The organism is Sinorhizobium mexicanum (assembly GCF_013488225.1).
GTDB classification, from domain to species: Bacteria; Pseudomonadota; Alphaproteobacteria; order Rhizobiales; family Rhizobiaceae; genus Sinorhizobium; species Sinorhizobium mexicanum.
In genome coordinates, this window is sequence record NZ_CP041238.1 from 3,507,501 (window position 1) to 3,620,035 (window position 112,535).

Annotated in this window: 109 protein-coding genes, 2 tRNA genes and 1 pseudogene (2 of these 112 cut by a window edge); 53 read left to right on the forward strand and 59 right to left on the reverse strand. The window is 62.0% G+C overall.

Annotated features, from left to right (window positions below):
- A protein-coding gene (locus FKV68_RS16565; protein WP_180941539.1) for a M23 family metallopeptidase crosses the window boundary here: on the forward strand, positions 1–1,839 show its 3' portion. It extends 117 nt beyond the left edge of the window; 1,839 of the gene's 1,956 nt are visible here — the last part of the coding sequence; its start codon lies off the left edge, out of view; the stop codon is at positions 1,837–1,839.
- A gap of 165 nt (positions 1,840–2,004) precedes the next feature.
- Here the strand turns inward: FKV68_RS16565 and clpB are convergent, their stop codons facing one another.
- From clpB to FKV68_RS16595, 6 genes are all read right to left on the reverse strand, one after another.
- Positions 2,005–4,611, reverse strand: a complete 2,607-nt coding sequence (gene clpB, locus FKV68_RS16570) for an ATP-dependent chaperone ClpB (RefSeq protein ID WP_180938900.1) — start codon at positions 4,609–4,611, stop codon at positions 2,005–2,007.
- 433 nt (positions 4,612–5,044) lie between these two features.
- Entirely contained in the window at positions 5,045–5,695 is a 651-nt protein-coding gene (locus tag FKV68_RS16575; RefSeq protein WP_180938901.1) for a DUF4167 domain-containing protein, read from the reverse strand.
- Between the two features lie 334 nt (positions 5,696–6,029).
- Positions 6,030–6,911: a peptide chain release factor N(5)-glutamine methyltransferase gene (gene prmC / locus FKV68_RS16580; RefSeq protein ID WP_180938902.1), complete on the reverse strand. Its 882-nt coding sequence runs from the start codon at positions 6,909–6,911 to the stop codon at positions 6,030–6,032.
- A 6-nt stretch (positions 6,912–6,917) separates the two neighbouring features.
- Positions 6,918–8,000 carry a peptide chain release factor 1 gene (gene prfA, locus FKV68_RS16585; RefSeq protein WP_180938903.1) on the reverse strand — a complete coding sequence of 361 codons (1,083 nt, stop codon included), beginning with the start codon at positions 7,998–8,000 and terminating at the stop codon, positions 6,918–6,920.
- 172 nt (positions 8,001–8,172) lie between these two features.
- On the reverse strand, positions 8,173–10,440 hold the full coding sequence (ptsP, locus tag FKV68_RS16590; protein WP_180938904.1) for a phosphoenolpyruvate--protein phosphotransferase: 2,268 nt from the start codon (positions 10,438–10,440) through the stop codon (positions 8,173–8,175).
- A gap of 91 nt (positions 10,441–10,531) precedes the next feature.
- Positions 10,532–11,806, reverse strand: coding sequence for an aspartate kinase (locus tag FKV68_RS16595; RefSeq protein ID WP_180938905.1), 1,275 nt, complete (start codon positions 11,804–11,806; stop codon positions 10,532–10,534).
- A 684-nt stretch (positions 11,807–12,490) separates the two neighbouring features.
- On the opposite strand from FKV68_RS16595, the gene FKV68_RS16600 reads away from it, so the two are divergent.
- Positions 12,491–14,020, forward strand: a complete 1,530-nt coding sequence (locus FKV68_RS16600) for an ABC-F family ATP-binding cassette domain-containing protein (RefSeq protein ID WP_180938906.1) — start codon at positions 12,491–12,493, stop codon at positions 14,018–14,020.
- A 69-nt stretch (positions 14,021–14,089) separates the two neighbouring features.
- Here FKV68_RS16600 and FKV68_RS16605 read toward each other — a convergent pair whose 3' ends face one another.
- Positions 14,090–14,647 carry a methyltransferase domain-containing protein gene (locus FKV68_RS16605; RefSeq protein ID WP_180938907.1) on the reverse strand — a complete coding sequence of 186 codons (558 nt, stop codon included), beginning with the start codon at positions 14,645–14,647 and terminating at the stop codon, positions 14,090–14,092.
- A gap of 144 nt (positions 14,648–14,791) precedes the next feature.
- Here FKV68_RS16605 and FKV68_RS16610 point away from each other — a divergent pair, with 144 nt between their 5' ends.
- Both FKV68_RS16610 and ubiG read left to right on the forward strand, forming a co-directional pair.
- Entirely contained in the window at positions 14,792–15,337 is a 546-nt protein-coding gene (locus FKV68_RS16610; protein WP_180938908.1) for a dihydrofolate reductase family protein, read from the forward strand.
- Between the two features lie 142 nt (positions 15,338–15,479).
- Positions 15,480–16,226 (forward strand): bifunctional 2-polyprenyl-6-hydroxyphenol methylase/3-demethylubiquinol 3-O-methyltransferase UbiG, encoded by a 747-nt coding sequence (ubiG, locus tag FKV68_RS16615; RefSeq protein WP_180938909.1) that lies wholly within the window; start codon positions 15,480–15,482, stop codon positions 16,224–16,226.
- A 58-nt stretch (positions 16,227–16,284) separates the two neighbouring features.
- Here the strand turns inward: ubiG and FKV68_RS16620 are convergent, their stop codons facing one another.
- The 4 genes and pseudogenes from FKV68_RS16620 to FKV68_RS16635 form a co-directional block, all read right to left on the reverse strand.
- Positions 16,285–16,713 carry a DUF1178 family protein gene (locus FKV68_RS16620; RefSeq protein WP_180938910.1) on the reverse strand — a complete coding sequence of 143 codons (429 nt, stop codon included), beginning with the start codon at positions 16,711–16,713 and terminating at the stop codon, positions 16,285–16,287.
- On the reverse strand, positions 16,710–17,567 hold the full coding sequence (locus FKV68_RS16625) for a carbon-nitrogen hydrolase family protein (RefSeq protein WP_180938911.1): 858 nt from the start codon (positions 17,565–17,567) through the stop codon (positions 16,710–16,712). The genes FKV68_RS16620 and FKV68_RS16625 overlap by 4 nt, the downstream gene beginning before the upstream one ends.
- A 71-nt stretch (positions 17,568–17,638) precedes the next feature.
- Positions 17,639–17,895: pseudogene (grxC, locus tag FKV68_RS16630) on the reverse strand (glutaredoxin 3).
- Between the two features lie 46 nt (positions 17,896–17,941).
- Positions 17,942–18,688, reverse strand: coding sequence for a ComF family protein (locus FKV68_RS16635; protein WP_180941540.1), 747 nt, complete (start codon positions 18,686–18,688; stop codon positions 17,942–17,944).
- Between the two features lie 88 nt (positions 18,689–18,776).
- On the opposite strand from FKV68_RS16635, the gene FKV68_RS16640 reads away from it, so the two are divergent.
- On the forward strand, positions 18,777–19,664 hold the full coding sequence (locus FKV68_RS16640; protein ID WP_180938912.1) for a methyltransferase domain-containing protein: 888 nt from the start codon (positions 18,777–18,779) through the stop codon (positions 19,662–19,664).
- A 101-nt stretch (positions 19,665–19,765) separates the two neighbouring features.
- Here FKV68_RS16640 and FKV68_RS16645 read toward each other — a convergent pair whose 3' ends face one another.
- From FKV68_RS16645 to FKV68_RS16670, 6 genes are all read right to left on the reverse strand, one after another.
- Complete coding sequence (locus FKV68_RS16645) at positions 19,766–19,939, reverse strand: Flp family type IVb pilin (protein ID WP_180938913.1); 174 nt, start codon at positions 19,937–19,939, stop codon at positions 19,766–19,768.
- A gap of 109 nt (positions 19,940–20,048) precedes the next feature.
- Entirely contained in the window at positions 20,049–20,369 is a 321-nt protein-coding gene (locus FKV68_RS16650; RefSeq protein ID WP_180938914.1) for a hypothetical protein, read from the reverse strand.
- Between the two features lie 236 nt (positions 20,370–20,605).
- Positions 20,606–21,019 carry a (deoxy)nucleoside triphosphate pyrophosphohydrolase gene (locus FKV68_RS16655; protein WP_180938915.1) on the reverse strand — a complete coding sequence of 138 codons (414 nt, stop codon included), beginning with the start codon at positions 21,017–21,019 and terminating at the stop codon, positions 20,606–20,608.
- A 3-nt stretch (positions 21,020–21,022) separates the two neighbouring features.
- The gene (locus tag FKV68_RS16660) at positions 21,023–21,835 is read right to left on the reverse strand and encodes a GNAT family N-acetyltransferase (RefSeq protein WP_180938916.1); all 813 of its coding nucleotides are present in this window, start codon (positions 21,833–21,835) and stop codon (positions 21,023–21,025) included.
- Positions 21,836–21,972: 137 nt separating this feature from the next.
- Positions 21,973–23,214 (reverse strand): bifunctional glutamate N-acetyltransferase/amino-acid acetyltransferase ArgJ, encoded by a 1,242-nt coding sequence (gene argJ, locus FKV68_RS16665; RefSeq protein ID WP_180938917.1) that lies wholly within the window; start codon positions 23,212–23,214, stop codon positions 21,973–21,975.
- Between the two features lie 238 nt (positions 23,215–23,452).
- The gene (locus FKV68_RS16670) at positions 23,453–24,307 is read right to left on the reverse strand and encodes a peptidylprolyl isomerase (RefSeq protein WP_180938918.1); all 855 of its coding nucleotides are present in this window, start codon (positions 24,305–24,307) and stop codon (positions 23,453–23,455) included.
- 242 nt (positions 24,308–24,549) lie between these two features.
- Between FKV68_RS16670 and secA the strand changes: the two genes are divergently transcribed.
- The 3 genes from secA to FKV68_RS16685 all read left to right on the forward strand — a co-directional run bounded on the left by secA (position 24,550) and on the right by FKV68_RS16685 (position 30,127).
- Positions 24,550–27,261, forward strand: coding sequence for a preprotein translocase subunit SecA (gene secA / locus FKV68_RS16675; protein WP_180938919.1), 2,712 nt, complete (start codon positions 24,550–24,552; stop codon positions 27,259–27,261).
- 200 nt (positions 27,262–27,461) lie between these two features.
- Positions 27,462–28,856 (forward strand): lipopolysaccharide biosynthesis protein, encoded by a 1,395-nt coding sequence (locus FKV68_RS16680; RefSeq protein WP_180941541.1) that lies wholly within the window; start codon positions 27,462–27,464, stop codon positions 28,854–28,856.
- Positions 28,853–30,127 (forward strand): GNAT family N-acetyltransferase, encoded by a 1,275-nt coding sequence (locus FKV68_RS16685; protein WP_180938920.1) that lies wholly within the window; start codon positions 28,853–28,855, stop codon positions 30,125–30,127. Before FKV68_RS16680 ends, FKV68_RS16685 begins: the two co-directional genes overlap by 4 nt.
- 106 nt (positions 30,128–30,233) lie before the next feature.
- Here the strand turns inward: FKV68_RS16685 and FKV68_RS16690 are convergent, their stop codons facing one another.
- Together FKV68_RS16690 and FKV68_RS16695 are read right to left on the reverse strand one after the other, a co-directional pair.
- Positions 30,234–31,871, reverse strand: coding sequence for an AMP-binding protein (locus FKV68_RS16690; RefSeq protein ID WP_180938921.1), 1,638 nt, complete (start codon positions 31,869–31,871; stop codon positions 30,234–30,236).
- Positions 31,872–31,944: 73 nt separating this feature from the next.
- Positions 31,945–32,029 (reverse strand) — tRNA-Leu (locus tag FKV68_RS16695).
- 209 nt (positions 32,030–32,238) lie between these two features.
- On the opposite strand from FKV68_RS16695, the gene FKV68_RS16700 reads away from it, so the two are divergent.
- Positions 32,239–32,748 (forward strand): disulfide bond formation protein B, encoded by a 510-nt coding sequence (locus tag FKV68_RS16700; protein WP_180941542.1) that lies wholly within the window; start codon positions 32,239–32,241, stop codon positions 32,746–32,748.
- Positions 32,749–32,751: 3 nt separating this feature from the next.
- Here the strand turns inward: FKV68_RS16700 and FKV68_RS16705 are convergent, their stop codons facing one another.
- Together FKV68_RS16705 and FKV68_RS16710 are read right to left on the reverse strand one after the other, a co-directional pair.
- Positions 32,752–33,309: an HNH endonuclease gene (locus FKV68_RS16705; RefSeq protein WP_180938922.1), complete on the reverse strand. Its 558-nt coding sequence runs from the start codon at positions 33,307–33,309 to the stop codon at positions 32,752–32,754.
- Between the two features lie 106 nt (positions 33,310–33,415).
- Positions 33,416–34,063: a DNA-3-methyladenine glycosylase family protein gene (locus FKV68_RS16710; RefSeq protein WP_180938923.1), complete on the reverse strand. Its 648-nt coding sequence runs from the start codon at positions 34,061–34,063 to the stop codon at positions 33,416–33,418.
- A gap of 158 nt (positions 34,064–34,221) precedes the next feature.
- Here FKV68_RS16710 and gluQRS point away from each other — a divergent pair, with 158 nt between their 5' ends.
- Positions 34,222–35,106: a tRNA glutamyl-Q(34) synthetase GluQRS gene (gene gluQRS / locus FKV68_RS16715; RefSeq protein ID WP_180938924.1), complete on the forward strand. Its 885-nt coding sequence runs from the start codon at positions 34,222–34,224 to the stop codon at positions 35,104–35,106.
- Here the strand turns inward: gluQRS and FKV68_RS16720 are convergent.
- The gene (locus tag FKV68_RS16720) at positions 35,101–36,003 is read right to left on the reverse strand and encodes a YihY/virulence factor BrkB family protein (protein WP_180938925.1); all 903 of its coding nucleotides are present in this window, start codon (positions 36,001–36,003) and stop codon (positions 35,101–35,103) included. The two genes, gluQRS and FKV68_RS16720, sit on opposite strands and share 6 nt — an antisense overlap.
- A gap of 121 nt (positions 36,004–36,124) precedes the next feature.
- Between FKV68_RS16720 and FKV68_RS16725 the strand changes: the two genes are divergently transcribed.
- From FKV68_RS16725 to FKV68_RS16755, 7 genes are all read left to right on the forward strand, one after another.
- Entirely contained in the window at positions 36,125–36,958 is an 834-nt protein-coding gene (locus FKV68_RS16725) for an SDR family oxidoreductase (protein ID WP_180938926.1), read from the forward strand.
- A 23-nt stretch (positions 36,959–36,981) separates the two neighbouring features.
- On the forward strand, positions 36,982–37,185 hold the full coding sequence (locus FKV68_RS16730; RefSeq protein ID WP_180938927.1) for a twin transmembrane helix small protein: 204 nt from the start codon (positions 36,982–36,984) through the stop codon (positions 37,183–37,185).
- Between the two features lie 17 nt (positions 37,186–37,202).
- Positions 37,203–37,775, forward strand: coding sequence for a cob(I)yrinic acid a,c-diamide adenosyltransferase (locus tag FKV68_RS16735; RefSeq protein WP_180938928.1), 573 nt, complete (start codon positions 37,203–37,205; stop codon positions 37,773–37,775).
- A 30-nt stretch (positions 37,776–37,805) separates the two neighbouring features.
- Positions 37,806–38,597: a rhomboid family intramembrane serine protease gene (locus FKV68_RS16740; protein ID WP_180938929.1), complete on the forward strand. Its 792-nt coding sequence runs from the start codon at positions 37,806–37,808 to the stop codon at positions 38,595–38,597.
- A 291-nt stretch (positions 38,598–38,888) separates the two neighbouring features.
- Positions 38,889–39,638 (forward strand): electron transfer flavoprotein subunit beta/FixA family protein, encoded by a 750-nt coding sequence (locus FKV68_RS16745; protein ID WP_180938930.1) that lies wholly within the window; start codon positions 38,889–38,891, stop codon positions 39,636–39,638.
- Between the two features lie 25 nt (positions 39,639–39,663).
- Positions 39,664–40,593 (forward strand): electron transfer flavoprotein subunit alpha/FixB family protein, encoded by a 930-nt coding sequence (locus FKV68_RS16750; RefSeq protein WP_180938931.1) that lies wholly within the window; start codon positions 39,664–39,666, stop codon positions 40,591–40,593.
- Between the two features lie 157 nt (positions 40,594–40,750).
- The gene (locus FKV68_RS16755) at positions 40,751–41,623 is read left to right on the forward strand and encodes a 3-hydroxybutyryl-CoA dehydrogenase (protein ID WP_180938932.1); all 873 of its coding nucleotides are present in this window, start codon (positions 40,751–40,753) and stop codon (positions 41,621–41,623) included.
- A gap of 59 nt (positions 41,624–41,682) precedes the next feature.
- Here FKV68_RS16755 and tlpA read toward each other — a convergent pair whose 3' ends face one another.
- Entirely contained in the window at positions 41,683–42,378 is a 696-nt protein-coding gene (gene tlpA / locus FKV68_RS16760) for a thiol:disulfide interchange protein TlpA (RefSeq protein ID WP_180938933.1), read from the reverse strand.
- A 25-nt stretch (positions 42,379–42,403) separates the two neighbouring features.
- Here tlpA and argH point away from each other — a divergent pair, with 25 nt between their 5' ends.
- The 4 genes from argH to FKV68_RS16780 all read left to right on the forward strand — a co-directional run bounded on the left by argH (position 42,404) and on the right by FKV68_RS16780 (position 48,430).
- Positions 42,404–43,807 carry an argininosuccinate lyase gene (gene argH / locus FKV68_RS16765; RefSeq protein WP_180938934.1) on the forward strand — a complete coding sequence of 468 codons (1,404 nt, stop codon included), beginning with the start codon at positions 42,404–42,406 and terminating at the stop codon, positions 43,805–43,807.
- A gap of 217 nt (positions 43,808–44,024) precedes the next feature.
- A complete protein-coding gene (lptM, locus tag FKV68_RS16770) occupies positions 44,025–44,222 on the forward strand; it encodes an LPS translocon maturation chaperone LptM (protein WP_180938935.1) in 198 nt (65 codons plus the stop codon).
- A gap of 14 nt (positions 44,223–44,236) precedes the next feature.
- Positions 44,237–45,505, forward strand: a complete 1,269-nt coding sequence (gene lysA / locus FKV68_RS16775) for a diaminopimelate decarboxylase (RefSeq protein WP_180938936.1) — start codon at positions 44,237–44,239, stop codon at positions 45,503–45,505.
- 249 nt (positions 45,506–45,754) lie between these two features.
- Positions 45,755–48,430 (forward strand): TIGR02302 family protein, encoded by a 2,676-nt coding sequence (locus tag FKV68_RS16780; RefSeq protein WP_180938937.1) that lies wholly within the window; start codon positions 45,755–45,757, stop codon positions 48,428–48,430.
- 94 nt (positions 48,431–48,524) lie between these two features.
- Here FKV68_RS16780 and FKV68_RS16785 read toward each other — a convergent pair whose 3' ends face one another.
- The 3 genes from FKV68_RS16785 to FKV68_RS16795 all read right to left on the reverse strand — a co-directional run bounded on the left by FKV68_RS16785 (position 48,525) and on the right by FKV68_RS16795 (position 50,453).
- Positions 48,525–48,884, reverse strand: a complete 360-nt coding sequence (locus tag FKV68_RS16785) for a response regulator (protein ID WP_180938938.1) — start codon at positions 48,882–48,884, stop codon at positions 48,525–48,527.
- Between the two features lie 325 nt (positions 48,885–49,209).
- The gene (hpt, locus tag FKV68_RS16790; protein ID WP_180938939.1) at positions 49,210–49,755 is read right to left on the reverse strand and encodes a hypoxanthine phosphoribosyltransferase; all 546 of its coding nucleotides are present in this window, start codon (positions 49,753–49,755) and stop codon (positions 49,210–49,212) included.
- A 68-nt stretch (positions 49,756–49,823) separates the two neighbouring features.
- Entirely contained in the window at positions 49,824–50,453 is a 630-nt protein-coding gene (locus tag FKV68_RS16795; protein WP_180938940.1) for a hypothetical protein, read from the reverse strand.
- A gap of 338 nt (positions 50,454–50,791) precedes the next feature.
- Between FKV68_RS16795 and ftsE the strand changes: the two genes are divergently transcribed.
- The 4 genes from ftsE (at position 50,792) to FKV68_RS16815 (ending at position 54,311) form a co-directional block, all read left to right on the forward strand.
- A complete protein-coding gene (gene ftsE, locus FKV68_RS16800) occupies positions 50,792–51,451 on the forward strand; it encodes a cell division ATP-binding protein FtsE (protein WP_167528349.1) in 660 nt (219 codons plus the stop codon).
- Complete coding sequence (locus tag FKV68_RS16805) at positions 51,444–52,451, forward strand: cell division protein FtsX (RefSeq protein WP_180938941.1); 1,008 nt, start codon at positions 51,444–51,446, stop codon at positions 52,449–52,451. Before ftsE ends, FKV68_RS16805 begins: the two co-directional genes overlap by 8 nt.
- Positions 52,452–52,648: 197 nt before the next feature.
- Positions 52,649–53,350, forward strand: a complete 702-nt coding sequence (locus tag FKV68_RS16810) for a YdcF family protein (protein WP_180941543.1) — start codon at positions 52,649–52,651, stop codon at positions 53,348–53,350.
- 175 nt (positions 53,351–53,525) lie between these two features.
- Positions 53,526–54,311 carry a lysophospholipid acyltransferase family protein gene (locus tag FKV68_RS16815; protein WP_180938942.1) on the forward strand — a complete coding sequence of 262 codons (786 nt, stop codon included), beginning with the start codon at positions 53,526–53,528 and terminating at the stop codon, positions 54,309–54,311.
- 3 nt (positions 54,312–54,314) lie between these two features.
- Here the strand turns inward: FKV68_RS16815 and FKV68_RS16820 are convergent, their stop codons facing one another.
- Positions 54,315–54,887, reverse strand: coding sequence for a gamma-glutamylcyclotransferase (locus tag FKV68_RS16820; protein ID WP_180938943.1), 573 nt, complete (start codon positions 54,885–54,887; stop codon positions 54,315–54,317).
- A gap of 247 nt (positions 54,888–55,134) precedes the next feature.
- Between FKV68_RS16820 and FKV68_RS16825 the strand changes: the two genes are divergently transcribed.
- Positions 55,135–56,148, forward strand: coding sequence for a DUF2125 domain-containing protein (locus FKV68_RS16825; RefSeq protein WP_180938944.1), 1,014 nt, complete (start codon positions 55,135–55,137; stop codon positions 56,146–56,148).
- Positions 56,149–56,256: 108 nt separating this feature from the next.
- On the opposite strand, the gene FKV68_RS16830 is transcribed toward FKV68_RS16825, so the two are convergent.
- The 3 genes from FKV68_RS16830 to FKV68_RS16840 form a co-directional block, all read right to left on the reverse strand.
- On the reverse strand, positions 56,257–57,183 hold the full coding sequence (locus FKV68_RS16830) for a prephenate/arogenate dehydrogenase family protein (protein WP_180938945.1): 927 nt from the start codon (positions 57,181–57,183) through the stop codon (positions 56,257–56,259).
- Positions 57,180–58,286 (reverse strand): histidinol-phosphate transaminase, encoded by a 1,107-nt coding sequence (gene hisC / locus FKV68_RS16835; RefSeq protein WP_180938946.1) that lies wholly within the window; start codon positions 58,284–58,286, stop codon positions 57,180–57,182. The genes FKV68_RS16830 and hisC overlap by 4 nt, the downstream gene beginning before the upstream one ends.
- Positions 58,287–58,451: 165 nt before the next feature.
- Positions 58,452–59,216: a class I SAM-dependent methyltransferase gene (locus tag FKV68_RS16840; RefSeq protein ID WP_180938947.1), complete on the reverse strand. Its 765-nt coding sequence runs from the start codon at positions 59,214–59,216 to the stop codon at positions 58,452–58,454.
- A 109-nt stretch (positions 59,217–59,325) separates the two neighbouring features.
- Here FKV68_RS16840 and gloB point away from each other — a divergent pair, with 109 nt between their 5' ends.
- On the forward strand, positions 59,326–60,096 hold the full coding sequence (gene gloB / locus FKV68_RS16845; RefSeq protein WP_180938948.1) for a hydroxyacylglutathione hydrolase: 771 nt from the start codon (positions 59,326–59,328) through the stop codon (positions 60,094–60,096).
- On the forward strand, positions 60,096–60,539 hold the full coding sequence (locus FKV68_RS16850; RefSeq protein WP_180938949.1) for a cupin domain-containing protein: 444 nt from the start codon (positions 60,096–60,098) through the stop codon (positions 60,537–60,539). The genes gloB and FKV68_RS16850 overlap by 1 nt, the downstream gene beginning before the upstream one ends.
- A 3-nt stretch (positions 60,540–60,542) precedes the next feature.
- On the opposite strand, the gene yddG is transcribed toward FKV68_RS16850, so the two are convergent.
- Positions 60,543–61,433, reverse strand: coding sequence for an aromatic amino acid exporter YddG (gene yddG / locus FKV68_RS16855; protein WP_180938950.1), 891 nt, complete (start codon positions 61,431–61,433; stop codon positions 60,543–60,545).
- A gap of 207 nt (positions 61,434–61,640) precedes the next feature.
- Positions 61,641–62,417, reverse strand: a complete 777-nt coding sequence (locus FKV68_RS16860; protein ID WP_180938951.1) for a DUF3108 domain-containing protein — start codon at positions 62,415–62,417, stop codon at positions 61,641–61,643.
- On the opposite strand from FKV68_RS16860, the gene FKV68_RS16865 reads away from it, so the two are divergent.
- From FKV68_RS16865 to FKV68_RS16875, 3 genes are all read left to right on the forward strand, one after another.
- Positions 62,371–62,664 carry a hypothetical protein gene (locus FKV68_RS16865; RefSeq protein WP_180938952.1) on the forward strand — a complete coding sequence of 98 codons (294 nt, stop codon included), beginning with the start codon at positions 62,371–62,373 and terminating at the stop codon, positions 62,662–62,664. The two genes, FKV68_RS16860 and FKV68_RS16865, sit on opposite strands and share 47 nt — an antisense overlap.
- A gap of 119 nt (positions 62,665–62,783) precedes the next feature.
- Complete coding sequence (rpmB, locus tag FKV68_RS16870; protein ID WP_136508834.1) at positions 62,784–63,074, forward strand: 50S ribosomal protein L28; 291 nt, start codon at positions 62,784–62,786, stop codon at positions 63,072–63,074.
- Between the two features lie 140 nt (positions 63,075–63,214).
- Positions 63,215–63,856, forward strand: a complete 642-nt coding sequence (locus FKV68_RS16875; protein WP_180938953.1) for a VUT family protein — start codon at positions 63,215–63,217, stop codon at positions 63,854–63,856.
- A gap of 92 nt (positions 63,857–63,948) precedes the next feature.
- Here the strand turns inward: FKV68_RS16875 and FKV68_RS16880 are convergent, their stop codons facing one another.
- The 4 genes from FKV68_RS16880 to FKV68_RS16895 all read right to left on the reverse strand — a co-directional run bounded on the left by FKV68_RS16880 (position 63,949) and on the right by FKV68_RS16895 (position 68,872).
- Positions 63,949–64,944, reverse strand: a complete 996-nt coding sequence (locus tag FKV68_RS16880) for an esterase-like activity of phytase family protein (RefSeq protein ID WP_180938954.1) — start codon at positions 64,942–64,944, stop codon at positions 63,949–63,951.
- A 144-nt stretch (positions 64,945–65,088) separates the two neighbouring features.
- On the reverse strand, positions 65,089–66,984 hold the full coding sequence (gene cobT / locus FKV68_RS16885) for a cobaltochelatase subunit CobT (protein ID WP_180938955.1): 1,896 nt from the start codon (positions 66,982–66,984) through the stop codon (positions 65,089–65,091).
- Between the two features lie 180 nt (positions 66,985–67,164).
- Entirely contained in the window at positions 67,165–68,160 is a 996-nt protein-coding gene (cobS, locus tag FKV68_RS16890) for a cobaltochelatase subunit CobS (protein WP_180938956.1), read from the reverse strand.
- A 76-nt stretch (positions 68,161–68,236) separates the two neighbouring features.
- The gene (locus tag FKV68_RS16895; protein ID WP_180938957.1) at positions 68,237–68,872 is read right to left on the reverse strand and encodes a J domain-containing protein; all 636 of its coding nucleotides are present in this window, start codon (positions 68,870–68,872) and stop codon (positions 68,237–68,239) included.
- Positions 68,873–69,042: 170 nt separating this feature from the next.
- On the opposite strand from FKV68_RS16895, the gene FKV68_RS16900 reads away from it, so the two are divergent.
- Entirely contained in the window at positions 69,043–69,324 is a 282-nt protein-coding gene (locus FKV68_RS16900) for a BolA family protein (protein WP_180938958.1), read from the forward strand.
- A gap of 34 nt (positions 69,325–69,358) precedes the next feature.
- On the opposite strand, the gene FKV68_RS16905 is transcribed toward FKV68_RS16900, so the two are convergent.
- The 3 genes from FKV68_RS16905 to FKV68_RS16915 are packed head-to-tail and all read right to left on the reverse strand — an operon-like array spanning position 69,359 to position 72,379.
- Positions 69,359–70,666 carry an HlyC/CorC family transporter gene (locus tag FKV68_RS16905; RefSeq protein WP_180938959.1) on the reverse strand — a complete coding sequence of 436 codons (1,308 nt, stop codon included), beginning with the start codon at positions 70,664–70,666 and terminating at the stop codon, positions 69,359–69,361.
- The gene (gene aroB, locus FKV68_RS16910; RefSeq protein ID WP_180938960.1) at positions 70,663–71,796 is read right to left on the reverse strand and encodes a 3-dehydroquinate synthase; all 1,134 of its coding nucleotides are present in this window, start codon (positions 71,794–71,796) and stop codon (positions 70,663–70,665) included. Before aroB ends, FKV68_RS16905 begins: the two co-directional genes overlap by 4 nt.
- On the reverse strand, positions 71,789–72,379 hold the full coding sequence (locus tag FKV68_RS16915) for a shikimate kinase (protein ID WP_180938961.1): 591 nt from the start codon (positions 72,377–72,379) through the stop codon (positions 71,789–71,791). The genes aroB and FKV68_RS16915 overlap by 8 nt, the downstream gene beginning before the upstream one ends.
- A gap of 217 nt (positions 72,380–72,596) precedes the next feature.
- On the opposite strand from FKV68_RS16915, the gene FKV68_RS16920 reads away from it, so the two are divergent.
- From FKV68_RS16920 to FKV68_RS16945, 6 genes are all read left to right on the forward strand, one after another.
- Complete coding sequence (locus FKV68_RS16920; protein WP_153441575.1) at positions 72,597–72,746, forward strand: hypothetical protein; 150 nt, start codon at positions 72,597–72,599, stop codon at positions 72,744–72,746.
- On the forward strand, positions 72,743–73,696 hold the full coding sequence (gene xerD, locus FKV68_RS16925) for a site-specific tyrosine recombinase XerD (RefSeq protein WP_180938962.1): 954 nt from the start codon (positions 72,743–72,745) through the stop codon (positions 73,694–73,696). The genes FKV68_RS16920 and xerD overlap by 4 nt, the downstream gene beginning before the upstream one ends.
- 63 nt (positions 73,697–73,759) lie before the next feature.
- On the forward strand, positions 73,760–74,713 hold the full coding sequence (locus tag FKV68_RS16930) for an acetyl-CoA carboxylase carboxyltransferase subunit alpha (RefSeq protein WP_180938963.1): 954 nt from the start codon (positions 73,760–73,762) through the stop codon (positions 74,711–74,713).
- 213 nt (positions 74,714–74,926) lie between these two features.
- Positions 74,927–76,366 carry a L,D-transpeptidase family protein gene (locus tag FKV68_RS16935; protein WP_180938964.1) on the forward strand — a complete coding sequence of 480 codons (1,440 nt, stop codon included), beginning with the start codon at positions 74,927–74,929 and terminating at the stop codon, positions 76,364–76,366.
- A complete protein-coding gene (locus tag FKV68_RS16940; protein WP_180938965.1) occupies positions 76,366–76,602 on the forward strand; it encodes a sulfurtransferase TusA family protein in 237 nt (78 codons plus the stop codon). The genes FKV68_RS16935 and FKV68_RS16940 overlap by 1 nt, the downstream gene beginning before the upstream one ends.
- A 207-nt stretch (positions 76,603–76,809) precedes the next feature.
- Positions 76,810–77,292 (forward strand): methyltransferase family protein, encoded by a 483-nt coding sequence (locus tag FKV68_RS16945; RefSeq protein ID WP_180938966.1) that lies wholly within the window; start codon positions 76,810–76,812, stop codon positions 77,290–77,292.
- A gap of 84 nt (positions 77,293–77,376) precedes the next feature.
- On the opposite strand, the gene FKV68_RS16950 is transcribed toward FKV68_RS16945, so the two are convergent.
- Positions 77,377–78,522: a CobW family GTP-binding protein gene (locus FKV68_RS16950; protein ID WP_180938967.1), complete on the reverse strand. Its 1,146-nt coding sequence runs from the start codon at positions 78,520–78,522 to the stop codon at positions 77,377–77,379.
- Positions 78,523–78,714: 192 nt separating this feature from the next.
- Positions 78,715–79,800, reverse strand: a complete 1,086-nt coding sequence (locus tag FKV68_RS16955; protein WP_180938968.1) for a D-alanyl-D-alanine carboxypeptidase family protein — start codon at positions 79,798–79,800, stop codon at positions 78,715–78,717.
- Between the two features lie 291 nt (positions 79,801–80,091).
- Between FKV68_RS16955 and FKV68_RS16960 the strand changes: the two genes are divergently transcribed.
- Both FKV68_RS16960 and FKV68_RS16965 read left to right on the forward strand, forming a co-directional pair.
- Positions 80,092–81,255: a M20 aminoacylase family protein gene (locus FKV68_RS16960; protein ID WP_180938969.1), complete on the forward strand. Its 1,164-nt coding sequence runs from the start codon at positions 80,092–80,094 to the stop codon at positions 81,253–81,255.
- Between the two features lie 25 nt (positions 81,256–81,280).
- On the forward strand, positions 81,281–81,745 hold the full coding sequence (locus FKV68_RS16965) for a winged helix-turn-helix transcriptional regulator (protein WP_136508815.1): 465 nt from the start codon (positions 81,281–81,283) through the stop codon (positions 81,743–81,745).
- Between the two features lie 29 nt (positions 81,746–81,774).
- Here FKV68_RS16965 and FKV68_RS16970 read toward each other — a convergent pair whose 3' ends face one another.
- Complete coding sequence (locus FKV68_RS16970; protein ID WP_180938970.1) at positions 81,775–82,815, reverse strand: NAD(P)-dependent alcohol dehydrogenase; 1,041 nt, start codon at positions 82,813–82,815, stop codon at positions 81,775–81,777.
- 220 nt (positions 82,816–83,035) lie between these two features.
- On the opposite strand from FKV68_RS16970, the gene FKV68_RS16975 reads away from it, so the two are divergent.
- The gene (locus FKV68_RS16975) at positions 83,036–83,977 is read left to right on the forward strand and encodes an AraC family transcriptional regulator (RefSeq protein WP_180938971.1); all 942 of its coding nucleotides are present in this window, start codon (positions 83,036–83,038) and stop codon (positions 83,975–83,977) included.
- 13 nt (positions 83,978–83,990) lie between these two features.
- Here the strand turns inward: FKV68_RS16975 and FKV68_RS16980 are convergent, their stop codons facing one another.
- Complete coding sequence (locus FKV68_RS16980; RefSeq protein ID WP_180938972.1) at positions 83,991–86,918, reverse strand: aminotransferase; 2,928 nt, start codon at positions 86,916–86,918, stop codon at positions 83,991–83,993.
- A 31-nt stretch (positions 86,919–86,949) separates the two neighbouring features.
- Positions 86,950–87,693 carry a histidine utilization transcriptional repressor HutC gene (hutC, locus tag FKV68_RS16985; protein WP_180938973.1) on the reverse strand — a complete coding sequence of 248 codons (744 nt, stop codon included), beginning with the start codon at positions 87,691–87,693 and terminating at the stop codon, positions 86,950–86,952.
- Between the two features lie 229 nt (positions 87,694–87,922).
- Between hutC and hutF the strand changes: the two genes are divergently transcribed.
- The gene (gene hutF / locus FKV68_RS16990; protein WP_180938974.1) at positions 87,923–89,299 is read left to right on the forward strand and encodes a formimidoylglutamate deiminase; all 1,377 of its coding nucleotides are present in this window, start codon (positions 87,923–87,925) and stop codon (positions 89,297–89,299) included.
- A 209-nt stretch (positions 89,300–89,508) separates the two neighbouring features.
- Complete coding sequence (locus FKV68_RS16995) at positions 89,509–90,093, forward strand: HutD/Ves family protein (protein WP_180938975.1); 585 nt, start codon at positions 89,509–89,511, stop codon at positions 90,091–90,093.
- 75 nt (positions 90,094–90,168) lie between these two features.
- Here the strand turns inward: FKV68_RS16995 and FKV68_RS33125 are convergent, their stop codons facing one another.
- The 3 genes from FKV68_RS33125 to FKV68_RS33130 all read right to left on the reverse strand — a co-directional run bounded on the left by FKV68_RS33125 (position 90,169) and on the right by FKV68_RS33130 (position 92,389).
- Positions 90,169–90,474, reverse strand: coding sequence for a hypothetical protein (locus tag FKV68_RS33125; protein ID WP_245181613.1), 306 nt, complete (start codon positions 90,472–90,474; stop codon positions 90,169–90,171).
- 198 nt (positions 90,475–90,672) lie between these two features.
- Positions 90,673–91,764 (reverse strand): nucleotidyltransferase family protein, encoded by a 1,092-nt coding sequence (locus tag FKV68_RS17000; RefSeq protein WP_180938976.1) that lies wholly within the window; start codon positions 91,762–91,764, stop codon positions 90,673–90,675.
- The gene (locus tag FKV68_RS33130) at positions 91,751–92,389 is read right to left on the reverse strand and encodes a hypothetical protein (protein ID WP_245181615.1); all 639 of its coding nucleotides are present in this window, start codon (positions 92,387–92,389) and stop codon (positions 91,751–91,753) included. The genes FKV68_RS17000 and FKV68_RS33130 overlap by 14 nt, the downstream gene beginning before the upstream one ends.
- Before the next feature lie 90 nt (positions 92,390–92,479).
- Between FKV68_RS33130 and FKV68_RS33135 the strand changes: the two genes are divergently transcribed.
- Positions 92,480–93,052, forward strand: a complete 573-nt coding sequence (locus FKV68_RS33135) for a hypothetical protein (RefSeq protein ID WP_245181617.1) — start codon at positions 92,480–92,482, stop codon at positions 93,050–93,052.
- 226 nt (positions 93,053–93,278) lie between these two features.
- Positions 93,279–93,521, forward strand: a complete 243-nt coding sequence (locus FKV68_RS17010; RefSeq protein WP_245181619.1) for a hypothetical protein — start codon at positions 93,279–93,281, stop codon at positions 93,519–93,521.
- Here FKV68_RS17010 and FKV68_RS33540 read toward each other — a convergent pair.
- The 5 genes from FKV68_RS33540 to FKV68_RS17030 form a co-directional block, all read right to left on the reverse strand.
- A complete protein-coding gene (locus FKV68_RS33540; RefSeq protein WP_269808440.1) occupies positions 93,511–93,636 on the reverse strand; it encodes a hypothetical protein in 126 nt (41 codons plus the stop codon). The two genes, FKV68_RS17010 and FKV68_RS33540, sit on opposite strands and share 11 nt — an antisense overlap.
- 580 nt (positions 93,637–94,216) lie before the next feature.
- On the reverse strand, positions 94,217–94,747 hold the full coding sequence (locus FKV68_RS17015; RefSeq protein WP_245181621.1) for a methyltransferase family protein: 531 nt from the start codon (positions 94,745–94,747) through the stop codon (positions 94,217–94,219).
- Between the two features lie 375 nt (positions 94,748–95,122).
- A tRNA-Met gene (locus tag FKV68_RS17020) sits at positions 95,123–95,199 on the reverse strand.
- Between the two features lie 134 nt (positions 95,200–95,333).
- A complete protein-coding gene (mnmA, locus tag FKV68_RS17025; protein WP_180938978.1) occupies positions 95,334–96,530 on the reverse strand; it encodes a tRNA 2-thiouridine(34) synthase MnmA in 1,197 nt (398 codons plus the stop codon).
- Between the two features lie 194 nt (positions 96,531–96,724).
- Entirely contained in the window at positions 96,725–97,471 is a 747-nt protein-coding gene (locus FKV68_RS17030) for a helix-turn-helix transcriptional regulator (RefSeq protein WP_180938979.1), read from the reverse strand.
- A 479-nt stretch (positions 97,472–97,950) separates the two neighbouring features.
- On the opposite strand from FKV68_RS17030, the gene sciP reads away from it, so the two are divergent.
- Positions 97,951–98,226, forward strand: a complete 276-nt coding sequence (gene sciP, locus FKV68_RS17035; protein WP_003527546.1) for a CtrA inhibitor SciP — start codon at positions 97,951–97,953, stop codon at positions 98,224–98,226.
- A 164-nt stretch (positions 98,227–98,390) separates the two neighbouring features.
- On the forward strand, positions 98,391–98,672 hold the full coding sequence (locus tag FKV68_RS17040; protein ID WP_180938980.1) for a GNAT family N-acetyltransferase: 282 nt from the start codon (positions 98,391–98,393) through the stop codon (positions 98,670–98,672).
- A 209-nt stretch (positions 98,673–98,881) separates the two neighbouring features.
- Here the strand turns inward: FKV68_RS17040 and FKV68_RS17045 are convergent, their stop codons facing one another.
- A complete protein-coding gene (locus FKV68_RS17045; RefSeq protein ID WP_180938981.1) occupies positions 98,882–99,232 on the reverse strand; it encodes a flagellar export protein FliJ in 351 nt (116 codons plus the stop codon).
- Positions 99,233–99,675: 443 nt separating this feature from the next.
- On the opposite strand from FKV68_RS17045, the gene ctrA reads away from it, so the two are divergent.
- Positions 99,676–100,377, forward strand: a complete 702-nt coding sequence (ctrA, locus tag FKV68_RS17050) for a response regulator transcription factor CtrA (protein ID WP_136508054.1) — start codon at positions 99,676–99,678, stop codon at positions 100,375–100,377.
- A 231-nt stretch (positions 100,378–100,608) separates the two neighbouring features.
- Here the strand turns inward: ctrA and FKV68_RS17055 are convergent, their stop codons facing one another.
- Both FKV68_RS17055 and chpT read right to left on the reverse strand, forming a co-directional pair.
- Entirely contained in the window at positions 100,609–100,971 is a 363-nt protein-coding gene (locus tag FKV68_RS17055) for a response regulator (RefSeq protein WP_153436523.1), read from the reverse strand.
- A 246-nt stretch (positions 100,972–101,217) separates the two neighbouring features.
- On the reverse strand, positions 101,218–101,865 hold the full coding sequence (gene chpT / locus FKV68_RS17060) for a histidine phosphotransferase ChpT (RefSeq protein ID WP_180938982.1): 648 nt from the start codon (positions 101,863–101,865) through the stop codon (positions 101,218–101,220).
- Positions 101,866–102,213: 348 nt separating this feature from the next.
- Between chpT and FKV68_RS17065 the strand changes: the two genes are divergently transcribed.
- Together FKV68_RS17065 and FKV68_RS17070 are read left to right on the forward strand one after the other, a co-directional pair.
- Positions 102,214–102,801, forward strand: coding sequence for a DUF1134 domain-containing protein (locus FKV68_RS17065; protein WP_180938983.1), 588 nt, complete (start codon positions 102,214–102,216; stop codon positions 102,799–102,801).
- Between the two features lie 227 nt (positions 102,802–103,028).
- A complete protein-coding gene (locus tag FKV68_RS17070; RefSeq protein WP_180938984.1) occupies positions 103,029–104,186 on the forward strand; it encodes a coiled-coil domain-containing protein in 1,158 nt (385 codons plus the stop codon).
- A 68-nt stretch (positions 104,187–104,254) separates the two neighbouring features.
- On the opposite strand, the gene FKV68_RS17075 is transcribed toward FKV68_RS17070, so the two are convergent.
- Both FKV68_RS17075 and FKV68_RS17080 read right to left on the reverse strand, forming a co-directional pair.
- On the reverse strand, positions 104,255–105,085 hold the full coding sequence (locus FKV68_RS17075) for a TrmH family RNA methyltransferase (RefSeq protein WP_180938985.1): 831 nt from the start codon (positions 105,083–105,085) through the stop codon (positions 104,255–104,257).
- A 10-nt stretch (positions 105,086–105,095) separates the two neighbouring features.
- Positions 105,096–105,479: a hypothetical protein gene (locus FKV68_RS17080; protein ID WP_180938986.1), complete on the reverse strand. Its 384-nt coding sequence runs from the start codon at positions 105,477–105,479 to the stop codon at positions 105,096–105,098.
- Between the two features lie 29 nt (positions 105,480–105,508).
- Here FKV68_RS17080 and FKV68_RS17085 point away from each other — a divergent pair, with 29 nt between their 5' ends.
- Entirely contained in the window at positions 105,509–106,537 is a 1,029-nt protein-coding gene (locus tag FKV68_RS17085; RefSeq protein WP_180938987.1) for an RluA family pseudouridine synthase, read from the forward strand.
- Positions 106,538–106,783: 246 nt separating this feature from the next.
- Complete coding sequence (rpoH, locus tag FKV68_RS17090; protein ID WP_180938988.1) at positions 106,784–107,689, forward strand: RNA polymerase sigma factor RpoH; 906 nt, start codon at positions 106,784–106,786, stop codon at positions 107,687–107,689.
- 192 nt (positions 107,690–107,881) lie between these two features.
- Here rpoH and FKV68_RS17095 read toward each other — a convergent pair whose 3' ends face one another.
- Positions 107,882–110,170, reverse strand: coding sequence for a hypothetical protein (locus FKV68_RS17095; protein ID WP_180938989.1), 2,289 nt, complete (start codon positions 110,168–110,170; stop codon positions 107,882–107,884).
- 63 nt (positions 110,171–110,233) lie between these two features.
- Positions 110,234–111,532: an adenylosuccinate synthase gene (locus tag FKV68_RS17100; protein ID WP_180938990.1), complete on the reverse strand. Its 1,299-nt coding sequence runs from the start codon at positions 111,530–111,532 to the stop codon at positions 110,234–110,236.
- A 207-nt stretch (positions 111,533–111,739) separates the two neighbouring features.
- Here FKV68_RS17100 and FKV68_RS17105 point away from each other — a divergent pair, with 207 nt between their 5' ends.
- Positions 111,740–112,535: the 5' portion of a DMT family transporter gene (locus tag FKV68_RS17105; protein WP_180938991.1), read on the forward strand. The gene runs 95 nt beyond the window's last position; 796 of the gene's 891 nt are visible here — the first part of the coding sequence; the start codon lies at positions 111,740–111,742; its stop codon lies off the right edge, out of view.

Here is a 112,535-nt window from a genome sequence, read left to right on the forward strand (position 1 = left end):
CTCACCGGCATTACTTCGAGCCTTTTAATGGGCGTTGCACTGTTTGCGGCTCTCGACGGGCGACAGCAGCTGGCGATCCCGGCCGAGGCCTTTGCCGCACTCGATCCCTCCGCTCCAGGTAGCGCACCGATCAATACCGCCAAGCGCGGCGACCGCATCCTCTCGCCAAACGTCGTCGCCAAGCCGGCCGACAAGACGGTCATGGAAGTGTCGACGATGATCCACGACGGCGAAAAGGAGGTTGTCCGCCGGCAGCCCTTCGTCCACGTCAAGATGGCACTCGCGGCCAATCATCAGACGTCCGAAAACTATCCCGCATTCGACCCGCTGGCGATCTTCGCGACCGATGATGGTGACGCCGAAGCTCCGGCGGCAAGGACGGGCACCATCTACGGTTCGGATGTCGAATCCGAAGTGGCGCTGAAAACCGTCGACTTTCCGTTGAAAGGATCGGGCTTGAGCTTCGGCCCATCCATGTCGCTCGACGAGGTGGAGGAAAACGTCCGCACCAACGGTTCGGTCCTGACGGAGGGCAATACGCAGGTTGCTTCGCTCTTCTATGTCGACCCGCAACGCTTCGCTTCGGATGCGGGCGATCTCGATCTGATCCAGGGGCTTTCGGCCCGGATCGTCGAGGAGAACATGAGCGTTTCGGCCTACGAGAATATCACCAAGCAGAGCACCGAATACGCCGACGACGTCATACCGGTGCGCCGGCCGACACCGATCGCGACCGTGATGATGAATGCCGGCTATGCCAAGGCGCAGGCCGAGGATGCCGGAGGCTACATCGAAGAGGCACTCGGCGCCAAGGAACTCGCCGCCGGCGACGTCCTGCGCATCGGCATCATCCAGAAAGGCGAAGAGGCGCGCATCGTGCGCGCCACCATCTACTCGCGCAATCGTCACGTGCTCACCATGGCCGTCGACGACAAGGGCCGTTTCGTCCCCGGTGCCGAGCCGCCGAAACTCGATGCGGTCGCGACGGCCTTCGACGACAACGGCACGCCGGTCGTCACCAGCGGCCATGATCTGCCCCGCGTTTACGACGGTATCTATCGAGCCGCCCTCTCCTACGGCATGAACTCCGACATGGTGGCCCTGGTGGTCAAGCTGTTGGCAAGCAATGTCGACTTCCAGGCGCAGTTGAAGCCGACAGATTCACTCGAGGCGTTCTTCTCCGTCACCGACGAAAGCGGGCTCGCGACGGATGATTCCGAACTTCTCTACGTGAATGCCAAGTTCGGCGACGCCGAAACCCGGTTCTACCGTTTCCAGGACCCGGACGACAATTCGATCGACTACTTCGACATGGACGGCAAGAGCATCCGCCAGTTTCTTTTGCGCAATCCCGTTCCGAACGGCCATTTCCGTTCCGGTTTCGGCATGCGCCGGCACCCGATCCTCGGCTTCTCCCGCATGCATACGGGTGTTGACTGGTCGGCGCCGCGCGGCACGCCGATCATCGCGGCCGGCAATGGTACGGTCGAGAAGGCCGGCTGGGACTCCGGCGGCTACGGCAACCAGACGCTGATCCGGCACGCCAACGGCTACGTCTCGTCCTACAACCACCAGAGCGCGATCTCCAAGAGCGTCAAGCCGGGCGCCAAGGTCGTCCAGGGCCAGGTGATCGGCTGGGTCGGTACGACCGGGCTTTCGACCGGTCCGCATCTCCACTACGAGCTGGTCGTAAACGGCAACAAGGTCGATCCCCTGCGCATCCGCCTGCCCGGCGGCAAATCGCTCAAAGGAGATGCGCTGGCGAAGTTCGAGAAGGAACGCGAACGGATCGATGAACTTCTCGGCAAGGACGAGGGCAACGAGGTTGCGAGCAAGTAACGCTCACCGCTGTAATGCGGAAAGGCCGCCCTTCGGCGGCCTTTTGTGTTTTATACTCTACAGCGCCGCGCGTCTGACAAGACGCGCAAAGAAAGCTGTAGCACTTTGAATTGCTGCATGTCTTTATCCTGAAATCGGCGACGATTTAAGGATACATGCAGTAGCTTACGCGGCCTCCTTCTCTGAGGACGTGCCCCTTTTGAAGTTCAGCCGGTCGGAGCCGGCAAGAACCTTCACGACCGAGCCGTCCGGGAACTCGCCCTGCAGCATCTTTTCGGCCAGCGGATCCTGAACATATTTCTGGATCGCCCGCTTCAAGGGCCGAGCGCCGTAGGCGGGGTCATAGCCCTTGTCAGCCAGGAAGGCACGCGCATCGTCTTCCAATTCGATCGTGATCTTGCGATCGGCAAGCAGCTTGCGCAGCCTTTCGAGCTGGATATCGACAATTGCACCCATTTCCGAGCGACGCAGGCGGTGGAACAGGATGATCTCGTCAACACGGTTCAGGAATTCCGGACGGAAGGCTTCTCTCACCCTCGCCATTACCTGATCATAAGCCACATTGCTGTCCTCGTTCTCGCCAAGCGCGGTCAGGTATTCCGCACCGAGGTTTGAGGTCATGATGATCATCGTGTTCTTGAAGTCGACCGTGCGCCCCTGACCATCGGTCAACCGTCCGTCGTCAAGCACCTGCAAGAGCACGTTGAAGACATCCGGATGCGCCTTCTCGATCTCGTCGAAGAGCACGACCTGGTAGGGCCGGCGGCGGACGGATTCGGTCAGTGCGCCGCCCTCTTCGTAGCCGACGTAACCGGGAGGCGCACCGATCAGCCGGGCAACGGAGTGCTTCTCCATGTACTCCGACATGTCGATCCGCATCAGCGCCGTCTCGTCATCGAAGAGGAACCGGGCAAGCGCCTTGGTCAACTCCGTCTTGCCGACGCCGGTAGGTCCAAGGAAGATGAACGAGCCGATCGGACGGTTGGGATCCTGAAGCCCGGCGCGGGAACGCCGGACCGCCCGCGAGACGGCCTGCACCGCATCGCCTTGGCCGACGACCCATTTTGCCAGTTCGTCTTCCATCCTGAGCAGCTTCTCGCGCTCGCCTTCGAGCATCTTGTCGACGGGAATGCCGGTCCAGCGCGAAACGATGTGGGCGATGTTGTCGGGCGTAACGACCTCTTGCACCATCGCATCGGCACTCGAACCGTCCTGACTTTCAGCGTCGGCAAGCGCCTTCTCGAGTTTCGGGATCACGCCGTAGGCGAGTTCGCCAGCACGCTGGAATTCACCCTTGCGCTGAACGATCTGAAGCTCGATGCGCGCCTCGTCGAGCTGTTTCTTGAGATCGGCAGCTTGCCCGAGTTTCTGCTTTTCAGCCTGCCAGCGCGCCGTTAGCGCGGCAGCTTCCTCTTCAAGAGAGGCCAGGTCGAGTTCCAGTTTTGCGAGGCGATCCTTGGAGGATGCGTCGGTCTCCTTCTTCAGGGCTTCGCGCTCGATCTTCAACTGGATGACGCGCCGGTCGAGTTCGTCGAGTTCCTCCGGCTTGGAGTCGACCTGCATCCTGAGGCGCGATGCAGCCTCGTCCATCAGGTCGATTGCCTTGTCCGGCAGGAAGCGGTCGGTGATATAGCGGTTGGAAAGCGTCACGGCGGCCACCAGCGCGGAATCCGAGATCCGTACCTTGTGGTGCTGTTCATACTTTTCCTTGAGACCGCGCAGGATCGAAATGGTGTCCTCAACCGTCGGTTCGTCCACCATCACTGGCTGGAAGCGGCGGGCAAGGGCGGCATCCTTCTCGACATGCTTGCGATACTCGTCGAGCGTCGTCGCGCCGACGCAGTGCAATTCGCCGCGCGCAAGCGCGGGCTTCAAGAGGTTCGAGGCATCCATGGCCCCGTCTGCCTTGCCAGCGCCGACAAGCGTGTGCATCTCGTCGATGAAGAGAATGATTTCACCGTTTTCCGACTGGACCTCGTTGAGCACCGCCTTCAGCCGCTCCTCGAATTCACCGCGGAATTTCGCGCCGGCTATCAGCGCGCCCATATCGAGCGCCATCAGCCGCTTGTCCTTGAGACTCTCTGGCACGTCACCGTTGACGATGCGTAGCGCCAGGCCTTCGGCGATCGCCGTCTTGCCGACGCCGGGCTCACCGATCAACACCGGGTTGTTCTTGGTCCGGCGCGAAAGCACCTGGATCGTGCGACGGATTTCGTCGTCGCGGCCGATCACCGGGTCGAGCTTGCCCTCCCGCGCTTCCGCCGTCAGGTCGCGCGCGTATTTCTTGAGCGAGTCGAAGCCCTGCTCGGCATTGGCGCTGTCGGCCGTGCGCCCCTTACGGATTTCATTGATGACCTGGTTGAGCTTGGTCGGCGTGACGCCCGCCTTCGACAGGATCGATGCGGTCGCAGCCGAGCTTTCGATCGCCAGCGCCAGGAGCAGGCGCTCGACGGTCACGAAGCTGTCGCCGGCCTTCTTCGCGGCCTGTTCGGCTGCAGTGAAAACCTTGGCGAGCGGCTGCGACAGGTAGACGGAACCATTGCCGCCGGAAACTTTCGGAAGCTTGGCCAGAGCGGCAGCCGTGCCGGCCCGCGCCTCGCGTGGATCACCGCCGGCGCGCTCGATCAAGGACGCGGCCATGCCCTGATCATCGTCGAGCAATACCTTGAGGACGTGCTCGGGCGTGAACTGCTGGTGTCCCTCTGCCAACGCATAGGTCTGCGCCGATTGCAGGAAACCGCGGACACGCTCGGAATATTTCTCGATATTCATTCTCTACCTCCATAGCCCGGCGAGCCCATCTTCGTGGCACTGGCCGGCGTTTCAGGATCAGGCTCCCGCATTCGGCAAGCCTGTCACTTCAGCGCCGCGCGTCCTATCAGACGCGCAAGGGTCGCTGACGCTTTGAAATGCTGCATAATTTTATCCTTAGATCGACTCGATCTAAGGAATTATGCAGTGAGACCTCGTCCTCGCATTTGCGCGCGATCGAGTCCTCGAAGCGGAATATGGGGCAGCATTTTCGGAAATTAAAGTGCCGCAACGGAAGGCGTTCAGTGAAATCTCGATCGGCAAGTGGCGCCTGCCCGTTCCGATCAAAGAGCGCCTCGATCATCGAGTGGTAGGCACAAGAAAACCCGGCTGCTGGCAGCCGGGTTTTCGTCAAATCGTCGCGTAAGGCCGCGCGAAACGCGGCGGAATGCATTTATTCCGAGGTGGCAAGCGCCGGCGCGTCGCCGGATGCTTCTCCGCCCGGCTGGGCGTCGCCCGATGCTTCGTCCTGCGCGCCGCGGCGCGGCTGCCGGCGCGGACGGCTCGCGCTGCGACGGCGAGAGGCCGGGCGGCTGGAGGCCGCCGCAGGCGTTTCTTCTTCCATTGCAACTTCGGCAGGCGTGCCTTCGATCACCGGCTGCGGACCGGAACCGTCCATAACCGGCTGAGGTGCGCTCACCGGAGGCTGGGCTGCAACTGAGACAGGTGCCTCTTCGGCATAGACCTGATCCAGATCGTCCTGATCGCGATCGACCACGTCTCTTTCCTGATAGTCCTGGCGCTCTTCGCGCTGGAAACGATCCTGCATCTGTGCCTGGGCAGCCGCGATGATGCGGTTGTAGTGTTCGGCGTGCTGCAGGTAGTTTTCGGCCATGACGCGGTCGCCGGAGCTCTGGGCGTCACGCGCAAGGGCGGCGTACTTCTCGGCGATGTGCTGGGCCGTACCGCGAATCTTCACGTCAGGACCGGAGCTGTCGTAAGTCCGCGTAAGCGGATTGGATCCCTTACGATTGTGATTGTTGTTTCCGTTGTTGTTGTTGTTATTTCGCCCACGGCCGCGCTTGTTTTGCTGTCCTGGCCTCATTGTACATTCACCCGAATTTTCTTGATAATGATGATCATATGGTTCCGCGTCCCGGCCGGATCTGTCCGCGCCCGAGAAAACACGCGCCGCAACAGACCGCATATCGCGATCTCGGCGCCGGCTGACGTCAAATTAACAGGTACCCGCACGAGGCACTGTCGAAACCCTAGCAACTCTTTCTTGAGAGCAATCCCCGTGGCCAGGTCATACCGGAACGAATCTTTGGTCAATGACCTTCTGCCCAGTGCGCGGGGGCAAACTAGCCCGCTTCCTTTAGGATTCCAAGCCCTTTCTTTGCCCTTCGAGAAAAGAGATGCGCCGATGCAGCATTTTTTCAACGATCGCTGCCGCATTCTCCGTCGCGCTTCAACAAGAGGACCCGGTCGTTGCCACCAAGGTCCTTCGCGCTGTCGTGCAAGCGCAACCCTTGCGCCGCGAACAGCGCCGTTACCGCCTGCTTTTGATCGAAACCGATTTCCAAGCCGATTACGCCGTCTGCTTCAAGATGACGATCGGCGTGAAGGGCGATGGCACGATAGGCATCAAGCCCGTCATCTCCGCCATCAAGAGCAGCGGCCGGATCATAAAATTTCACTTCCGGCTCAAGCTCATCGACAACTCTGGACTGGATATAAGGCGGATTTGAGACGATCACATCGAACCGCCCTTCGACCCCCTCGAACCAGTCGCTCCGAAGCGTCTGGAAGCGTCCAGCAAGGCCGTTGCGCTCTGCGTTGTCGCGCGCCGTTGCCAAGGCGTCTTCCGATATATCGGTACCAAGACCGCTGGCTTCAAGTACCTGATCGAGAAGAGCGAGACAGATTGCCCCTGTTCCCGTGCCGAGATCGATGATCCGGCAGGCCTCCTTGCGGGCGACAATCCGTCGCATATGCGGGATCATGCAATCAACCAGCGTTTCCGTGTCCGGTCTCGGTTCGAGCGTGTCCTTCGAGAGCTTGAGGATCAGTCCATAGAACTCTCTTTCACCCAGGATGCGGTAGACCGGCTCGCGCGCTGTGCGGCGGTCGATGGCGGCACGGATGCGCGCCGCAACAGTGTCGTCGACCGCCTCCCCTCCTCGCGCCATCAAGTCGGCAAGCGAAAGGTCGAGCAGCCCCGATATCAGATGCCGCGCATCGAGCGCCGCCGTCTCGATACCGGCGGCCTTCAGCCTGTCGCGGCTTTCGGCAAGAAGGCGGTCGAGCGTCTCGGACATTGCGGCTCAACCCTGCTGCTCGCCGAGAAGTGCAAGCTGGCTCGCCTGATGATCCGCCAGCAACGCATCCACAACCTCGTCGATCTCGCCTTCCATCATCCGGTCGAGCTTGTAGAGCGTCAGGTTGATGCGATGATCCGTGAGGCGCCCCTGCGGGAAATTATAGGTGCGGATACGCTCCGAGCGATCGCCGGACCCCACCTGGCTCTTGCGATCCGCCGAACGCTCGCTGTCGGCGCGCTGGCGCTCCATGTCAAAGAGCCGTGAGCGCAGCACCTGCATGGCCTTGGCGCGGTTCTGATGCTGCGATTTCTCCGAACTCGTGACGACGATGCCCGTCGGAATATGCGTAATGCGGACCGCCGAGTCGGTCGTATTGACGTGCTGGCCGCCTGCGCCCGAAGACCGCATCGTATCGATGCGGATATCCTCGGGCCGGATCTCGATGTCGATCTCCTCAGCCTCGGGCAGCACGGCAACAGTGGCAGCGGAGGTATGGATGCGTCCGCTCGCCTCGGTCTCCGGCACGCGCTGCACCCGGTGGACGCCGGATTCGAACTTTAATCGCGAGAAAACGCCGCGACCCGACACGGTGGCGATGATTTCCTTGTAGCCGCCGGCCTCGCCCTCGCTCGCCGACAGAACCTCGACACGCCAGCCCTTGGTCGAGGCATAACGCTCGTACATGCGAAAGAGGTCGCCGGCAAAGAGCGCCGCTTCCGAGCCGCCGGTGCCGGCGCGGATTTCAAGGATCGCGCTTTTTTCGTCCGCCGCATCTTTCGGTAGGAGCAGGATCTGAATGTCTTGCTCGAGCGCCTCGATCTGCTCCTCGACGTCGGGCTTTTCCATCTCCGCGAGGTCGCGCATCTCCTTGTCCGTCGTCCGGTCGGAAAGCATCGCGTTGATGTCGGTAAGTTCAGCCGTCGCCTTCTCGTAGGCGCGGATCTTCGTCACGACCGGCTGCAGCTCGGAATATTCCGAGGCCAGTTTCACATAGACGTCCGCCGACGGCCCGGCCGACATGCGAGCTTCGATTTCACCGAACCGGCGCTCCAGTTCGCGCATCTTTTCAACGGGAAGCTTTGCCAAATGTAACTCCAAATGCGTTCGCCCGCCCCGGGGTTCATCCGGGCGTGGCTACTGCATGTTTCCTTAAATCCGAATCGATTTAAGGGCAAAATCACGCAGCAACTCAAAGCTCCACAGCGATCTTCGCGCGTCTGACTAGACGCGCGCCGCTGTAAGGACGCTTCAATCCTGTCTAAACCGGTATGCCGTTCGCCGCTGCGAAATCGACGAGGAGCTGCCGAACGGACGTTTGGGATTTCACGTCGTCGAGCGCAGCTTCCAGAATCTCGTTCAACTTGCCGGCATCGAGCGCCAAGAGCATTGCCTTGACCGGCCCGACTGCGGTCGGCGACATTGACACCGAACGGAAGCCGAGGCCGAGCAGCGCCATCGCCGACAACGGCTTGCTCGCCATTTCGCCGCATAGCGTGACCGGCGTGTCGTTGCGCTCGCCGGCCCGCACGATATCGCGCAGGATACGCATGAATGGCCGGTCGAGAATGTCGAAACGATCGGACACACGGGCATTGCCGCGGTCGACCGCCATCGCGAACTGGAAGAGATCGTTCGAACCGACGGAAACGAAATCCACCTCTGCCATCAGTTCGTCGAGCTGCCACATCAGCGCCGGAACTTCCAGCATCGCACCGAACTGCAGCTTGCGCGGCAACTGCTCGCCAAGCTTCGACTGGCGCTCGATCTCCTTCTGCAACAGTTCGCGCGCGCTCTTGAGCTCGGAGACTTCCGTCACCATGGGCAGCATCAGCTTGAGTTCAGCGCCGGCGGCTGCTCTCAACATCGCCCTCAACTGCGTGCGCAGAAGCCCGGGCCGGTCGAGCGAAAGCCGGATCGCGCGCCAGCCGAGCGCCGGGTTTTCCTCTTCCGCCGCGCGGAAATAGGGTACGACCTTGTCGCCACCGATGTCGAGCGTGCGGAAGGTCACCGGCTTGCCGCCCGTTTGCTTTAGCACGCTGCGATAGAAGGCCTCCTGTTCCTCTGCCTTCGGCATGGTCGACGCGATCATGAATTGCAGCTCCGTGCGGAAAAGGCCGATGCCTTCCGCCCCCGCCTCGTTCAGATGCGGCAGGTCCACCAGCAGGCCGGCGTTCATCTGTAGCGTGATGCGCTTGCCATCCTTCGTCAGCGGCTCGACATCTTTCAGCGCACGAAACTGGGCCTGCCGGCGGGCACGGAACCGCACCTTCTCCTCATAGGCCCGCTGCAGGTCGGCCAAGGGCCGCAGATGCACCTTCGCATCGTCGCCGTCGACGATGATCGCGTCGCGGTTTTCGGCAAGCGCCACCGCCCCCGCCGCCTGGCCCACGACCGGAATCCCCATGGCGCGGGCGACGATCACTACATGGCTCGTGACTGCGCCCTCTTCAAGGACCAGGCCGCGCACTCTTTCTCGCGGATAGTCGAGCAGTTCGGCCGCCCCCATGGCGCGGGCGACGATGATCGCGTCATTGGGAAAATCGGCTGCGGAAAGCCTGGCGCCATAGCCGGAAAGCTGGCGCAGCAGCCGGTTGGCAAGGTCGTCGAAATCGTGCATCCGCTCGCGGAGATAGGGATCCGTGAGCCGGATCATTCGCGCCTTGGTCTCGCTCTGAACGCGTTCGACGGCGGCTTCCGCCGTCAGGCCGTTGCGGATCGCTTCTTCAAGCTTCCTCACCCAGCCACGATCGTGAGCGAACATCCGATAGGTTTCGAGCACCGCCCGATGTTCGCCCTCCATCGAGACTTCGCGGCGCGACAGCATGTCGTCGATCGAGATACGCAGAGAACCGAGCGCCTCTGCGAGGCGCTGCAATTCCTGTTCCGTATCCTCGTTGAGCAGGTTCGTGACGACGATCCTCGGCTCGTGCAGCACGACGTAGCCGAGGCCTATGCCCTCGCCGAAGCTGTTGCCTTCGATCGAGACCGGGCGCGAAAGATCGAGTTCGAGCCCCGGCTTGGTGATCTTCTTCAATTCGCCGGTCGCAACCATCTCGGCGAGCACCATCGCCGTCGTTTCCAGCGCCTCGACCTCGTCCTCGCGATAGTTGCGCATCGCCTTGTTCTGGACGACGAGAACGCCGAGCGCTCGTCCCGTACGCAGGATCGGCACGCCGAGGAAGGAGTGGTAGATCTCTTCGCCCGTCTCCGGCAGGTAGGTGAATGCCGGATGCGACTGCGCATCGGAAAGATTAAGCGGTCGTGCCGAGGCGGCGATCGTACCGACGAGACCCTGCCCCATCTTCAACTGCGCCAGGTGGACCGCGGTCTTGTTCAGACCTTCGGTGGCGTAAAGTTCGAGCACGCCATCGGAACGCAGCACGTAGACGGAGCACACTTCCGCGACCATGTTCTGTGCGATCTGGCGCACGATCCGGTCCAGGCGCTCCTGCGGCTCAAGCGGTTCCGCCATGAGCTCGCGCAACCGCTTGAGGAGAACGCGCGGACCTGCGGAAAGGTCTCTCATCGCGTGAGGTCTCCAGAATAAGAATTACCGACGACATGCTTCAGGGCCGACGGCCCTTCGAGCCGCGAATCCAAAATCGAATGTCTGCTGTTTAACTCTTATCCAGACCGTAGGCGGAATGCAAAGTGCGAACCGCCAATTCCGCATATGGACCGTCGATCAAAATGGATATCTTGATCTCGGACGTGGTGATCGCCTTGATGTTGATGCCCTTGTCGGCAAGCGCGCGGAAGGCCGACGCGGCGACGCCCGCATGGCTGCGCATGCCGATGCCGATCACCGAGACCTTGACGAGGCCGGATTCCGACTGGGCAACGTCGTAGCCGATCTTTTCCTTGTTGTCGGAAAGCACCTTCAGCGCCTTGTCCACATCGCCGGAGGGAACGGTGAAGGTCATGTCCGTCTTCGAGCCGTCTTCCGAGATGTTCTGCACGATCATGTCGACGTTGATATGGGCCTCTGCCAGGGGGCCGAAGATCGCGGCGGAAACGCCCGGCCGGTCTGCCAGACGGCGCAGCGAAATCTGGGCTTCATCCTTGGCATAGGCAATGCCGGTTACGACTTCCTGTTCCACGATCTCATCCTCATCACAAATCAGCGTTCCGGGCGGGTTCAGAAGGTCACCCATGCCCGGCGCATCGGGATCCTCGAAAGAAGAGCGCACGAAGGTGCGAACCTTGTGCACCATGGCGAGCTCGACCGAGCGCACCTGCAGCACCTTGGCGCCGAGCGAGGCCATTTCGAGCATTTCCTCGAAGGCGATTTTCTTCAGCCGGCGGGCCTTGGGCTCGATCCGCGGGTCGGTCGTGTAGACGCCATCGACATCCGTATAGATGTCGCAACGGTCGGCCTTGACAGCGGCGGCGATCGCAACCGCCGAAGTGTCGGAACCGCCGCGCCCGAGCGTCGCCAGCCGATTGTCCGGACCAAGGCCTTGGAAGCCGGCGATCACCGCCACCTGGCCCTCGCCCATCCGACGAATGATGTCGGCGCCTTCGATGTCGAGGATGCGGGCGGCGCCGTGGGCGTTGTCGGTCTTGATCGGGATCTGCCAACCCTGCCAGGAGCGCGCGTTGATGTTCATCGATTGCAGCGCGATCGCCAGCAGCCCGGAGGTGACCTGCTCACCGGAGGCAACGACGGCATCGTATTCACGCGCGTCGTAAAAGGGGGCGTTCGAACCGGCGACCTTCGGCATGTTTTCGACCCAGCCGACCAACTCGTTGGTCTTGCCGGACATGGCGGAAACGACGACGGCGACCTGGTGACCGGCATCGACTTCGCGTTTCACATGGCGGGCGACATTGTAGATGCGTTCCAAATTTGCGACGGATGTTCCGCCGAATTTCATCACGATGCGTGCCATTTCGCCTCTACCGGTACCGATGTTTGCGCGCGAGCGCGCGACAGGGAAAGCGTCCCCGCCGGCGCCTGACGATCAAAAAAGCTTGGGACTTCTCGGACATCGGCCAGTCACCGCTTCGGGGAGCGGAAAGTCGCGGCGTCTCTTAGCGGATCAACGGGCGCCGTGCAATGGCAAGCCGACGGATTGGCGAGGTTCCAGCCGATGTTTGACCCGGCCTCCCGCCCCCTACAGCGCCGCGCGCCTTTTCAGGCGCGCAAAGGGCGCTGTAGCACTTTGAATTGCTGCATGTTTTCATCCTCAAATCGGCTGCGATTTGAGGAAACATGCATTGGTCGCGCCTAGGTTGAAAATCTTTGTCCACGGTGGTAACAACACTCTGCAACTCAATTGATGAAGGGAGGGCTGCGCGTGATTACCTATTTCCGGCACCACCGCCAGCGTGGCCCCGTCTCCGCCCTGCAGATGCGTTTGCAGGGCTGACCAGAGACCGAACCTCATTCTCATCGCTTCCTGGTCTGCCCAGTCGTCGTGCAGAGCCGAACCACAGGTTCACTGGCTCCGCCCATCGTCATTACCCGAGCCGAATGGCCCCAACGCGCTGACGTTCGCATCCGGCCATCCCGCTTCCGCTCCTTCCGCAGTTGTCGGAGCGAAAGCACAGCTCGGGCAGTCCAGAGAACGAACATGGCCTTGATCAATGTAAAGAACCTCAGCGTCACCTTGGGCGCGCCGCTCTTTTCGAACCTCAATCTTTCGGTCGCAGCCGGCGACCGTATCGGCATCGTCGCCGCCAACGGCCGGGGAAAGTCCACGCTTTTGAAATGCATCGCGGGCGGGCTTGATCCGACCGCAGGCGAAATCACGCGCTTGCGTGGTCTGACAATCGGCCATGTCGAGCAAGCGGTACCGACCGCTATCTTGGACAAGCCATTCTACGAGGCTGTCCGCCATGCCTTGCCGGAGGAACAGGCGGAGACCGAGAGCTGGCGGGTCGATGTCATGCTGGATTCCCTCGGAGTTCCGCCGGAGCTTCGCGAACGGCCGATCGCACAACTCAGTGGCGGCTGGCAGAGGCTCGCGCTCCTTGCCCGCGTCTCCGTCACCGATCCGGACGCGCTGCTGCTCGACGAGCCGACGAACCATCTCGACCTCGCCAAGATCATGCAGCTGGAAAATTGGCTCAACAGCCTGCCCCGCGACGTTCCCGTGCTGATCTCCAGCCACGATCGCGCCTTTCTCGATGCAACGACAAACCGCACGCTGTTTCTGCGTCCCGAGCAGTCTCAGGTATTTTCGCTGCCCTATTCGCGTGCCCGCGGCGCGCTGGACGAGATCGATGCCTCGGATGAGCGGCGTTATCAGAAGGAGATGAAGACCGCCCAGCAACTGCGCCGGCAGGCGGCCAAGCTCAACAATATCGGTATCAACTCCGGCAGCGACCTCCTGACCGTCAAGACGAAGCAGTTGCGGCAACGGGCGGAGCGCCTGGAAGATGGGGCGCGGCCGGGGTTTCAGGAACGATCATCCGGGGCGATCCGGCTTGCCAACCGCGGCACGCATGCCAAGATCCTGGTGACGCTCGATGATGTACTCGTGGAAGCGCCTGGCGAACGCCTGCTCTTCAAGACAGGCAAGCTCTGGATCTGCCAGGGCGACCGCATCGTGCTGCTCGGGCGCAACGGCACCGGAAAATCGCGGCTCATCAACCTGATCAGGACGGCGATATCCGGACCGGGCCACGCATCGGAAAGCATCAAGCCAACGCCGTCCCTCGTGCTCGGCTACAGTGATCAGGACCTCGCTGGCCTGCCGGATGAGGACACCCCACTGGCAGCCCTCGGCCGGCGTTTTGAGATCGGCGATCAAAGGGCGCGCGCCCTGCTGGCCGGTGCCGGGCTCGGCATCGACCTCCAGACCCGCCCGATCGCTGTTCTTTCAGGCGGCCAGAAGTCAAGGCTTGCCATGCTTGTCCTGAGGCTTACCAATCCGAATTTCTACCTGCTCGACGAGCCGACGAACCATCTGGATATCGAAGGGCAGGAAGCGTTGGAAGGGGAGCTGTTGGCGAACGAAGCGACCTGCCTTCTCGTCTCGCACGACCGCAGCTTCGTGCGCGCCGTCGGCAATCGCTTCTGGCTGATCGAAAACCGACGGCTCGTCGAGGTCGACGGTCCGGAGGATTTCTTTGCCTCCGCGGCAACAAGTCCGATGTGAGTGCAGCCCCCGCGACAACCCCGCCCGCTGGCGGGGTGTCGCTGAGCCGACGGAACAACACAATTCATCCTACCGCTTGGCAGCGGCAACCGGCTTGGGTGGAAGAGCGATAACGCAGGCGACGTCACAACCGTCAAGCCTGCGCGTCAATACCGCCTTCACCGTCCAGGCGTTACACCTGATGCCCGCCTCCAGCCGTCGCGCGATATCGTCGGCGCTGTGACCTGGTTCGTCATGGAAGAGGAAGAGCCGCCCGGCCGGAGAAAGGTGCCGCGCCAGGACCACAAGCTCGCGGGCGGGATCTTTCCGCGCGAAAGCGCCGACGCGCAGGGCGTAGGCTTTGTCGAAGCGCGCCTCCCCGAGATCCGCAGAGGCAAGCTCGGCGGTATGAAACCGCGCGCGGCCGGCGGCGAGATGAACCGCATTTCGTCGCTTTGCCGCCTCAATCATCGTCGCCGACCGGTCGACCGCGACGATGCGGCCATCGATCAGCCTGTCGCAAACCATCGTCACCGCAACCCCATGGCCGCAGCCGATCTCGAGTATCTCCTCGGACGCGCCCGGCGATAATACGTCGACGGCCCAGGCTATCCTGTCGTTCGGCACGATCTCGTCCCCCTCGATCACACCCGCCTTAGCACAGGAAGATTGCCACGGCGAGGTATACCGCTCCTTAAACAATACTACTTGCAAAATAGCATCAGTTTTGCCATCCTGCCATGATACCGCAGGGAGCCGCAGGTCGGCACGTCGTCAACGGGAGCAAAGACAATGCGCAAGATTATCATGTGGGACATGGTCAGCGTCGACGGCTTCTTCGAGACGCCAGATCACGACATAAGCTGGTTCGTCTTCGAAGATGAACTCGCAGCCTACATCGGCGAGACGCAGATGGAAGCCGGAACGCTGCTTTTCGGTCGTGCGACCTATGAGACGATGGCGGCCTATTGGCCGGCGGCCGAGGGCGACATCGCCACGTTCATGAACGGTATCGAGAAATTCGTGTTCTCGAGAACGCTGAAGAGCGCCGACTGGCACAACACGACGCTCGTTTCAGGCGACGCCGTCGCGCAGGTGGAGCGGCTGAAGGAGCTCGACGGCGGAACAATCTTCATCTTCGGCAGCGCCGATTTCGCTGCGACCCTGACGGCGAAGGGGCTCGTCGATGAGTACCGCCTCGGCATCAATCCCGTGCTGCTCGGCAAAGGTGTTCCGCTCTTCCAGAATATTCCGGAGCGCACGAACCTGAAGCTCACGCATACACGCCCGCTCAAATCCGGCGTCGTCATCCTGCATTACCAGCCGCAATCCGCTTGATCCCATCTCGCCAGGAGTCTCGAGGGCTTGCGTACCGGTTGAGGCGCCTCTTGACATCGTCCTTCGATCGTCCGACTTCACGATCAGAAGGAAGAAGTGTCGAGCGGGTCGAACCTTGCCCGCCGACTGCAAGGAGACTCTGATGAGCGAGACGGCACGCACCACGATCGACCAGAGCGAAGTGGACCGGTTCTCCGCGATGGCTGCGGAATGGTGGGATCCGACCGGCAAGTTCCGTCCGTTGCACAAGTTCAATCCGGTGCGCCTTGCCTATATCCGCGACAAGGTATCGGAGCATTTCGGCCGTGACCCCAAGGGTCCGCAGCCGCTTAAAGGCCTGCGGCTGCTCGATATCGGTTGCGGCGGCGGGCTTCTCTCCGAGCCGATGGCGCGCATGGGCGCAGATGTCCTTGGCGCTGACGCATCGGAAAAGAACATCGGTATCGCCAAGACCCACGCCGCGGGGAGCGGCGTTTCCGTCGACTACCGCGCAGTCACCGCGGAGGCGCTCGCCGAAGCCGGCGAAAGCTTCGACGTCGTCCTTAACATGGAGGTGGTCGAACATGTCGCCGACGTCGATTTCTTCGTCACCACCTGTGCCCACATGGTGCGCCCGGGCGGACTGATGTTCGTAGCCACGATCAACCGCACGGTGAAAGCCGCCGCGCTCGCGATCTTCGCCGCGGAAAACCTGTTGCGCTGGCTCCCACGCGGCACCCACCAATACGAGAAGCTGGTTCGTCCGGAGGAACTGGAAAAGCCGCTCGAGGCAAGCGGTCTCGAAATCGCGGACCGCACCGGTGTGTTCTTCAACCCGCTCGCCAATCAATGGAATCTGTCGAAGGATATGGACGTCAACTACATGCTCGTCGCAAGGCGGCCGCGCTGACTTTTTGAAACGGCGCGTTCCGGGCGGAAAACCGCCACGCGCTTTCCCTCACGCCGCCCTAATTCACGTCATCCGGCAGCACCGGCAGGGGTGCGATCTCGATGCCTTCTTCCAGAAGCGCGATCGCCTCTTCCGCGCTTGCCTTGCCGATCAGCCCGCGCTCCTCGGCCTCGCCATAGTGGATCTTGCGCGCTTCTTCCGGGAAACGTTCGCCGACGTCCTCGGCATTCTCGCGGATCGAATTGACCAGTTCGCGGATCTTGGCGATCGTTTCCTTCTGGGCCCGATCCATCACGAGTGCCCGCGTCGCCTCCTTCTTGCGCGCGGTCGATACCGAAGGCGCCATCAGCTGCTTGGTAACGGAGTGAGAGCCGCATGCAGGACAGGCGACCAGACGTTGCTCAGCCTGGGAATCGAAATCGTCGCTCGACGCGAACCAGCCTTCGAAGTCATGGCCATCATCACACGAGAGGTTGTAACGGATCACGCTGCAACGCCCCCTTTCCCGGTCGGCATCACCTCGTCCAGCACAAAACTGCGGCCATTCTTGAGATTGGGTATCTTCGCCCGCGCGCCATGCACCGCGGCAATGTCGATGTCGGCAACGATAACCCTCTCCCCGGCCGCGCCTGCCTCAGCGAGCACGCGGCCCCACGGGTCGATGATCATCGAATGACCGAAGGTTTCACGACCATCCTCGTGTTTTCCAGCCTGCGCAGCGGCGACGACGAAAAGGCCGTTTTCGATGGCGCGGGCGCGCAACAGGATCTCCCAGTGCGCCTCGCCGGTCTGCTTGGTGAAGGCCGCAGGTATCGACATGATCTCGGCACCGGCAACGGCCTGCTGGCGGAAGAGCTCGGGGAAGCGGACGTCGTAACAGATGGAAAAGCCCAGCTTACCGAAGGCAAGATCGGCGATGCGCGCTGTCGCGCCGGGTTGGTATGCCGCACTCTCGCGCCAGCTTTCGCCATTCTCCAGATCCACGTCGAACATGTGGATCTTGTCGTAATCGCAGACCTTGACCCCGGTCGGCCCGAAGAGGAAGCCGCGGTTGGCAATTTTGCCGTCGGAAAGCGCTATCGGTGTCGAGCCTATATGGAGATAGACGCCGAGCTCGCCGGCAAGGGCCGCGGCTTCGTGCACGACGACGTCGTTCGCCTCGTCCTTCAGCACGGATCGAAGTCCTGCCCGATCGCGCTGGATGGCACCGGTCATTTCCGGAGTCTGGATGTAGGTCGCGCCTTGAGCGGCCGCCTCACGCACGAGCTTCGCCATCGTCTCCACGTTTCTTGCGGGATCGACGCCGGAACACATCTGGACGGCTGCAGCCTTGAAACTCATCTTTCTTCTCTCCGTAGCCGTCCTCACGCAGGCGCGCTCGCGCACGTTCGCGATGGCCGCGCATCAAACCTTCAGGCAGCGAGCAATGCGTCGAGCTTGCCGGCGCGGTCGAGCGCATGCAGGTCGTCACAACCGCCGACGTGGAGGTCATTGATGAAGATCTGCGGGAAAGTCGTGCCGCCGTTGGACTTTTCGATCATCGTCTGGCGCAGACCCGGATCAAGGGTCGCGTCATGTCGACGAAGTTGACGCCTTTGGTTTCGAGAAGTTTCTTTGCTGCCGAGCAATAGCCGCAGAACTGACGCGTATAAATGACGACGGAAGCCATATTGTTGAACCGTTCCTTCACCGGCACAACGCCGGACATTTAGTTGTCATATAGGACCGGACATGGCTCTTGCAAAGGTCAAAACCGTGACGTCTCCGGCCCCCGCCCGCTTCAGCGCGCGGGTCGCGGCCGAGACGGTTGCACCGGTCGTATATACATCGTCGACGAGTATGATCCTTTTCCCGCTGAGACCCGGCCTGCCGCTTTCAGGGACGACGAAAGCGCCGCGCACATTCTCCTCACGCGCCCGGGCGCCGAGACCGACCTGCCGGCTGGTGCGTTTGATGCGGCGAAGCGCGTCCGGCCGGTAGGGCTTTTCCGCACGCCCCGCGATGGCACGGGCGAGCTCGGCGGCCTGATTGAATTTTCGCCGCCAGAGGCGGAATGCATGGAGCGGAACCGGAACGATCATGTCGGCAGCAGCGACCGCGCCGTCGCTCGCGCGGATCATCCATTCACCCATCATCGGCGCAAGATCGGTACGGTCGCGGTATTTCAAACCGTGGACGAGATCGCGCACGACACCATCATGGATCGCCACCGAGCGAAGTCGGTCGAAGACGGGGGGATCAGCGATAGCTTCTGGGGAGACCGAACCCGGCCCGGCATCAAAGGCAAAGGGCAGCCCGAGGATCTCGCAATAGGGGCGCTCGATCAGCCGCAGGCCGGACCAGCAGGCCGGGCATACGGCGTGATGGTCGCCGGTCAGCCGCCCGCAGCCGCAGCAGACCGGCGGATAGACGATACCGACGGCTTCGCGCCCGAGGCGGCGCAACAACCCCGCCCAATGCAAGGCCCGATTTCGCGATCCTTCCTGTTCCATATGGTTGACTTTGTCCACGTCAGGGTTTCTTTGCATCCGTGATTTCGGAGAGAGTACCGTGGAAATCATCTTTGACCAGAGCCTCGTCGAGGCGCGCCGCCACAGGGCCCGTATCAACGGCGACCAGAAGGCAACCTTCCTGCTCGATATCGTGGCGCGGGAGCTCGCCGAGCGCGTCAGCGTCGTTGAAAGGCATTTCGACCGGGCAATGGAGTTGCATGGCTACACCGGTCCCACGGCGCGCTGTCTTGCCGCGACGGGCAAGGTCGGAACCATCGAGCGGGTGGAAACGGAGGACGGCTTCGGTTCCGGGGACCGGCCCGTTACGGTCGCCCCACTGGAGCGAATTCCCGCCGCACCGGAGTCGCTCAATCTCCTCGTGTCGCCGCTTTCGCTGCATCTGACCAACGATACGCCCGGCGTCTTCATCCAGGCCCGTCGCGTGTTGAAGCCGGATGGCCTGTTTCTGGCGGCCATCCCCGGCAACGGCACGCTGCAGGAGCTTCGCGATTCGCTTCTCACGGCCGAGGCCGAACTGACCGGCGGGGCGAGCCCGAGGGTCATTCCCTTTGCCGATGTTCGTGAAATGGGCGCCCTCCTGCAGCGGGCGGGCTTTGCCCTGCCGGTCGCGGACGCCGAAACCTACACGGTCCGCTACGATTCACTTTTCGGGTTGCTGAAGGACCTCAGGGCCATGGGCATGGCCAACCCGCTGGCGGCCCGCAGTCGCGTGCCGGTTTCCCGGCGGTTTTTCCTGAGGGCGGCCGAGATCTATGCGGAACGCTTCTCCGATCCCGACGGCCGCGTCCGCGCGACCTTCTCGATCATCTATGTTTCCGGTTGGGCGCCGCACGAAAGCCAGCAAAAACCGTTGAAACCCGGCTCCGCCAAGCAACGGCTGTCCGAAGCGCTCGGCGCTGACGAGCATCCGTTGAAAGAACGATAGGCGACATGACAGAACCGTGCGTCGTCAGACGCACTGAGGTCGGCCGTAGCACGTTAAGGTGCTCCATGGAGACGCGGCGTTCCGGCACCTTCGGGGCATTCTCAGCCCCAGGCCGACTCCGCCGTGTCCACCACATGATCGAAGAGACCGAGCAGCGAATCGGAGAAACTCTCGAGACCGACGATGAGGCCGATGGAAATAAGTGCGGCGACGAGGCCGTATTCCACGACTGTGGCGCCGTCTCTGCTGCGAATGAAGCCCGTAAACTTAGCCATGGTCCTTCCCCCGTGTCGACCACCCTTGAACGAAGAACGCGCGCCTGCCGCGGCGAGCGTCTTTCAGACGCGCAAAGGTCGCAACAACAGGCCTGGCACTTGGTTCAACTCAGCATCCGCTCTTGCTGCCATCCGCATCGATGATGCAAACGGCGCCCGGCATTTCCTGCAGCACGCTGCGGCGCACTGTGTAGCGCTTGCTCGTGCCGTTCGAAGGAATCGAGCCGGTCGAAATATTGTCGTATTCCATCGGCGTATTCGCCAGCATGCGCTTATCTGCCTTTGATGACAGCATCGGCGTGAGGATCATCGTCAGTGCAATCACCGCCGTTCCGAACAGCAACGACAGATTGAGCACGCCCGTCCGGCGGGCCTGGCTCGCCGCCAGATCCTTGTCCTGAACTGTCCTCCAGAAATCTTCGTCTACCATCCCAGCCTCGCAAACACGTGAAAGAGCGGCGGGCGAAGCACCCTTCCCAAGCCTCGACCTGACCACACCTGCTCGAAACCGGTGTCATGCCATAGCTGGCAAGCACCGAAACTGATGTCTCCAGCATGCCACGAGGGTGATAAACTTTTGATTAATAAACTTCGAGATTTCCGGTAGATTCGCGCCCTGACGGGGAAACAATCGGGCGATACGCAACAGCGTGCGGCCCTGTCGGATCAGAGCAAATCCATCAGAAATGGGATCAGCGGCTCGTCTGCCGGAGGCATCGGATAGTCGCGCAGCGCTTTCGGCCGCACCCACTTGATCGTCTGGCCCTCTCGCCCCTCGGCAAAGCCCTCGTATCGCCGACATACATAAAGCGGCATCAGCAGGTGAAAATCGTCATAGCTATGGCTCGCGAAGGTGAGCGGCGCAAGGCATGCGACCTTGGTGCGTATGCCGAGTTCCTCCTCCAACTCGCGGATCAGCGTCACCTCAGGCGTTTCACCAGGCTCCACCTTGCCGCCCGGAAACTCCCAAAGCCCGGCAAGCGGCTTTCCCTCCGGACGCTGCGCCAGGAGAACGCGGCCATCGGAATCGACCAGAGCGCAGGCCGCAACCAGCACGATCTTCTTTCCCTGCACATCCATGCGTCAGGCCCCCGGCGTGCGATAAAGGTAACGATAGACTTCGGTGAAGCCGGCCTTGCGGTACAGTTCGACCGCCGCTTCGTTTTCCGCCTCTACCTGCAGCCAGGCCTTCTTCGCACCCTTAAGACGCGCCCAGCGCAGTGATGCATCGAGCAACGCCGAACCGACTCCCTTGCGGCGCACGCCTTCGGCTACCGCGAACTGCATGATGCCGGCCAGGTCGTTATCCTGGACGACCAGCGACACCGCGGTCGGGCCGATCTCAAGGTCTTCGAACAGGAACAGACCGCATTCCGGCTTGATGGCATTGATGATTTCGGTGAGCGCCGGCTTGGTCTGCGGCTCCTCCTTGCCGATCAGGATGCGCGCATCGACGAAACGACCGACATCCTTGATGGGGAGATGGTCTATGCCGTCGCCGAATTCGCGCTCGGCCAGGTCCGCCGTCAGCACCAGGCTGTGTCCGAATGCGGCCCATTCCTCATTGTCCATGTAGGCGATCAGTTGAGGCGGCGTCAGCGGTGTCTGGCGAACGGTGAGCGGACGGCCGTAATCGGCGAAGCGCTTGCCTGCTTTTCCGAGCCGGATGGGAATGTCACGGTAATCCGACGGATCAAGTGGATTGACCGAGTTCAGCCGTTTGGACGCGTGTCCCGCCGTAAGGCGGATCAGCCAGCTGCCGTCATACTGAACACTCGCAGCCGGCCACGCACGGAAGCCGACGGCTTCCAGGCGGCGCACACTCGGAAGATCAACCATGATCGTTTCCCCAACCGCCGCGTCTGTCGCCGGCGGATGCCCGTCATTCGATGTCATTCGTTCGCAACCTCGGATCGAAGGAACTACAGCGTCGTGCGTCTTTCCAGACGCACGAAGGACGCAGTAGCACTTTGAATTGCTGCATGTTTTTGTCCTTAAGTCGGTTACAATCCAAGGAGACATGCAGCAAAGCGTCAGCTTCTGTAGTCGCCGTTGATCTCGACATATTCCTTGGTCAGATCACAGGTATAGACGGTCGCACGGCCCGAGCCGAGGCCGATGTCGACGCGGACCGGAATGTCTTCGCCTTTCATGACGGCACTTGCCGCCGCCTCCGAATAGTCCGGATCCCGCTCGCCTTCGACGGCAACGCGCACATCGCCGAACCAGATCGCCAGCCGGTCTCGTTCGGCCATCTCTCCGGACTTGCCGACAGCCATGACCACCCGGCCCCAGTTCGCATCCTCGCCGGCAACAGCCGTCTTGACGAGCGGTGAATTGGCGATCGACAGCGCAATGCGCTTGGCCGCGGCATCGTTTTCCGCACCTTCGACGGTTACCGCGACCATCTTGCGTGCGCCCTCGCCGTCGCGCACCACCTGCAGAGCCAGATCGTGCAACAGATCGTTGAGGGCGGCACGGAAGGCGTCGAGGCGCGGATCGCCGGCGTCCGCGACCTTCGCCTGGCCGTCCCTTGCCGCCGCGCCGGTTGCAAACAGCATCAGCGTGTCGGAGGTGGAGGTGTCGCTGTCGACAGTCACGGAGTTGAAGGTCGGGCCGACGCCGGCGGAAAGCAGGGCCTGAAGCGCTGGCGGCGCGATATCTGCGTCCGTCACCACGAAGGAAAGCATCGTCGCCATGTCCGGCGCGATCATGCCCGCGCCTTTGGCGATGCCGTTGATCGTCACCGTGACGCCGCCGATCTCGGCACTGCGGGTCGCGACCTTCGGATAGGTATCCGTGGTCATGATCGCCTTGGCGGCCTCGAACCAGAAATCTTCCTTAGCGGAAACCGCAAGACCATCGAGGACGCCAGCGAATTTGGTCGCATCGAGCGGTTCGCCAATCACGCCAGTCGAGGCAAGGAAGATCTCGTTCTCATTGCATCCGACGGCCTTGGCTGCGGACTGCGCCGTAAGTTCGGTCGCCTCCCGCCCCTTCTTGCCGGTAAATGCATTGGCATTGCCCGAATTGACGACGACGGCGCGTGCAACGCCTCCCGGAAGGTTCCTGCGGCAGAAATCGACGGGCGCCGACGGGCATTTCGATCGCGTGAAGACACCGGCAGCCGCAGCGGGCTCGTCGAAGATCATCATCAACACGTCCGTGCGGTTCTTGTACTTGATCCCTGCCGCGGCCGTGGCCATGCGCACGCCTCGAAGCGGCGGCATTTCGGCGAAGGTTTTCGGAGCGAGCGGAGAAACGGAGCCGGACATGGGATGAACCTGCTTTTGGAGAACCCTGGATACTGTTGCGACAAATGCCCGGCCGGCATCGAACCGTCGGGCACCGACAATGAGTGAAACCGAATGTCGTTCACGCCTCTCCAGCGCCGAGCGTCTTAATCAGACGCGCAAAGGACGCTGTAGCACTTTGAATTGCCGCATGTTTTTATCCTTGAATCAGCTAGGATTTAAGGAAACGTGCAGCAGGGGAACGGCACCCGGCAAAAGCTTACTTCGTTTCCTGCGGCTTGTTGGCCTCGTCATAGGCCTTCTTGAGCGCCGGATCCGAGATTTCGACGCCGGTCTCCTTTTTCGCGGAAGCCAGAAGCTCGAGATATTTGTCACGCATGACGAGCTGACGAACCTGCGGCTCGACCTGTTCCAGCGTCGGCGGCGCCTGCGGGCGCTTGTCTTCGACGAGGATGACGTGGAAGCCGAACTGCGTCTTCACCGGGGTCTTGGTGTAGGTGCCCTTTTCGAGGGCGAAGGCAGCCGCCTCGAATTCCGGCACCATCCGACCCTTGGCGAAGTAGCCCAGATCACCGCCGTCATCCTTGTTCGGATCGGACGATTTGGCCTTGGCGAGTTCGACGAAGCTCTTGCCGGCGTCGAGTTCCTTGATCACGGCCTTTGCCTCATCCTCGGTCTTCACCAGGATATGGCGTGCCTTGATCTCTTCCTGTGCCGGGATTGCGGCAATTTCCTTGTCGTAGCGTGCCTTGACGTCTTCCTTCGTCACCGCATCCACGACATGCTTCTTGAAGAATGCGTTGTGAAGTTCGCGCTCGGTGAGGTAGGCGATACGCTGCTTGAAGACGGCGTCATCCTGGAGGCCTTCCTTTTCAGCGTTCTTTGCCAGAAGCTTGACGTCGATGACGGCGGAAAGCGCAGCGGCGCGTTTCTGTTCCTCCGGCATCTGCTGAAGCTGAGGATCAAGGCCACCGAGAGCGAGATTGAGCTCGGACTGGCGGACTTCCTGATCGCCAACCTTCGCGATTACCGGATCGGTTTCTTCGGCGCGCGCTCCATGCAAAGCGATTGCCGCGACGAAAACCGCAGCCGCCAAAGTCTTGTATCTGGACATTCCACTAACCTTTCACCATTGACCGCCGGCGCGATTGCCTCTGGCCGTTGCGGCTGCACAACACCAGAATGTGGCCGTTCTGTAGCCATCCGGCAGTGCAAGTGCGTTGACATAATCCGACCCCCCTCTTATCTGTCACGCAACCTCGCGTCCAGAACAGTTTCCGGGCGTTTCATGGCATTATGTGGTTTTTCAAGCCCAACCTGAAACCCCAGGCGACAAATAAAGAAAGGGCCATTCATATGGTCAGTCTCGGCGGCCTAGCCCGCAAGTTGTTTGGTTCCGCCAATGAGCGCCGCGTCCGTGGTTACAACGGCCGGGTGGACGCCATCAACGCTCTCGAAGCCGAAATGAAGGCGCTCAGCGATGAAGCGCTGGCGGCAAAGACAACGGAATTTCGCCAGCAATTGGCCGAAGGCAAGACGCTCGACGACATCCTCGTGCCGGCCTTCGCAGTCGCGCGCGAAGCCGCGCGCCGCGTCCTCGGCCTGCGTCCCTTCGACGTCCAGCTCATTGGCGGCATGATCCTGCACGAGCGCGCCATTTCCGAGATGAAGACCGGTGAAGGCAAGACGCTCGTTGCCACACTGCCCGTTTATCTCAATGCGCTTGCCGGCAGGGGCGTGCATGTTGTCACCGTCAACGACTACCTTGCCCAACGCGACGCAGGCATGATGGGCCGCATCTACGGCTTCCTGGGCCTGACGACCGGCGTCATCATTCACGGCCTCACCGACGAGCAGCGCCGCGATGCCTACGCCTGCGACGTCACGTATGCGACCAATAACGAGCTTGGCTTCGACTATCTGCGCGACAACATGAAGTATGAGCGCTCGCAGATGGTGCAGCGCGGTCACTTCTTCGCGATCGTCGACGAAGTCGACTCCATCCTTGTCGACGAGGCGCGCACGCCGCTGATCATTTCCGGCCCGCTCGACGACCGCTCCGACCTCTACAATACGATCAACGATTTCATTCCGCTGCTTGCGCCGGAAGACTACGAGATCGATGAGAAGCAGCGCTCGGCCAACTTCTCGGAGGAAGGCACTGAGAAGCTCGAAAACATGCTGCGGCAGGCGGGGCTGTTGAAGGGCGAGTCGCTCTACGACATCGAGAACGTCGCAATCGTCCACCACGTCAACAATGCGCTGAAGGCCCACAAGCTCTTCACGCGTGACAAGGACTACATCGTACGCAACGGCGAGATCGTCATCATCGACGAGTTTACCGGCCGCATGATGCCGGGGCGCCGCTATTCCGAAGGCCAGCACCAGGCGCTGGAAGCCAAGGAAAAGGTACAGATCCAGCCCGAGAACCAGACGCTCGCCTCGATCACCTTCCAGAACTACTTTCGCATGTACGAAAAGCTTGCCGGCATGACCGGTACGGCAGCGACGGAAGCAGAGGAATTCGGCAATATCTACGGCCTCGAAGTGGTCGAAGTTCCGACCAACCTGCCGATCAAGCGCGCCGACGAGGACGACGAGGTCTATCGGACGGCCGGCGAGAAATACAAGGCGATCATCGACGAGATCAAGGCTGCGCACGAGCGCGGCCAGCCGATGCTGGTCGGCACGACCTCCATCGAGAAATCCGAGCTTCTTGCCGACATGCTGAAGAAGACCGGCTTCTCGCAGTTCCAGGTCTTGAACGCCCGCTACCACGAACAGGAAGCCTATATCGTTGCCCAGGCCGGCGTTCCGGGCGCCGTGACGATCGCCACCAACATGGCCGGCCGCGGCACCGACATCCAGCTCGGTGGCAACCCCGACATGCGCATCCAGCAGGAACTGGCGGAGATGGAGCCGGGGCCGGAACGCGAGGCACGCGAAAAAGCGATCCGCGAAGAAGTGCAGAAGCTCAAGGAGAAGGCACTCGCGGCCGGCGGTCTCTATGTCCTCGCCACCGAGCGCCATGAGAGCCGCCGCATCGACAACCAGCTGCGCGGCCGCTCGGGCCGTCAGGGGGACCCCGGGCGTTCGAAGTTCTACCTGTCGCTGCAGGACGACCTGATGCGCATCTTCGGGTCCGACCGCATGGACGGCATGTTGCAGAAGCTGGGCCTGAAGGAGGGCGAAGCAATCGTCCATCCGTGGATCAACAAGGCGCTCGAGCGGGCACAGAAAAAGGTCGAGGCGCGCAACTTCGACATCCGCAAGAACCTGTTGAAATATGACGACGTCCTCAACGATCAGCGCAAGGTCATCTTCGAGCAGCGCATCGAGCTGATGGACGCGGAGAGCGTCACCGAGACGGTCACCGACATGCGCAACGAAGTGATCGAGGATGTCGTCAGCAAGCGGATCCCCGAGCGCGCCTATGCCGAGCAGTGGGACGTCGAGGGCCTGAAGGCGGATATCCAGCAGTATCTCAACCTCGACCTGCCGATTGCCGAGTGGGCTGCCGAAGAAGGCATCGCCGAGGACGACATTCTCGAACGCGTCACCGCTGCCGCCGACAAGGCTGCGGCCGACCGGGCGGAACGCTTCGGCCCCGACATCATGCAATATGTCGAGCGCTCCGTCGTGCTGCAGACGCTCGATCATCTCTGGCGCGAACACATCGTCAACCTCGACCATCTTCGTTCGGTCATCGGCTTCCGCGGCTACGCCCAGCGCGATCCGCTTCAGGAGTACAAGTCCGAGGCGTTCGAACTGTTCCAGGGCCTGCTCGGCAACCTCCGCCAGGCCGTAACGGCACAGTTGATGCGCGTCGAACTGGTTCGCGAGGCGCAGGACGCACCCCAGCCGCTGCCGCCGATGGAAGGCCATCACATCGACCCGCTGACCGGCGAGGACGACTTCGCGCAATCTGGCGCGCCGCTGCTGGCCGTTGCACAGGCCGACCGCAATCCGGCCGACCCCTCGACCTGGGGCAAGGTATCGCGCAACGAGCCCTGCCCTTGCGGCTCGGGCAAGAAATACAAGCATTGCCACGGGATATACGAAGCATGATCGAATGCCGCCTTCGGGCGGCATTTTCGTAAGTGCGTTCGACCGCGCAACGGCTCAGCGTGTGGGCAGCTGTGTGACAGCCCTCCTGCGGATGCCGCGCGAACCCTTTGTTAACGCTGATCTGCCAGAAGTGGGACCCTGTATTGCGTAGTGTCAGGGTATCCCTCGTGTTCATGGCGGTGTATCAATCGGCCGGACGAATGCTGCCGTCGGCGGTGAGGCACCGCCTGTCTCGGCTGCTGGCCAGGCTTGGATCGGTCGCGTCCGCCGCCGACCCCAAGAGCCGTGCGCAACGCACAGCCCTGATCGCTTTCGCGATCCGCATCTTCAGTGCAGCCATTGCCCTCGTCTCGCAGATCGTTCTCGCCCGTCTGATGGGAGAGTTCGAATACGGCGTCTTCGTCTTCGTCTGGGTCCTGGCCGTCCTGTTCGGTAATCTGTCCTGTCTTGGCCTGCACTCGGCGGTGATCCGCTTCCTGCCGGAATACCAAACCGCAGACGCCTTGGCCGAAATCCGCGGCCTGACGACGGTAGCGCGTATCTTTGCACTGCTGTCGGCGACCGCGCTCGCCACCGTCGGCGGCATCGGGCTCTGGTTCTTTGCGGACATGATCGAGCATTATTACGTCGTCGCCCTCTATCTCGCTCTGGTCGCCCTGCCGATGATTGCACTCGGCGACGTGATGGACGGCACGGCGCGCGCCCATAGCTGGCCGCTCGCGGCGATGAGCCCCACCTTCATCGTGCGGCCGCTGCTCATCCTCGTCTTCATGGTGCTGGCCACCGCCGGCGGCTTCCCGAACACAGCGAAGACGGCAATGATCGCCGCGCTGGCGGCCACCTACGTCACGACGCTCGCGCAATTTCTCGCAATGACACGGCGCCTGCGCAGGCGTTACGTTCGCGGACCGATGAAGATCGAACTCGGGCCATGGCTGCGCCTTTCCGTGCCGATATTCCTCGCTGAAGGTTTCGGTTTCCTGCTGACCAATTCCGACGTCGTGATCGTCGGGCTCTACCTGCCGCCAGACGACGTGGCGATCTATTTCGCCGCTGCCAAAACCATGGCTCTCGTCCATTTCGTCATGTTCGCCGTGAAGGCGGCGGCGGGTCCGCGCTTTTCCGAGGCGATGGCTTCCGGCGAAAGCCGCCAACTCGCCGAAATCGCAACCGAAAGCGCACACTGGTCCTTCTGGCCCTCTCTCGCGATGGGCGGCACGGTGCTCGTCGCCGGTCGTTTCCTGCTGTCGCTGTTCGGCCCGGCCTTCACGGCGGGGGCGCCACTGATGGCGATCCTGTTTGCCGGGATTCTGGCCAAGGCCTTCGTCGGCCCCGTCGAAACCCTGCTGACCATGACCGGCCGGCAGAAGCTCTGTGCGATGCTTTACGCGACCGCGCTCGGCGTCAACATCGCGTTGAACATTGTTCTTATCCCGGCCTTCGGCCTGATCGGCGCAGCATGCGCCACCGCCGGCGCGATGTTCTTCGAGGCAGCAATTCTGCACCTTGCTGCAAGACGCGCTTTCGCCATCCCCCTTCCCGCTTTCGCGGGCGCAGGAAGCGGTAACAACAAGAACGAGGCGATCCGTCCATGATCGGCAACACACCCTTTCCCGGAGATACGAACGGCAGAGCGAGCCGCCTGCTCGGCGGATTGGCCCAGCCGGGCTTCGACGCGGCGCAACCCGAGCAGACCGTCAGCGTCGGGCGGCCAGGCCGCTACCTTTCGATCTATTCCGCAAGGGCCGGCTACGAGTTGCAACGAGAGCTCGATTATCTCTCCAACCGCGCGATAGAACCGAACGTATTCTTCACGGGCCGCTTCCTCGCGCCGGCCATGCCACGCCTCGAGGACCGGGTCATCCGGCTCGCCGTGATCCGGGACAACGATGAACGCCGCAGCAGAATGCGCTTCCTCATGCCGTTTTCGATCGAGAAACCGGGCTTCGCGATCGGCGCGTCCATCATTCGTGCCTGGTCCAACCCGTTTGGCCCGCTCGGCGTACCGCTGCTCGATGCAGAAGGTGCGGCCGAAACGATCAGTAACCTTTACGAGGCCCTGGCCGCTCCGTCGTCCGGCCTGCCGCCGGTACTCGTGCTGCCGGACGTGAGGCTCCAGGGCCGGTTCGCACAACTCGCCCGCGCCGTCGCGATCAGCGAAAACCTGCCGCTCACCGTGACCGACAGCTTTGAACGGCCGATGCTCGAAAGCCTGCTCGACGGCCCGACATACTTGCGCAAGGCAATCAAGCGCGGACATTTCAAGGAATTGCGGCGCCAATGGAAGAACCTCGAAAAGCACGGACGCCTGATCTACACCGTCGCACGCCAGCCGGAGGAAATCCGCTTGCGCATGGAGGAATTCCTGGCGCTGGAGGCTTCCGGTTGGAAGGGGCGAGAGCGCAGCGCCATGATCACGGATCGCTTCCGTGCCGCCTTTGCCCGTGAGGCGATCACCAATCTCGCCGAGACGGACAGCGTCCGCATCCACACACTCGATCTCGACGGCAAGGCGATCGCCTCCATGGTCGTTCTGCTCATGGCCGGCGAGGCCTATACGTGGAAGACCGCCTATGATGAGCGATATGCGATATATTCGCCCGGCAAGCTGCTGCTCGCCGAACTGACGGAATGGCACCTCGACGACGCTAACATCGCCCGCTCCGATTCCTGTGCGGTGCCCGACCACCCGGTGATAGGCCGCTTCTGGCAGGAGCGCGAGGAGATGGGAACGCTCGTCATTGGGTTGCAGCAGAACCGTGACCGCGATGTCCGCCAGGTTGCGGCACAACTCCACCTCTATCGCAATACCCGCAACATGGCACGGCTGCTGCGCGAGAAGATACGGGCGCTTGCCGGCCGCTGACGCGTCGGCCCGAAAATCGGGATCGATTTTCGGAAAAGCATTATGCGTGGAAGACTTAAAGCGTCCTTTGTGCGTCCTGCAGGACGCACAGCGTTGCAATGCCGCCCTATTTGCTAAGCGCTTCGGCAGCCGCCCGATCGCGCAGCAGCCGTCGGATCACCTTTCCCGACGTCGTCAACGGCAGGCTGTCGACGAACTCTATCTCACGCGGGTATTCGTGCATGGAGAGCCTGGTTTTCACCCGGTCGCGGATTCCGGCCGCGACCTCGTCATCGGCGGAGATGCCCGGCCTCAGCACCACATAGGCCTTGACGATCTCGGTGCGGACCGGATCGGGCTTGCCGATGACCGCAGCCAATTGAACGTCGGGATGGCCGGCCAGGCAATCCTCGATCTCACCTGGACCGATGCGGTAACCGGACGAGGTGATGACGTCGTCGTCACGGCCGAAGAAGGTGAAGTAACCCTCCGCGTCCATCACGCCCTGGTCCCCGGTGGTCATCCAATCGCCTATGAATTTCGTTTCCGTCGCCCGCTCGTTGCGCCAATAGCCGAGGAACATCACCGGGTCCGGGCGCTGCACAGCCACCTGCCCGACTGTGCCCGGCGGCAGGATCCTCCCCTCGCCGTCGATGATCGCCACCCTGTGACCGGGCGCCGCCTTACCCATGGAACCCGGCTTCAAGACACCGAGATCCGCAGCCGAGGAGATGACGATATTGCACTCCGTCTGGCCGTAGAACTCGCTGACGTCGATCCCGAGTGCTGCCTTTGCCCATTCGAAGGTCTCCCGCCCGAGCGCCTCGCCGGCCGAACCGATCGTCCGCAGCTTGAGAGCGTAGCGGTCACGCGGTCTGTCGACGGCCTTCAGGAGCCGAAGTGCCGTCGGCGGGATGAAGGCATTGCGCACGTCCATCTCTTCCATGATCCGGAAGGCCATATGCGGATCGAATTTCTGCGCCGGCGATGAAACCACCGGTACGCCGAGCAAAAGCGCCGGCAGCAGTGCGTTCAGAAGACCCCCGGCCCAGGCCCAGTCGGCCGGGGTCCACATCCGGTCGCCGGGTTGCGGCAGGAAGTGATGATGGAACTGGAAGCCCGGCAGGTGACCGAGCAGGACGCGATGGCCATGCAGCGCGCCCTTCGGAGGCCCCGTTGTGCCGGAAGTGTAGATCATCAGCGCCGGATCGTCCGGCGTCGTGTCGGCGGCAGCAAAACGCTTTCCGCTGTTTGCGAGCCGATCGAAACGCACTGTTCCGGGCTCATCCTCTTCATCCGCCAGCACGACGAGAGCGAGTGCCGGCAGCTTCGCTCTGATCGCGGCAAGCCGCTCGTAGCCAAAACGGTTGGTGACGATCGCAGACGCGCCTGCATCCAGCAGCCGATATTCGAGCGCATCGACGCCGAACAGCAAAGCGAGCGGCAACGCGATAGCGCCAAGCTTGTAGATCGCAACATGCGCAATTGCCGCCTCGAAACCCTGTGGCAGAAAGATAGCGACACGGTCGCCGCGCTTGACGCCATGCTGTGCCAATGCGGCGGCAAAAGCGGACGAGCGCGCGGCGAAGGCACCATAGGTCAAAGACAGATGCGCGTCACGAGGCCTGAAGTGCTGAAGGCAGACACGCTCCGGTTCCCGCTCCGCCCAGGCATCGCTGACGGCGACACCGATGTTAAACTTCTCCGGAATCCGCCACCGGAAATCGCGATAAAGTTCGTCGTAGTTTTCAATTTTCGGGAGCATGGGCGGCCGCGACAGAGTTCTCCGCCCGTCTGTTCAATGGAGGTGCGGCGTTCGATAACTTCGTGAGGTGTAGTGGTGCCCCATGCCGGGGTCGAACCAGCACTCCTTTCGGAACTCGATTTTGAGTCGAGCGCGTCTACCAATTCCGCCAATGGGGCTCAGGCTGTGATGTCAGCGGCTTGCGATTTACACGATCGATTTCGCGCCGGTCAACCGCGAAAATGCATTTCGCCGCCAGATGATCACAAAAGCGTGCAAACTGTGTGTCTTGCGGGCAATTTACAGCGCCGCCGATCCTTCCTAAGAAGGCGTCGTAATGGCACGGCCGCCGCAGCCGTCCACCCTGTCGCCCGACCGCGAGGTATCCATGACCGCAGCTTCCGTCGCCCAACGCCAGCACCTTGTTGGCGCCGTTCTCGTCACGCTCGGCATGGCGGCAACTGTCGGCGGCGCGCTCGGCTTCGAGCATATCGGCGGCTATATCCCCTGTGCGCTCTGCCTGTTGCAGCGCAATCCCTACTACTACGGCATTCCGCTCGGCCTTCTGGCGGTCGTTTCGAGCGCTCTCAAGTTCCCAGCCTGGATCACGCGAACGCTGCTCCTGCTCGTCGGCATCCTGATGCTCGTCGGTGCCGGCATGGGCGTCTATCACTCGGGCGTCGAATGGCATTTCTGGGAGGGACCGTCGACCTGCGCGACAGCCGCCCAGGGCATCTCGTCCGATGTCGGGGATCTGCTCGGCGATCTCGATGCCAAGCACGCGCCCTCCTGCACGGATGCGGCACTCCGCGTGCTCGGACTCTCCTTTGCAGGCTGGAATGTGATCGCAAGCCTCATCCTGGCTGGGATCGCATTGCGCGGCGCCGCCAAGGCTTGATAATTACGGCTGCAGTTCGACATCCCAATAGAGATAGTCCATCCAGCTTTCATGCAGATGGTTCGGCGGAAAGAGCCTGCCGTTGTTGTGCAGGTCCTGCACCGTAGGCTGGTAGGGCCTCTGATGCGGGAACATGTTGGCCTGCTTCGGCAGCTTGCTGCCCTTGCGGAGATTGCAGGGCGAACAGGCCGCCACGACATTTTCCCATGTCGTCTGGCCGCCATGGGCACGCGGCACCACATGGTCGAAGGTCAGGTCGTCAGGCGATCCGCAATACTGGCACTCGAACTTGTCGCGCAGGAAGACGTTGAACCGGGTGAAGGCCGGATGGCGGGACGGCTGCACATAACTCTTGAGACAAACGACACTCGGCAGCCGCATCGAGAAGCTGGGCGACGAGACGGAATGTTCGTATTCGGCGAGGATCGTAACGCGGTCAAGGAAGACGGCCTTGATCGCGTCCTGCCAGGACCAGAGCGACAAGGGGTAGTAACTCAGCGGCCGGTAGTCGGCGTTCAAGACGAGCGCCGGCAGGGCCTGCGGTGAGACTGCAATCGTCAAGCGCATTCTCCTGATCGATTCGGCATCTGCACCTTCTATATTAGTCGTGTTGCGACAGGATTGTGAAGCCACAAAGAAAAACGGCGCGAAGGATTCGCTTTTTTCTTCAAGGCGTCACTGGCAGCGCATCACGCCGCATTTCCTGTGCATAATACGCCCAGAACAGCCGCGCGGCGACGCTGCGCCACGGTGACCAGCAGGTCGCGAGCGAATCAATCTCGCTTGCTGTCGGGCGCAGGTCGAACTCCAGCGCATGGCCGATGGCGTTTTGCAGCGCAACGTCGCCAGACGGAAAGACGTCCGGATGGCCGGCGCAGAAAAGCAGGTAGACCTCCGCCGTCCAGCGACCGACCCCCTTTATTGCCGTCAATTCGTGGATCGCCACGGCGGCCTCGGCGTTGCAGATGGCGTCGAGGTCGATCTCGCCGGCAACCGCCGCCGCCGCGACGCGCCGCAACGTGTCGGCCTTGGCGCGGGAGAGGCCGAATTGCCGGCAATCTTCGTCGCCGAGCGAAAGGACTGCATCCGGACTGATCTCGCCGAGAGCGGCCTCCATGCGCCGCCAGATCGCGGCAGCGCTCGCCTTCGAGACCATTTGCGACACAATGATGTTCGCGATACCGCGATAACCCGGATCCGTTCGCCTGAGCGGCACCGGCCCCGCCTTGGCGACCACGTGCTCGAGACGGGCGTCGAGCATTATCAGACCGGCAAGCCCGGCCTCGATATCCTCGTGTGTCCGGATGATCCGCATGCGCCCTCCACTGCATGTGTCCTTAAATCCTAACCGATTCAAGGACAAAAACATGCAGCAATTCAAAGTGCTACAACATCCTTTGTGCGTATGAAATGACGCAGCCGCGCTGTAGAAAGCGGATGACCTTTATACCGCTTCCATGCCAAAGGGAAACGATGACCATTTCGCCAGAGCAACCCGTTTTTCGTTTCGCGCCGAGCCCGAACGGCCTGCTGCACCTTGGTCATGCGCTGTCCGCCCTCCTCAATCATGACATGGCGGCCTCCACCAACGGACGCTTTCTGCTTCGGATCGAGGATATCGACCAGACACGCTGCCGCCCGGAGCTGGAACAGGCGATTTTCGACGATCTCGGTTGGTTGGGTCTCAGTTGGGAGCAACCGGTACGCCGCCAATCCGAACACCTCGACCTTTATGCCGAGATACTTCAGCGCCTGCGCGCAATGGGTGTCGTTTATCCATCCGTCATGACCCGCGGGGAGATCAGGGCGGCGGTCGCCGCGGCAGAAGCCGAGGGGTCGGTCTGGCCGCGCGATCCGGATGGAACGCCACTTTATCCGGGCCGCGAGCGCGAACTATCGCTTGGCGAGCAAGCCGCACTTGCCGCCGGCGATCGATCCTTTGCCTGGCGTCTCGACGTCACAAGGGCGATCGATCTCGTGCCCGGCCCTTTGACATGGCAGGAAACCGGAGCAGGTCCCGCCGGGGAAACGGGTGAAATCCCGGCGGATCCCGCAAGCTGGGGCGATGTGATCCTTTCGCGTTCCGACGCGCCATCGAGTTACCATCTCTCGGTCGTCGTCGATGACGCGCTCCAGGGCGTCACTCAAGTCGTGCGTGGGCGTGATCTGTATCATGCGACTTCGATCCACCGCTTGCTCCAGCGGCTTCTCGATCTCCCGGAACCAGTCTACCACCACCACCGCCTTATCCTTGGGCCGGATGGCAAGAAGCTGTCGAAGAGCAGCAAAGACACGGGTATCGCCGCATTCCGCGCTGCCGGAAAGACGCCAGCGGACATTCGCGCCATGGTGCTATGAGCCATTCTCGCCGGGGCGATCGTCGCTCTCGCGCTGGCCCAGGAAACTGCGCATGACAAGGCGCTTGACGCGGAATTTCATGATCGCGGCATTGATCTCGGCGCCGATGATGAAGATCGCGCCGATCATATACAGAAACACCAGGACGATCACGACCGAGGCGAGACCGGCATAGGTGGTCACGTAGTTGGAGAAAGCCGTGAGATAATAGGCAAAGACGTAGGCTCCGATCGACCAGGACACCAGAGTGAGAACGATTCCGGGAAGGACATCGACGATCTTACGGTGACCGTCCGGAAGCCAGAGATGCGACACCAGCAGCCCGCTGGTCAGCATCACAAGCGCGAGCGTCAGCCCCCAATTGTCGACCGTTGCGAGAACGGAGTCGAGCCAGGGCAGCCATTGGTCGGCATTGCGTACCGCAAGCGGCACTGCAACGAGAAGAACGCTGATGACGGCAAGGATCAGCACGCCGGCGATCACGAAGCCGAGGCTCGCAAGCCGCGTCACGTACCACGAGCGGCTCTCCGCGACCCGATAGGCGCGGTTCAGCGCAATCCTGAGCGCCTCGACGCCGTTGGAGGCAAAATAGGCGGCCGCGAGCACGGAAACAGTGAGCACGCCGCCGCGCGGAATCGTCAGCACCCGGACGACCTCATCGGCCAGTGGTTGGGCGATCGATTCCGGCCAGGCATCGAAAATCAGATGGACGGCCGTCTCCGCAAACTGGTCGGCGCCGAGGAAGCTTCCGAGCGCCGTGCCGAAGATCAGGAACGGAAAGACCGCCATCAGCGAGGACAGTGCAACGTGGCTCGCCATCGCCCAGCCGTCGTCCTCGCTGAAATGCCAGAGCGCATCGAAGACGACCTTCCAGATGATGCGAACGACGGCCGGCATTCCTTCTCCGAGCTTGCCGTATCCACGGGACCGACGGGCACCCGTGCAACACACGCAATTCAATTGTATCCCACCGATGAATATGGGAAACGGGGGATGGATTTCTACAGGAATCGACCGGATGCCAGATCGCCCCACCATCATTGTCACAGGCTGTTCTTCCGGCATCGGCGCCTATTGCGCCCGCGCGCTGAAGGCAGACGGCTGGCGCGTCTTCGCGACCGTTCGCCGGCCCGAAGATCAGACGGAACTGGAGGCCGAAGGCATCGAGACCTTCATCATGGACTACACCAGGCCGGAAACGATCGTCGGGTTGGCGGAGGCGGTGATGGCCCGTTCAGGCGGGCGCATCGACGCCCTCTTCAACAATGGTGCCTATGGCCAGGCGGGCGCCGTCGAGGATCTGCCGGCCGAGGCGCTGAGGCTCCAGCTCGAAACCAACGTCGTCGGCTGGCATGAGCTGACACGCCGCGTCTTACCGGCGATGCGTGCCCGCGGCCACGGCCGCATCGTCCAATGCTCGTCAATTCTCGGCATCGTCCCCTATCGCTGGCGCGGTGCGTACAATGCCTCGAAATTCGCGATCGAGGGACTGTCGCTGACGTTGAGAATGGAGCTTGCCGGCAGCGGCGTCGACGTCAGCCTGATCGAGCCCGGGCCGATCGCCTCGAGATTCACGGCCAATGCCATCCCTTATATCGAGCGCTTCATCGACCTCAAGAATTCCGTCCACCGCAGGGAGTATGAGCGGCAGATGCGACGCCTGCGCGGCGAAAGCAAGCCGGCACCGGGCAAGCTCGGGCCGGATGCCGTCTATGCTGTCTTAAAACATGCGCTGACGTCACGCAGGCCGCGACCGCACTATATAGTAACCAGACCTGCCAAGCAGGGCGCGCTGTTGAAGAAGCTCCTGCCGGCCGCCCTATTCTATCGCATCATCGGCCGTCTCGGCTGACCGAAATCGGAGGGATATGCATCATGTCCACTTTCTTCACCGGCCTGACCCTGCTCGTCATGGGCCTGGTCGCCATCGTCCTGATCCGCGGCCTGTTCAACATGGCCACCGGCGGCAGCGGCAATACTTCGAACAAGCTGATGCAGGCGCGCATCGTCCTGCAAGCGATCGCGATCGCGCTGATCATGCTGACGCTGTGGATTACCGGCGGCGGACGGCCGGGCTGAGAAGGGGCGACGACACCATGGTAAGGCTCAACAAGATCTATACGAGAACAGGTGACGACGGCACGACCGGACTTGTTTCCGGCCCACGCCGCGCGAAATGCGACCTGCGCATCGAGGCCTATGGAACTGTCGACGAGGCGAACGCCCTGGTCGGCCTTGCGCGCCTGCATACCGGCGACATGGGTGATCTCGACGCAATGCTGATGCGCATTCAGAACGACCTCTTCGACCTCGGAGCAGACCTTGCAACGCCAGACACCGGCGAGAAGCTGGACTATGAACCGCTGAGGATCGCAGCCTCCCAGGTCGCAAGGATCGAGGGCGAGATCGATCGCCTCAATGCCGATCTCGAACCCCTGCGGTCCTTCGTTCTGCCGGCTGGCAGCCCGGCCTCCGCGGCGCTGCACGTTGCCCGCACCGTCGCACGACGCGCCGAACGCCAGATCGTCGCCCTTGCTGCCGGTGAGATCGTCAGCCGCGACGCGATCTCCTATATCAATCGGCTCTCGGACTTCCTTTTCGTTGCCGCTCGCTGGGCAAATGACAAGGGACGTGCCGATGTGCTTTGGGTTCCGGGCAAGAACAGATAACGTTCGTCAAGAATCGCGCTCGGGGGCCGCATGTTCATACCGCTTCACGACAGCAACACGCTAAAGCACATCAGCATGCAGTACGTGACGATCGCACTGATCGCCACGAACGTCGCGGTCTGGCTGGTTACCGGCCCGATCGCCACGGAAGAATTCGCGAACGCGGCCGTGCTCGGGCTCGGCTACATCCCTGCCGTTGTCTTCGAGTATGCCGATCTCGATCCGTCGCTTGTCATCGTTCCCGATCAATTCACGTTCGTCACCTATTCGTTTCTGCACGGCGACTTCTCGCATCTGGCGATGAACATGCTGTTTCTCTGGGTGTTCGGCGACAATGTCGAGGACGCGCTCGGGCATTTTCGCTTCCTCGTCTTCTACCTGCTGTGCGCCGCTGCGGGCGCGCTTGCGCACGGATTGCTGGATCCTGCCTCGGAAGCGCCGCTGATCGGCGCCTCGGGCGCCATCTCGGGCGTCGTCGCCGCCTATTTCCTGCTGCATCCGAAGGTGCGCGTGTGGGTTCTCGTCCTCTTCCGCATTCCGTTGCCGCTCCCCGCGGCGATCCCGCTGGCGTTCTGGATCGGCCAGCAATTCTACATGCTGGTGGTCGACTCCGGCAGCGGTGTCTCCTGGAGTGCTCATGTCGGCGGCATTGTTGCGGGGCTTCTGCTGGTGGTCATTTTGCGACGCCGCGGCGTTCCGCTTTTCGATCGCACGATCGTCACTCCGCGCGCCGTCGAGCATCGTGCGGAGCGACCCGAAGCGGTCGACGCAAGCACTGTAAGCGCCCGAAAACCGCCTACTCCATGGGGGCGCCCGACCTGAGGGCCGATGCTGGCGCGCAATATCCGCGCCAATATGGAGCACAATTTCAATATGTTGATTGTTTCGCAGGCGAGAAAGGCGTAGCCATTCGACGTTTCCCGCTCCACCTCTTGTCAGGCGCACATATGACGTGTACGTAAACGTCACTCGAAATCTCGACGTTATATCGATTTAGCTTCGCGGGCGGCGATTGTAATTGGAGAAAAAACGCGTATCGATGTCGCCAACCGACAATCAGGCAGCTCTGTTAAGGGGCATTTTCCTGCGAAAGCTCTTGGAGGGAATGAATCCATGAAAATCCTAGTCACGGTGAAGCGTGTGGTGGACTTCAACGTCAAGATCCGGGTGAAGGCGGATGGGTCCGGTGTCGAGCTGGCCAATGTCAAGATGTCGATGAACCCGTTCGACGAGATCTCGGTCGAAGAGGCGCTGCGGCTGAAGGAAGCCGGCAAGGCGAGCGAAGTCGTCGTCGTGTCGGTCGGCCCGGCCAAGGCCGAGGAGACGCTGAGGACCGCGCTGGCCATGGGCGCCGACCGGGCGATCCTGGTCGAGACCGAGGACCAGGTCGAGCCGCTCGCTGTCGCCAAGATCGTCAAGGGTGTCGCCGAAGCCGAACAGCCGGGGCTGATCATCGTCGGCAAGCAGGCGATCGACGACGATTCGAACCAGACCGGCCAGATGCTGTCGGCGCTGCTCGGCTGGGCCCAGGGCACCTTCGCCTCCAAGGTCGAGATCGCCGACGGCAGCGCCAAGGTGACGCGCGAGGTCGATGGCGGCCTGCAGACGGTCGAACTGAAGCTGCCGGCGGTGGTGACCACCGACCTCAGGCTGAACGAGCCGCGTTATGCCTCGCTGCCGAACATCATGAAGGCGAAGAAGAAGCCGCTCGACAAGAAGAGCCCGGCCGATTTCGGCGTCGACACTTCGCCGCGGCTGAAGGTGCTGAAGACGGAAGAGCCGTCCGGCCGCAAGGCCGGCATCAAGGTCAAGTCGGTCGCCGAGCTCGTCGAGAAGCTCAAGGGCGAAGCCGGCGTATTGTAAGTTTCAGGAAAGGGAGCACAACACCATGGCCATTCTGCTTCTGGCTGACCACGACACCACCCACCTTTCCGACCAGACGGCGAAGGCGCTGACCGCGGCCACCAAGATCGGCTCCGACGTGCATGTGCTGGTCGCCGGTTCGAACATCAAGGCGATCGCCGATGAGGCGGCAAAGCTTGCCGGCGTTGCCAAGGTGCTCGTTGCCGACGACGCCTCGCTCGCCAACAACCTCGCCGAGCCGCTCGCCGCAACGATCGTCGCGCTGGCCGGCGGCTACGACACCATCATTGCCGCCGCCACCTCGGTCGGCAAGAACGTTTTGCCGCGCGTCGCTGCACTGCTCGACGTCGCCCAGGTCTCGGAAATCATCGAGGTGGTCTCCGCCGACACCTTCAAGCGGCCGATCTATGCCGGCAATGCCATCCAGACGGTGCAGACGAGCGAAGCCAAGCGCGTCATCACCGTGCGCACCGCCTCGTTTGCCGCGGCCGCCGAGGGCGGTTCGGCCGCGGTCGAGACGGTTGCGGCCGCCGCCAATCCGGGGGTTTCGAGCTTCGTTGCCGATGCGCTGTCGTCGTCGGACCGGCCGGAACTGACCTCGGCGAAGATCATCATCTCCGGTGGCCGGGCGCTCGGCTCGTCGGAAAAGTTCAAGGAAGTGATCCTGCCGGTCGCCGACAAGCTCGGGGCCGCCGTCGGCGCGTCGCGCGCCGCCGTCGATGCCGGCTATGCCCCGAACGACTGGCAGGTCGGCCAGACCGGCAAGGTGGTCGCCCCCGACCTCTACATCGCCTGCGGCATTTCCGGGGCGATCCAGCATCTCGCCGGCATGAAGGATTCCAAGGTGATCGTCGCGATCAACAAGGACGAGGAGGCGCCGATCTTCCAGGTCGCCGACTACGGCCTCGTCGCCGACCTCTTCGACGTCCTGCCGGAACTCGAAAAGGCGCTGTAACCACACGTAAAACGCGTTTGCCTCCGGCATGAAAAAGGCTGGAAAAAGCGCGTGCTTGGCATTAACAATCGTACCGGGCCGGCCCAAGCGGCCCGGTATTTTTTTATCTGCGGCTGCAAGGCTGCCGAAAATCTCTTGAAGATGGGTGTTCGCTTCGATGATCAAGACGGTCGGAATTATTGGCGCTGGTCAGATGGGCTGCGGCATTGCCCATGTTTCGGCAGTCGCCGGATACAAGGTGCAGCTCTACGATCTTGCTGCGGACCGCATCGAGGCCGGGCTTGCGACCATCAACGGCAATCTCGCCCGTCAAGTTTCCTCCGGCAAGATGACCGACGAGGACCGCAAGAAGGCGCTTTCCCTGATCAAGGGTTCCGCCGACATCAACGATCTCTCCCAAGCCGATCTTGTGATCGAGGCGGTAACGGAAGACGAAACCGTCAAGCGCAAGATCTACGGCCAGGTTTGCCCGATCATGAAGCCGGAAGCGATTCTCGCAACCAACACGTCCTCGCTGTCGATCACGCGCCTCGCGTCCGCGACAGATCGGCCGGAACATTTCATGGGCATCCACTTCATGAACCCGGTTCCGGTGATGAAGCTGGTGGAACTGGTGCGCGGCATTGCGACCGATGAAGAAACCTTCAAGACGGCGAAGGAGTTCGTCGCTCATCTCGACAAGACCGTCACCGTCGCCGAGGATTTCCCCGCCTTCATCGTCAACCGCATCCTGTTGCCGATGATCAACGAGGCGATCTACACCCTCTACGAGGGCGTTGGCACCGTGGACGCCATCGACACGGCGATGAAGCTCGGTGCAAACCATCCGATGGGGCCGCTGCAACTGGCCGACTTTATCGGCCTCGACACCTGCCTGTCGATCATGCAGGTCCTGCATGACGGCCTGGCCGACTCGAAGTATCGCCCCTGTCCGCTGCTGGTCAAATATGTCGAGGCCGGCTGGCTCGGCCGCAAGTCTGGCCGTGGCTTCTACGACTATCGCGGCGACGTGCCAATTCCGACACGCTAGGAAAAGCGTGCGCGGTTTTCCGCCCGCATCCCGCGTCTCAACTTATGAATCGATAACCCTCAGCTGCCGGCCGACGCGCCCAACGCTGCCTGAATGAGCCCCTTCGCATCTTGGCTGTCCCAGGCGGCGGGACCGTTCATCGACCCGATCAGGCAGCCCTTCTCGTCGAGGAGCAGGGTCGCAGGAAGGCCGAAAGCGAGGCCCTCCTTCTTGAGCGTATTGAACACGCTCATCGACGCATCCCGGTAGTAGCCGAGCTCGTGAACCCCGACCTCATCGAGGAAGGCTCTCGGCTTTTCGTCGTCGCCGGTATCGATGTTGATCGCGACGACCAGGAAGCGGTCGCCACCGAGCGCCTTCTGCAGTCCGTTCAGCGCCGGCATCTCCTCCCGGCAGGGCACGCACCAGGTCGCCCAAAGGTTCATGAGGATCGTCTTGCCGGAAAAAGCGGCAAGGGTCAGCGGTTTTCCATCGGGGCCGTTAAAATCGAGACTGCTGATCGGACGCGGATCGGCCGCCGGCGTCATGGCGGCGACCTGGCCTTTCATGAACGGGGTCAGCGAGGCGACCTTCTGTTTGGCTTGTGGACAGCTCCCGCCATCCGCCATTTGCGTCGCAGCGCGGTCGCCGGATCCTGTGGCATTGCCAGACCCCGTCTCCTTCACGTATACCGCAGCCGCACCGACGATCACGCCGAAAAGGGCGGCGAGCGCGAACAACCTGACGGCCAGGGGGCTTTTCTTCTGGTCTGGCATTTCATTCTCCAAGGCGGGCATCCTCATGGCTGACGGCAGTTCCGAGACGAAATCCTCCAACCAGATGTGGGGCGGGCGCTTCGCCTCTGGCCCGGATGCGATCATGGAGGAGATAAACGCCTCGATCGGCTTCGACAAGAAGCTCTATGCCCAGGACATCCGCGGCTCAATAGCGCATGCGACCATGCTGGCGCATCAAGGCATCATTTCTGCCGAAGACAAAGACAAGATCGTTCACGGTCTCGACACGATCCTGTCAGAGATCGAAAGCGGTGCATTCGAATTCTCGCGGCGCCTGGAAGACATTCACATGAATGTTGAAGCGCGACTGGCAACCCTGATCGGGCCGGCTGCCGGCCGGCTGCACACGGCGCGCTCGCGCAACGACCAGGTCGCGCTCGACTTTCGCCTGTGGGTGAAGGAAGAACTGCAGAAAACCGAAAAGGCGCTGACGGCGCTGATCGCGGCCTTCCTGGATCGCGCCGAAGAACATGCCGATACAGTCATGCCCGGGTTCACCCATCTGCAGACGGCGCAGCCGGTCACCTTCGGCCACCATTGCATGGCCTATGTCGAAATGTTCGGCCGCGACCGCTCGCGCGTCCGCCATGCGATCGAGCACATGGACGAAAGCCCGATCGGCGCCGCCGCTCTGGCAGGCACCGGCTTCCCGATCGACCGGCACATGACGGCAAAGGCGCTTGGCTTCCGCGAGCCGACCCGCAACTCGATCGACACGGTCTCCGACCGAGACTTCGCACTGGAGTTCCTTTCGATCGCCTCGATCGCGGCGACACACCTGTCGCGTCTCGCCGAAGAGATCGTCATCTGGTCGACGCCGCAATTCGGCTTCATCCGTCTGTCGGACGCGTTTTCGACCGGCTCGTCGATCATGCCGCAGAAGAAGAACCCCGATGCCGCCGAGCTCGTGCGTGCCAAGACGGGTCGCATCAACGGTTCGCTGATTGCACTGCTGACCGTGATGAAGGGCCTGCCGCTCGCCTATTCGAAGGACATGCAGGAGGACAAGGAGCAAGTCTTCGACGCCGCCGAGAGCCTCGAACTGGCAATTGCTGCAATGACCGGCATGGTGCGCGACATGAGCGTGCGTGCCGATCGAATGAAGGCTGCGGCCGGCTCCGGCTATTCGACCGCGACCGACCTTGCCGACTGGCTGGTGAGAGAGGCGGGTCTGCCCTTCCGCGACGCCCATCATGTGACCGGCCGCGCCGTGGCGCTTGCCGAGCAGAAGAGTTGCGATCTCGCCGATCTGTCGCTCGCCGACCTGCAGTCGATCGATGCCGCGATCACCGAGAAGGTCTTCGACGTGCTCACCGTCGAGGCTTCGGTCGCAAGCCGCACCAGCTTCGGCGGCACCGCCCCTGCCGAAGTGCGCAAGCAGATCGCCTGGTGGCGGGCCCGCAACTGATGCATGTCGCCCGAAAGTGTGCGGCGGTTTCGGACAACGACATGCATGCCAGCAAAGACCTAAGCGTGTCGCCTGGCTCCCATTGTAGGCGACGCGCTTGAGCCAGCGCAGAAAGAGGGTGCACAAGGCCCTGAAAAATCGATAAGACATCGCTCCAGAGCGGGGCCGGAAGACCCGCCCGCTCCGACTCACTCGGCTCCCGTTCCGGCAAAGGAAAATGACGATGACATTGACGAAGGCAGCCCGGCTTGCGCTTGTGCTCGCTATCCCCGGGCTGGTTCTCATCGGTTGTGGGCGTAAGGGCGATCTCGACAGGCCGGGCGCCACGACGATCAACACCAAAGCGCCGGCCGGAACCGTCGAAGAGAAGGCTACGGTAGAGGACCGGCCCTTCCTGCTTGATCCCCTCCTCTGAACCGAGCGAAACCCGTGAACCATTTCGAATACCGTGACGGAATTCTCTACGCCGAAGATGTCCCCGTAACGGACATCGCTAGAGCCGTCGGAACACCCTTCTATTGCTATTCCACCGCAACGCTGGAACGCCACTACCGGGTCTTCGCCCAGGCCTTTGCCGATGTTGATGCCATGGTCTGCTATGCCATGAAGGCCAATTCGAACCAGGCCGTGCTGAAGACTCTGGCCCGGCTCGGCGCGGGGGTCGATGTGGTTTCCGAAGGCGAACTCCGGCGCGCGCTTGCCGCCGGCGTGCCGGCTGACCGGATCATGTTTTCGGGCGTCGGCAAGACCGCGCGCGAGATGGATTTCGCGATCGAGGCGGGCATCTATTGCTTCAATGTCGAGTCCGAACCGGAGCTGGAGGTCCTGAACCAGCGGGCGCTAAGGGCCGGCAAGCAGGCGCACGTCTCCTTCCGCATCAATCCGGACGTCGATGCCCGCACGCATGCGAAGATTTCGACCGGCAAGAAGGAGAACAAGTTCGGTATTTCCTGGGAGCGGGCGCGCAGCGTCTACGCCCACGCCGCCACCCTGCCCGGCATCAAGGTCACCGGCATCGACATGCATATCGGCAGCCAGATTACCGAGTTGCAGCCGTTCGACGATGCCTTCAAGCTGCTGCGCGAACTCGTCGATACCCTCAGGTCTGATGGCCATGTGATCGATCACGTCGATATCGGCGGAGGTCTCGGCATTCCCTACAGGGACGACAACAATCCGCCGCCATTGCCCGATGCCTATGCCGACATCGTCAAGAACCAGCTCAAGGGCCTTAACTGCCGCATCGTGACCGAACCCGGCCGGCTGATCGTCGGCAACGCCGGTATTCTCGTCACCGAAGTGGTCTACGTGAAGGATGGCGGTGACAAGACCTTCGTCATCGTCGATGGCGCGATGAACGACCTGATCCGCCCGACCCTCTACGAGGCCTATCACGAAATCCGGCCGGTGAAGATTTCGGCCGCCAACGCACCGCGCATCAAGGCCGACGTGGTGGGCCCCGTTTGCGAAACCGGCGACTACCTTGCGCTTGATCGCGAGATGGCGATGCCGAGACCGGGCGATCTGTTCGCAATCGGCTCGGCCGGTGCTTACGGCGCGGTGCAGTCGGGTACCTACAACAGCCGCCTGCTCGTTCCGGAAGTGCTCGTCAAGGGCGACCGCTTCCACGTCGTGCGGCCGCGCCAAGACTATGACAGCCTGATCGGCCTCGATTCGGTGCCGGAGTGGCTCGACTGAACCGCTCTGGTTCGGTTTCTGGCGGAGACGCCGCAAAGCCGTGCGGCGATCACGATTTGTTGTCGCCCTCGTCTTCGCCACAAACGGTGTTATCCTGCGGTGCGAGGATCACTACGGCGCGGCGCGTTGCCAGACGCACAACGGACGCTGTAGCACGTTGAATTGCTGCATGTTTTATCCTTGATCGGCTGCGATTTAAGCATACATGCAGAAGGGCGACCATGAGCGACCGAAAGGGAACTTGGGCGGATGACGCAATTCCGGCGGGATGACACGCCACAACCGAAGCCGTTTGCCAGGATGCTGGCAACCAAGAGGTTTTTCGCCCGCTTGGTCCTTTTGGCGGAGCAGATTCTGCCGCGCGCGCTGATGCCTGCGTCGATCGTTCTCCTGTTCCTTTCCGCCGGCTGGCTCGGCTTCTTCCGCGTTGCGCCGTTGTGGCTGCACGCTGCAACCCTTCTCGCCTTTTTCGCGGGACTGTTCTTCTCGCTTCTGCCGCTAACCCGGATCCGTTGGCCGGAAAACCCCGATGCCGACCGGATGCTCGAAGAGCGCAACGACTTGCCGCATCAGGCGATCCGCGTCCAGGACGACACGCCGGCGACGGAGGGAGCGTTCGGGGCAGCGCTCTGGCGGGAGCATCAGGCGCGCATGGCTCGATTGGTCCGCGCATTGGACACCGGCCTTCCGCGCCCCGACATCGCGCGGCATGACCCCTGGGCACTCAGGGCGGTCCCCGTGCTTCTTGCCTGCATTGCATTTGCCTATTCCTATTCGAACCGCGCGGGGCTGATAACCGACGCTTTCCGGCTGCCCCAGCAACAGGTTGTCGCGGCGGACATCCGCATTGACGCCTGGGTGACGCCGCCGGCCTATACGGGCCGCGCGCCGATTTTCCTGACTGGCCGACAAGACACGGCCTCGCAAGGCGTGGCGTCGCAAGGCGTGGCGTCGCAAGACATGCCATCGCAGGATACGGCCCCAGCACAGCAGGAAAAGGCCCTCTTCACCGTGCCGCAGTTCAGCGATTTGACCGTCAGGATAACCGGCGCCGGACCGGAGGCACGTGTGAGCTATGCCGAATCCGGTGGAACAGGACCGATCACCATTCCGGCTTCCGCTGACAAGGCGAAATCGGAGCCGAAGACGGAGCCGCAGGAAACCGCGCAGATGCCGCGAAACGGCGTCCGCAACCATCTCTACAAGATAACCAAGGACGGAACGCTTTCGGTCGGCGGTCAAAGCTGGAACTTCAAGATCACGCCGGACAGCGTCCCCGACATCGCTTTCGATGGCGCGCCGCGCCCGACCGCGAACGCATCGCTCGAAATAAGCTTCCTTGCGCATGACGACTACGGGATTTCGCAGGCCTGGGCAGATATCAAGCCGCTGGATGAACTGCCTGCCGGCGCCCGCTCGCTCTACCCTCCGCCCGAGTACCGTCTCGATCTGCCGCGCCGCAACGCCCGTGAGGCCAAGGGAACGACGAGCCGGAACCTCAGCGAGCATCCGCTCGCCGGGAAGCGTGTGCGCATCACCTTGGTCGCCCGCGATGCCGCCGGCCAGGAAGGCCGAAGTGTGCCGCAGGACGTGATCCTTCCGGCGCGCCAGTTCTTCGAACCGCTCGCGGCCGCCGTTGCCGAGCAACGACAGATCTTCGCGCTCAATGTCAACGATCTTCCGCGCGCCATCGATCTCAACGACGCACTGACGCTCTATGCGGAGGAGACGATTCCCAACCTTACGCATTTCCTGCTGATCCAATCGGCGCGCACGCGCATGGCGCTCGCACGTAACGACGACATGCTCCGGGACGCAGCCGATCATCTCTGGGAGATTGCTCTCGGCATCGAGGACGGAGACCTGTCGCTCGCCGAGCGGCGGCTGCGCGACGCTCAGCAGGCGCTTTCCGACGCACTGGACCGCAATGCGTCCGACGAAGAGATCGCCAAGCTGATGCAGGAATTGCGCCAGGCGATGCAGGAATACATGCAGCAACTTGCACAGCAAGCGGCGAAAAATCCGCGCATGGCTAACCCCGATCAGAACAACGTGCTGCGCCAGCAGGACCTGCAGAAGATGATGGACCAGATCGAAAACCTGGCCCGCTCCGGCTCGCGCGATGAGGCGCGCCAACTCCTGTCCGAACTGCAAAGAATGATGAACAACCTGCAGGCCGGGCGCATGCAGCAAATGGGCGAGCAGAACAACGCCATGCGTCAGCAGATGGACAAGCTCGGCCAGTTGATGCAGCAGCAGCAACAGTTGATGGATGAGACCTTCAAACTGGACCAGGCGCTACGCGACCGCATGCAACGGGGCGACCCGTTACAGGATGAAGACAACGAGCTCTTTGGTCAGGACATGCCGCAGGATCCCGGGCAGCGCAACGATCCCAACGGCAAGCCCAACCCGCTCGACGACATGACCGCCGAGCAGCTGAAGGACGCCTTGAAACAACTGAGGCAGCAGCAGGATGGGCTCGGCAAGCAACTCGGGGAACTGCAGAAGGGCCTCGAGCAGCTTGGCGTCAAGCCCGGCAAGGGCTTCGGCGAGGCACAGCGCGAGATGAAGGGAGCGGCCGAGGCTCTTGGCGAGGGTGAGGGCGAGCAGGCTGTCGGCAGTCAGGGCCGGGCGTTGCAGGCGTTGCGCGAAGGCGCACAGGACATGATGAACCAGATGCAGGCCCAAGGGCAGCAGGGTCCTGGACAGGGCGTTCCGCAGTACGGCCAGAATGGACGTGACCCGCTCGGCCGTCGTCAGCAGAACGTTGGCCCCGACTTCGGCGACCAGGTCAAGGTTCCGGACGAAATCGATACGCAACGCGCTCGCCAGATCCTTGATGAGATCCGCCGCAAGCTCGGCGACAGCCTGTCTCCGGAAGCCGAGCGGCAATATCTCGAACGCCTGCTCGATATGCGTTGACCACTGCAGAACCGCTAGTAGCGACGGACATGGAAGGACGCACGCAACCGGCCGCCGCCGGCGAAGCGGCGAAGGCCGGAAGTCGGGATGGCTGTCAGGCGACGAGCGCCAAGGCGACGGCCTTGCGGATGTCGGGCAGCGAAAATGGCTTGGAAATCACATCGACGACCTTCCCCGAAAGATCGTCCGCCCGCTCGCGTTGTTCCGCATAGCCGGTCATCAACAGGATCTTGAGCGCGGGAAAAGCGGCGGATGCCTGATGCGCCAATTCGATGCCGTCCATCACAGGCATGCGGATGTCGGATAAAAGCAGATCAAAGGCCTGGGTTTGAAGGCGAGCGAGTCCATCGGCTCCATCCCCCGCCTCGACCGTTTCATGCCCATCGAGTCGCAATGCGCGCGCCACAAATGAGCGCAAGGCATCCTCATCCTCGGTAATCAGGATTCTCGCCATCATGGCCTCCCGTGTTCGCTCCCATAGAGCGCATGCGTCCCTTGGACTGGCAAAGGACGCTCATCTCGTTGAACTCGAGCATGATGCCTTCTGAAACCGCTATCGATTTCGAGCATATGCCGACGCCACGTTTCGGCATGGCCGAAGCCGTGGCGCCCCTCCAAACAACCAGCTTTTCGTTTGCTTTCGGTAAACGCGGCAGCGTCGATTTTCAGAAAAGGCGGCGCGTCATTTCTTGGACGGTCCCGATCCAAGAAAAAACCATGCAGCATTCAAAGGAATGCGGCGACCTTTACATGTTCGATAAGACCGGCGCGCTGCAGTATCACTCAGCGTCACCCGTCACGACCCCGACGAATGGCAGTTCGCGGAAGGCGTAGGCGACGTCCATGCCATAACCGACCACGAAATGGTCCGGGCACTCGAAGCCGACATAATCGGCCTCCAGATCGACCCGCCGTTTCATCCGCTTGTCCAGGAGAACGGCGATCGTGACATTGCGCGCGCCGCGCTCCAGGAGCAGATCCTTCGCGAAACGCAAGGTCCGGCCGGACTCGAGAATGTCGTCGATCAGCAACACATCGCGACCGTGCACGTCGCTGTCGATATCCTTGGTGATCTTCACGCCCTTGGATTCGGTTCCCGTGCCGTAGCTCGACAGCGTGATGAATTCGACCTCGGGAGCAAGTCCGGCATCATGCATGGCACGGATCAAATCGGCCGCGAAGATGAACGAGCCTTTCAATATCGAAATGACCAGCAGATCCTTATGCGGGCCGCGAACGATCGCGTCGGCCAGCTCGTGATTGCGGGCGGCAATCGTCTCGGCGCTATAAAGGACTTCGATGTTCTTGCCGCGGACGACGGGCATACGGGGCTCTCCAGGACTTCATTGCGGAAGACAAGGACCGCCTTCCTCTCAGGCGCCGCTTAGCACAATCAGAGCCGAGAAACACTGTTTTCGGCGAAAGAAACCGTCACCTTGGGCATTTTTCCGCCCGTATAGGGAAGGCGGGCAGCGAAATGGCGGCTCTCGCCGGGTGCAATCGACGCGCCGTCGGGCATCAAACGCGTTGCCGTCACCTTGCGTCCGTTGCTCCTGACGTCGACCACGACAAGCGGCAGACGCTGTTCGGTACCAGAGCGGTTGTCGATGCTTCCATAGACCGAAAGCACACGCATGCCGCCGGCATAGTCGAAGGAAGTCGTGACGCCTCCGATCGACAGAGGTTGAGTGTCTGCCTGGCCTCCACCGAAAAGGCCTGCGATCAGAAGGAACACCCCAAGGCCGAGCCCGCTGACCAGCCCGGCGAATTGGCGGCGCGGCATGCCGCGCAACCTGGCCTCGACGACCGTCAGAACCTGCCGCGCAGGCTTTGCGCTGCGGCGCGTGGCTCGCCGGTTGTCATTGAAGACTGGATAAGGGCTGGGCCGAGCGGCGACGGCAATGGTCTCGAATTCCGCATCGACATAGTCGAGGTTTCTGGCCGTCGCGCCACTTGGACGCGCCTCACGTTCCGGAGGAAGCAGATCGATGCGTGCGGCGGTTCTTGAGCGAAATGCCTGCATGGGTTCCCCCTCGGGATCACTCCGTCGCTCCTCCCGGAGCATCGTGCGCGCGGATCGGCAGCTCGACCGGCGGCAGCCTTGAGCGGAGCTTGCGGGCAATGCCTGTAACCGGCCTGTGCAAGAAACAGGGCATTGCATCAAATCCTGACGACACGTAAACCGAAATGGTTAATGTTTCGGAAAGAAGCCGTGAAAGCGACGCCTTTTCATGGAAAGTTAACCGCCGCTTAACCGCCGTGCCGCAAACGGTTTTGCCTTGGCGGACTTGCTGTCCTGTACGGGGGCGATCGACTTGGCGGCGGATGTCGAAGGTCGTGACGAGAGACTGGGCTGTCCCATTGATTCACTTTGAGAACGTCGGCTTGCGCTATGGCATGGGACCGGAAATCCTCCGGGACCTGACATTCGACATTCCACGCCGGTCGTTTCAGTTTCTCACGGGACCTTCGGGCGCCGGCAAGACGACCTTGCTGCGGCTGCTCTTTCTGTCGCTGCAGCCGACGCGCGGGTTGATCCGCATGTTCGATCGCAACATCTCGTCCATCCCGAGAGACGAATTCCCGATGCTGCGCCGGCGCGTCGGCATCGTCTTTCAGGACTTCCGCCTGCTTGACCACCTGACCACCTACGAGAACGTCGCCCTGCCACTCCGAGTGCGCGGCAAGGAGGAGGCAAGCTACCGCGCGGATGTGCTCGAACTTCTCAAATGGGTCGGCCTCGGCGAGCGTATCAACGTCTTGCCCCCGGTGCTTTCGGGTGGCGAGAAACAACGTGCGGCGATCGCCCGGGCCCTGATCGACCGGCCGGAGATCCTGCTGGCCGACGAGCCGACAGGCAACGTCGACCCGCCGATGGCGCGCCGGTTGCTGAACCTCTTCCTTGAGCTCAATCGGCTTGGAACGGCGGTGGTGATCGCCACTCACGACCTGTCGTTGATGGACCAGGTCGAGGCCCGGCGCATGATCCTGTCTCAGGGGCGGCTCGACATCTATGAATGAGAACAGCATCCCCCGCCGCGAAACCGAACAGCAGCAGCAGCGCCGCGCCGAGATGCGCGTGCGCCCGACAGGTCCGATCGTGCCTTCGGCCAATGTTTCCGGTCACGCGCTGATGTGCGTCATCGCGATCATGTCCTTCCTCGCCTGCCTGACGCTCGGTGGAGTCAGCATGGTAAGGGCGACGGCGCAAAGCTGGCAGTCCCAGATCTCGCGGGAAATCACCATCCAGATCAAGCCCGACGACAATCTCGACATGGAAAAGGCGCTCGCCGATGCGCGCGACCTGGCTCTGACCTTCAGCGGCACGACCGGCGGGAAGATTGTCGATCGGGCCGCCACGGCCCGGCTGCTCGAGCCGTGGCTCGGCGAGGGTCTCGACCTCGACGAGTTGCCCGTGCCACGGCTGATCGTCATTACGATCGACGAGAACAACCCGCCCGATTTCGCCACCATGCGCAAGGCGTTGACGGAAACCATCCCGCAAGCCTTCCTCGACGATCATCGCACCTGGGTCGACCGCCTGGTGGCAATGGCCAATACCACCGCGATGATCGGGAGCGGCGTGCTCGCGCTGGTTTTCTCGGCGATGGTGCTCACCGTCGTCTTCGCGACCCGCGGCGCATTGTCCGGGAATCGTCACATCGTCGAAGTGCTGCATTTCGTCGGCGCGGAAGCGGGTTTCGTTGCCTCAGAGTTCCAGAAGCACTTCCTGCGAATCAGCCTGAAAGGGGCCGGCGCCGGCGGTCTTTTGGCCGCACTTTCGTTCGCAATGGCGAGTTTCTGGCAATCTCGGACACTCGCCACGCCCGAATCAGACCAGGCAACCGCGCTGTTCGGCCGATTTGCCATCGGATATACCGGTTATCTCGGCATTTTTGCGATCATAATCGTCATCGCCCTGCTGACGACTCTGACGGCGCGCCTTACAGTCATGCGGACGATCTACGAAATAGATCTCATTCGGTCGGATCCTGGCCGGACGGACACCTATCAAAGCTGACAGTCATGAATCGCCTTCACTCCATCTATTCCCTGCCGCAATCTGCGGCTACTGCATGATTCCTTAAATCGGAATCGATTTAAGGACAAAATCATGCAGCAATTCAAAGTGCTACGGCGATCTTTGCGCGTCCGACTCGACGCGCGGCGCTGTAAGTGAAGAGAATCATGATGGTGCGAGAATTGGGCGAGCGCCGAATGGCCGAGAGGGACAACTGGCGGGAGCGGGCCGCGCGCCGCCGCCGGTCCCGCAGCCTGTTGCGCAAGCTTCTGCGCCGGACATTTTTCGTGCTGCTCATTTTCCTTGCCGTTTTCATCGCCGGCTTCCTGCAATTTGCGGACACCGTTGCGTCGCTACAGCCGCCCGCTCGTCCGAAGGCCGACGCAATCGTCGTTCTGACGGGCGGTTTCCAGCGGATCGATCAGGCAGTCGATCTTCTGAAATCGGGAGCAGGCAAGCGGCTGCTGATCTCAGGCGTCCATCCGACCACGACGGGAACCCAGATACGCCGCAATACGCAGAGTTCCGCCGATCTCTTCAAATGCTGCGTCGACATCGGGCATGAAGCAATCGACACGATCGGCAACGCCACGGAGGCCGCGCAGTGGATCCGCGACCGCGGCTACAAAAGCGTGCTCGTCGTCACCAACAATTATCATATGCCGCGCAGCCTCCTGGAACTGCGCCGCGCCAAGCCTGACACGGAATTCATCGCCTATCCCGTCGTCAATTCCGACTTGAAGACGACCAACTGGCTGCGCAACCCGCTGGTCCTCAAGGCCATTCTGCTCGAATACGGCAAATACTCCGTCGCCTCGCTGCTCGACATGATGGGTGCGCGTCCGACGAATGGCCTGAGGGCGGCCCTCGCCTCTCGGGTTACCCCGGCCGAGGAGTAACAAGGGGGCGCCCCCGCCCGGAATGCCACGACGACTTTTGCGCGGGGAAAAGCCTGCCGGGCCGTCGCGGCGGTTTTCCTCGGCGACATATTCGTGTAGGCAGCAATTCAAAGTTCTATAGCGTCAGGCGCGTCTTGAGACGCGCGGCGCCGTTGTCCGCATCGAGAGCCACCTGATGATCATCCTGCGTTCGATCCTTTTCAATCTGGTCTTCTATGCCAATCTGATCGTCCAGATGATCGTGCTGACGCCGATCTATTTCATTCTTCCCCGCAAGAAGGCCTGGTTCGTGCCGAAGAATTGGGTGCGCAGCAATCACTGGCTTCTGGAGAAGATCGTCGGCACGACGTTCGAAATCGAAGGTTTGGAGAATATTCCGGAGGGACCCTACATCTTCGCGCCCAAGCACCAGTCCTTCTGGGATGCCTATGCGCTCCTGCCATGGCTCGACGATCCGTTCTATATTCTCAAGCGCGAGCTTACCTGGATACCGCTGTTCGGCTGGTACATCATCAAGCAACGCATGGTGCCGGTAAACCGCGCGGCACGCGGCAAGGCGATGACCGACGTGATGGAGCGCACCAAGAACGAGATGGCGACCGGGCGGCAGTTGATCATCTATCCGGAAGGCACGCGTCGCCCCCCGGGTGCACCGCCCGAATACAAATACGGAATCGCCCGCCTCTACCGTGATCTCAAGGTCCCGGTCGTGCCCGTTGCCATGCATCCCGGGCTCTTCTGGCCGCGACGCAAATTCCTGCGCTTCCCCGGTCATTTCAAGGTGCGCGTCCTGCCGCCGGTCGAGGCAGGGATGGATCCGGATGCCTTCCTGAAAAAGCTGGTCGAGGTGACCGAGGCTGCAAGCGATGAACTGCTTGTCGAAACCGTCAAGGCCAATCCGCAGCTCCCGTTGCCGCCGACCGCAAAGCAGCGACTGCGCGAACTCGGCCAGGCCTCCTGAGCCCTACAGCGACCTTTGTGCGTCCGGAAAGACGCGTGGCACTGTCGTCGCGGCCAATCTTGCAACGACATCCTCCAGCCACGGGTCGCGGATTCCCATCTCCTGGAGATGCGCAAGCGTGTTGAGGACGTATTCGGTGTTCGGCCCGGACTTGCCGAAAGCAGTCGCGACCGTTTCCGCCGCGTCCGCCGCGCTGAGTGCCCCGGCATATTGGGCGTGGCCGCGATCGACCACGTAGGCGAGCGCCGGCACGCGGCGTCCGTCGGCAAGCTGGACCGGCATGGTCCGCTCCCTATAGACATGCGTCACAAGTTCCCGCTCGCGCAGATAATCGATCACGTCGGTCTTTTCGCTCCCCGGCACGCGAAATGCGGTGCCGATGCAGGAGCCGCCATAGTCGAGGCCGAGCACGAGACCCGGCCGCTGCTCCGTGCCGCGATGCACCCAGGAACGCACGCAAAGGGAGCGGCGATAGCCGAAGGCACGCGCCGTCGATTTCTCCTGAAAACGGAAACCCGGGTTCCACATCAACGAGCCGTAGCCAAAGACCCAAAATTCGTCCATATCCACTGCCATTCAATCCATGCCGCCTGCCACGTGTCGCATCATTCGCCATCACGGTCGTGATTGATCAAGCCGAAACTTCGTCGGCACACGGAAGAGAGGTCGGCAACCGTATATAGGAATGGAAAATAGTTTGCAGGATCGGCAACCGCCACCCGGAACGGAATGAGAAGCGCCAGTCGCTTTCCGTCCCTTCTACCTTCGCCCGCAATGGTCCGAAGCGGTTCCCGCCACAGCAGCAATGGAGTACACGATTAGAATGACCGTCACCGACGTCGCCAACGGATCGCCAGCCGGCAAGAAATTTCTCTGGCTGACGGTGGGTATCGTGCTTGCCGCCGGCATTTATTCCGCCGGCTGGTTCTTTGCTGCGGACCAGATCGAAAAGCGACTGACAACCTACCTTTCGGAAAAGCGGGAAAACGGTCTTGGCGGTGAGTGCGCGGAGATGGACGTGCGCGGCTTCCCGTTCCGCATCGGCCTTTTCTGCGACAAACTGCGGCTCGACGACAATCTTCGCGGCGCTTCCGCATCCTTCGGCGCCCTGAGAACGGCCGCCCAAGTCTATCAGCCGGGGCATGCCGTCGTCGAACTCGACGGCCCCGCCGAGGTCCGTGTCTCGCCAGGACTTTCGGTCTCGGCCGACTGGACGCTGCTGCACGCGAGCCTCAAGGCGACGATGTCGGGCCTCGACCGCACGTCGATCGCCTATGACAATCTCACGGGAACGGCGCGTTGGCCGCTGACGGGCGACAGCCTGGGTTTCGGCGCAAGCCACGGCGAGATCCACCTGCGCCAGAACGGCGACGATCTCGACGCCGCCCTGAGCGTCGAGAAGCTCGATCTGCGCCCGGAGCAAGGGCCGAGTCTCGCCGCCCCTGTCGATGTCACAGCGGACGTCACCGTCGTCGGCAAGGCCGGGTGGATGCAGGCAAGTGCTCTTTCCGAGCACATGCTCCGCGGCAGCAGCGGCGAACTGCGTCACGTGACGCTTGATGCGGGCGGGGGAATGAGTGCAAAACTCTCAGGCCCCTTTTCGGTCAATGACCAGGGCCTGATTTCCGGCGAATTCTCGCTGACCATGATGAATATCGACACCTGGCGGGCGAACCTCGTAAAGGTGGTTCCGGAAGAAACCGACATGATCAACAATGTCGCCAACATGCTGAAGGCGCTTGCCGGCGGCAAGAACGAGGCGACGGTGAAGCTCAACGTCCGCGACGGCACCGCGTTCCTGGCCTTCATTCCGGTCGGCGTAATACCGCCACTCTGAAGAGCCGTACTGCACGTCTCCCTAAGGACAAAACATGCAGCAATTCAAAGGGTTACAGCGTTCTTTGCGCGTCTGGCAAAACGGGCGGCGCTGTAAGCGCAGTACCGATTATTTGGGATCCATCGCATGCCGGCCGAAATCCGGCATGGCGGTATCCTGGCCCGCCTGAATGATCGAGCGGCGGATCGCCCGCGTGCGGGTGAAGAGGTCGAACAGCTTGTCGCCGTCGCCCCAGCGGATCGCCCGCTGCAGATAGGCGAGGTCTTCGGAGAAGCGGGCGAGCATTTCGAGGATCGCCTCCTTGTTGTGCAGGCAGACGTCACGCCACATGGTCGGGTCCGAGGCTGCGAGGCGGGTGAAGTCGCGGAAGCCCGACGCTGAGTATTTGATGACCTCGGACTCCGTCACCGTTTCCAGGTCGTCTGCCGTGCCGACGATGTTGTAGGCGATGATGTGCGGAACGTGCGAGACGATCGCCAGCACCTTGTCGTGGTGCTCCGGGTCCATCTCATCGACCATCGAGCCCATCGTCTCCCAGAAAAGCCGAAGCTTCGCGACGGCCTCTTCGTCCGCGCCGGCGGGCGGCGTCAGGATGCACCAGCGTCCACGGAAAAGGCCGATGAAGCCGGCGTCGGGGCCGGAATGCTCGGTGCCCGCGATCGGGTGGCCGGGGATGAAATGGACCGTCTTGGGCAGATGCGGCGTCATCTGCGCGATGACGGAGCCCTTCGTCGAACCGACGTCGGTAACGATCGCACCCGGCTTCAAGTGCGCGGCGATTTCGGCGGCAACGGCGCCGGAAGCGCCGACCGGTACGGAAACGACGACGAGGTCGGCATCCTTGACCGCCTCGGCTGCCGAAAGTGTATAGCGGTCGCCGAGGCCGAGTTGCTCGGCGCGTTTCAACGTTGCGGCACTCCGCGTCGAAACGACGAGCGTGCCGCCAAGCTGCTTCTCGCGGATTTCCCGGGCGATCGACGATCCGATCAGGCCAATGCCGATGAGGGCTATCGTTTCGAACTGTTGAGCCATCATTCTTGTCCCATGAATTCGGTCAGTGCGGCGATGGCCCCTTCGTTCGCTTCTGCAGAACCGATGGTCATGCGGAGCGCATTGGGAAAACCGTAGGCGCGCACGGAGCGCAGGATGAAGCCGCGAGCGGTCAGGAACGCATCCGCCTCCTCGGCCGATTTCCCGCCCGTCTCCGGAAAATGGATCAGCACGAAGTTGGTGACCGAAGGCGTCACCCGCAGGCCGATCGCCTGCAAGGCCGCGGTGACTTTCGCGAGCCAGGCAAGATTGTGATCGACCGCCGCGGCAACGAAGGCCTGGTCGCGGATCGCCGCCGCCCCGGCGGCAATAGCAGGCGCATTGAGATTGAACGGGCCACGTACGCGGTCCACCGCGTCCACGATCTCGCGCGGAGCAAACATCCAGCCGATGCGAAGCCCGGCGAGGCCGTAGATCTTCGAGAACGTCCGCGTCATCACGACGTTGCGATTGGCCGACACCAGTTCGAGGCCCGCCTCGTAATCGTTGCGCCGGACATATTCCGCATAGGCGGCATCGAGCACCAGCAACACGCCGGAGGGAAGGCCCGCGTGCAGCCGGCGGACCTCGTCCACGGGAATATAAGTGCCTGTAGGGTTGGCCGGATTAGCGATGAAGACGATCTTGGTGCGCTCCGTCACCGCCGCGAGGATCGCGTCGACATCGACACGCGCATCCTTTTCCTTGACCGTAACCGCCGTGGCGCCGGCCGCCATGATCTGGATCTTGTAGACAAGGAACCCGTGCTCGGTGATGATTCCCTCGTCGCCCGGGCCGAGATAGGTGTGGCAGAGCAGCCCGAGCAGCTCGTCGGATCCGTTGCCGCAAACAATATTGGCCGGGTTGAGGCCGTGAACCGCAGCGATCGCGTCCTTCAGCGCATGCGCCTGACCGTCCGGATATCGTTCGAGATTGAAAGCCGCCTTCTGGAACGCCTCGATCGCGCTCGGGCTGGCACCCAGCGGTGTCTCGTTCGACGAAAGCTTGTGGACCTTGGCAACACCCGGCGCATGTTCCTTGCCCGGCACATAGGCGGCAATGTCCAGAATACCGGGACGCGGCTGTGGGTTCTTTGAATCAAGGTTCATCGGATCGGCTTTCACGGGAGGAAATGTGGCAAAGCCAATAGCCGTGTGGAGGAATTTTGTCGAGTGCGGCAAGCCCACGCGGCTACAGCACCTTACAGCGCCGCGCGTCTTTGAGACCGCGAAGGTCGCTGTAGTTTGTCCTCAGATCGATTCCGATTTGAGGCATCATGCAGCAGCGGGCGGCCGGTTGCGCGTGCTCGGCACGCCATGCGGCGCCAGCACCGGAACAAAGACCCGGCGCGACGCTCGGACGGCAACCGGCAGGCCCTGATAGAGCCGCTTTTGTGCCTCCACGATGATCACACCGGAAAACACCGGCCAGAAAGACCGGCCGAACCGCTCCAGGCTGCGCCGCAGGCGGAGAACAATCTTGCGCTTCGACGGCGGAAAGAACAGCGCCTCGGAAGTGGCGCCGGGCGTGAAATTCGTCTCACGCAGAAGCGCCGTCAGCTGACCGCGCGAATAGGGCCGCCCCGAGCCGAAGGGCGTGTGCTCCATCCGCGCCCAGACACCGCGGCGATTTGGCACGACGATCACAAGCCGGCCGCCGGGTGCGAGAACCCGCCAGATTTCCTTCATTGTTTCGCGCGGGCTTTCGGCGAATTCCAATGAATGGACCATTAGCACGCGGTCTATCGACGCGTCAGGCAGCGGCAGTTCTTCGTCGAAGACCAGCGCGGTCGAAGACAACTCGGCGACCGGCCAGTTCACCGCGCCCTGCCCAGCGGGCATGAAGGCGAAGGTCCGTTCGGTGTCAGCGCGGAACCGCTCGAGATAGGGCACGGCATAGCCGAGGCCGACCAGCCGCTCCTCGGGCAATCGCGCCCAGATCGAGGAGAGTGCCATGCTGACGGAATGCTCCGCCATCCGGCCCAGCTCGGAATGATAAAATTGACGAAGATCGACGATATCCGTGTGCATGACCAACATGTTAGCTTTGGAGCGGTAGACTTCAAGGCGAGCCTCGCTACATTCGGCTGAAGCGGAGCGGACGTGGTATCGCCCGCACCCCGCGACACGCCGATCGGAGGATCTCATCATGGCCGCGCTCGAACTCGACCTCTTCCTCTGCCGCACCGACAATTTCGGTGTGCTTCTTCATGATGCGGCAAGCGGTGCGACCGCATCGATCGATGCTCCGGAAGAACGACCGATTCTCGAAACGCTGGAGCGACGGGGCTGGCGCCTCACGCACATCCTGACGACCCATCACCACGGCGACCACGTGGCGGCGAATGTCGGCCTGAAGGAACGCTTCGGCGTCACCATCATCGGGCCGAAAGGCGAGGCGTCGAAGATCCCCGGCATCGACCGGAGTGTCGGCCAAGGAGACCGTTTCGATTTCGCCGGTCATCCGGTCGAGGTCATCGAAACGCCGGGACATACCGCGGGCCACATCTGCTTCCATTTCCCGAAGGATAAGCTGCTGTTTGCCGCCGACACGCTGTTTGCGCTCGGCTGTGGGCGGCTGTTCGAGGGAACCGCCGAAACGATGTGGCAATCGCTGAGCCGGCTGATGGCGCTCCCGGACGATACCGCCGTCTATTTCGGCCACGAGTACACGCTCGCCAATGCGCATTTCGCCGTGACGATCGATCCCGAAAACGCAGCGCTCAAGGCGCGTGCTGCCGAAATCGAAGAGACGCGCTCGGACGGCGGGTTCACCGCGCCGACGACGATCGGCCTTGAAAAGCGGACCAACCCGTTCCTTCGCGCAGGCGACGCGAAGATCCGCAAGCATCTCGGCATGGAGAGAGCGAGCGACGCGGAGGTGTTCGCAGAGATCCGCAAGCGCAAGGATAATTTCTGATGGACGTCTCACGGCATCTCACGCCGGCCGCAATTGTCGACGCGCTGGGATTGGCCAGGCATCCGGAGGGCGGCTGGTATGTCGAGACCTTCCGCGACGTCGGTGGCGCGCCACGCAGCCATTCGACGGCGATCTACTATCTGCTCGAAAAGGGCGAGCGCTCACACTGGCACCGCGTCCGCGACGCCGCCGAAATCTGGCACTACTATGCGGGCGCCCCGCTCGAGCTCAGCATCGCGGCGCCGGGCAAGCCGGCCTCACGCTTTCGCCTTGGTCCGGACCTGCTTGAGGGCGAAAGGCCGCAGCACGTCGTTCCCGCCAACTGGTGGCAGTCGGCCGCCCCGCTTGGAGACTGGACGCTCGTCGGTTGCACCGTGGCGCCGGGATTCGACTTTTCCGCATTCGAGATGGCGTCGCCCGACTGGCGGCCGCCGGAGAACTGACGTCTACTCCGCCGGCTGCGGGGCAGCGGCCCTCTTGCGAAAAATCATGTCCTTTGCCGCCAGCACGGCACCGCCGGTGACGAGCAGGCAGGCCGCGGCAATACGCCAGGACGGCTCCGCAAAACCGAACAGGATGAGGATCAGCGTCGAGAAGACGGGTGCGGCGTAGCTTTTCACGCCGAGAAGTTGGATGTCTCCGTTCTTCACACCGAAGTCCCAGGCATAGAAAGCCGCACCGACCGGCAAGAGGCCAAGTCCGGCGACCGCCAGCCACTCGAAAGCCGTCTGCGGCCAGATCGTCGTCTCGAGGCCGAGATGGCAGAGGAAGGAGAGGATGGACGTCGCCAGGCAGAAACCGGTGACGACATCGGTCGAAACCGCGTCGAAGCGGCGCGTCAGCAAGGAATAGCCCGACCAGGTGAAGGCGCAGAGGAATGCCGCGCCGTAGCCGAGCAGATAGGCCTCTTCGAAGGCAATGCCATTGCGGGCGACGATCAGGATCGTGCCGCCAAGTCCGGCAAGCGCCCCCGCGAGGTGATACCAGCGAAGCCTTTCTCCCGGCAGCAGCGCCGAGCCCACCACGATCAGCAGCGGCCAGAGATAGGCGATCAGGCCTGCCTCGACCGCCGGGGCGTTGCGAAGCGCGGTGAAATAGAGAAAGTGGTAGCCGAAAAGCCCGGCAATGCCGGTGATCCAGACCCTGGCTGGCTGTTTCAGGAGCTTGAATCGCTCCGGTTTCAGCGCAAGCACGGCGATGCCCGGCAGGCTGCCGATGAGGAAGCAGATCGCCGACAGCTGGAACGGCGGCATTTTGCCCGACGCTGCGGTAAAGAGCGCCAGGAGCGACCACATCAGGATCGCGGAAAAACCGATCAGCGTTGCCTTGAACTTCATTCCTGCCCCCACGCCCGGCTCACGTGCGTGAAAGCCGCATCAAATCAATCATGCATTAATCTGCATGTTTCCTTAAATCGTAGCCGATTTGAGGATAAAAACATGCAGCAATTCAAGGTGCTACAGCATCCTTTGCGCGTCTGATTAGACGCGCGGCGCTGTAGTTAGCGCCCGTTCGCGACGAGCGAAAGAGAATTTCGGGATTGATCACCCGCCGAATCGCGTCGCGGAGACGGTTACGGGACCAAGCTTCGTCGGGATGCGGACATAGACCGGGGCATAGACATCGACGGCCTCGGCTTTTGCAAACCAGATCTCCATGGTCTCCAGCCGGCGCAGATATTCGACGTCCTCGCGGCCCTTCCTGTACCCTGCCTTCGGCACGAACCGGACACCGCAGACAATGACTTCGCCGTTGAATCCTCTGGTCTTGAAGCTTCGCGTTCCCTTCGGTGAAAGCCTGATGTCCAGCCGCGATTCGCCATCGAAGATCGGCAGTGTGTTGGGGCAAACCCTGCTCTTGCCCGGAATGATCAGCCCGGAGAGCGGGTCCAGCACGTTGCGCATGTCGCGGCTCGTCACAGGCACCCAGTTCTTCGGAAGCGGGGTGCGTTTCGGGGTCATGCTCGCACGCACGACATTACCGTTGCGGAAGGTCACGCTGATTGCGCGCGACTTTCTGCCACTGCGATAGGACATCGAATATTGCGAGGCGCGCAGATGATCATTCGCGATCACCCCGGAAACGCGCGTCTGGCCGGACGTGCGGCTGATGATGTCGATGAGTCCGGCGGAATTCAGTGTGCCGGAAATCGTGTAGCGGTTCTTTACAAGTTCGGTGTGGAAAGTGGCGCGCGCCAACGGCAGGCCGGCAAGCGCAATACTATAGTCCGTCTGATGCTCGATATCGGCAGCCAAGCATTCTGTGGAAAACGTCATGGCAGCCAGCAATGCTGTTGCCCCGAAGCCATTGCGCCTTTTCATGCCCGAAAGCCCTGTCGTTCCTAGCCGTTGCAATCCTCTGGGATGCAAGCGGTTTGCGGCTTTTTTTGCGCCAATTGCTGAAATCTGGCCGCCGCAAAGGAGAACGAGCGGCATCCTTTTCGTCGCATGGCGTTTGAAGAGAAATAGCGCAGTGAATATCGGCTTGGAATGGGTATCGGCGGAGATTATTGTAGCGGCGGCAGCGATCGCGTTGCGGTTTTTCGAGAATGCGCAGGGTTTGGCTTGACTGGCAGGGCTTCTGTGACTATAGAACCGCGACTTTCCAATAATGGCCAACAGGAACGCGGCCTGGGCTCTGGGCCCGCTACCGCATTGTCCGGCGGCGATAAAGAGAATAGGTGTACCATGTCCCGTAGTTGCGAATTGACCGGCAAGGGCGTCCAGTCGGGCCACAATGTCAGCCACGCCAACAACAAGACCAAGCGCAAGTTCCTCCCGAACCTGTGCAACGTCACGCTGATTTCCGATGCTCTCGGCCAGCGCTTCCGCCTGCGCGTTTCCGCAGCCGCTCTCCGCTCGGTCGAACACCGCGGCGGGCTCGACGCTTTCCTGCTGAAGGCTGACGAGAACGAGCTGAGCATGCGCGCTCGCCTGCTGCGTCGCCAGATCGTCAAGAAGACCGCTGAAGCAGCCTGATCGGCGCCAGCGCTTCCGACAAGACTTGAAGGCTTGCGGGCTTCGTCCGGCAAGCCTTTTTCTCGTGTCTTGACCTATTCATCCGCCGGGCAAGCATCCGGTCACGTCCTCCAACTGGTGGCATCACCCAGGATAAAAAAATGCTGATCAGCCGCACCTTCTTTGTCTATGTCGCGCTCATGACCTCGGTGGTCGTGGCGTCGAATTTCCTCGTACAATATCCGCTTCCGGGCTCCATTGCCGGCATGAACCTCGGCGACCTGTGGACTTGGGGCGCTTTCAGCTATCCCTTCGCCTTCCTCGTCACCGACCTTACCAACCGCCATTTCGGGCCGCGAATTGCGCGCCGCGTGGTGGTTGCCGGCTTTGTCGTCGGCGTCACGTTCTCGATCTACTTCGCGACGCCGCGCATCGCGATCGCCTCTGGCTCGGCATTCCTCTTCGGTCAGCTCCTCGACATTTCCGTGTTCAACCGGCTACGCAGGCAGACCTGGTGGCGCGCGCCGCTCGCCGGCTCGCTCATCGGCTCGGCGCTGGACACCGCGATGTTCTTCTCGTTTGCCTTCGCGCCCTTCTTTGCGTTCTTTGGACCGAACGACAGCTTTGCGCTGGAGACCGCTCCCCTGCTCGGGGTGCTTGCAGCAGGAGCGCCGCGCTGGATTTCCTGGGGGCTCGGCGATCTTCTGGTGAAGGTCCTTTGCGGCATCGTGCTGCTCTTGCCCTATGGAGCGCTGATGAGCGTCATCAAGCCAATGCCGGCGGCCAACGCCACCGCCGCATAAGGCAAGCAAGGAACGGGAATGACGTTGACGGGCCGCGATGCGGCCCCGTTTCGTTTGCAGTTTCCCGCGTTCCAAGGGAGCGCTGAGTTTACTCAATTCAGAACCAGCCGGAATTCGAGCATCAGGTTGCGTTCGAGAATCGAATGATTGTCATCAGAAACGACGATCACGCGAATCTCGCCGTCTGGCCGAACGACAACATCCAGCCCCTCCATATTGTCGATCTGGTAGCTCATGTCGGCCGTGAGCAACACCTCGCCGTCGACGACGGCGCCCGGACGGATGTGGCCACCGGCAATCCTGCGAATGCGCATACCGAGGCCGGAGGCGAGATTGAACCGGCGCTCGAGGAGAAGCAGGTCGCCGTTTGGCAGAAAGGCACCGTCGGTAACCGCATAAGGATCTTCGCGAACGACCGAGAATGCGCCCTTCATCGGTCCCTCGAGAATGCCCGCCAGAAGATTGTCCGCCTCGTCGACGCTTCGTTCCGCCACAACGACAGCTGCACCGTGGAGGGGACCGTTTTTCGGCGCGATCGCGATCGTTTCAAGTCCGCCATTGATGCGCAATTCCTCGATGGGAAACGGCAGGACCATATGTCCGATGGGTCTTGATCGCGCGAAACCTGGATCGGGATAGACCTCGATACGGGCCAGTTGCTCGAAACTGACGATCGCCTCACCGTCGCGTAGCGCCAACCCTTCCGAGTCCACCCTCCATTTTTCAAGCTCGACACCTCCGTCCCCATCGATCATCGATGTGACGGTCAGGTCGCTCAGCCCCTGAAGCCTGCCTCGATCATCGCGAAGTACGGCTCCCTCGACCCAATGGCCGGTGTCCATCACAGCGACGAAGGAATCGCTGCCTAGCCGGAACCGGATCGCGGAAATCGCGCCGAGCAACGGGTTGCGGGAGGTTATTTCGATGCCACCGATGAATTCAAGCCTGCCGAACACCCTCTCGTTCGAGCCGGCTTTGAATTGCCTTATCTGCCGCGCCTGAACCGGGACGATCTCGGTCGTCGGCTCCGGTTGCGCGATAGCCGGCGAAGCCAGAAGGGAGAGGAGAACAAGACTTCGGCGGAGCATCTAGAGGAACCTTCGGAGGGCAATGCAAGGGCGGCAAGTCGAGATGGCACTGCCACCATCAAACTGCGCCTTTAGAAACCTTCACGCGCAGAAACCACTTTGAATTTACGCAAATTCCGGCCAGAAGCCTGACCGGCGACCGCCTTAGCCCGCGCGGCGCATCCGCCCCGGGCGGCGATGCAGGCTTTCGTCCTCGAAGAGCGCTGCGAGCTGCTCCGTCATCGCACCCGCCAGCTCGTCCGCGTCGACGATGGTGACCGCTCGCCGGTAATAGCGCGTCACGTCATGGCCGATGCCGATCGCCAGAAGCTCGACCGGCGAACGGGTTTCGATCTGCTCGATGACGGCACGCAGGTGGCGTTCGAGATAGTTTCCGGGGTTCACGGACAAGGTGGAATCATCGACCGGCGCGCCATCCGAAATCATCATCAGGATGCGCCGTTGCTCCTGCCGCGCCAGCAGCCGGTCATGCGCCCACATCAGCGCCTCGCCATCGATGTTCTCTTTCAGCAAGCCTTCGCGCATCATCAGCCCGAGATTTCGGCGCGCCCGACGCCAGGGTGCATCGGCGGACTTATAGACGATGTGCCTCAGATCATTGAGACGCCCCGGCGCCTGCGGCTTGCCACCCGCCAGCCATTTCTCGCGCGACTGTCCGCCCTTCCATGCCTTGGTGGTAAAGCCGAGGATCTCCACCTTGACGCCGCAACGCTCCAGCGTGCGGGCGAGAATGTCGGCACAGGTCGCCGCGACAGTGATCGGCCGGCCGCGCATCGAGCCGGAATTGTCGATCAGCAGCGTCACCACGGTATCGCGGAAGTTGGTGTCTTTCTCACGCTTGAAGGAAAGCGGCTGCATCGGGTCGATGATGATGCGCTGCAGTCGGGCCGTGTCGAGATAGCCTTCCTCTAGGTCGAACTCCCAGGAGCGGTTCTGCTGCGCCATCAGCCGGCGCTGCAGCCGGTTGGCGAGCCGGCCGACCGCTCCCTGCAGGTGGGCGAGCTGCTTGTCGAGGAACGCACGGAGGCGATCGAGCTCCGCCTCGTCGCAAAGCTCCTCGGCGGTAATCGTCTCGTCGAACTCCCGCGTGTAGACGGTGTAGTCGACCTTCTCGTTGAAGTCCGCGAAGGGATGGTTCGGCCGCTTGACCTCGCCGGGCGTCTCGCTCTCCTCTTCGCCCTCGTCCTGAAGGTCGTCGTCGGAAATTTCGGCGCCGTCCATCTCGCCTTCTTCCATCTGCTCCTCGGCAGACTGGTTCTCATCGGCGGGTGCCGCGTCGGAGCCTTCTTCCTCGTCGCTGGCGTTCTCGTCCTGCTCCTGGCTGCGCGGTTGGTCCTCGTCGGTCTCGCTTTCCTGCTCGTCCGGTTCGATATCGTCCTCGCCGTATTTCTCGGCGACATCCATCGACGACAGCATGTCGCGCACGACGCGCGCGAAGGCCTGCTGGTCGTTGATCGCGGCGGGTAGGTTGCGCATGTCTCCGGCGGCCTTGCTCTCGATGAAATCGCGCCAGAGGTCGAGCACCTTGCCGGCAGACGCCGGTGGCTTCTCGCCGGTCAGCTTCTCGCGTACGAGAAGCGCTACCGCCTCTTCGAGCGGTGCATCCGACTGGTTTTCGATCGCCGCAAAGTTGGCCTTGGCATATTTCTCGTCGAGCATCGAGGCGAGGTTGTCTGCCACACCCGCCATCCGAAGCGCACCGATCGCCTCGACGCGCGCCTGCTCGACGGCATCGAAGATCGCCCGCGCATCCGCCCCCTGCGGCGACATCGTCGCGTGAATGCGGGCGTCGTGGCACGCCTTGTGCAGCGCCATGGAGTCGCCCAGGCCTCGCGCCACGGCAAGCTCCTGCCGACTCGGGCGCTTGGAGAGTTCCGGCAGCCGGATGCGTTCACCGGCCATCCCGGGGCGCTCGTTTGCGAAGGTGACCTCGATCTCGGCATCGCCGGCAATCGACCGGATACAGCCGGAAAGCGCCCGCTTGAACGGTTCAGCGGCGTTTTCCCTCGTGTTCGGTTTCGCCTTGGAGTTCGAGCTCACGACAAATCCTTTTCAGCCAGATACGGTGACATCCGGGCCCCTACAGCCCCGCGCGTCTTGCCAGACGCGCAACGGACGCTGTGGCACTTTAAATTGCTGCATGTCCTTGTCCTTAAATCGATGTCGATTTGAGGAGACGTGCAGTGGTCCGCCTGACTGTGAAGCCGGCGGCAGAAAGCCTTAGGCGGTGGCTTCCAGCACGATGTTGGCGGCGCTTTCCTTGAGCTCGACGCCGAAGGCCCGCTGGTAGTGCTCGGCGACCAGCGCCCGCTCCAGCTCGTCGCACTTGTTGAGGAACGTCACGCGGAACGCGAAGGCGATATCGCCGAAGATGTAAGCATTCTCCGCCCAGGTGATGACCGTACGCGGGCTCATGACCGTCGAAAGATCACCATTGATGAAAGCCGCACGCGTCAGATCCGCGACGCGAACCATCTTCGACACCGTCTCGCGGCCCTTGTCGGCGGTAAAGCCCTTGACCTTGGCGGCGACGATGTCGACTTCCTTGTCGTGTGGCAGATAGTTGAGCGTGGTGACGATCGACCAGCGGTCCATCTGCGCCTGGTTGATCTGCTGCGTGCCATGATAGAGGCCGGTCGTGTCGCCGAGGCCGACCGTATTCGCGGTTGCAAACAGGCGGAAGGCGGGGTGCGGGCGAATGACGCGGCTCTGGTCGAGCAGGGTCAGGCGACCGGAGGATTCGAGCACGCGCTGGATGACGAACATGACGTCGGGGCGGCCGGCATCGTATTCGTCGAAGACGAGCGCGACATTGTGCTGGTAGGCCCACGGCAGAATGCCGTCCTTGAACTCGGTGACCTGGAGCCCGTCCTTGACGACGATCGCATCCTTGCCGACGAGATCGATACGGCTGACATGGCTGTCCAGATTGATGCGCACACAGGGCCAGTTGAGCCTTGCGGCGACTTGTTCGATATGGGTCGACTTTCCGGTCCCGTGATAGCCGGAAACCATGACGCGGCGGTTATGGGCGAATCCTGCGAGAATGGCGAGCGTTGTTTCGCGATCGAAGAGATAGTCGGGATCGAGATCGGGCACATAGGCGTCGCCCTTCGAATAGGCAGGAACGCGCAAATCCGTATCAATACCGAAAACCTCCCGGACCGAGATCGTCGTGTCAGGGAGGTTGGAAATGTCGAGGTCAATCTTGCTCATCATGTCTCCAGAGCGGCCGCCGGTTGGCACCCGCGCATTCGCCTGCGAAAAGTGCTTTCTGTCATAATCCGCGTTGTTAGCAGAAACCAGCCTGTTTTAACAATTGATAGGCTTGAATAACCGCGCGAAAACGGTCCTCGGATCCCCTGTCTCCGCCATTTGCATCGGGGTGATGCTTCTTGACGAGCTCCTTGTAGGCCGCCTTGATATCAGCAGCCGTTGCCGAGGCCGCAAGGCCGAGCGTTTCGAATGCTTTGGCTTCGAGTGTTTTCAGCTTGCGCAGGCGCGGTTCGTGCCGAGCCGACCGGGCGCGCGCCTCGTTGAAGAAGCCGAACGGATCGCGCATGCGGGCCTGTGCCCCGGCCGTGCCGGAACGCATCTGCGACTGGCTCGGGCCATTGCGGGCGTTCTTGTTGACGCCGACGGTCCAGGTCGGGCGATGACCGGTCACCGCTTCCTTCTGGTAGCGCGCGATCTCGGTATCGGAGAGGCCGGAGAAGTAATTATAGCCCTTGTTGTATTCCTTCACATGTTCGAAGCAGAACATGAAATATTCGCCCTCGGCATTGCGGCCGACGGGAGCCCGATGCATCGCCTTCTTGTCGCAGCCGTCCCACTGGCACATGGGCGCAGACGGCTCTGCGCGCGGCTCCACCTTGCGGCGCGTACGGATGCGATCGAAGTATTTTGAATCGAGTTTCATAGCCGACATTATGGGGTTTGAAGTGCCCCACAACAAGAATTGACAAAGACGAATGTTGCTGGCTTTGTGCGAGCATTTTGCGCCGCTAGGGCTCGTGCGGACGGCCCGGGGCTGATGCGGATGGCACTGCGCCTGGCAAGCAAGCAGGGAAGTAGCAAGCAGGGAAATAGGACGGAAGAATGTCGCTGCAAAGCCGGATCGAACAGAAACTCCTCGAAGCCTTCCAACCGGAGCGCCTTGCGGTGATCAACGAAAGCCATCTGCATGCCGGTCATCAGCCCGGTTTCGACGGCGAAGGCGAGACGCATTTCAGGATCAGGATCGTCTCCAGCGCATTTTCGGGTATGAGCCGAGTGGCGCGCCACCGCGCGATCAACGACCTCCTGAAGCCGGAACTCGATCAGGGTCTGCATGCGCTCGCCGTCGAGCCGGCCGCCCCGGGAGAGCCGACGAGCTGGTGAGCCGTCACGCTTGCTTCTCCCTTGACCCTTTGAACTAGCCGATCGATGTCCCATCCTCGGCCGGGCGGATGCGCAGCTTGGTGATCCGGTTCCTGATCCGCTTCATGACGATGAAGCGCTTGCCGTAGAATGTGAAAGCCTGCCGCTCTTCCGGGATGCTCTTCGATTCATGGATGACGAGGCCGGCGACGGTGGTTGCCTCCTCGTCCGGCAGCGACCAGTCCAGCGCCCGGTTGAGGTCGCGGATCGGCACCGAGCCGTCGACGACGATCGACCCGTCGGCCTCCTGCCGCACGCCCTGGATGTCGATGTCGTGCTCGTCGGCGATATCGCCGACGATCTCCTCAAGGATATCCTCGAGCGTCACGAGGCCTTGGACCTGGCCGTATTCGTCGACGACGATCGCGAGGTGCAGCTTGCGCCGCAGAAACGCGTTGAGCTGGTCCCCGAGGTTGGTCGTATCCGGGACGAACCAGGGCTTCTGCGCGATCTTGACGATGTCGAGGCTCGCGGACTCGACATCGGGTTCCGCAAGCGCGCGCAGGAGATCCTTGGAATGGATGACCCCGATAATATTGTCGGTCGATCCGCGCCAGAGCGGCAGGCGCGTGAACGGGGCTTCGAGGATCTCCCGAACACAGAGCTCCGGCGGCTCATCCGCATTGATCGCGCGCATGGCGGTGCGGTGGATCATGATGTCGGAGACCTCGAGTTCGCCGAGGTCGAGCACGCCGCCGAGTCGGTCGAGGTCCGCCTTGATCACGGATCCCTCCCGGTGGAGCAGGTCGACGGCACCGCGCAGTTCCTCCTGTGCCGACAGCATCGGCTTGTCGGACGAAAGGTTCACGCCGAAGAGGGTCAAAAGGCGCCGGACGAAGGCATTGATGAGTGCCGACACCGGGCCGGCAACCGCCATGAAGGGGCTGACCACGGGTGCCACGGCGAGCGCGAACCGGTCCGGGGAGGCAATCGCCCAGCTCTTCGGCAGCACTTCGGCAAAGACGACAAGCAGGACCGTCATGCTGAGCGTGGCGACTGCCACGGCGGTACTGCCAACGAGGCCGATCAGAAGACTCGTGGCCAGGGATGTCGCGAGAATGCTAACGAGGTTGTTGCCGAGAAGCAGCGTTCCGACGAGGCGGTCACGCCGCTCGATCAGCCGGCCGACGACACCCGCCCGCCGATCGCCGTTGCTCTCAAGCGTGTGCATCCGCGCCCGGGAGGCCGCGGTCAAGGCGGCCTCCGATCCGGAGAAGAAGGCCGAAAGCAACAAGAGACAAATTACCGAAACGAGAGACAGCCAGTGTTCCGCCAGAAAGGTCAGAAACGCGTCGCCGGTCATTGGAGGTGCTTCTCCTTGAGGAAGCTCAGCACTTCCGAGGACGGAACATCGTCGGCAACGAAGGACTGACCGATGCCTCTCGTCAGGATGAAGGTAAGTTTGCCGCCCTTCACCTTCTTGTCCTGGGCGATCGCATCCATCAATCGCTCGGCCGGCGGCAGGCTGCCGGGTATGTCGGCCATCCGCGTCGGCAGGCCGACGGCCTTGAGATGGTTTTCCACGCGCCGGGCGTCGTCGGGGCTCGCGAGGTTCATGCGGGCCGAGAACTCGTGTGCCAGCACCATGCCGATCGCGACGCCCTCGCCGTGCACCAGGCGGGCGCTGTCATATTCCGTCGCGGCCTCGAGGGCGTGGCCGAAGGTGTGTCCGAGATTGAGAAGCGCGCGCAAGCCGTTCTCGCGTTCGTCCGCAGCCACGACGTCGGCCTTCGCCTGGCAACTGACGGCAATGGCCTCGATCCGCGCCGGCCCTCCCGCAAAGACGGCCTGCCAGTTCCGTTCGAGCCAATCGAAAAAATCCGGCTTGTCGATCAGGCCATATTTGGCGACTTCGGCATAGCCTGCCCGGAATTCGCGCGGGCTTAAGGTGTCGAGCACGTCGGTGTCAGCAAGCACGAGATCCGGCTGATGGAAGACACCGATCAGATTCTTGCCATGCGGCGAATTGATCCCGGTCTTGCCGCCGACGGAGGAATCGACCTGCGCCAGCAGCGACGTTGGAATCTGGATGAAGCGCGAACCGCGACGGACGATGCCGGCGGCAAAGCCAGTGAGGTCGCCGATGACGCCACCGCCGAGCGCGATCACCGCGTCGTTCCGCTCGATCCTGGCGCCGAGCACGGTCTCGCAGACGGGAATGAGATGGTCGAAGCTCTTCGTCTTTTCACCGGCGGGCAGCGCGAGCGAGACGGCCTCGATACCGTTTTCATTGAGGCTCGCCATCAGCGGCTGAAGATAGCGGGGCGCGACGTTCTCGTCGGTGATGACCGCCATCTTCCGGCCCTTGAGGCGCGAGGCAATTTCCTTACCCGCCGCGGCGATGAGGCCGGGGCCTATGAGAATGTCGTAGGAGCGATCCCCGAGGTCTACACGGACCTTGCGTTCGGCGGCGGGTGTCACATGGCTATTCATGGCTTTGAGCTTTCTGGCGATCGGCGATGGCGGCGAGAACCTCCTCTACGATCATCTCCTTTTTCACATCGCGCGAAAGGACGGTCAGATCCGCCTCCGCATAGATCGGGTAACGCGCACGCATCAGGTTTTCGAGCGTCTGCTTCGGGTTCTCGGTTTTCAGAAGCGGTCGGGTATCGCGCTTGTTCACCCGCTCCCACAGCACATCGAGATCCGCATTGAGCCAGATCGTCACGCCGCCCTTCTTGATCTGTCGACGCGAGCGTTCGTTGATGTAAGCGCCGCCACCGGTCGAGACCACCCTGGGGCCGGATCTCAGCAGACGTTTCAGCACGCGAGCCTCGAGCGCCCGAAATTCTTCCTCGCCATAGGCCGCGAAAAGCTCGCTGATCGTCATGCGGGAAACGCGCTCGATCTCATGATCGGAATCGATGAAGGGAATGCCGAGCGCCTGCGCGGTCAGCCGACCGATTGCCGATTTTCCCGCTCCCATCAATCCGATGAAAACGAGGTTGCGCTTACCGAGGGCGAGCTTCGCCCGTTCGGCAAGCGTCGCGGAAACCGTTTCGGTCACGTCGTTCATTGCGCTTCATTTTCCCCATTCCCCTCCGATATCGACAAATCGACGGGGAGCGTCAAGTCGTCGCGCGTGACGCGCGACGCTTCTTGAACTCGGCAGCAGGGCCGTTCATATAGTTCACGCATCCGCTGCAGACGCATGGAAGGCCGCTGCAGGACTTTGAAGAACGACTGCATGATCTTAACCGACTCCGAGTAGGAATCATGCAGAGGAGACCGAAATGCCGACCCTTTTCCGCTTCCTGTTCTTCTTGGCCGTCTTCGCCGCCATCGTCTATGGCACGATGGTCGCGCTCGTGACCTTCGTCGAGCCGGTCGAACGGGATGTCACGGTGCGCATTCCATCGGAACGGGTCAACAAGCCGCAATGACCGACCGATCAGCCGCCTATGTCGAGTCCTTTCTGGAAATGATGAGCGCCGAGCGCGGCGCGGCGACCAATACGCTGCAATCCTATGAACACGATCTGGAAGACGCGCTCTCCTTCCTGCGGACCCGTGGCACACGGCTCGCCGATGCCTCGGCCGACGACTTGAGAAGTTACCTTTCCCATCTCGCCGGCGAGGGCTTCAAATCCTCGTCGCAGGCGCGCCGCCTGTCCGCGTTGCGGCAATTCTACAAGTTTCTTTATGCCGAAGGGCTTAGGGGCGACGATCCGACCGGCATCCTCGACGCGCCGAAGAAGGCACGCGCGCTGCCGAAGACGCTCAGCATCGATGACGTGACCAGGCTCATCGGCCAGGCGGAAACCGAAGCGGCCACCGGCGGTGAAGACGCATTGACGAAACTGCGCATGCACGCGTTGATCGAGCTTCTCTATGCAACGGGGATGCGTGTCAGCGAACTCGTCTCGCTGCCGGCAAGCGTGCTTTCACAGAACGGCCGCTTCCTCGTCATTCGCGGCAAGGGCAACAAGGAAAGGCTGGTCCCGTTGTCGCAGGCCGCCATGCGCGCCATGCGCGCCTATGGCGATGCGCTCAGATCTAAGAATGCGGAGGCCGACCGGCCCGAGGAGAGCCCATGGCTCTTCCCTTCCTACGGCAAGACCGGCTATCTGCCGCGCCAGGTTTTCGCACGCGACCTCAAGGGCCTCGCGGCGCGCGCCAGCATACGGGTCGCGACGATCTCGCCGCACGTGCTGCGCCATGCCTTCGCCAGCCACCTGCTCGCCAACGGCGCCGACCTGCGCGCCGTGCAGGAACTGCTCGGCCATTCGGACATTTCAACGACACAAATCTATACGCATGTGCTTGAAGAACGGCTGCATGACCTCGTGCAAAACCATCACCCCCTTGCCAAACAGGCGAAAAAACAGGATTAGGACCGCCGGGCAGGCTGGCTTCGACCGGACAGCCCTGTCGCAAATTGATCGGAAACGCATCTCATGCACAACTATCTCGACTTCGAAAAACCCATCTCTGATCTCGAAGGCAAGATTCTCGAACTGAAGAAGCTCGCCAGCGAAGATGAGAGTGTGAACACATCCGACGAGATCGCGCGGCTTGAGGTGCGTGTACGCGACGCGATGGTCGAGATCTATTCCAAGCTGTCGCCGTGGCAGAAGACGCAGGTTGCCCGCCACCCGTCACGCCCGCATTTCCTCGACTATTCCGCCGAACTCTTCACCGAATTCACGCCGCTCGCCGGCGACCGCAACTTCGGCAATGACGATGCTATCCAGGCTGGGCTCGCCCGCTTTCGCGGCACGCCTGTCGCCGTCCTCGGCCAGGAAAAAGGCAACGACACCAAGTCGCGCATCAAGCACAATTTCGGCAGCCCCCGCCCGGAAGGCTATCGCAAGGCGATCCGCGTCATGGAAATGGCCGACCGCTTCAGCCTGCCGCTGATCACGCTGGTAGACACGGCAGGCGCCTATCCGGGCGTCGGCGCCGAGGAGCGCGGCCAGGCCGAGGCGATCGCCCGCTCGACCGAAATGTGCCTCAACGTCAAGGTGCCGATCGTCACCGTGGTCATCGGTGAGGGCGGCTCCGGCGGCGCGATCGCGATCGCAACAGGCAACCGCGTCTTTATGCTGGAACACGCAATCTACAGCGTCATCTCTCCCGAGGGCGCGGCTTCGATCCTGTGGCGCGATTCAACGCGCGCCAAGGAGGCCGCCAGCAGCATGAAGATCACCGCCGAGGACCTGAAGTCGCTCGGCATCATCGACGGTATCATTCCCGAACCGGTCGGCGGCGCGCATCGCGACCCGGCGTCGGTGATCAGCCGCACCGGGACCGTGATCGCGGACGCGCTCAAGGACCTTTCCGGCCGCAACGGCGACGAATTGCGGACGGACCGCCGGCAGAAATACCTCAACATCGGCCGAAATCTCTGAACCAGAGCGATTAAAAACGCCGGCAACGGCAACCGGAAATCAAACTGTGGCCAAATCTTGGCCATATTCATGCGGTCATGAAAGACAGCGTGCGCAGGGGGATCCTGCAGGGTTAAGATTTCGTGAAGAATAATCGCTTACTGATTCGTTGAGGGCGCCCCTCGACGGGACGGCGCTCAATGATGGATTGTGTTTTTTAACGGGCCTCTGCCGATGCGTATCAGGAACCTCGTCGCCACCGCCGCTATTGCAGCCGCGCTCGCCGGCTGCACCAACGAGACGCTGGATTCGGTCAATCTCTCCTCGGTCAAGAGCAAGACCAACTATCAGGTCTCCAGCAAGATGACCGCCAAGATGCGCGAACTGGGGATGCAGAAGACGTCTCCGATCGCGCTCAGGATCTTCAAGGAGGAAGGCACGCTAGAAGTCTGGAAGGCCAACGCCGCCAACCGCTTTCAGCTCTTGAAGAGCTACAAGATCTGCGCGTGGTCCGGAAAGCTCGGTCCCAAGGTGAAGGAAGGCGACCGGCAGGCCCCGGAAGGGTTCTATCCACTGTTCCCGCACCAGATGAATCCCAATTCCAACTACTATCTCGCGATCAACACCGGTTTCCCCAATACCTACGACAAGGCGAACGGCCACTCCGGCACGCATCTGATGATCCATGGCGCCTGCTCTTCATCGGGCTGTTACTCGATGACCGACGAGCAGATCATCGAGATCTTCGCGCTTGCACGTGACGCCTTCAAGGGCGGTCAGCAAAGCGTGCAGCTTCAGGCCTTCCCCTTCCGCATGACCGCGGAGAACATGGCCCGCCATCGCGACAATCCGAACATCGAGTTCTGGAAGATGCTGAAGACTGGCTACGACCAGTTCGAGGTGACGAAGCGCCCGCCGGAAGTGAATGTCTGCGAGAGGAAGTACGTCTTCAACCAGCAGAGCGACGGCACGTTCAATCCGATGGGCCAATGCCCCGCCATGTCGACGCCGCCGGCGCTGCAGGTAGCGATGGCGAGCTTCGAGAAGGACTATCAGCGCGATTACGACAAGGCGCTGAAGAAGTACGACGGCATGGTCTGGTATGAGCCGACCGAAGCGGAGCGCAAGGCGATCGTCGCCGACCAGCGAAAGGGCCGCGAACTCGCCTATGCCCCCACGGGCAATTCGCTCGACGCCGGCAAGATGATGAAGGTGAGCGACCTCGAAAAGAAGCTTGCCGACGAGAAGTCTGCCGAGGAAGCCAAGCAGGCGGCGTTGGTCCAGAGGGAGGCGTTTGAGAAGGCGACCCGCGGCGGGACAAGTGTTCCGGTACCGCAGGCAAGCCCGGTCGAGCGCCCCGTTCTGCAGGCGGCTGTCCAACCGGCGCCCACAAGGAAATCCTTCTGGAATCTGTTCTCGGCAAGCGAGCCGGAAGCCCCGGCCACCGCGCCGACGGTTCAGGCACCCGAGCAGCCGGCCGCCGTTCAGCCGGGCGCAACGCAGCCCGCAACAAACCAGCAGCCGGCGGCCGCCGATCAGAAACAGGCGCCCACCCCCGCCGGAAGCAACGCACAAGTGGCCGCAGCTCCGGCGGAAAACCCGCAGGCGCCAGCCGAACAACCCGCCGCCGAGCAGCCGAAGAAGCGCCCGTTCTGGAAGATCTGGGGCAATTGATGCCGGACGAACCCAGGACCGTCTATGATCTGAGGGGGCTGAAATGCCCCCTTCCCGTTTTGAAGACGCGCAAGCGCATGCAGACGCTCGCTCCGGGCACCCTGCTCGAAATCGAGACGACGGATCCGCTTGCGGTGATCGACATTCCGCATTTCTGCAACGAGGACGGACACCGGCTCGAGGACGCCGCTCCGACCGAGGGCGGCCATCGCTTCCTCATCCGCAAGAAAGCGTGACGGATCGAAGAGAGCGTGCAGGCTTCAATCCGCGGCTAAATTACAGCCCCTGATCCCGCTGCCGCAACCGTCTCCCCACAAACGGGGCGAAGGGACAAGGGGCGGCCTCGGACGCCCCAGATCGTAGCCCTGTCGGCGTCCCACACCGCCGGCTCCAAGGCGGCCGGAATTCTTGCTATGATCAGTGAATACAATGGGGGTTGCACAATGAATGATGCGAGCGGCAATTTTCGCGACAGTTCCGGCGCGGCGGTGCGGCCGCCGATCGTCTGGGCACTGGCGGTGGTGGCGGCGCGCGTGATCGACGCGCTCTACCCGCTGCCATTCCTGCCGGCGGCAGTGCCGGCCGGTTGGTTGGGCGCCATCGTGTTCCTCGCTGGCCTGGCACTGTTGATCTGGGCGGCGACGACCTTCCGCCGGGCGGGAACGAACATCCCCACCACCCAGCCGACGACGACGATTGTCGAAGAGGGGCCTTACCGCTTCAGCCGCAACCCGATCTATATCGGCATGTTTCTCGGCCTGGTCGGCCTCGCTGTCGCCTTTGACAGCCTGTGGCTGCTCATCCTGCTGGTGCCGTTTTATTTCGTGATCCGCTACCTGGTGGTCGCCCGGGAGGAAGCCTATCTCGAAGTCAAGTTCGGCGAGGCCTATCGCGCCTACAAGAGCCGCGTCCGTCGTTGGCTGTAGGGGGCAGGCGACGGCTACCAGCGGAGGATACGCGCCTCCTCACCGGAATGGGTCAAACCGCAGCCCGATCGAGAGCTTCGTCGCTTAGAATCTCACGCCGGGCACCGCGAGCGGATTGTCCGCTAGAGCTTGCGCGTCCGGCCGGTCGATCCGGGGCTTGCCGGTGAAAGCATCGAAGAGGTCGCGGACGAACGCTTCCTCGAGCTCCTTCGTAATCAGCACCATGCGCGTGCGCCGGTCGGCAGGATCCGGCCAGGCGGCCAGCCGCTCCGGCGGATGAAAAACCGTCTGCACGCCGTGCAGAACGACCGGCCGTTCAGGATTGTCCGCCAGGCAAATGACGGCCTTCATCCGCAGCAGCTTTTCGCCGTGGGCCGAACGTAGAAGGTCGATGAACATTTCGAGCGCCATCGGCTCGATCGGACGGTCGTGCACGATGCTGAACGACTGGATGTCCGAACCGTGGCGCGTGACATCGTGATGATGGTGATCATGATGCCCATGATGATGGTCATGCCCATGGTGGTCGTGGTCATGGTCGTCATGGTTGGCGTGGGCTTCGTCCTGAAGCCAGCGGCCGACATCGGCCACCTTGGTCGACGCGTCATAGAGACCGCAGGCGAACAGTTCCGCACGGCCAGCCTCGTCCGTATCGCCGTCGATCACCGGCGCCCGTGGATTAAGGTCCCTGAGCCGCTCCAGAAGCGCATCGCGCCCCGTGTCATTGGCGAGCTTGGTCTTGCTGATGACGAGCCGGTCGGCGACCGCGACCTGCTTCAAGGCTTCCACGTGGTTCGCGATCGTCTGCAGCCCGTTGACCGCGTCCACGACGGTGACGACACCGTCGAGGCGGAAGTTCTGCGCGATGACCGGATTGCCGAGCACGGATTGCAGCACCGGCGCCGGATCGGCAAGCCCGGTCGTTTCGATGACGACGCGTCTCAGCGGCTTGATGCGGCCGGTCTGCATCCGGTCCATGAGGTCGGCGAGCGTATCGACGAGCTCGCCGCGCACCGTGCAGCAGAGGCACCCGTCGGAAAGCTCGATCACACCATCGCTCGACGCCTCGACCAGCAGGTGGTCGATCGAGACATCCCCGAATTCGTTGATGATGACCGCGGTGTCGGCGAGGTCGGGGTCCTTGAGCAAGCGATTGAGAAGCGTCGTCTTGCCCGCACCGAGAAAGCCGGTGAGGATCGATACCGACACCACCGGCAATGGACCGTTCATGGCGGACTCCGTCTTAGATCACGCTGACTTCGGGTCGAAATGCCCCGAAATCGGATTTGAGATGCGGGATGCGGCCGAAGACCGCGCATCTCTACTGCATGTTTCCTTAAATCGGAACCCGACTTACGGACAAAACATACAGCAATTCAAAGTGCTGCAGCGTCCTTTGCGTTCATTTGAACGCACGGCGCTCTAGAAGCTCGGGCGAGGAACCGGGATCGGCACGTTGGCGATCTCGACATCACCCTGCGCCGCGACTTCGCTGCCGGCCTTGGCGGTTTTGTCGCCGCTACCGGGAATAAGCCCGGCAAAGGCAAGCTTCAGCGGGCGGTTGATTTCGTGGATGTACGGAGAAAGCAGCTTCTGGCGACCGGCCTCGTCGCGGCCTTCGCTGCGCACCTTCGCCGCGGCCTTGGAGCAGATCTCCTTGCTGACATCGGCAACCAAATCGCGGCCCTCTCCATAGGGTGCGATCTGCGTCAGGGCCTGCTTGCCTGCGTCGGCGGTCGTCAGCGCCATCTGCAACAGGCGTGCGGACTCGTCGGCCCGGGCACCGAGGCTATCTTCGCCGAGGACGACCGAAACGACACTGCGGCCACCGCGCGTCGCCGACGAGACCTGGTTGAAGCCGGACGCACAGATAAAGCCGGTCTTCATGCCGTCCGCGCCGTCGAAGCGGCCGATCAGCATGTTGTAGTTGGCATAGTCCTTCTTGCCGGTGGTGAAGCCCTCCAGCGAGAAATAGGAGGCATATTCGGGGAACTCGCGCTTCAGCGTGATGGCGAGTACGGCAAGATCGCGCGCCGTCGTGTACTGACCCTCACCGGGCAGTCCGTTGGCATTGATGAAATGCGACGAGGTCATCCCGATACGGCGCGCCTCGGCATTCATCCGCTCGATGAACGCCGGCTCGGACCCGCCGACTGTTTCCGCGATGGCAACGGCAATATCATTTGCCGATTTCACCAGCATCATCTTCAGCGCGCTGTCGAGCGTCATCGCCTGGCCGGGCTTATAGAACATCTTGCTCGGCGGCTCGGATGCGGCGTTCTTCGTCATCACAACCGGGCTTTCCAGCGTCAACTGGCCCGTCTTGATCGCCCGAAAGGTCGTGTAGGCCGTCATCAGCTTTGTCAGCGACGCCGGGTACCATCTCTTGAAGATGTCCTGATGGTCGTAGACCTTGAGCGAGTTGACGTCGACGACAAGCCGCGGGTTGGCAGATGCGGGAAACACCGCCGCCAGAAACGCCGTACAGGCTCCCGCGAGAACGCCCATCGCCCTCGCTGCGTCACGCCTAAAAAATCCACCCGTCACCACAATCCGACCTCGAAATTCCGCAGTTGCCTCGCCTCGTTCCGGTATTTAGCCTATATGGCGAGGAGATGGCAAAGCCCAATCCATGGCTGCCGCGCCATTCCACCGCGCCCTTACAGCGCCGCGCGTCTAGTCGGACGCGCAAAGGTTGCTGTAGAGCCTTGAGTTTCTGCATGATCTTATCCTTAAATCGATTCCGATTTAGGGAATTATGCAGTAGTGCCCGAACAGACCGACAGGACGGACGACCCTATGCCAATTCTCAACCGCGCTGCCGAACTCCAGAACGAAGTCACCGAGTGGCGGCGCCACCTGCATATGAACCCCGAACTCTTGTTCGCGGTGGAAAATACGGCAGCCTTTGTGGAAAGGAAACTGAAGGAATTCGGCGTTGACGAAATCGTGACCGGCCTCGGCAGGACCGGCGTCGTCGGCATCATCCGCGGCAATCTCGGCACCGGCCGGACCATCGGCCTTCGGGCCGACATGGACGCCCTGCCAATCACCGAGACGAGCGGAAAGCCCTGGGCATCGACGACTGCCGGCAAGATGCACGCCTGTGGCCACGACGGCCATACGGCCATGCTGCTCGGCGCGGCGAAATATCTCGCCGAGACGCGCAACTTCGCAGGCTCCGTTGCGGTGATCTTCCAGCCGGCGGAAGAAGGCGGCGGCGGCGGCAACGAGATGGTCAAGGACGGCATGATGGAGCGTTTCGCGATCGAGGAGGTCTACGGCATGCACAACATGCCGGGCATGCCGGTCGGTCATTTCGGCAGCCGCATCGGCCCGATCATGGCCTCTACCGACGAGTTCACCATCACCATCAACGGCCGCGGTGGGCACGCGGCGCAGCCGCACAAGACGATCGATCCGATCGTCATCGGCGCGCAGATCGTCAATGCACTCCAGACGATCGCTTCGCGCACTGTCGATCCTCTCGGATCCGTTGTCGTCTCGGTCACCAAGTTTAACGCGGGCTTCGCCCACAACGTCATTCCCGAGCAGGCGGTTCTCGCCGGAACCGTTCGCACCCTGATGCCCGAGGTACGTGACACCGGCGAGGCGCGCATCCGCCAGATCGCCGAAAGCATCGCCGGCGCCTACGGCGCGACGGTGAACGTCTGGTATGGCCGCAACTATCCGGTGACGGTCAACCACGCCGACGAGACCGGCCACGCGCTTGCGGCAGCCGCGACGGTTGCCGGCGCCACCCAGGTCAATGCTTCACTCGACCCGATGATGGGCGGCGAGGATTTCTCCTACATGCTGCTTGCCCGCCCTGGCGCCTTCATCTTCATGGGCAACGGTGACACGGCCGGCCTTCACCATCCGGCTTATGACTTCAACGACGAGGCGATCCCCCACGGGATCTCCTATTGGGTGAAGCTCGCTGAAACGCGACTGGCCGCCTGAGAGACGCGAGCGGGAGGCGGCGGCAATGCACCAGATCGACAAAACGGATCGCAGAATCCTCAACATTCTGCAGGCGGATGGGCGGATCACCAATCTCGAACTGGCCGACCGCATCGGCCTGTCGCCGACCGCAACCAGCGAGCGGTTGCGCCGCCTGCTGAAGGAAGGCTACGTCTCCGGCTTCGGTGCGCGCCTCGATCCGCACAAACTCGGCTTCGGTCTGCTCGTCTTCATAGAAGTCATGCTGGACAAGACGACGCCGGAAGTCTTCGACCAATTCGCGATCGCCATCAAGCAGGCTCCCGCCGTGCTCGAATGCCACATGGTCGCCGGCGGCTTCGACTATCTCGTCAAGACCCGCTTCGAGGACATGACCGCCTACCGAAATTTCCTCGGGCAGGTGCTTTGGACGCTGCCCGGCGTCAAGGAAACCCGCACCTACGCCGTCATGGAAGAGATCAAGAACGACGGTCCGCTGCCGCTCGTCTGAGCGGCAGCGGGATTACAGCGCTGCGCGTCTCAGAGCGAAGCCATGTCGATCACGAAGCGGTAGCGCACGTCGCTCTTGATCACCCGCTCGTAGGCCTCGTTGATCTGACCCATCTCGATCGTTTCGATCTCGGAAACGATGCCGTGCTCACCGCAGAAATCCAGCATTTCCTGGGTTTCCTTGATCGAGCCGATCATGGAGCCGGAAATGCTGCGCCGCGCCGGAACCAGCGAAAAGGCGTGGACCGGCACCGGATTCTCTGGAATGCCGACCAGCACGAAATCGCCATCGACCTTCAGGAGATTGAGATAGGCGTTCCAGTCGATCTCGGCGGCGACGGTGCAGATGATCAGGTCGAAACTCCCGGCAAGCGCCTGGAACGTCTCCGGGTCGTTGGTCGCGTAATAGTGGTCCGCACCGAGCTTTAGCCCGTCCTCCTTCTTCGAGAGGCTCTGGCTCAGCACCGTCACCTCGGCGCCCATCGCATGGGCGAGCTTCACGCCCATGTGCCCGAGGCCGCCCATGCCGACGATTGCGACCTTCTTGCCGGGTCCCGCCTTCCAGTGGCGCAGCGGAGAGTAAAGCGTGATGCCGGCGCAAAGCAGCGGGGCGGCTGCATCGAGCGGCAGGTTCTCTGGAATCGAAAGCACGTAGCCTTCCTTGACGACGATATGATCCGAGTAGCCGCCTTGGGTCGGGGTATTTCCGTCGGCCTCGACGCCATTATAGGTCACGACCAGACCGGGCAGATAATGCTCCAGATCGAGATCGCGGGTGGCGCAGGTGGTGCAGGAATCGACAAAGCAGCCGACGCCGGCACGGTCGCCGACCTTGAACTTCGTGACTTTTGATCCGACCGCCGAAACGATGCCGACGATCTCATGTCCCGGCACCATGGGGAAAGCGGAGTTGCCCCATTCGTTGCGGGCCTGATGGATATCGGAATGGCAGACGCCGCAATATTTGATGTCGATGACCACATCATCGTCACGCGGTTCGCGGCGCTCGAATGTGAAAGGTGTAAGCGGCTTCGTTGCATCGGTCGCCGCATATCCTCTTGCTATAGCCATGGGTCTATCCTTGATGTCTGGAAAATGATGCGCTCGTGAGGCATGGACCTCCAGCGACAGGGCGGACTATGCTGTTTCGGAGCGACCATGCGTTAGTGCGATCCTGCAAAGTTTTTGTACAATCCTGCAAGAGTGAAGCGAGCGCCGTCGCGACGCCGCCCGAGGAACCTATCTGAACGACCAACCGCGCAGACCTAAGACACTGGAAAGGCCGCTGAATATGACAACGACACGACAGACGCCACGCCAGGAGATGATCGATATCATTGCCCGTATCGCCGAAAGGGACGGAGACCACGCAACGGTCGTACCGGGTCTCAGCATCCACCGGCATTCGAGCACGGCGAAACCGAATTGCGCAGCTTACAAGCCGAGCCTCGCGATCATCGTGCAGGGAGCCAAGCGCGTGGTGCTCGGGGACGAGACCCTTGTCTACGGCGCTTCGGACTATCTGTTGACCTCGATCGACCTGCCCGTCCTCTCCCAGGTATCGCAGGCGTCGCCGGAAGAGCCCTATTTGAGCCTGGCCTTCCAGATCGATACCGGAAAGATCCCTGCACTGCTGGATTTGATCGGCGACCGCCGGGTGAAGCCGTCGGCCTCCGCGCGCGGAATGACGGTAAGCAAGATAGCTCCCGATCTCGAAGACGCTGCGCTCCGCCTGCTGCGGCTGCTTGAGCGCCCGGACGACATTGCCGCGCTTCTGCCGTTGATCGAGCAGGAACTCCTCTATCGCCTGCTCGTCGGACCGCACGGCACGAGGCTCAGGCAGATGTCGACGGCGGAAAGCCAGCCCCACCAGATCGGTCGCGCCGTCGCATGGCTGAAGGAGCACTATGCGCACCCATTGCGCATCGACGATCTCGCAAGCCGCGTCAGCATGAGCGTTTCCTCGCTTCATCATCACTTCAAGTCGATCACGGCGATGAGCCCCCTGCAGTATCAGAAGCAGCTCCGGCTGCAGGAGGCGCGGCGCCTGATGCTGGAGGAGCGCCTGGATGCAGGCGACGCCGGCCATCAGGTCGGCTATGAGAGCCAGTCACAGTTCAGCCGCGAATATTCCCGTCAGTTCGGCGAGCCGCCGGCGCGCGATATCGGCCGTGTTCGCCGGAGCCTCGTCGGACTATTGAGCGGCGAGACGGAAATGTTGAGCGAGGGGTAGAAACCAGCCTCATTCACCAGCCGTCGTCCAGCACCCGCTCCAGCATCTCGGCAAAAAAGTCGGCGCTTTCGCGGCTGAGGCAGAGCGGCGGCTTGATCTTCAATACGTTCAGGTGATCGCCGGTCGGCTGCATGATGACCCCGAGTTCAAGGAGGCGGTCGCAGATCGCCGCCGTCTCCTGCGTCGCCGGCTCGAGCGTTTCGCGGTCGCGAACGAACTCGACGCCGAGATAAAGCCCCATGCCGTGGACCGCTCCGACCATCGGAAAGCGCTCGCCAAGCGCCTGCAGCCGCACCTTGAGGTGGTCGCCGACCGTGCGGGCATTCTCCTGCAGGGCCTCGTCGTGGAGAATGTCGAGCACGGTGAGGCCGACGACGGAGCTTACCGGACTGCCGCCGGCGGACGAGAAGAAGTAGCCTTCCTTTTCCAGCGCCTCCGCAATCTCGCGCCGCGTGATGACTGCGCCGAGCGGATGGCCGTTGCCCATGCCCTTGGCGACCGTGATGATGTCCGGAACGACGCGCTGCTCCTCGAAGCCCCAGAAGTGATGGCCAAGGCGGCCGTAACCAACCTGCACTTCGTCGGCGATGCAGACGCCGCCTCTTGCCCTGACCGTGGCATAGACGGCCTGGAGATATCCGGGCGGCAACGGGATGCCGCCCGCGTTTCCATAGACCGCTTCGCAGATGAAGCCCGCAAGGCCCTCCCGGCGCTGGTCGAGCTCCTCCAGTTTCTCGCTAACGGCGCGAACATAGTCGACGGTCGAGCCTTCTCCGCGAAACGCGCCGCGATAGGTGTTCGGGGATATGACCGCGTGTACCCAGTCGGGCCGCGTCGTCAACGCTTGCGGGTTGTCGGCGATCGAGGTTGAGACCGCATCGCTCGCGACCGTCCAGCCGTGATACGCTTCAAGCAGCGAGAGCATGTGACGCGCGCCGGAATAGGCCCAGGCGAGGCGGATCGCGAGGTCATTCGCCTCCGAGCCGCTGTTAACGAGAAAGACCGTGTCGAGTCCCTCGGGAGCCAGCCCAGCGAGTCGCTCCGAAAATTCCGCCACGGATGCATAGTGGAAGCGCGAATTGGTGTTGAGAAGCGACCATTGCCGCCCAACCGCCGCCGAAAGGCGCGGATGGCCGTGGCCTACGATCGTGACATTGTTGACCATGTCGAGATAGGCACGGCCCTCGACATCGAAGAGATGTTCCTTCCAGCCCCGCTCGATCTGTGGCGGCTGCCGGTAGTAGTTTTTCTGCGGCCGCGCGAAATGCCGTTGCCGGCGCTGAAGCAGTTCGCCCGCCGCCGGCAAGGGCGCGTCACAATCGAAGCCGAGCATTTGCGCGGGCGACGGGCAGAGCGCCCGCCAGGCTTCCGCCTGGCCCGCGGTCGCAAAGGGCGGCGGGTCGATCTCCGCTTCCGTCGAGAGTTGCACGCGGATGAAGCGCAACGCTGACGGATCGCCGGGAACGATGCCGATCGACGCTCCGGTTTCAATCGCGCCTTCGGAGGGATCGGCCGGTTCGACGCCGTTGAGATGGAGATGTAGTCCGTCGGTCGACAGGACCAGCTTTTCTCCGCGCCGCCCGAGATTACCCGCAAACGGCGCATGGACAGCCGTTTGCCCGTGCACGCAGAGATCGACGTGCAGAGCGAAGGTCGCAGGCGACCTTGCCTGGAGAAGCCGCGTTTCGGTCAAACGGAATTCGCCGTAGCGCGTGGCGGAAGCCCCGGCCGCCCGCGCTGCCGACTGCAAGAGCAGCGCTTCCGTATCCTCATAATGCCAGCGGTCGGCCGGAAGATGAGCCCCGAGGAGAGAAAGATCGACGATACCGACGCGGGCGGGGTCGACGTCCGGCAGCAGGCGGCCGGCCGTCAACGGCACGGTCACAGCCACCCCTTTCCCCACGACCCGGTGGATCGCGTGTTCCATCAGGCCGAAAGGTACGGAGAGCGCGGCATCGAGGATTTCACGCTCGTGGGCAGCATTTCCACGCACATAGGCGTTGTCGGGATCGATCTCCAGCTGCTGTTCGGTACTTGCGACCAGGATGCCCGCCCGTGCCACGATGAGCGGCCAGAGCGCCTTCAGCTCGACATCCGTCAGCGGGCATGCCGCGTGGAATGCCTGGACCGCCGGCAGAATGACGAAAGGGTCACCGTCGGCGTGGTGAAGGAGCGACGCACATGTGACTGCCAGCTCGGCGACAAGCCATCCCTTGAGCACGTCACCAAAGTCGATCACGCCCCCGGGCACAAGCCTGCCGTCTGGCTCCGCGCTGCTCACGACATTGTCGTCTGTGATGTCCTGATGAATAGCCTGAACCCGCAACTCGGGCATGAGCGGCTGCACGCGCCGCATGGCGGCGACCATTGCCTCGGCGACGCGCTTGCGCAAATCCACGTCGGTCATGGTCGACAGCAGGTGCAGTGCAACCGGTCCCGCCCGTTGCAGGTCCCATTGCAGTTCGCGCTCGAGCCCGGGATGATCGAAGCCTTCAAGCGCCGAAGCCAGCCGTCCGGCAAGATCTCCAAGCTCGGCCACCGTTTGCGCCGGAAGATGCTTGCGGCGGGTCAAAGGCGTGCCATCGAGATAGGTGAGCAGCCGGAACTGATAGGGCACGTCGCGGACGGTGGCGACGACGATCTCCCCGCCATTCAGCGACGAAACGACGGCCGGCACTTCCGGAGCGCCCGGCGCGACGCCAAGATGATGGAGCGCCGCATTCTGCGCCTCGAGTTCGACCCGCGCATATTCCATCCGGCAGATTTTCAGGACGAAACGGCCGTCATCCGTATCGACACGGTAGTTTCGATCCTGCTGGCTTCCAAGCTCGGTCAGCGCGCCGGAAAGATCATACTCATCCGATAGAACGCGTTTCGCCTCCTCGGCGGAGACATCCGGCCTTGCAAGCTGCGTGCGGAGCTTGAGCGTTTCTCCGTCCATCGTTCCATTCCCGTTTATTCGCGGGATCGCCTCACTGCGAGACGCCCTCAAGGCGATAGCGCGTGCCTGGATAAAGCAGCCGCGCGGTCGTGACGCTCGCCGTTTCCGACCAGGTCCGGCGGCGGATCATCAGGCACGGCTCGTTGCGGCCGATCGCGAGAAGCTTGCATTCCCAGGCTTTGGGCAACACCGCCTCGACGATCTGCTCGGTGCGGGTGATCGGCGCCACCAGGGTCAGATAGGCGTTCGGGGTCATGGCGCTGAAATCCTGCGCCACGTAATTGGGGCAGACCGCCGGGTTGACGAACCGATCCTCGATCTGGATCGGCACCTCATCCTCGCAATGGACCATGATCGAATGGAACACCCTTGCGCCCGTCGGAAGCCCGAGCGCATCGCCGATCTCGGGGCTCGCCGGCTCCTCCTGCAAAAGGGTCAGCCGGGAGGTGTGACGATGGCCACGCGCGCGGATCTCGTCCGCGATGTTGCGGACCTCGAGGAGCGCCGTGCTGCCCTTGTGGGCCGCCACAAAGGATCCGACTCCCTGCACCCGGGTGATCGCGCCCTCGCTCGCAAGCTCGCGCAGGGCCCTGTTCGCAGTCATCCGGCTGACGCCGAGATCCGCGACGATGTCGTTTTCCGACGGTATCCGGTGATTGGTGGGCCATTCGCCGCTCTCGATCCGGCTGCGAATGAACTGTTTGACTGCCTCATAGCGCGGCACTGGCCCTGGCGCGAAGGTCGCCCTGTCATCCCTCCACCCCGGTGCCGTCATCACCTACTCCCATCCAATGCCTACTGCATGCTTCCTTAAATCGTGGTCGATTTAAAGATAAAACACGCAGCGCCTCAAAGTGCTACGGTGTCCTTGCGCGTCTGATAAGACGCGGCCCTGTAGAAGGCAGCGACCACCTCGGCAACGATTCTTTTCCCCGATTTTAGCCTTGCGCGCCACCACAAAGTATCTATAGTTCCATATACAACCACGTACAGGAAAAACGAGCATGGCAACCTTTTCCGTCCATCGGCTCTTCGCCGATCGCGCTCTTCTTCCAAACGGCTGGGCCGAAAACGTGGCCATCGCCCTTGACGGTAGCGGCGGCATCGCATCGGTCACGCCCGGCCAATCCATGGCGGAAGGCGATGAACGGCTGCCGGGTCCGGTGGTTCCGGCGATTGCCAACCTTCACTCCCATGCATTTCAGCGCGCCATGGCCGGCCTCGCGGAAGTGGCGGGCACGGGAGACGACAGTTTCTGGACCTGGCGCGAGGAAATGTACCGCACCGTCGGCCTCGTCGACCCGGACGACGTCGAGGCCATCGCCGCCAAGCTGTACATGGAGATGCTGAAAGGCGGCTTCGGCCGCGTGGTCGAGTTCCACTATCTTCATCACCAGGCAAACGGCACGCCTTATGCCGATCCGGCCGAAATGTCGCTCCGCATCTTGCGCGCGGCAGAAGCGACGGGCATCGGCCTGACCCATCTGCCCGTCTTCTATGCCCATGCCAATTTCGGCGGTGTGGCGCCCAACCCCGGCCAGCGTCCGTTCCTGCATGATCCGGAGCGCTTTCTTGCCCTTCTCGATCGCCTCGGTCCCGCCTGCGCGAGCGCTGCCGCCAAGCTCGGCTATGCTATCCATTCACTGCGCGCCGCGACCCCGGACGAGATGCGGACAATTCTAGCCGCGGCTCCAGCTTCCGGTCCCATTCACATTCATGTGGCCGAGCAGACGCGCGAAGTCGAGGACTGCCTTGCCTGGAGCGGCCGTCGGCCGGTCGAATGGCTGCTTGACGAGATGCCCGTCGATGAGCGCTGGTGCGCCATACACGCGACGCACATGACAGCCGAGGAAACGAGACGGCTGGCCGGATCGGGGGCGGTTGCCGGCCTTTGCCCCGCGACCGAAGCCAATCTCGGAGACGGCATCTTTCCCGCAGTCGATTTCATCGCCGAGGGCGGCCGTGTCGGCATCGGCACCGACAGCCACGTCGCAACCAGCGTTGCGGAGGAACTGCGGCTGCTCGAATACGGCCAGCGGCTGCGCGATCGCCGGCGAAACCGGCTTGCCGCCGGCCCCGGCGCATCCGTCGGGCGGTCGATCTTCGAGGCAGCCCTTGCCGGCGGTGCGCAAGCCGCCGGCCTCGACGCACCCGGCATCGAAGCCGGCGCACGCGCGGATCTCGTGGTTCTCGACGGCGCTAGTCCCTATATCGCCGCCGCCGCCGGCAACCAGATTCTCGACCGCTGGCTGTTCGCGCTCGGTGGCGAAACCGTCCGCGATGTCATGGTCGCAGGCCAATGGAAGATCCGCAACGGTCGCCATGATCGGGAAGAAGACATCGACCGCGCCTTCGCGCGGGTTCTGATGAAACTGAAATAGTCGTCGAAGCGACGATCAAGAGGCCGCGACCGACGATTGCAGGCCGTGCACAACAGAACGCCGGGTGATATTCTGTGCAATCTGGCTAACGGTTTTTGTCGCGCCCCGTTTGGCGCCGGCCCTGTTTCGCGATGCAGTCTAGACTATGCCTGGGACGAGCCTGCGAATGACGTCGAGCGGATGCGCAATCTGATGCAAGGAGCTATGCCATGAAGATCCTGCGCTCGAACGAATATAGGCGCATGCCGTGGAAGAACGGCGGCGGCGAGACCGTGGAAATCGCCGTCTCTCCGGAACGCGCGTCGCTTTCCGATTTCGATTGGCGCATCAGCATGGCGACCGTCGCGAGCGACGGGTCCTTCTCGAGCTTCCCCGGCATCGACCGCACGCTCTCGATCCTCGAAGGCGCCGGCATGACGCTTGCAATCGAGGGCCGGCAACCGAAGCTGCTGACGGTCACGGATGCACCCCTCTCCTTCCCCGCTGAAGCGCCGACATCGGCAACGCTTCGCGACGGCCCGGTGATCGACCTGAACGTCATGACGCGGCGCGGCGTGCTGAAGCACCGCGTGCGGCGGCTTCACGTCGAGGGCTCGCAGTCGCTCGAATCCCATGCCCGGGAACTCATCGTCTTCTGCCACCGGGGAAGTGTCACGCTGGCGACGGAAGGCGTGACCGCGACGCTTCATGCGCTGGACGCGGCGATCCTCGTCCAGCCGCTTCCCCTCACGCTGACGGCGGAGATCGCCTCCGGGCTCTTCCTTGTCGAGATCGTGCCTGGCGGAGCCGCGTGAAGTTCGGTGGGGCGCTGCGGTCGGCGACGGGCGCACCGGAGAAATGTTCACCTGCGGCCCTGCTCGACCGGCAGCCTAGCGTCCCGTGCCTGCGGATTTGGAGCCACTTTGCGATTGCCCTTTTCCAGGTCCGCCCCGAGAGGTGCCCCCGCCGTGAGAACTGCCGGGATTTGTACCGTCCGGGCCGTTGCCCCAACCGTTGTCGCGGTGCGCCTTACCGCCGCCGCCCGATTTGGCAATCGCGTTCGACGTCAGGCTTGTCGACAGTAACATCGTGACCGCCGGCGGTGTCACCACGGCGAAGCGGCCGCAGCTTTTCAGGAATTCGCGCCGATCTTCTTCACTCCGCGACGGCAGCCCGTCTGGCATCTCAGTACTCATGAATGCCTTCCCTTCATATGGCCGAGCTTCGAACGAACGCCGTAAGTCCGGAGAAATAATAGAAAAAGTTGCCGTTTTTACTTATACAATACTGGAGCAAACAAGCCAATTAACTATAAGAGATTATATCGTTGGATAGGGGTACCTTCCCTCACGCGGCGAAGGGCCAGGGATTTCCTCACGCGCCTTCCGCGTGTTTCATGCCTTGCCCGGTGGTATCGGGCGGAAAATACGCCGCAATTCGCGAGCCTTACGCTTTAGCTCCTGCCATCGCGAGGCGTGTGGCTCGCCTCCGAAACGATCCCAGGACGGATAGTGGAGCAATTCCGTCAGAAGTGTCAGAAATGTAAATGGTCCACGAAGATATCCTCGCTCCAGTTGAATTTTCCTTCGAGAAAGTTGAAGGTTCGGCAATATGCCGGAAGGCTCGGCAAGGTCACTGGATATATTGAAAAGTATACTTGCCGTCAGAATTTGCGTATCTATCGCATGTCTTTCATATCCCGGTGCGAACAGGGATCTTAACGCCTCCCACCGCATCTCCTCTGTGGATCGCGCGAGGTTTGCTATATCGAGGAGATGGCGCACGTCCACCAGGCCTCGCCAGTAGTCCCCATCCTGAAATTGATCGTGCAGCATCAGGTAGACAATCTGGGCAAACGGCGAAGGGACATAGACATGAGCGCCATCAAGCGTCATCCGGCTGCCGTTGCGATATACCCACTCGATGTCGCTGAAGGCGGCCGGCCCCTTTGGACGGCATTGGAGGTCGATGCTGCCCGCATCTTCAGGACGAGCGAGCACGACGGGTAGGCGAAACTTTGGATTTCCAGGCCAGGAGCCCGCGCCGGCGTCCTCGCGGATGACATAGCCAATACTTTGCAGTGCGCCAATGGCCCTGGGCATATCAGCGGGGCGAACGAAGATATCCAGATCGGTAAGCATCCGCGCACCGATCTCGCTCTGTCTCTGCGCCAGCAGAATAGCGGCGCCCTTCATGGCGACCGGTTCGATGCCAATGCCATTCAGGCAACCTATCGCTTCCTCCAGTTGTGAATTCAGCCTTGTATTGCGCTGAGCGTTTCGCCGGTAGATCTCCGCGAGATATGCCTGAACCTCCTCAGGGATGTCTTCGGGGCGCGCATATCTGCCCATCGCCGCGGCGAGCGACGAAATCGTCATGCTTTTATTTGCCAGTCCTATGACGGCATCCCAGTCGACGTCGCTGGGAACGCAGCCGTCCAGGCAGGAAGCGAGCGCGAGGAGATCCCTGTAGCTATCCCTCTTCATGATATCGGCTCAGGATCGCGACGGCCTCATCGAGCCGTGAAAAAGTAAGCTCGACCAATCGAGCGCCGGAAACGGCTGTCAGCAGGCTCTCGAACTGCATCACGTCCAAACGTCGCTCTGAAGTGAACGCCCCCGAGAGCAATTCAGAAAGCGCCTGCACCGGCTCGACTGCCGAAATCACCGCCGGTCCTTCTTTCCGACGCCGGATAAGCACGATCATGTGCAGCGGAACATGTTCGCGCGGCGCATATCGAACCGGCGCCAAGTATCGGACTCTCTTGTTGTCGAGGCGACGGTGAACAGGGCAGGCGATGATCGCGTCGCGAAGGCCGTCCAGGAGATCCCACGACCCGGATTTGAGCGCGGGCGCAAAGGGTACGCCGCGCATTAGGCCCCTTCCATCCATCAAGGCGATGTCGTCCCCGCCGCAATCAAAGCCCGCTGCGACAAGTGCCAGGGCAAGAGTAGTCTTTCCCGCACCGGGAGCGCCACAGATCAACAGGCTGCGCGCGTTTTTCACGAGAAGCGCCCCGTGCAGCGCGACATCGGTGCCGACCGCCCCCAAGGCATCTTCCGTCAGAAATCCCTTCAATGCCGGAACCGCTTCGGCGCTGGTCACGATCATACCGCGCGAGCCATTCCTGCGAATGCAACCGCAGTCGCCGAACCTTGCCACGTCGTAGGCAAGAGCAGCCTGTGCGCCGGGCCTTGCCAGATGATCGAAAACAGGCAGGAAGAGATCGCGAACACTTCGATCGTAATATGCAATCGCGGCAGCTGTCGTTGCGAGATCAAGCACATGGGTATGAATAGGCTGTCCGTCATTCTCATCGAGAACAACGTCCAGCAACCCCTGACGCGACCAGGACCGGAGATATTTTTTCACGAAAGCGTTGGCGGGACCACGGGCCAAACCACGCCCCACCAGATCGGATACCATTTCCTGAAACGACAGCGCTTCGACGAGGTTGCACGTCAAATACGCCGTCAGGTCATCGACTTCAAAAATCTGTTGCGCCGGTTCAACGAAAATCGTCTTGCGTTGCCCAAGCAGAAAAAATCGTGCGCCGTCAGAGACGCGGAACTTCATTCCAACCCCCTTGCCCGCCGCCTGAGCCTCGAAATTTCAGCCCTGCGCCTATTTCTGCTCGAAATTCGGCCTGCCCGCCAGTCTGCTGGCAGTGTTCGGCAAATTTTTTCCGGCGCGCCTCGCACCCAGGGGGCCTTCGGTGACGCCACCCGGCACGTTCGCTTGACCGTCCATACTCCCTTTGGCGGGCGCCCCTAATTCTTGACTGCAACCCGGGCTGTGAGAGCCTACAGCATGATTCCTCAAGTCGGCATCGACTTCAGGAATCATGCAGCGATTCAAAGTGCAGCGGCCTTTGCGCGTCTCGGGAGACGCGCGGCGCTGTGGGACGTCTCGGTGTAGTCGAAGAAACGGTGCTACGATGCCCCAACAAGACAGAAAACGTCGTGCCGCCCAGATTCCCTCCGGTAGTTGGCCACCTCGCATGATGGCTGAGATGGCGGCCGGCTACGTTGGAGAAAAGCACGTCGAGGACTTCCTCGAGCGTATCGGGAAAGGCTACCCGCAGCCACGTGTGGTCGAGGGACCAAGGCGCAAGTTCTGGTACAAGGACGACTTAGACAAGGCCATGAACATGGCTCTACCCAGCGCGCCGCGGCTGGTCGACAAATTCCAGGCGAAAATGGCGGAACGCAGGGCCGCCCGGCGAGCCCGCGTCAAAGCTTGATGACGCTGGAGACCCAATATTCCACCCGATCCTGGAGGGCGTTGCCTTGCGCTTTCGCTTCGCTCCAGCCCGCGCGGCGGTACCGGCCGTCGGTCGCGATCTGATCGATCGCCAAGAGGCCACACAATCCAACAATGAGGAGTAGCAAGCCGCGCATTCCGGAATCTTAACGCTAAATGATTTAGCAAATACTAAATTTTATCACGCAAATGCAGCAGATCGTCACACGCGCTTTATTTGCAGAAGCGTACCGGAATCGGAGATTCGGACCTTCCTCTCTCACCACTCCATCGATAGCGTCGCATCGTAGTTTCTCATTGGAGCTACATCTTTCCCCCGCATCCCTTGAAGGCAACGGGATGCGAAACTTGCCCCGCCATCGCGCGGGGCTTTTTCTTGGGATCAGTCACCCGCGCTCGCATGAAACAGTGGTCACACTTTGCGAGTATCGATCCTGGACGGGATGTTGAAGGCCAATCCGGTCGACGACGACGCCGTGCGAACCTTCCGCTGACCGTTGCCCGGCGCGGGGGGACTACGCACCCCGCCATCCTACCGCCCTTGAACATCGAGAAAGCTGGTGCGCTTCTTAAGGAATAGCAGCGCCAGGTAGACGACAGTCCCAAAGATGAAAGCTCCAATCCAGGCTGACTCGTCGAACAAGCGTCCGTGGAACAGGATGTCGCCAAGCGCCTCTATGGCTGCGAATGCGACAATGATCGCAAAGAAGCCCGGATACTCCCGTCGTAGAGCGTTCCTCGGCGAGAACGGCAAGGCGGGTCGCTCCCAACCGGATAGCCGAGGGAAAAACACGGGAACGCGTTGAGCCCATTCCTTATACTGTTCGCCAAACTTTTCCGCGAGGAAGGCCTCTTCGGCCGCGATGAGGCGGCCAGGTAGATGACAGCGTTTCCGAAATAGAGCGGGTTTCTACAAAGCGAGTACATTCCGGTAGTGTTGAGCGACTCGGCAATCTGCTTCCGAGTGTTGCGGCCGGATGTGCCTTTCGGGGCATGCCCCACGGTAAAAGCTCTTATTGCCAGCCCCACGAGTGCAAGCGCGAGGCAGAAACCCTCGTAGACGAAATCCGCTCCGTCGCCGAAACGGAGCTCGATCGGCTCACCCTGACTGAGGACAAGAAATGCAATCGGAATGGTAATCAGCAGCACGTAGCTGCGCCAGCGGAAGAACCAGTTTCCCTGGTGAACGATATCATCGAGTATCATCGAGCAGGTTCTCCATTCAAAGGCGGACCGAAGCGGCCGAGGCGGCCGTCTGAGCCTGAATGCCTGGCGCACTCGAGCCGGCGGGGCGGCAGCAACACCTTCCACGATCAGTATTCCGCCAACCTGTCGGCGAGCCGTCAATATCACCGCGATGCCGCGCATTGAGGAGACGCCCTGAACGCCCACTCGAGAGCCCTTGGCGGGCGCAGCGGGCGCGCTCTTGTATGGAACGATTTTTGATGAAGAGCGGAAAATTCACTTTTCCGGATTTCGGTGTCAAAATTCCGGAAAATCGCTGCGAGCTCCGGCGCGACAGTCACCCGTGTCTTAGGGCCAAACTGTTACCTATGCCTCCGGGCCGGACAACCTTGTCAATGGTAGCGGAGGAGGGATTCGAACCCCCGACACAAGGATTATGATTCCTCTGCTCTAACCTACTGAGCTACTCCGCCGCCGGTGCCGTGGAAGCTTCCGCTGGAAGCCCGTCTCGGCTGGACGGGCGGCTTATAAGGTGCTGTTCCGGCTAGTGTCAAGCAAAGTCTGCGGGAAAATGTGAACTTTTCCTGACGTTGCTGATCACGCCTTCTCAAGCCGCCGCCGGCTCCTGCAAAAGCGCCTTGAGCGCCGCTTCCGCGCCGGGCTCGCGCTCGGATTTGCGAATGAAGCCGCCGCCATAGACGCGCGCGTCTTCGCCGGCGCCGGAATAAAGCGCGCAGGCCTGACCAGGCGCCACGCCGGCCTCGCCCTCGGCAAGCTCGACATAAAGGCCCTCGGCGTCGCTCTTCAGGACCGCCGGCATCGGCTGGCGGGTGGAGCGCACCTTGGCGAAGCAGTCGAAGCCGCGGGCGGCCGCCTGCTCGAGTTCCTCATCGCCCAGCCAGTTGACGTCGCGCAGATAGACGCGGCGCGTCTCCAGCGCCTCCTTCGGGCCGACGATGACGCGGCGCGAGCGGGCGTCGAGATAGACCACGTAAAGCGGCTCACCGGTGGCGACGCCGATGCCGCGCCGTTGGCCGATCGTGTAATGCAGGATGCCGTCGTGGCTGCCAAGCACCCGGCCGTCGAGATGGACGATCTCGCCGGCAAGGGACGCATTCGGCTTCAGCTTCGAAACGATGTCGCTGTATTTGCCCTGCGGCACGAAGCAGATGTCCTGGCTGTCGGCCTTCTTGGCAACGATCAGGCCCATGTCCGCGGCAAGCGCCCGCGTCTCGGCCTTGGAAAGGCCGCCCAGGGGGAAGCGCAGATAATCGATCTGCTCCTGCGTGGTCGCGAACAGGAAATAGCTCTGGTCGCGCTCGGCGTCCGTCGGCCGGTAGAGCGCGCGCTGCCCTGCATAACGCGGGTTCGGGCTCGGCCGGGAACGGATGTAGTGGCCGGTGGCGAGCGCATCGGCACCGAGTTCCTTGGCAGTCGCCAGCAGATCGGCGAACTTGACCGTCTGATTGCAGGCAACGCAAGGGATCGGCGTCTCGCCGGCGATATAGCTTTCGGCGAAGGGATTGATCACCGTCTCGCGGAAGCGCGCCTCATAGTCCAGCACATAATGCGGAATACCAAGCGTCTCGCAGACGCGACGCGCATCGTCGATGTCCTGGCCGGCGCAGCAGGAGCCGGCGCGATGCACCGCCGCACCGTGATCGTAGAGTTGCAGCGTGATGCCGAGTACGTCATAGCCCTCGCGTTTGAGCAGCCCCGCCACGACGGAGGAATCGACGCCGCCGGACATGGCGACGACGACGCGCGTATCTTCGGGCTTGCGGTCAAAATCGAGACTGTTCACGGGATCCAATCCGGCATTGCGGCGCCTGCGCCGATCGTTTGCGCCGCGCTGTTTCACGCTCCTGCCGCGGGCCTTCCGCAAAATGCGGCGCCGGCGGCATTTTCAAAGCTTTCTGTGCCGCGACATATAGAAACTTGTCCGCCTTGCGGCAAGGGCGGAGGTCTGGGCGGCGTTTTTGCGCCTGAACGACGCGGTCAGATCAGTTTCATCCGCATCGCCCGGGCGATCGCCTGCATGCGGTTGACGGCATCGAGTTTGCGGGTCGCGCTCTTGAAATAGCTGCTGACGGTGTAGGCGGAAATGCCGAGGATGATGGCAATCTCGTCGCTGCTCTTGCCGGCCGCCGCCCAGCGCAGGCACTCGATCTCGCGGCCGGACAGTTTTTCACGGACCGTGCTGCCCGCATCAAAGGTACGCTCGAGGCACTCGAAAAGCTGCACCAGTGTCAGGTAGAGCACCGCACGTTCGGCACCGACCGGCTCGTCCCGAGCGCCCGAAAGCATGACCACGAACGGTTCCCCATAGGTCGTATGCAAGAGCAAGGCAAAATGACGCGCCATGTCGGAATCGGCCTGGAGCTGGCGGACAGACATTTCCCCTCCGTCCCCGCGTGCCGCGTCCAGAAGCTCGGCGCCACCTGCAAGCGGCAACTTCGTCTGGCGCAGGCGCTCGACAAGGACGCTCGCGTGAAACGCCCCGGAGACATCGTACTGGCGAACCAGCTCGGCCGGCCAATTGCTGAGCACCAGGCTTTCGGAAAACCGCTGCTGTTCGGCGAGCGGCAGCCGCGCGATCAGGAAGCGTTGAAAGCGATAGCGCGCGATCAATCTGCGCATCAGGTGCAGAAGCTCGTATTCCGTGCGCACCGACGCCGGATCGAATTCGAAAGACATGTCCTCGTCAGCCTCGCGCCGCAAGGTCGGCTCACTCGATTCCTTCATACCTTGTCACCACGTTGCCGGCACGCGTTCGACCGGTCGAGAATGGAATGCTCCGTTACAACCGGCGCGACATCAGCTGCCAGCTGAAATACAACCGGCTCTGCCCTGCCAGCCGTGCAAGCAACGCGGCCGGTCAAGAAAATATGTTGTGCCCAGGAGATAATTCCGGGAGCGTAAACGCGAACGCTCATTCTTTGATGGGCGCCTCGCTACCAAAAATTTTAGTTGAAGTGAAATGTGGTAATTGCATGGCTCCCATGTGAAAACTACGCGAACCCCAGGCTTTCCACGCAAAGGTCAGGGAGTGGGAGCAACGGAATGATCCGCTGGGATATTTTTTCGTTGGGATGGTCGAAATCGCGCCACGGCTTTGAAGTGTCTCAAATTATGAGCAAATTGTTACCTGCCGCTTAGGCAAATGTTAAATGTGGCAGGCTAAGGTCACGGTCATATGGTCTTGAGTTTGTGTAGAGAGTCCCATGACCGAAATGATGCGACCACGCGTAAAGTATGTCATCGGCCCCGATGGCAGCCCTCTGACGATTGCGGATCTCCCGCCGGCGAACACCCGGCGCTGGGTTATCCGCCGGAAGGCTGAAGTCGTCGCCGCCGTGCGCGGTGGCCTTTTGAGCCTTGAAGAGGCATGCGAACGGTACACGCTGACCGTCGAGGAATTCCTTTCCTGGCAGTCCTCCATCAACGACCACGGTCTCGCCGGGCTGCGGACCACGCGCATCCAACAGTATCGCCACTGATTTCACCCGACAGGGCCATAGTTCGACACCGGCGGCTCGGGATCTGCCCGCAGCCGCCGGTGTCGTTTTGATCGCAAGTCCCTTTGAACCGCGCGCGATTCCGGTCTCGGAAAATATGCTGTAGCATCCCGGCCGGCACCAACAGATGCGGAGCGAGAAGATCGATGGACATCGTCAACGAAGAAATCAATGCGAAGGGCCGCTATTCAGCGACCGTGGAAGGTTATACCGGCGAGATGACCTATTCTCGATCCTCGCCGAGCTTGATCATCATCGATCACACGCTGGTGCCGGATGAGTTGCGCGGCAAGGGTGTCGGGCAAGCGCTCGCAAAGCACGCGGTCGAGGAAGCGCGTAAAGGTGGCTGGAAGATCATTCCGCTCTGCCCCTTCATGCGCGCGCAGGCCATGCGTCATCCCGAGTGGCAGGACGCGATCCAGGCGTAAGCATCCGGGGGGAAGCCGGCCCGCGCGAGCCGGCCCTCGCGAGCACGGTGAGATCGCGAAACGCGCATTTCTCCCCTGCTCCTTCCATTCGACGAACGGCTCGTCACCCAACGCTTCGACCCGCCTTGCATCGGACATGCGAGGCGGGTTCCGTTCAGGCCGCGACAAGCTGCCTCCGATCAAACCGGGGACCCAGGCGCGGCGTTTGATCAGGCGCGCATCCGGGCGCCGGTGTCTCGTTCTTCGAGCGCCGCCGCTTTCGCGTATTCGGCCTGGACCTCCTCGAGCGCAAGTTCGGCCGCATCCTGCTGCGCCTTCAGCTCGCGAATCGATACCTGGAGATTGTCGGCTCTCTGGCGGGCGGCCTTGGCGAAGGTGGGATAGGCAAAATGCGCGGGATCGGAAATCCCGGATTTCTTCTCTTCGAATGTAATCTGACTTTCCAGATCCTTGGTCATTCGCTCGAACTCGGCCATCATCATCTGAAGCTGGTTCAACTGACGCTGCTTCTCCCGGACCTGAAATTCCTTCAGGCGGACAAGGCTCTCACGTGCTTTCATACGCAATACTCCCGTGGATACCGAGACCCCGGTTACTGATCCTGACCCGTCGTGCCGGCCCCGTGGCGGCCGGAAACAAAAAATCGAAGCGACATTAACAAAGGCCTACCGCTGGTAACCTTTCGTTTACGGGCATCGTTAATCATAGGCGTGATGATTTAAGGCTCCGTAAATGCTGAAGCACGAAATGTGGCACTTCGCCATTAACGAGTCGGAAGAGTCAGATAACGGCGTTTCCTCGTGTACTACATGAGAAGTGCCATTTGAGATTCACGTTTGGAATCAGGAGACTGCAAAAAATATTTAACAATCTCGATACACCTTGCCAGAGTGAATCAGAATTTGTTAACCATTTGGTGGCAGCCTCCAAATCAGGCAACGACTGGATCCGTATCGCGTAAGGGGGCCACGGACGACCTTGGGCGGCGGAAAAGGGGAAAATTATGCGGGTTCTACTGATCGAAGACGATAGCGCGACAGCTCAAAGCATTGAGCTGATGCTTAAGTCCGAGAGTTTCAACGTTTATACGACCGATCTCGGTGAAGAAGGCGTCGATCTCGGCAAGCTTTATGACTACGATATCATTCTTCTCGACCTGAACCTGCCGGACATGTCCGGTTATGAGGTCCTGAGGACGCTGCGCTTGTCGAAGGTGAAAACCCCGATTCTCATCCTGTCGGGCATGGCGGGGATCGAAGACAAGGTGCGCGGCTTGGGTTTCGGCGCCGACGACTACATGACCAAGCCCTTCCACAAGGACGAACTGGTCGCGCGCATCCACGCGATCGTCCGTCGCTCCAAGGGCCATGCGCAGTCGGTGATCTCGACCGGCGAGCTGATCGTCAATCTCGACGCCAAGACCGTGGAAGTCGGCGGCCAGCGCGTGCATCTGACCGGCAAGGAATACCAGATGCTGGAGCTCCTCTCGCTCCGCAAGGGCACGACGCTCACCAAGGAAATGTTCCTCAACCATCTCTACGGCGGCATGGACGAGCCGGAGCTGAAGATCATCGACGTCTTCATCTGCAAGCTGCGCAAGAAGCTCGCAAACGCCGCCGGCGGCGCCAACTACATCGAGACCGTCTGGGGACGCGGCTACGTCTTGCGCGAGCCGGACGGCAACGACTACCTGGAAACGGCCTGATTTCGGTAGCCTCGCGGTCGGGGCCCCGCATTTCCTCGCCCGCTCGCACTGCCATCACCGGATCGAAGAACCCGCCCGCCTCTCAGGCGGGTTTTTCTTTGGCGCCGACCTTCATTCCACCCGCAATGCCACTTGTTCCCTCGTCGGATCGACGTTGGGCACGGCGCAGGCGCAAGCAAAAAGCCGCGGCATTGCCGCGGCCCGTGCAGATCGTGATGCTTTGAAGGGCCGTCAGGCGGCCATAGATTGGCTGGCGAAAACGCTGGTCAGGATCTTCCGGTCGAAGGGTTTCAGCAGGAAGTCGTCGGCGCCCGCGCGCTTGCCTGCCATCATCTTCTTCAGGTCCGCTTCGACAACACAATAATAGATGCGCACCGACGTGCCGTTTGGCAGGTGCCGGATATTGGCAATCAGATCGAGCGCACCGTCCAGCGCCGCGTCGACGATCAGAATGTTCGGCAGCTCCGCTTCGCAGCGCACCAGCGCATCAAGGCTGCTCGGCGCCTCGAGCACCAGGAATCCCATGCCCGAAAGGATGCGCTTTCCAACTTTCCTGACAGCCTCCGAGCCATCAGCAATCATCAAGCGCCGCATGTCCAACTCCTTCACGCTCTACTCGCACGCGCACCCCATGAAACAAATCTTATACAGATTTGGCAAAGAAACCGTTACAACGAATACTTAATATTTTCTTCTGACTGCGACGCTCAACTCGTCTCAACAGCACGAGCGAGGGGCGCGACTCCGAGGCCGCATATAAAAGACCCTCCGGCAGGCTGAGCCGAAGGGTCGGATACGTGTCGATCTACATCGCCCGGCGAACGGGACGAAGAGGATGCACTAGGCGGCCTCGGACTTGGCCGTGAACACGATTTCCTCGCCGGTCGAAACGACATCGATCGTCATCCCGGCCTCCTCGCCTAACAGGACCGTGTAGTAGGGCTGGATCGAATGTGCGTCGACAGCCTCTTCCGGCGTGCCGGAGAGCAATTCCACGAGCTTCGGATTGACCCGCATCAACCGGCCCTTGGCGACAAGCGTGAAGGTCGCGTCGAATTCGGGATTTTCCAGCGTCACGTCGATTGAACCGCCGCGCGGGATCGAGCCGTAGGCGATCAGGAAGAGATTGAGGAGAAGCTTGACGCGGTTCTTGGCGATGATCGCGCGCGGGCCGTTCCAATTGATCTCGGTCTTCTTTTCCGCGGCCGCGAAATCCTTTGCCGCCTTTTCGGCTTCGCCCGTGTCGATCGACGCGCCGACCGATCCGGATGCACCGAAGGCAAGCCGCGCGAACTTCAGGCGGACGGAGGCGTTGAGCGCGCTGGTGCGGATGAGATCCATCGCGTCTGCGTCTGCTCCCCCTTCATCCAGGAGTTCAAGGCCGTTGTTGATGGCGCCGACCGGCGAGATGATGTCGTGGCAAACCCGGCTGCAGAGCAGTGCGGCCAGATCAGGTCCCGTCAGTGTCAGGTTCGGATTCTTTGCCATCATTCTTCCTTGTTCGCTATCCGTCTGCCGGCGCCGCACGTTCTTGCCCCGCAACCAAAGCTTCCGCACGACCATGGCACGGGCCATGAATCGCGCGGGCGCGGCCGGTAATCAATAGGCCATAATGACATCACATTTGGTAAACCGATTGTTAAGATGATCGGTTCAAATTGCTGGAGCATCCCGAATTCAGCTCGAATCGCTGGAGGATGCGCGGCCGGAACCAGTTTTCACGCTTTTCCGCGCCCGCCCCTGGAACTGGACAAGACCCGCGCCGGACGCGCAGCCGATGCAAATGCCGGCCATGACAGCCGGCGCAGGTCACTTTCGTGCCTGACGGAGGAAACGATGCAGCCGTTCATGAAGGCAACCAACGTGGTTGTTCGCGCTATCCTGACGATGACGCTGATAGCCGGCGCCATGTCTGCCGCCCACGCCCAGTCCCCGAACAACAGCCAGTACACGATGCAGGAAATCGTCGATGCCGGCCACAGCTTCTTCGGGGAGACCTCGGGCGGACTCGCCAAGGTCGTCGAACGCGCCTTCGAGCGCTACGGCCTGCCGAATGGCTACATTCTCGGACAGGAAGGCTCCGGCGCCTTCATCGCCGGCCTCACCTACGGCGAGGGCGAGCTCTATACGAAGAATGTCGGACAGCACACGGTGTTCTGGCAGGGTCCCTCGCTGGGGCTCGATTGGGGCGGCCAGGGTAGCCGCGCCATGATGCTCGTCTACAATCTTTCGAGCGTTCCGGCACTCTACAAGCGCTTCGGCGGCGTTTCCGGCTCCGCTTACGTTGTCGCCGGCGTCGGCATGACCGTATTGACGGACGAGCAGGTTGTCGTCGTGCCGATCCGCACCGGCATCGGCGCAAGGCTTGGCCTCAACGTCGGCTACCTCAAGTTGACGCAACAGCCGACATGGAACCCCTTCTGAGGCGCTTCAAGCGGCGGCTTGCTCCCGGGGGCCGCTGATCGCGCCCTCGACGAACGCAACTCTCATCTCTCCGTCTCACCGAAATTGGCGCGTCTGAAAAGGCGCGCTTTCCTGTTGCAGCACTTGCAGCATTTCAGCCATCATGTTTACTGCAGAAGAAGCACCCGAGATGGCGCCCTGTCTTCGCGGCGGGCAACCCATCCGGTCCAGATTGAAACGGCCAGCTCGTGATTGAATATGCGCTCCTCTTTGCCCTGGGCTTCCTGACGGCAGTCGTCATCGGCCTGATGATCGCCCCCGCCATTCAAAGGCGCATCGTGCGCTTTGCGGAGGATCGCCTCAAGGCGACCATGCCGCTCAGCCCCCAGGAGGTGCGAGCCCAGAGGGATGCCGCCCGCGCCACCTATGCTGCCGAAAATGCCAAGGCCCAGCAGGCGCTCCGGCGCGAACGCGACAAGACCGTCACGCTGATGCTGCAAAACGAGAATACCCTCCGCGAGGCGCGCAGGCTTGCCGGGGAAAACGCCGATCTGCAGACCCAGCTTGCCGATATGAACGTGGAAGCGGCCGACTTGCGCTCCACTGTCCGCCAACTCGAGCAACGCCTCGAGCAGATGAAGGCAACCTTTGAGACCTCGGAAAAGGACAACGGTGCAAAGAGCGATACGATCCGCACGCTCAACGGCCAGATGGACAAACACTCGGCGGACATCGACAATTTTCGGATAGACCTCGCCGCACGCGAAACCGAGATCGAGCATCTGAAGAGCCGGGTCGCCGCGCTGCATGACGAGCGCCAGGGGCTGCGCGGCGATCTCAAGGCCGAGAATGCCCGCGCACGGGAATTGGAATTGCGGCTCAGCCGGGACGAGACCCGGATACGCCAGCTCGAAACCGCCGTCGCGCGCGAAGCCGCCACCAATGCGGACCGCGAGAAAGCGCTCGCGCGGCGGGCGGACGAGATCGACAAATTGAAGGCGCGGCTGAAAGAGTTGAACCAGCAAATGCGCGAAGCGACGAAGGCCCTTCGCGCGGCCGGACTGGCTGTTCCGAAAAAGGCCGTCGCTGCGGACGCCGTGGATGGCGCGCGCGCCGAGCCACACGCAGAAGCAGTGCGGGCCCCGGGTACGACGATACTGACCGAAGACCTGCGCAACCGCTCCACCGCGCTTTCGGAGCGTCTGATAAACGCCAAGTCCGCCGCGCACGACGAGGCGCTGCGGCAGGAGATCGCCGACATCGCCGCGGGCATGATTGCGCTGACGGCCGCGAGCGAGGGCAAGACATCGCCGATCCGCGGTCTGCTCGCCGGCGAGGAGACGGACCCGGCGCCAACCCGCAAGAGTCTCGCAAGCCGCGCCAAGGATATCCTGCCGCCGGAGTGAGCGCGCTGGGAGCGTGAACCCGCCCTCGCCGCGTCGTGAGCAGGCTTGACCGCCGCAAGGCACGAGCTTCAAAGCCGCGCGTTGATCAGTGCAACCTGATGTAGTGCTATGCCGGCAGCCATCGCGACGTTCAGGCTGTCGAGACCCGGCCGCTGGCGGATGCGCGCGGTGTGGATCGCAGACAGGATAGCCTCCGGCAGCCCTTCGCCTTCGGTGCCGACGAGAAGCGCCGTGCGTGGCGCTGGCGGGATGTTGCTGATGTCGACCGTGCCGCGCGGCGACAGCCCCCAGATCGCGAAACCGGCGGCCTGAAGTCGTTCGATCAGTGCAGCCCCCGTCCCTTCCCGTGCGAACGGCATCGTCAGCACCGATCCGACCGACACTCGGATCGCCTTGCGGTACATCGGATCGCAGCTCGTTGCATCCATGAGGACGGCGTCGACCCCGAAGGCGGCGGCATTGCGAAACAACGAGCCCATGTTGTCGTGGTTCGAAATCCCGCAGGCGGCGAGGACAAGGCTCTCTGCCGGAAGGCTGGCGATGAGCGAATCCCGATCCGGCATTGCATCGCGCCGCCCGAGCGCCAGCACGCCGCGATGCATGTTGAAGCCGGCGATCGCGTCGAAAGCCGGACCACCCGCCACGTAGACCGGGATCTCGGCCGGAAATTCCGCAAGCAACTCGGTCAAGCCGGCAACTCGGCTCTCGAGCAGCAGGATCGCCTCGGCGGCGATGCCACGCCGGGCGCGATGAGCTGCAGCCAGCATGCGGAGCACGACCGTGCCTTCGGCGATGAAGCGACCCTGCCGCCCCGTGAGATCCCGCTCCTTGATCGCGACGAACCCGGCGATGCGGGCATCGGACGGATCATCGATGCGGATGAGGGAAGACAGCGTCATGGCGAAGCCGTCAATTGGTCCGGACGGTGATGTCGGCGACGATGCGCCCGGCAGGAATGTCGAACACGATCGCACGCGGCTCGGCGCCCGGCAGGTTGCCGTAGAAAAGCACCTGCGACCCGGAGAGCGCGACATTGCTCACCGAAAACCCAGCCGGCAGCGCGGCGATCGCGCTTACTGGCGCGTCGCTCGGCACGCTCACGGCCACCGGCGCTGCCTCCGCGCCACCATTCGTTCGGGTCACCTTGTAGACAATCGTCCCGAGGACAGCCATAAGCATGACGAGCATCACGCCGGCCGAGACGAGCTGCAGGCGCACCATCTTGCGACGGACGTTTTCCATCGCGGGATCAAGCGGCTTTTCTTCCTGTTCATCGGGCTCGATTGCAGTCATGGCTGGCTTTCTGTCGGAATTGAAACGGAATGAACGATCCCTTTAAACAAGCGGCCGGCAATAGGAAAGTCCTGAAGGCCAACGAGGACGCGGCGGGAAGGCTGGACGCGTTCCTCACGGGCGCGCTTTCGGGCGAGTTTTCCCGCAATCGCATCAAGAGCCTGATCGAGCAGGGCGCCGTCTCCATCAACGGCAAGGCGATTACCGAGCCGAAGCGGAAGGTACATCCCGGCGACGTGTTCGAGATCGTCCTGCCTCAGCCCGTGGATCCCGAACCGAAGGGCGAGGAGATCCCCCTCGACGTGCTTTACGAGGACGATGATCTGATCGTCCTTGTGAAACCGGCCGGCCTGGTCGTGCATCCGGGTGCCGGTAACTGGACGGGCACGCTCGTCAACGCGCTTATCCACCATTGCGGCGACAGTCTCTCCGGCATCGGCGGCGTCAGGCGGCCGGGTATCGTTCACCGGCTCGACAAGGAAACGAGCGGTGTCATGGTCGTGGCAAAGAACGATGCTGCCCACCGTCATCTTTCGGACCAGTTTGCCGACCACGGGCGCACGGGGCCGCTCGAGCGCGCCTATCAGGCGGTGGTCTGGGGACGTCCCCGGCAATTGAAGGGAACGATCAACGCCTCGCTGGGACGGGCGGCGGACCGCACGAAGCGGGCCGTCAAGCACGAGGAGAGCGACGATGCGCGCGAAGCCATCACCCACTATGAAGTGGTCGAGCGTTACCATGAAAAACCCGACGGCACCTGCCTCGCCTCGACCGTGACCTGTCATCTCGAAACGGGACGCACCCACCAGATCCGCGTTCACATGGCCCATATCGGCCACCCGCTGATCGGTGACCCTGAATACGGTGCAGCCTTCCGGACCAAAGCCAATCTGCTGCCCGATCTGGCGAAAGCCGTGGTCAACCGCTTTCACCGGCAGGCGCTGCACGCATTCATGCTGCAGTTCGAGCACCCGGCGACAGGCGAGACGATGCATTTCGAAGCACCTATGCCCTTGGACATGGAGGCCTTGGTTGCGGCCTTGCGCGCGGAAGAGTGATCCCCGCGCCGCGCGTCTGACGCGCAAAGGATGCTGCGGCAAGCCTTGAATTCTCGGCTCCGGATTCCAATCTTATAGAAGCTTCAACTTGCGCCATTCCCTTCCCCGGTCTCACGACAGCGTGAAACCGGAGTCCTTGAATCATGCTTTCGCCGTACTTATCTTCTAGCCTCGTGGGGTCTTGACGAAGACCCACATGCCCGGTCTGCCGTCCCGGAGGCCGGAGACGCAAAAAGGGGGTGCTTCATGGCCCGCAATACTTTGCCGACCATTACCGCTGGAGAGGGCGGTCTCAACCGTTATCTCGACGAAATCCGCAAATTTCCAATGCTCGAACCGCAGGAAGAGTACATGCTCGCCAAGCGGTACCAGGAGCATGACGACCGCAGTGCCGCGCACAAGCTGGTAACGAGCCATCTTCGCCTCGTCGCCAAGATCGCGATGGGCTACCGCGGCTACGGCCTGCCGATTGGCGAAGTCGTATCGGAAGGCAACGTCGGCCTGATGCAGGCCGTCAAGAAATTCGAACCCGATCGCGGCTTCCGGCTCGCGACCTACGCGATGTGGTGGATCAAGGCTGCGATCCAGGAATACATCCTGCGCTCCTGGTCGCTCGTCAAAATGGGTACGACCGCCAACCAGAAACGGCTGTTCTTCAACCTGCGGCGGCTGAAAGGCCGCATTCAGGCGCTCGACGAGGGAGACCTCAAGCCCGAGCAGGTAAAGGAAATCGCGACAACCCTTAAGGTCAGCGAAGACGAAGTTGTTTCGATGAACCGTCGCCTTTCGGGCGATGCCTCGCTGAACGCGCCGATCAAGGCAAGCGAGGGCGACTCCGGGCAGTGGCAGGATTGGCTTGTCGATGACCACGACAACCAGGAAGAGATCCTGATCGAACAGGACGAACTCGATAATCGCCGGGCCTTGCTCGCGAGCGCGATGAAGGTGCTGAACGATCGCGAGCGTCGCATTTTCGAGGCCCGCCGCCTGGCCGAGGACCCTGTAACGCTGGAGGACCTCTCGACGGAGTTCGACATCAGCCGCGAACGTGTCCGGCAGATCGAAGTCCGTGCTTTCGAGAAGGTGCAGGATGCCGTTCGCAAGGCAGCGCTGGAGCGCGCGAGCGCCTTGCGTGTCGTCGAGGGCGCATAAAGGATCGTTCCAAGCGACGCTGGACAAACGAAAAACCCCGGCAGGGATGCTCCCTGCCGGGGTTTTTTGCGTCGGTGTGTTTCGTTGCGGGCTAGAGCAATTCCAGGAAAATTGCGTAACGGTTTTCCGTCCGTAATTGCTAGTTTCAGAGAGTTAGATCATTTCACTGTTTCAATGAAACAATGAAATGATCTATTGGCTGCTTGCGGCCGTGTTGCCGAGCGTGCTCCACGCCTGCATGGCTTTGTTGAAGGCCTCGACTCCCGCTGCCCCTTTCTCCAGCGTCAGCAGGGCACGGCGCCCGTTCCGATAGGTGATCGGGATATCGATCCAGCTGCGGCTGCGCAGCAGTTCCATATTGTTGCCGACCGCTTCGGCGAAATCGTTGAGCGCGATCATGTGGAAATCGTCGGTGATCTTCGCCGGGACGGCGATCAGCGGATCGCCGCGGTCCTGCTCGGTGCGCTTCATCGAAACGCGCTGGACACCGTCGATCGCGCCGCCCTCGAAGTTCTCCGGAAGAGAGAACACAAATTCGATCACGTGGCTTGCCGGCAGTGACGGATCGGCATTGCGCTTGATCGTCATCAGCGCGGTCAAACCTCGATCTGGAACCGTGATCTGGGCCTGGATGGCGGGCTCGGGCTTGGCATCGCCGCCGGGCGACTCATCCTTGATCGACCACGCGACGGTCCCCGGTATCGCTGTCGGCGACGACTGGCCGAGCCGCTCCTCATAAAGGAACATCTTTTCCCCATCAGCGACGGAGATCTCCGCCTGAGTCGCCTGACTGGCGTTCTGGGCCTGTCCGGCGTTCGGGCCTGTTGCCGTCGCCGCCGCTTGCTCGCCGGTCGGCGGCAATGTTGCGGCGACACCCTGTGCCTGTCCGGCCTCCGTCTGGGGAGCGACGGATTTGCCCTCCTGCGAGACTTCCGTGCCGTTCGCGCCGGCTGGGCCGTCATCAACTTCCGAACCGTCGGCGAGCAGACGCTGGGTGAATTTGGTGGAGCTATCCTCGGTCCGCGCCGTTTCGCCAGGCGCACCCGGCTGTGCGCCGGACTGGCCGGCAGGCGCGTTCTGATCGGCAGGCGTTTCGGAGCCCTCCGGCGCTTCCGGCATAATCTTCGCGATCAGCCCCGAGAGCCAGGCGTTGCCCGCCTCCCTGTTCTGCCAATAGGTATAACCGCCGCCGCCCAGGAGAAGCGCAATCACGGCGCCGATCGCCAACCGCTTGAAATTGAACCGGGAAGGCTTGGGCGTCGCGCGGTAGGACGATGGCCGGGCTGGCGCGGCGACCGGAGACTCACTGCCGTTCTCCTTGGTCGCGATTGCCGCACCATTGGTGACCGCCGCCCCGCCGTTCTCGCCGAAACCGAGCAAGTCGTCGATGTGGTCCCAGGCGGTGCTGGCGCGTTCTTCCTGGCTCGCGGGCACAGGCGCTTTTTCCACCGGCCACGACCATTCGGAAATATCGGCGTCGGCAGACTTGTCCTTCTTGCTCTCCGTTGTGGCCGCGAAAGGATCGCCTTCGTCAAAGGACCAGGAGCGTGAGGGTTCCATCTCGCCGGCATGCTGCGCGGACTCTGCTCTTTCCGGTTCCACCGGGTGAATTCCCAGCAGCTCGGGTGCTGGCGAAGACGAATCCTCGGGCGCCACCTGGGCGTCGGCCGCCGTCGCCGGGCCCGTATCCTCCCACTCTGGCAAGGCCCATTCCGACGCGGCCGATTTCTTCGTGTCTTCCTCGCTCGGCTGAGGCTCGGAGTGTACCGGCTCCACAAGATCGGGCTGAGGTTCGGCCTGTTCGCCGCGGAGCTCGTCCGCGTGCGTTTCAGGCTGCTCGATAGGTTCAACCGGCGGCGCCTGTTCGGCTTCGTGTTCACGCGCGGCCGGCTGCTCCTCGGTCCAAGAAGGCCCTTGCGCCGCTGCCGTTTCCTCAGCCGGTTCGTCGGTCTCAATTTCGCGCGCGGGTTCGGACGGAGCCCCATCGTCATAAGCGGCGATCGGTTCGCGTTGTGCAGCATCAGCGTCGGCCGGTTCGGTGTGCGGCTGCTCGTCCGCGGCCTCGACGCTGGCCGGAGGCGACAGCGGTTCTTCGGCGCTCGTCTCCTCGCCTGCAGGCTCCTCGATCGGCTCTTCCGACGGCGCTTGTTCCGGTTCTGCAGCGACGCGCGCGACAGGCTCCGCCTCGGTCGAGGCAGGCGGCTCGTGCTCGATCGGCGCATCCGCCACGCCCGGCGCGACCGCTTCGGTTTCCTCGACCGCGGCGAGCGCCTCCGCATGTTCGCTTTCGACTTCGCCGATTGCCTGTTCCAGCTTGTTGAGCTGGCGGTTGATCATGTCGTCCGATGGCCGCGGGTTCATGTTTTCGAGTTGCCGGCGGACAGCACTGCGCGCCTTCTCGTAAACCTTGCCTCGCATTTCCAGTGTGTTTTCCGACAGGCCGTCAACGGTCCTGCGAATAACTGCAACAAAATCTGCCATCAGAACTTTCTCATACTCCCAGGTGTGCGCCCGCCATCACGACACCACTGTCGTTGCGGGACACTAGTCCTCAAAAGGATCCGTCACAAGTATTGTGTCGTCGCGCTCCGGGCTCGTCGAAAGAAGCGCAACCGGCGCACCGATCAGTTCCTCGACCTGGCGAACATACTTGATCGCCTGTGCCGGAAGATCGGCCCAACTGCGGGCGCCAACCGTCGATTCCTTCCACCCCTCGAGGGTAATGTAGACTGGCTTTACCGAAGCTTGCTGCGCCTGGCTTGCCGGAAGGTGGTCGATCTCTTGCCCGTCAAGAGTATAGCCGACGCAGATCTTCAACTCATCGAGACCATCAAGCACGTCAAGCTTGGTGAGCGCAATCCCGGTGATGCCATTGGCGGCAACCGACTGGCGCACCAGCGCAGCGTCGAACCAGCCGCAGCGGCGCTTGCGGCCCGTCACTGTCCCGAATTCGTGACCACGTTCGCCGAGGAACTGGCCGATCTCGTCGTTGAGCTCGGTCGGAAACGGTCCTTCGCCGACACGCGTCGTATACGCCTTGGTGATGCCGAGAATGTAGCCGAGCGATCCCGGGCCCATGCCGGAACCGGCAGCGGCCTGGCCAGCGACCGTGTTGGACGAGGTGACGAAGGGATAGGTGCCGTGGTCGATATCGAGCAGCGTGCCCTGCGCGCCTTCGAACAGAATGCGCGCGCCCTTGCGGCGATGCCTGTCGAGGAGCAGCCAGACCGTATCCATGAACGGCAGCACGCGTGCGGCGACGGAGGAGAGTTCGTCCATGATCGCCTGATGGCTGATCTCCGCCTCGCCCAGCCCACGGCGCAGGGCATTGTGGTGGGTGAGAAGGCGGTCGACCTTCGCCGGCAGCGTGTCGAGATCGGCGAGATCCATGACACGAATGGCGCGGCGGCCCACCTTATCCTCATAGGCCGGGCCGATGCCGCGGCGCGTCGTGCCGATCTTGGTGCCGCTGTTCGAGGCGGCGTCCTCACGGAATCCGTCGAGCTCGCGGTGCAGCGACAGAATGAGCGTTGCATTATCGGCGATGCGCAGGTTGTCCGGCGTGACCTTCACGCCCTGCTTGGCGAGCTTGTCGATTTCCGCAATCAGCGCATGGGGATCGATCACCACGCCGTTGCCGATGACGGCAAGCTTGCCGGGACGAACGACGCCGGAGGGAAGCAGGGACAGCTTATAGCTGACGCCGTCGATCACCAGCGTATGGCCGGCATTGTGGCCGCCCTGGAAACGCACGACGATGTCCGCGCGCTCCGAGAGCCAGTCCACGATCTTGCCTTTGCCTTCGTCGCCCCACTGGGATCCGACCACCACGACATTCGTCATAATTTTCTTCCTGTTCGCACGCGCGCAAGGGATTGCGCCATTCTGAAACCCGCGCATCTATACTGTGTTGTCTTGCGGAAAGCGACCCCGTTGTGACCCGTGCGGCGCCCTTTTTGCATGACAAGCGATGGATTTAGCGCCTATATCTCTGCTGCTCTCCCGCCTCTCCGGCACTCCATTTCCCCGTCCCACATGGATCGCAGCATCGTGAACGCCAGGGCCTATTTCTATCTCGCAATAACTTCGCTTTTTTGGGGCGGCAATTCAGTCGCGGGCAAGATGGCCATCGGGCACGTCAGCCCGATGATGCTGACGACGCTGCGCTGGATGGTCGCGCTCGCCGTCATCCTGGCTTTGATGACGCCGCAGATCCGTCGCGACTGGGACAAGATCCGTGAGCATTGGCTGCAATTGCTGGCCTACGGTGCCGTCGGGTTCACCATGTTCAATGCGTTCCTCTACTCCGCGGTGCAATATACGAGCGCCATCAATGCCGTGATCCTGCAGGCCGGCATTCCGATGCTGATCTTCCTCTTCAACTTCGTTCTCTTCCGGACGAAAGCGTCCGTTGCGCAGATCGTCGGCTTCACGGTGACGCTGATCGGCGTCTTGATCACCGCCGCACATGGCGATCTCGCCAGCCTCTTGCAGTTGCAGTTCAATTTCGGCGACGCGCTGATGATCCTCGCCTGCGTAGTCTACGCCGCCTATACCGTCGCGCTGCGGTGGAAACCGACCATGCACTGGCAGAGCTTCATCGCGGCGCCAGCCTTCGGGGCGCTCCTGAGCGCCATCCCGCTCCTCATCTGGGAATTCTCAAAGGGCAGCGCGATCGTTCCCGATGCCAGCGGCTGGACAATCGTCATCTATGCCGCGATTTTCCCGTCGCTGATGTCGCAGGTTCTCTACGTGCGCGGCGTGGAAATGATCGGCGCCAATCGCGCCGGGCTGTTCATCAACGCCATCCCGGTGTTCGGAACGCTTCTTTCAGTGCTTCTTGTGG

Coding starts and splice junctions, on each gene's coding strand:
- clpB (WP_180938900.1), bottom strand. CDS start 4,611: ATGAATATCGAGAAATATTCCGAGCGTGTCCGCGGTTTCCTGCAATCG.
- FKV68_RS16575 (WP_180938901.1), bottom strand. CDS start 5,695: ATGAGGCCAGGACAGCAAAACAAGCGCGGCCGTGGGCGAAATAACAAC.
- prmC (WP_180938902.1), bottom strand. CDS start 6,911: ATGTCCGAGACGCTCGACCGCCTTCTTGCCGAAAGCCGCGACAGGCTG.
- ptsP (WP_180938904.1), bottom strand. CDS start 10,440: ATGAGAGACCTTTCCGCAGGTCCGCGCGTTCTCCTCAAGCGGTTGCGC.
- FKV68_RS16595 (WP_180938905.1), bottom strand. CDS start 11,806: ATGGCACGCATCGTGATGAAATTCGGCGGAACATCCGTCGCAAATTTG.
- FKV68_RS16600 (WP_180938906.1), top strand. CDS start 12,491: ATGGCCTTGATCAATGTAAAGAACCTCAGCGTCACCTTGGGCGCGCCG.
- FKV68_RS16610 (WP_180938908.1), top strand. CDS start 14,792: ATGCGCAAGATTATCATGTGGGACATGGTCAGCGTCGACGGCTTCTTC.
- ubiG (WP_180938909.1), top strand. CDS start 15,480: ATGAGCGAGACGGCACGCACCACGATCGACCAGAGCGAAGTGGACCGG.
- FKV68_RS16625 (WP_180938911.1), bottom strand. CDS start 17,567: ATGAGTTTCAAGGCTGCAGCCGTCCAGATGTGTTCCGGCGTCGATCCC.
- FKV68_RS16645 (WP_180938913.1), bottom strand. CDS start 19,939: ATGGCTAAGTTTACGGGCTTCATTCGCAGCAGAGACGGCGCCACAGTC.
- FKV68_RS16650 (WP_180938914.1), bottom strand. CDS start 20,369: ATGGTAGACGAAGATTTCTGGAGGACAGTTCAGGACAAGGATCTGGCG.
- FKV68_RS16655 (WP_180938915.1), bottom strand. CDS start 21,019: ATGGATGTGCAGGGAAAGAAGATCGTGCTGGTTGCGGCCTGCGCTCTG.
- FKV68_RS16660 (WP_180938916.1), bottom strand. CDS start 21,835: ATGACATCGAATGACGGGCATCCGCCGGCGACAGACGCGGCGGTTGGG.
- argJ (WP_180938917.1), bottom strand. CDS start 23,214: ATGTCCGGCTCCGTTTCTCCGCTCGCTCCGAAAACCTTCGCCGAAATG.
- FKV68_RS16670 (WP_180938918.1), bottom strand. CDS start 24,307: ATGTCCAGATACAAGACTTTGGCGGCTGCGGTTTTCGTCGCGGCAATC.
- secA (WP_180938919.1), top strand. CDS start 24,550: ATGGTCAGTCTCGGCGGCCTAGCCCGCAAGTTGTTTGGTTCCGCCAAT.
- FKV68_RS16680 (WP_180941541.1), top strand. CDS start 27,462: ATGCTGCCGTCGGCGGTGAGGCACCGCCTGTCTCGGCTGCTGGCCAGG.
- FKV68_RS16685 (WP_180938920.1), top strand. CDS start 28,853: ATGATCGGCAACACACCCTTTCCCGGAGATACGAACGGCAGAGCGAGC.
- FKV68_RS16690 (WP_180938921.1), bottom strand. CDS start 31,871: ATGCTCCCGAAAATTGAAAACTACGACGAACTTTATCGCGATTTCCGG.
- FKV68_RS16700 (WP_180941542.1), top strand. CDS start 32,239: ATGACCGCAGCTTCCGTCGCCCAACGCCAGCACCTTGTTGGCGCCGTT.
- FKV68_RS16710 (WP_180938923.1), bottom strand. CDS start 34,063: ATGCGGATCATCCGGACACACGAGGATATCGAGGCCGGGCTTGCCGGT.
- gluQRS (WP_180938924.1), top strand. CDS start 34,222: ATGACCATTTCGCCAGAGCAACCCGTTTTTCGTTTCGCGCCGAGCCCG.
- FKV68_RS16720 (WP_180938925.1), bottom strand. CDS start 36,003: ATGCCGGCCGTCGTTCGCATCATCTGGAAGGTCGTCTTCGATGCGCTC.
- FKV68_RS16725 (WP_180938926.1), top strand. CDS start 36,125: ATGCCAGATCGCCCCACCATCATTGTCACAGGCTGTTCTTCCGGCATC.
- FKV68_RS16730 (WP_180938927.1), top strand. CDS start 36,982: ATGTCCACTTTCTTCACCGGCCTGACCCTGCTCGTCATGGGCCTGGTC.
- FKV68_RS16735 (WP_180938928.1), top strand. CDS start 37,203: ATGGTAAGGCTCAACAAGATCTATACGAGAACAGGTGACGACGGCACG.
- FKV68_RS16740 (WP_180938929.1), top strand. CDS start 37,806: ATGTTCATACCGCTTCACGACAGCAACACGCTAAAGCACATCAGCATG.
- FKV68_RS16745 (WP_180938930.1), top strand. CDS start 38,889: ATGAAAATCCTAGTCACGGTGAAGCGTGTGGTGGACTTCAACGTCAAG.
- FKV68_RS16750 (WP_180938931.1), top strand. CDS start 39,664: ATGGCCATTCTGCTTCTGGCTGACCACGACACCACCCACCTTTCCGAC.
- FKV68_RS16755 (WP_180938932.1), top strand. CDS start 40,751: ATGATCAAGACGGTCGGAATTATTGGCGCTGGTCAGATGGGCTGCGGC.
- tlpA (WP_180938933.1), bottom strand. CDS start 42,378: ATGCCAGACCAGAAGAAAAGCCCCCTGGCCGTCAGGTTGTTCGCGCTC.
- argH (WP_180938934.1), top strand. CDS start 42,404: ATGGCTGACGGCAGTTCCGAGACGAAATCCTCCAACCAGATGTGGGGC.
- lptM (WP_180938935.1), top strand. CDS start 44,025: ATGACGATGACATTGACGAAGGCAGCCCGGCTTGCGCTTGTGCTCGCT.
- FKV68_RS16780 (WP_180938937.1), top strand. CDS start 45,755: ATGACGCAATTCCGGCGGGATGACACGCCACAACCGAAGCCGTTTGCC.
- FKV68_RS16785 (WP_180938938.1), bottom strand. CDS start 48,884: ATGGCGAGAATCCTGATTACCGAGGATGAGGATGCCTTGCGCTCATTT.
- hpt (WP_180938939.1), bottom strand. CDS start 49,755: ATGCCCGTCGTCCGCGGCAAGAACATCGAAGTCCTTTATAGCGCCGAG.
- FKV68_RS16795 (WP_180938940.1), bottom strand. CDS start 50,453: ATGCAGGCATTTCGCTCAAGAACCGCCGCACGCATCGATCTGCTTCCT.
- FKV68_RS16805 (WP_180938941.1), top strand. CDS start 51,444: ATGAATGAGAACAGCATCCCCCGCCGCGAAACCGAACAGCAGCAGCAG.
- FKV68_RS16810 (WP_180941543.1), top strand. CDS start 52,649: ATGGCCGAGAGGGACAACTGGCGGGAGCGGGCCGCGCGCCGCCGCCGG.
- FKV68_RS16815 (WP_180938942.1), top strand. CDS start 53,526: ATGATCATCCTGCGTTCGATCCTTTTCAATCTGGTCTTCTATGCCAAT.
- FKV68_RS16820 (WP_180938943.1), bottom strand. CDS start 54,887: ATGGCAGTGGATATGGACGAATTTTGGGTCTTTGGCTACGGCTCGTTG.
- FKV68_RS16825 (WP_180938944.1), top strand. CDS start 55,135: ATGACCGTCACCGACGTCGCCAACGGATCGCCAGCCGGCAAGAAATTT.
- FKV68_RS16830 (WP_180938945.1), bottom strand. CDS start 57,183: ATGATGGCTCAACAGTTCGAAACGATAGCCCTCATCGGCATTGGCCTG.
- hisC (WP_180938946.1), bottom strand. CDS start 58,286: ATGAACCTTGATTCAAAGAACCCACAGCCGCGTCCCGGTATTCTGGAC.
- FKV68_RS16840 (WP_180938947.1), bottom strand. CDS start 59,216: ATGTTGGTCATGCACACGGATATCGTCGATCTTCGTCAATTTTATCAT.
- gloB (WP_180938948.1), top strand. CDS start 59,326: ATGGCCGCGCTCGAACTCGACCTCTTCCTCTGCCGCACCGACAATTTC.
- FKV68_RS16850 (WP_180938949.1), top strand. CDS start 60,096: ATGGACGTCTCACGGCATCTCACGCCGGCCGCAATTGTCGACGCGCTG.
- yddG (WP_180938950.1), bottom strand. CDS start 61,433: ATGAAGTTCAAGGCAACGCTGATCGGTTTTTCCGCGATCCTGATGTGG.
- FKV68_RS16865 (WP_180938952.1), top strand. CDS start 62,371: ATGGCAGCCAGCAATGCTGTTGCCCCGAAGCCATTGCGCCTTTTCATG.
- FKV68_RS16860 (WP_180938951.1), bottom strand. CDS start 62,417: ATGAAAAGGCGCAATGGCTTCGGGGCAACAGCATTGCTGGCTGCCATG.
- rpmB (WP_136508834.1), top strand. CDS start 62,784: ATGTCCCGTAGTTGCGAATTGACCGGCAAGGGCGTCCAGTCGGGCCAC.
- FKV68_RS16875 (WP_180938953.1), top strand. CDS start 63,215: ATGCTGATCAGCCGCACCTTCTTTGTCTATGTCGCGCTCATGACCTCG.
- FKV68_RS16880 (WP_180938954.1), bottom strand. CDS start 64,944: ATGCTCCGCCGAAGTCTTGTTCTCCTCTCCCTTCTGGCTTCGCCGGCT.
- cobS (WP_180938956.1), bottom strand. CDS start 68,160: ATGAGCAAGATTGACCTCGACATTTCCAACCTCCCTGACACGACGATC.
- FKV68_RS16895 (WP_180938957.1), bottom strand. CDS start 68,872: ATGTCGGCTATGAAACTCGATTCAAAATACTTCGATCGCATCCGTACG.
- FKV68_RS16900 (WP_180938958.1), top strand. CDS start 69,043: ATGTCGCTGCAAAGCCGGATCGAACAGAAACTCCTCGAAGCCTTCCAA.
- FKV68_RS16905 (WP_180938959.1), bottom strand. CDS start 70,666: ATGACCGGCGACGCGTTTCTGACCTTTCTGGCGGAACACTGGCTGTCT.
- aroB (WP_180938960.1), bottom strand. CDS start 71,796: ATGAATAGCCATGTGACACCCGCCGCCGAACGCAAGGTCCGTGTAGAC.
- FKV68_RS16915 (WP_180938961.1), bottom strand. CDS start 72,379: ATGAACGACGTGACCGAAACGGTTTCCGCGACGCTTGCCGAACGGGCG.
- FKV68_RS16920 (WP_153441575.1), top strand. CDS start 72,597: ATGCCGACCCTTTTCCGCTTCCTGTTCTTCTTGGCCGTCTTCGCCGCC.
- xerD (WP_180938962.1), top strand. CDS start 72,743: ATGACCGACCGATCAGCCGCCTATGTCGAGTCCTTTCTGGAAATGATG.
- FKV68_RS16930 (WP_180938963.1), top strand. CDS start 73,760: ATGCACAACTATCTCGACTTCGAAAAACCCATCTCTGATCTCGAAGGC.
- FKV68_RS16935 (WP_180938964.1), top strand. CDS start 74,927: ATGCGTATCAGGAACCTCGTCGCCACCGCCGCTATTGCAGCCGCGCTC.
- FKV68_RS16940 (WP_180938965.1), top strand. CDS start 76,366: ATGCCGGACGAACCCAGGACCGTCTATGATCTGAGGGGGCTGAAATGC.
- FKV68_RS16945 (WP_180938966.1), top strand. CDS start 76,810: ATGAATGATGCGAGCGGCAATTTTCGCGACAGTTCCGGCGCGGCGGTG.
- FKV68_RS16950 (WP_180938967.1), bottom strand. CDS start 78,522: ATGAACGGTCCATTGCCGGTGGTGTCGGTATCGATCCTCACCGGCTTT.
- FKV68_RS16955 (WP_180938968.1), bottom strand. CDS start 79,800: ATGGGCGTTCTCGCGGGAGCCTGTACGGCGTTTCTGGCGGCGGTGTTT.
- FKV68_RS16960 (WP_180938969.1), top strand. CDS start 80,092: ATGCCAATTCTCAACCGCGCTGCCGAACTCCAGAACGAAGTCACCGAG.
- FKV68_RS16965 (WP_136508815.1), top strand. CDS start 81,281: ATGCACCAGATCGACAAAACGGATCGCAGAATCCTCAACATTCTGCAG.
- FKV68_RS16970 (WP_180938970.1), bottom strand. CDS start 82,815: ATGGCTATAGCAAGAGGATATGCGGCGACCGATGCAACGAAGCCGCTT.
- FKV68_RS16975 (WP_180938971.1), top strand. CDS start 83,036: ATGACAACGACACGACAGACGCCACGCCAGGAGATGATCGATATCATT.
- FKV68_RS16980 (WP_180938972.1), bottom strand. CDS start 86,918: ATGGACGGAGAAACGCTCAAGCTCCGCACGCAGCTTGCAAGGCCGGAT.
- hutC (WP_180938973.1), bottom strand. CDS start 87,693: ATGACGGCACCGGGGTGGAGGGATGACAGGGCGACCTTCGCGCCAGGG.
- hutF (WP_180938974.1), top strand. CDS start 87,923: ATGGCAACCTTTTCCGTCCATCGGCTCTTCGCCGATCGCGCTCTTCTT.
- FKV68_RS16995 (WP_180938975.1), top strand. CDS start 89,509: ATGAAGATCCTGCGCTCGAACGAATATAGGCGCATGCCGTGGAAGAAC.
- FKV68_RS33125 (WP_245181613.1), bottom strand. CDS start 90,474: ATGAGTACTGAGATGCCAGACGGGCTGCCGTCGCGGAGTGAAGAAGAT.
- FKV68_RS17000 (WP_180938976.1), bottom strand. CDS start 91,764: ATGAAGAGGGATAGCTACAGGGATCTCCTCGCGCTCGCTTCCTGCCTG.
- FKV68_RS33130 (WP_245181615.1), bottom strand. CDS start 92,389: ATGATCGTGACCAGCGCCGAAGCGGTTCCGGCATTGAAGGGATTTCTG.
- FKV68_RS33135 (WP_245181617.1), top strand. CDS start 92,480: ATGATCGAAAACAGGCAGGAAGAGATCGCGAACACTTCGATCGTAATA.
- FKV68_RS17010 (WP_245181619.1), top strand. CDS start 93,279: ATGATGGCTGAGATGGCGGCCGGCTACGTTGGAGAAAAGCACGTCGAG.
- FKV68_RS17015 (WP_245181621.1), bottom strand. CDS start 94,747: ATGATACTCGATGATATCGTTCACCAGGGAAACTGGTTCTTCCGCTGG.
- FKV68_RS17030 (WP_180938979.1), bottom strand. CDS start 97,471: ATGAAGGAATCGAGTGAGCCGACCTTGCGGCGCGAGGCTGACGAGGAC.
- sciP (WP_003527546.1), top strand. CDS start 97,951: ATGACCGAAATGATGCGACCACGCGTAAAGTATGTCATCGGCCCCGAT.
- FKV68_RS17040 (WP_180938980.1), top strand. CDS start 98,391: ATGGACATCGTCAACGAAGAAATCAATGCGAAGGGCCGCTATTCAGCG.
- FKV68_RS17045 (WP_180938981.1), bottom strand. CDS start 99,232: ATGAAAGCACGTGAGAGCCTTGTCCGCCTGAAGGAATTTCAGGTCCGG.
- ctrA (WP_136508054.1), top strand. CDS start 99,676: ATGCGGGTTCTACTGATCGAAGACGATAGCGCGACAGCTCAAAGCATT.
- FKV68_RS17055 (WP_153436523.1), bottom strand. CDS start 100,971: ATGCGGCGCTTGATGATTGCTGATGGCTCGGAGGCTGTCAGGAAAGTT.
- chpT (WP_180938982.1), bottom strand. CDS start 101,865: ATGGCAAAGAATCCGAACCTGACACTGACGGGACCTGATCTGGCCGCA.
- FKV68_RS17065 (WP_180938983.1), top strand. CDS start 102,214: ATGCAGCCGTTCATGAAGGCAACCAACGTGGTTGTTCGCGCTATCCTG.
- FKV68_RS17075 (WP_180938985.1), bottom strand. CDS start 105,085: ATGACGCTGTCTTCCCTCATCCGCATCGATGATCCGTCCGATGCCCGC.
- FKV68_RS17080 (WP_180938986.1), bottom strand. CDS start 105,479: ATGACTGCAATCGAGCCCGATGAACAGGAAGAAAAGCCGCTTGATCCC.
- FKV68_RS17085 (WP_180938987.1), top strand. CDS start 105,509: ATGAACGATCCCTTTAAACAAGCGGCCGGCAATAGGAAAGTCCTGAAG.
- rpoH (WP_180938988.1), top strand. CDS start 106,784: ATGGCCCGCAATACTTTGCCGACCATTACCGCTGGAGAGGGCGGTCTC.
- FKV68_RS17095 (WP_180938989.1), bottom strand. CDS start 110,170: ATGGCAGATTTTGTTGCAGTTATTCGCAGGACCGTTGACGGCCTGTCG.
- FKV68_RS17100 (WP_180938990.1), bottom strand. CDS start 111,532: ATGACGAATGTCGTGGTGGTCGGATCCCAGTGGGGCGACGAAGGCAAA.